The following is a 110,303-nucleotide window of genomic DNA, read 5'->3' on the forward strand; positions in this document are numbered from 1 at the left end:
GGCGCTGTGCCATGACCGGGTTAGGATCGTCCGCGAAATGTACCGCGGCTTCGTGGGTGATCTGAGCTTTCTGGACACGCGCGGGCACGCGGACCCCGAGTACACCGGGCTGGGGGGCCGCTTTGTGCTGGCCTATCTGGAGGCGGCTGAGCTATGAGCTTCGTCAAGCGACGGATCGACGTCACGATCAGCCTGGGGGAAGGCAAGTTCGGCGACACCAAGGGCCCCGATGTCACGCTGAGTGGCTACCGGGTGTCCGTGGCCGTCGTCGCCTACAACGGGGATGCCCAGAGCCAGCTTCAGCTTCGAATTTTCGGGCTGAGCCAGGAAATGATGAACAAGCTGACGGTGATCGGCCCGATCATGACGGAGCGGCGCAACAATCGGATCCTGGTGGCTGCGGGCGACGAGGGACAGGCGCTCAGCGTGGTCTATGAAGGCCAGATCTACCAGGCGTGGGCCGATTACAACGCGGCGCCTGAGGTGGTGTTTAACGTCCTGGCCCTCTCAGCCGCAGAGAAGGCCGTGAAGCCGGTAGGGGCGCGAAGTTATCGAGGGTCCACTGCCGTTGCAGTCGTGATGCAGGACATCGCGGCGTCGATGGGCCTCGGGTTCGAAAGCAATGGAGTGACCGTGCAGCTGGCGAATCCGTACTTTCCCGGTACTGACGTCGCGCAGTTGCGGAGTTGCGCCCGGGCCGCGCGGATCAACTATGCGATCGACCGAGGGATTTTGGCAATTTGGCCAATGGACGCCAACCGGGCCGGAGAGCCGATCCAGGTATCGCCCGAACGGGGGCTGATTGGATATCCCTCATTTACCGGCAACGGCATCGCTTGTGTGCTTCTCTACAACCCAGATCTCGGCACGGGGAAGCAAGTTCAGATTACGAGCACCATCGAGGCGGCCCACGGAGAGTGGACCGTTGTAAGCCTCGTGCACAACTTGGAAGCCGAGGTCCCGGGCGGCGTCTGGTTGTCCCAAATCTACTGTCAAAGGCAGATCAATGGCTGAGCAATATGGATACCGCGGCCAGGCGCAGGCGGCGGACGGTACCGGCGATTACGGGTCTTTGATGTTCGTGATCGGCCAGGCGCTGGCACAGCTCAGCACCTCCACAGTCGTGCGTGTCGTAGCAGTGACAAACGCCGGGGGGCTAGCTCCTGTGGGCTTCGTCGATGTTCAGCCGCTGGTGAACCAGCTTGATGGCGCGGGCAACGCGGTGCCTCACGGGGTGCTGCACCACCTGCCGTACTTCAGGCTGCAGGGCGGCACGGATGCGATCATCCTGGATCCCAAAGTGGGAGACCTCGGCATCGCGGTGTTCGCCAGCCGGGATATCTCGGCGGTGAAGGCATCAAAGGCGCAGGCCAATCCTGGTTCGTGGAGAGCGCACGACATGGCCGACGGCCTGTATGTGGGAGGCCTGCTGAACGGCACGCCCGTCCAGTACGTGCAATTCACTGCCGGCGGCATCAATGTGGTGTCGCCCACCAAGGTGACCGTGGAGGCTCCGAACATCGAACTGAACGCCAGCACGCAATGCGCGCTGAATTCTCCGCAAATCGTCCTCAACGGCACCGTGCAGCAAGGTTCTGGCTCGTTCGGCGGCACGTCGACCTGGCAGGGCAATATGGACACGTTGGGCACGCTGCGCAATAACGGCAAGGATGTGGGTTCGACTCATACCCACTCTGGCGTGCAGAGCGGGCCTTCGAACACGGGGACGCCAAATTGAACACGTTGCTATTGGATCGTACGGCCTGGGACGTTGTGCTGGACGCAGCCGGCAACATCGCGATGGCGTCCGATCCCTATTCGGTCGCTCAAGATGTGGCCAGCGCCATCAAGCTCTTCAAGGGCGAGCTGTTCTACAACAAGGCGCCGGGGGTCCCGTACTGGGATGACATCCTGGGACACCGACCGCCGCTCGCTCTCGTGCGCGAGAACATCCAGCGCGCGGCCCTCACTGTTCCCGAGGTCGCCAGTGCGCGGTGCACGCTCACCAGCTTCACAGACCGAGCCCTGGCGGGCTATGTCGAAATCACCCTGACCGACGGCACGACGCAGGCCGTCAGCTTCTGAGGAAACCATGGCTACAAGCTCCCAAGTGCCGCGCGTGCAGTTCACGCCGGAAGGGCTGGTGCTGCCCGAAGAGTCGGCCATCCTGGCAGGCGTTCAGACCGACATGGATTCCGCCTTCGGAGGCGGCCTGAATCCTGCGCTGGAGACGCCCCAGGGGCAACTCGCGTCAAGCACCACAGCGATCATTGGTGATAAGAACAACGAGTTCGCCCGCTACGTGAACCAGGTGGACCCGGCGTTCGCCGAAGGCCGCATGCAAGACGCGATCGGGCGGATCTATTTTCTGGACCGCAAGCCTGGCACGCCGACCGTGGTCATCGCGACGTGCACGGGGCTGTCCGGCGTGGTCATCCCGGTTGGCGCCCGCGCCGAGGCGGTCGATGGCAGCTTGTATCTCTGCACGCAGGCCGGCACGATCCAGCCGGGCGGTAGCATTGATCTGCCGTTCGCTTGCTCGGTCGACGGCCCAGTGGACTGTGCGCCGGGTGCCCTGAACCAGATCTATCAGGCCATTCCCGGCTGGGATTCGGTGCTGAATGCGGACGCAGGCACGGTCGGCAGCTACGTTGAATCGCGCGCGGAGTTCGAAGAGCGACGGCGCCAGTCGGTGGCGCTGAATGCTCGCGGTTCACTGCCATCTGTTTATGCGGACGTGGCAAACGTTGCGGACGTGATCGACGTCTATGTGACGGAGAACAACCTTTCCGTGCCGCAGACCATCGGTGGCGTGTCGCTGGTGCCGCATTCCATCTGGGTCGCAGTGGTAGGCGGCGAGGCAGCCGACATTGCTGAGGCCATCTGGCGCAAGAAGAGTAACGGGGCGAACTACAACGGCAATACGTCTTACACCGTAGAAGACCGAGACGGGTATTCCTATCCCTATCCCTCTTACGTTGTGACCTGGGAGACACCTGCAGCGCTGCCAGTGAAGTTTGCCGTTCAACTGGCCAATAACCCTTCGCTGCCGTCGAACATTGTCGACCTTACCAAGCAGGCCATTGTCGATGCCTTTAATGGCGTTGATGGCGGGCAGCGTGCGCGTATTGGATCAATCATCTACGCGAGTAGATTCTATGCCCCCATCTCGCTGTTGAGCCCGTCGGTGTCAATCCTCTCGCTGCTGCTTGGGGACACGTCCCCGTCGGCGCCCAGCTTGACGGTGCCGATCAACCGCCGACCGACTATCACGGCCGGCGATATCTCGGTGACCCTGATATGACTGTCGTTCCAAAGCCCGGCTTGGTGGCTCGGACCCTCATCAGCCAATATGCCAACAGCCCCACGCTCGTCCAGTTGATCAACAACATGGACGACTACATCAACCCCGACGCCGATTTCGATGCGTTCTACGACTTCGTGTGGAACGTCGAGACGGCGCAGGGTTTTGGGCTGGATATCTGGGGCAGGATCGTCGACATCGGTCGAATGCTCACGGTGCCGGGGGATGTGACCTACCTGGGATATGACGAGGCGCTTGATTGGCAGCCATTTAATCAGGCGCCATTCTTCACTGGGGAGCAGGCAACGCAGACTTATCGGCTGGCCGACGATGCCTACCGAAAGCTCATATTGGTTAAAGCGCTCGCCAACATTTCCGACTGTACGTCGCCGAGCCTGAATCGTCTGTTGTCCAACTTATTCGCCGGCCGCGGCCGCTGCTACGTGTCGGACACTGGCGATATGGAGTTTCGCTACGTATTCGAGTTCGCACTGGAACCGTACGAAATTGCGATCCTGACTCAATCTGGCGCAATTCCAAAGCCCGCCGCCGTCTTAGCAAACGTACTGCAGGTCGACTTGCCAACCACCTTCGGATTCAACGAGGCGCTAATGCAGCCATTCGGATCCGGCGTATTCTTCACATCCTCGGGGCTCATCCATGCAGGCTAGCAACTCACCCACCAAATCCGCGGTCCCGTTTGCACAAAGCGGAACTAAGAACACAATTCCGGTTGCATCACAGATCGGGGTCACGCCTGGCGCAGCGTCGTTTACTGATGGCTTTCCGCCGTTGACGATGACACCGTTGGCTGCGGGTGGCGTGCCGCCCTATGGTGCCGACTTCAATGGCATCCTCAATTTCCTGAGCGCGGCTGTACGGTGGGGGCAGGCGGGCGGCAGGTACCCGTTTGATGTTGATTTCTCGACGGCCGTCGGAGGCTATCCAAAGGGCGCGGTTCTGGCCGCAGCGGGCGGCAACGGCAGCTGGTTGAATTTAGTCGACAACAACACCACGAATCCAGACGCTGGTGGCGCCAACTGGGCGGCATTGGGTGCTGGCATCGCAAGCACTCCGCAGGCCCAAGCCATGACCGATGATGCGGTCTTGATGACGCCGAAGAAGCTGGCGGATGCATTCGCCGGCACCAATCAATCGTTGACTTCCCCTGGTTATCAGAAGCTTCCTGGCGGCGTGATACTGCAATGGTCAACTGTCCTTAACAACATTAGCGGTTTTGCGCCGTGGACTTACCCCATATCGTTCCCAACCGAGGTATGGGGCGTCCTGTCTACCGCTGGCACGTTATCCCCGGATGTTGATATGTCGGCTACCTTGGTTGGCGTGCCTTCGATCGTGAACTGCACGGCTTCCGTTTTCGTGGGCGGCGTCCAATCTTCAGTTGCTGGTCAAGTCAGCGTTCGTTATCTCGCAATAGGGCGGTAATGCTATGTATTTTTTTTCTCCAAGTACTGGCGGTTTCTATACCCGTGAAATCCACGGCGATGCGATTCCGGAGGATGCCGAAAAAATAAGCGATGAGCTTTACGCATCCCTGATGGGAGGGCAATCGCAAGGCAAGATGATCGTTGCCGGTGAGGACGGCTATCCGATGCTGGCCGATCCGCCGCCGCCCACGGCTGAGCAATTGGCGGCGGCGGCCTTGATGAAGCGCGACCGCTTGCTGAGGGACGCGGCCACCCGCATTGCTCCGCTGCAGGACGCCGTTGATCTTGGAGTGGCGACGGAGGAAGAGGACGCCAAGCTGCTTGCGTGGAAACGCTATCGAGTCGCGCTCAATCGCATTGATCAGCAACCGGGATATCCGAGCGATGTTGTTTGGCCGGATCGACCCGACCAGGCCGCATAACCCGCCCGCTTCGGCGGGCTTTTTTACGTCTGTAGGGGACGCGATTGAACATCCAAGATTTCGACGCCTTCGCGGCAAAGTTTGCCGGCATCATCGGCGCTGCAGTGTCCATGCGGTACCTGCAAGGGAGCTGGCCGGCCCGCCTCAGCATGGCGGCCAGTGGCTCGCTGGTGGCCTATTACGCATCGCCGTACTTGTCGATGCTGTTGGGAATCCCTGAAGGGCTGGCCGGCTTTCTTACCGGCATGTTTGGCATGGCCATCGTCTCGCGTGCCTGGGAGGCGGTCCAAGCCGCGCCGATCGGAGCTTTGTGGCAGGCGCTCATTGACCGCGTGCGCGGCAAAGGGGCATGACATGGAAAGCACCATCTATCTCACTCTCTGGGCGGTCCTGGCATTCATCTGCTGGCTGGTAGTTGCCGGTGGAGCAGCGTTGGCTGTTTTTTCCCGGGATATCAAGGACACAACGCTGGAGCGGATCGGCCTATCCGCGATCTGCCTGACTGCGACCGGGGCGGCCTGCCGCATCTTCGTAGCTGGTTGGGCCAGCGCTGGAGACGCCGCGCTGGCGGCCTCTGCCGCCTTCTACGTGGCTGCCGTGACGGCCAAACACATCAGGAGCCCAAAGCAATGAGCCAATTTCAGCTTTCTCAGCGCAGCCTGACGCGGCTGGTCGGCGTTCATCCTGACCTGGTCGCCGTCGTGAAGCTGGCCATCCAGCGGACTGCGGTCGATTTCACAGTGGTGGAGGGTGTCCGGACGGTCGCGCAGCAGCGCGAGTATGTCGAGCGCGGCGCCAGCAAGACCATGAACAGCTACCATCTTCCGCAGGCCGACGGCCTGGGGCACGCCGTTGACTTGGCGCCGCTGGTGGGCGGTGCGATTCCCTGGAACGACTGGCAGGCGTTTGCAGACCTGGCCTCGGTGCTCAAGGCCTGCGCTGCGGAGCTTGGGGTGCCGGTGGAGTGGGGCGGCGACTGGAAGTCGTTCAAGGACGGCCCACACTTCCAGATCCCGCGCGACTGGAAGGGGCGGGCATGAACCCGCTGCTGCGCGCCGCGGCGCCATACCTGATCGGGGCTGCTGCTCTGGCCCTGGCCGCAGGTGCCGTCGCCTGGTACGGGCACGCCCAGCGTGCGGCCGGTCGGGCCGAGTGCCAGGAAGCCCACCGCGTGGCAGGCCTGGAGGAATTCAAGACTGAGGCCGAGCGGCTGACCGGGCTGTCGCAGAGCCTGGCCGACACCGCGCACACGCTCGCCACCGCCCAGCCCAAGGTCATCGAGAGGTATACCCGTGAAATCGTTCAGCGCCCTTTGCCTGCTGACTGCGTGCGCGACCCTGGCCGGGTGCGCGCAACCAACGAAGCCATCGACGCGGCCAACGCTGCCCGTCAACCTCAGCGCGCCGTGCCCGCCAGTCCCACGCGTTGATTCGCCGTCATGGGATGATCTGGCGCAGGCTCATGCCGCGCTGGCCTTCCAGTATGCAGAGTGCGCGGCACGGCATCAGACAGTGGTAGACGCTTGGGCCAGACCGTAGCCATGCCGCCAATGAAAACGCCCCATTGCAGGGGCGTTAGCACATAGTTCAGTTGGGGCGCCGCTCAACTGACAGCGGTGCGAACCTCGTCTTTCCCGGGGGTCTCAAACATTTCATTTCCGCTAACCACCCAGCTTCCCAAGCTTCGACCTTCTCGCGCCATGCCGTGATCGGTTCACCTGTGTGCCCGGGCATGGCCGCGGCGCAATAGTAGGGGCAATCCCACAGAGTCAAGCCTTCGCGGGCAGCCCTGACGCCCAACTTTCGGATGTCGTCGCGTTGCATTGCTATACCCTCCAAAAGAAGAACACGGGAAGGTCAGTATTGCGCTTGGGGGGCGGGCTTGCAATAGTGTGGCGGTACTACCTAGCCTAGCGCGGCGCCATCCCCTTGTGCAGCTTGCGGCGCATCTCCTGAGCCGATACCAATTGCTTCGGCCCATAAGCAAAAACGTCCCAACCCGTGATGGGGTTGGGACGTAGTACCCAAAGCAGCCGGCCAAGGACGCACATGGGCGGGGGAAATGTAGCATATGCCATCTAGCGCCGTGCATCCCTTTGCGTAGCTCGCGCCCGGGGCCAACTACGGTGCAGGCGGGCGATGAGCTACCGCGACCGCGATTGAGCCGTCCGGGAGGCGGTATTTCCCGTCTCCCAACCAGCTCACAGGCTCACCTGTGGGCAAAGCGCAGTGGTATTCAGGCTTTGGGGGTTCCGCCGTGCCGCGCTTGATGACTAGCCGGCGTTGTATCCGACACGTAGATCGGTCTGGAAGCTTGACGATAACGTCTGCTAACCGAGTGTCTGAGGTCATTTTGTCTCCCTCCTAGATCGGTGCGCCTGTGTCGGGAATGGATTGCCTGCAGGCGCGTGCTCCCGTGGCGCGTTCATCTTTAGCACGGCCATTAGAACCGCGAGCATCCATCGTGCGGCGTACAACTGGTCTGGCGCGCCGTGGCATGTGCAAATCCGTGGGAAACCATAAAAATACGCCCCAATGGAGGGGCTTTGCGTGAGTACGGGCCTTACGTTTTGCGTTCGAGGATGTACTTCCGGAAACGTAGCGGCGGCCTGGCCACGTTTCGTGCGTATTTCCATCCTGCCGCCCATGCATCGACCCTGGCCTTCCAGCTGCTGAGCTCTTCCCCAGTGTGGCCAGGTATTTCTTCCGCTTTGAAATATGGGCAATCGAACAAGGTCAAACCATCCCGCGCCGCCTGTGCTCCAAGCTCTTGGATGTCGTCGCGCCGCATTGGCTGTCCTTCAAAGGTACACCGTGGGGGGATTCATGCTGCCTGGCGTGCAATGAGTTGCGATATTGTTGCCGTACCAGGGCCAAATGGAGGTGCCCTCGCCTTTTAGAGGGGCTGCTTCAACCTTTGCGCAGCGCTTCAAAGTTGGCGTCCTGATTTCGCTCGAACCCAGGCGAAATGCTGCTATCCCGCCGTATCGGGCGGAGAGCCAACAAGATTTGTTTTCAGCTCCCTGGGCGTTGTTCGTTTCAACGCTCAGGAGCCTTGCGCAACGAGGTCTGTCGAAGGAGGTCCAGGTCTCTACTCGCGGCGCCCTAGCATTACCCCGAGGATAAGGCCAGTTGCCGCAGACAAGCCAGTTGCTATCCAAGGACTTCCGGTTCCAAACCAGCTTGTCGTCTGCGGGGAGTTCTTTTGGAGATCTTTAGCCGAGTGCATGATATCCGCCCTACGGCCCCCATCAAGGCTAGCGCGGCTAGCTATTTTCTCTCCGCTAGCTGGCATGCTGTTTTGAGGATGAGTATTTGACGGCATTGGCTGCCCATCAATGTCGAAGTCTGAACTGCTTATGTTCTTCATGGCGAGCTCCGCTGTTAGTAGGCTCTCCTCCAATGGATGGAGTCTTTGATGGCACTGGCCCGATAGGAGCCGAGGTATTTTCCGACGAACAGGGCTCCGGCCAGTCACGATTTCCGTGGGTCAGAATCTCCGCCGACCTTAGGCGCCTTTTTTTCGCTCTGGTCTGTCGGACCAATCTTATGCGCGGAGTCTTTCTGTTGTCGTTCCGCTTGCTTTTCTAGGTGCTTGCCCGGCAGGTCTTTCTCGTTAAGGCTGCCTGATTGGTTAGGTGGGGAATTCATGCGTATGGTCGAAGTCATGTGTGTACCTTTTGGTTGTTGTGGCTGTATGCCACAAGCCCACGGTACGCCTAACGATTGAGCGGACCTACGACTAAATTGAAACAAGCGTAAGGTCTGAGGCAATGCTCTCTTTACACGGACTTCACACAGCCGACTGCTTCCCTCGCCATTTGATATGGTGGACGCAGATGTGCTTGGCGAAGGCGACAAGAGGGTAACCGCTTGCTTGGGGCGGCAACCTAGCGTTGTCGCTCACAAACCAAAAACGAAAACGCCCCAACCCGTGAGGGGGCTGGAGCGTAGTACCCAAAGTCGCCGGCGAAGGGGCCTGAGGGCGGGGGAAATGTAGCATATGCCATTTACCGAGGCGCCATCCCCTTGCGCAGCTTGCACGGGGATTTGAATGGACTGGCCATTGTCGGAGTGGTTTTGATGCTGAACATGCCGTGGCTGCTTTGGAAATTCTCTTCCTAGATCACGTGGACTATTAGAAGGACGACACCGATGGCGGCGGCGAACGCTGACAGAGCTCCGGCGACCTCCGCGCATTGGGTACAGAGGTCGCCCTCGTCGCTTGAATATTTCGCGGTGGCGACCGCGACAAGAGCATCCCACGATTCGGCCATATGCGCATTGTCTCGCAATGAGTTGGCTCGCAGCCCATTCAGATAGTGCGCTCTAGCATTGGTGAACAGATCGACCACAGCTAGCAACAAACCTAGCCCAAACAGTCCAATCGAAAATTTGAGTGCTGTCGATGGATCGTTCTTGAGGTTGGCATAGAGCGCGGTTGAGCCGGCGAGTCCAGCGATATTGACAATTGCGAGATGCTTGACCGTTTCCAGTATCCAGTCATCTCTTAGTTTCCATTCCTGGTCGCCATACGTTTGCCGTTGACTGCGAATACTAGTTTTAGCTTGAACAAATCCTTGAAAGTGATCCTCGAATTTTTGTGTCGACAAAGCTTCGGCGCCCCATTTTTGAAATAGGGCCGCGGCGAATGTAGCCATTTGGTCTGGGTTGTAGCCGCGTGCGGCGGCCCAATTTCGCCCAAAGTTTCGAGCGTCATATTCACTTTTTATCCCTGGGCTTACAGTCACATTTTCCTCTAAATGTCTATTGGCTGGAGTAATCATATCTTGGGTCGAAACCGATCGACCGGATGCGCGATGGTCCTGTGCCAATTCTGATCATCATTCGTCAATCCATTGCATCCACCACCCCTGGTAGTAGCGCACACCGGCTATTTCTTCGAAGCCGACGACCATCATGCCGCGGTCAGAACTGAACGTGAGCAACTGGGGTTCGAGCAGGTCAGGGATAGCGCCCGGAACAGTGGCGCCGAACTTTGCGAAAGCTTCCATGGTCATGCGCGGGACGTGGCGATTCAGCCCTTGGTGGAGCATGGAGTACATCCTGACAGTGCCTACCACGGGCTGGCCAGGATCATTGTCGCGGCGACGTTCGCCGAGGTGATGCGTCCGTAGGACACGACACTGGAGCTGCATGGTCGAAGCAAATATACTGTACAAAAACACAGTATATTTCACCCGTAGACCAACGCAACTCGGCCCCATTTCTGGCCGATCGGGGACAGACCATGGCCGATGTGGAGTGGACACAGCGGGACGACTACTACTGGCAGGGGCCGCCTGGCTGGACGATCTGCCGCGTCTTCGTCGAGGGCATGTGGCAATACGAGCTGTGGTTCAGCCGCGGCGATGGCGGCACGATCTATGGCATGCGCGCTTCACTGGCCGCTGCTCAGGATCTCTACCAGCAGAAGCTGGGATAGAGGGGCCTACTTCGGCTGCGGCTCGGCAACCAGCCGGTCGGCCGGGTAGGGCACCAAGAAATCCCGGGTATCCGCGACCGGCGCCGTGAGCCAGTCCTGGTAGGCGCCCTCCGGCAGGATGACCACCATGCGCTTTTCCTTGCCGGCCTGATGGTAGTTCTGGAACAGGGGATCCTGGTCGGCGTTGATGGTGAGCATGGTGTAGCTCTCCTGCCACTGGCCGGCGGCGTCTCGGTAGCGATCCCACAGGCCGGCGATGCCCAGAGGCGCGCCGTCAGCGCGGGTGAACCGGGTAGCCACCGCGGCGCCTGACCGCCAGTCGGGCTCGAAAATCGCATCGGCCGGGATGATGCAGTGCTGGCCGCGGCGCCAGGCGTTGCTGAACGTGAACGACTTGGCTGCCGTCTCGCTGCGGGCGTTGAAGGTCGACAGCTTGCCGGCTTTGTCCAGGCCGTCCGCCTTGGTCATGGCGCTGATCAGGCCCCAGCGGCCCACGACGGCCTCCCGCTCCGGCACGGCCTCATCGCCCGCGTCATGCTCAGGCGGCCGGCGGATGAACGGCCCCTGATAGCGCGGCCACATGTCCGACTTGGGCGGCAGAGAAATGCCGCGGGCCCGGAAGTGCTTTTCAAGCTGGTCCTGCTTCTTGAGCGCGGTGTAGTGGCTGCACATGGGGTATCCTATCGGAACCTGGCGACATCCAAGCATAGATGAATAAGGGTAAGAATGCGGGTAAGGGAACGACGGACGTCTATCACATTCCTTATAAATCAAAGGCTTGCGCTATGATTCTGATTCCAATACCGCCTACCAAATTCCTGCAAAGTGCTGTCAAGCACGGCAAAGAGAAAGCCGCTAGATCAATGATCTGGCGGCTTTTTTGTTTGGGTTTCGTCCGTTGCATGCCGCGCGCCATGCCACAAAGCATGGTTTTCGCGGGGCAATGGCAAAGGCGCGAAAACTCTTCAGCTATCGACGTCAGCCGTTAGCCCTGCATTTACACAAGCCTGTGCGTTCTGCGCAGTTCGCGGTGAATCGCCGAATCATATTGAAGTAAGCCACGCATAATGGAAATATGGCGATTCATTAGCGTGTGGCCGAACATTTTGGCCACGTTCCATTGACCGGCCGCCAGACATTTCCTTTCAGTACAACTGGCGGATTGGCCGATGATTGCCTGAGGCCGTTGGTTTGAATCAGGGGACCCTGTGAGCGCAGAATTGTCGCGACAAGGTAGACGTGAACGGCAGGGCCATTTCCTCGTGCGTCGCGTGACGCTCGGTCTGGCCCTGGCATGGTTTGCGTTGGTGATAGCTATTGCACGCTGGATGTCGCAGGGAATGGAGGCATCGCGGCTGGACAGCCTAGCCGCCAGCGCCGAATACGAGGCAAGAATTACTGCGCGCGTCATGGATCGGTTATTCACCGAGATGGTGAGCGTAGCGAACATGGTGGCCCGCCAGGGCCAAGTGATCCAGCTTGCCGCCCGTTACCGTACGGATCCACCCGGCGCAGCCGACTTGTCTCGAGAGCAGCGAGCGGCCCTGTTTACGCGGGATCCATTGGTGCGCAGGGTAGGCGACTTCATGAATGAGCTGGCCAGCGATCTGCGATACGCCCGCATTTATATGAACAATATGTCGGACGATACGGTGACGGCCAGTAACTGGGCGGAACCCGACAGCATCGTCGGCATGATCTACTCGGGTCGGGCTTATCTCGAAGACGCATTGCGTGATGGCTATGGCAGTTACTTCGGCATTGCCCGGTTGAACAAGAGTCCATCGTATTTCGTCGCCAGCCGCATCGAAGACTCGAATGACATGCCGCAGGGCTCAGTGACGGTAAAGTTCGATGCGCCGGATGTGGCGCTTTACCTGGCCGGGCGACATATCGCGTTGGTTGTGAATCGCCAGGGAAGGGTAACCACGGCTTCGTCCGAGCCGTTCATGCTGCGTAATGTCGCAGCGCTTTTACCTGCCGATTCGGTACTGCCTTCCGATGGCGATGAAGACCTCGGCGAACCCCTGGATATTCGCGCCATACCCGGCTCCATCCAATCCGGCCGTTGGTTCATCGATGGCAGGCCCTATCTGGCGAGGCGGCAGGCGCTGGCTAATGGGCAATACCACTTGATCACGCTGGCCTCGCTGGAATCTTTGGCGCCCATGCGCAAGCGGCATATCTGGGCGACGGGATTGGTGGCGATGGTCGGTCTGGTCCTGATCCTTCTCTCCAGCCATGTGGTCGCGCAAATGGTGAGACGCCGCCAAGATGAACGGCATGCCGCCAACCATGATGCGCTTACCGGCTTGCCGAATCGGCGAGCGATCATGGCGGAGTTGGAGCGGTATTTCTCGGAAGCGAATCGGACGCAGCGGTCTGTTCAAGTCGCGTTTATAGATCTGGATGGGTTCAAGACGATTAACGATACCTACGGCCACGACATCGGCGACAAATTCTTGATCGAGGTTGGCCGACGTCTGTCGGCAGGCCTGCGTTCTGGAGAGGTGCTGGGTCGATGGGGGGGCGACGAATTCGTCGTCGTTGGCTTGGGCGCAAGGTCAGGGCCGACGGCTGATGCTGTGGTTGAAACAATGCGCACGCGCCTGGCCCCGTTGCTCAGCGGCATCTACACCCTGGACGACTGCAGTTTTCACTACGCCGGCGCGAGCTTTGGCATTGTGAATGCCGACCCATCGGCCAGCGCGCTGCAGGCCGTCCTCAGGGAAGCAGATCAATTGATGTATGCAGACAAGCAGGCGCGGCGTGAGATGCAGATTGCGTAACCGCCTGCCGGGCTGAGCCCGGGAAGACCTGCATCCGCCAGCCTTCTCGATACCCCCTAGGCCGTCATGCTGCGGCCCAATATACTGTATAAAAATACAGTATATTTGAGGTCGGCAGCAGCGCAATTCGGCCCGGTTTCGGCCGAGAGGGGACGAAGCATGATCGATGAGGAATGGACGCAGCGGGACGACTATTACTGGCAAGGGCCAGCGGGCTGGACGATCTCCCGGGTCTTCGTGGACGGGATGTGGCAGTACGAACTATGGTTCAGCCGCGGCGGCGGAGGCACGATTTACGGAATGCGCGCCTCATTGGAAGGCGCGCAAGAGCTCTATCAGCAAAAGCTGCGGTAAGTTCTTGCCTGTCTGCAGGGAAGCGCCACCCGCGGCGTGGCTTCTATCTGCTGCGGCTGCTCGTGTTGCGCATCGGAAACCCGACTTTTCCTAGATTCCGTTTTTGGGCGCATTAAGAATCAGCCGCAAGCCCAGCGCCGCAATAACGCCCGCCGCTGCCCGGTCTATCCATTGCTTCGCCCGTAGATAAACCTCGCGCGGGCCCTTGGTCGAAAAACAGAGCGCCACGATCGCATACCAGCCGAATTCGACCAGGAACACCAGGGGCGGCAGCGCGAAATAGGTCCATGCCGGCGGATGCTGAGGCAGCAGCGCGGCGAAGATGCTGCCATACCAGATGGCCGTCTTGGGGTTGCTCAACTGGGTCGTGAGACCGATCCAGAAGGAACGACCTCCATTGCGTGATGCTGGCGCGCTGCTGCCGGGCATGGCAAAAGGCTGCCTGGCGTTGCGCCAGATGCCGGCAGCCACGTAAAGCAGATAGGCGCCGCCCGCGATTTTCAGCGCGACGTACAGCCATTCCACGCTTTGCAACAGGGAATACAGCCCCGCCAGCGCCAGGCCGGCGAACAGCATGCCGCCTGCGCCCATGCCGAAGGCCGAGGCCAGGCCGTCCCAGCGGGACTGGCCGATGGCCTTGCGCGCGACGATGATGAAGCTTGGTCCCGGCAGCATGGCTCCGAGCCACAGCGCACCGAGGATAGCGAGTATGGAAGCAAAGGGAGTCATGGTCGTTGGGGGCTGGAGCCATGGGAGACAATGATTCTTCCATGAAAGTCCGGCCCTGCAAAGGACGGTGAAGCGGCTGCTGGCGGCAGGCGTTTCGCGCAATTCCGGGTCTTAGCCGCTCGCCAGTGCCAGCGGCGCGGTGCGCCCTGGAGCGGCCGCCCTCGGGGCGGACTGCGCTTGCGGCTGCCGTTCATCCTGCAGGCGGAATACGCCCACGGCTTGCAGCAGCTCGGTCGCCTGCGATTGGAGGGCCGCCGAGGCGTCGGCGGCCTGGGCTACCCGGGCCGCGTTCTGCCGGGTCAGTTCGTCCATCTGGGTCACGGCCTGGTTGACTTCGTCGATGTCCGTACCCTGGACCCGGCCCGCGTCGCCGATCTGACCGACGATGGCGGCCACGCGCTCGATGCTGGCCACGACTTCGCGGATCACGCCGGCGGCATGGTCGGCCTGGCGGAAACCGCTGCTGGTCTTCTCCAGCGAGCCGTCGATCAGGGTGCGGATCTCGCGCGCGGCGCTGGCGCTGCGTTGGGCCAGCGCGCGGACCTCGGTGGCGACGACCGCGAAGCCTCGCCCGCTTTCACCGGCGCGGGCTGCTTCCACCGCCGCGTTCAAGGCGAGGATGTTGGTCTGGAATGCGATGCTGTCGATCAAGCCGGTGATTTCGGAGATCTTGTTGGCTTCCTGCTGGATTTCTCCCATCACCGTCGCCACGCCTGCTACCGCGGCGCTGCCCGTGTCCGCGATGCGCCGCGCTTCGTCGCTCAGCTGCCGGGCCTGCAAGGCGTTGCCGGCGTTGTCATGGACGTTGGCGGCCAGGTCGCGCATCGATGCAACGGTCCGCTCCAGGGAGTCGGCCTGGGTCCGGGTGCGTTCTTCGAGCTGCTGGTTGTCCTGCATGATGTCGCGCGAGGCGGCGGAAAGGGCGGTGGCGGTGTTCCTTACGCCGCTCAGGGTCCGGTGCACGGCGTCCATCGTGGCCTTGAAGCTGCGGCCCAGGCTGCTGTCCATGCTCATGCCGCCAAAGCGCAGGTCGAACACGCCAGCCTCACGGCCGATATGCGCACTGAGTCGGGCCAGTTCCTCGGCCGCCACCGCGGCCCGTTCCATTTTCCAGGCCAGCCAGCCTAGCGCGGCAGCCTGCACCACCACATAGGCTGCGTGCAACAGCACCATGGGCAGGCTCGGCTCGGTGAAGCAAATTGTTCCGTAGCCCCATTGCTGCAGGAAGTTGAAGGACAGGTGATGCAGCGCGATGACGACGGCCGCGCACAGGATGGTGCGCCAGTCGCGATAGGCCAGCAGCAGCGAGAGCAGCACGAAGATGCCGAAATGGATCTCGGCCATGCCGGACATCAGATGGATATGGAGCGCGGCCAGCACCATCAGGCTACAGGCCACGACCAGGCGGGTACTCAAGCGGCCGGGCCGCCAGAGTATCAACAGCGACGGTATGCCTGCGGCGGCCAAGCCGACGCCGATGGCGGCGCCCCAGCGTCCGTATTGAGGGGCCAAGCACAGTCCGACGGCAAACAGCAGCCAGAGCAGAGGCAGCATCGCCCGGTCGGTGCGGCGGTAAGAGTCTTCCAGCAAATCGCTAGCGTTGCGCATGGCAGTTCCTTGCTACGGGAAGCGCGGGGACCCGCGCACGTTCGATTTTTATTCAATAATTCCAATTTGTGAATATATATTCCAAATTATTCTCTACTGTTGCCGCGACGCGGCCAGGTGATCCGCCCCATACCGGCGGCCGGAAAACCGGCGCTTTGCGCGGCGCGTTTGAAGCGAGCGGAAAACCTGGGATATCCTGCTGCCCATCATGATGAGAGTACTGTGGCTCTGCCTGGGTTGCCTGATGCTGGCATTGGGTGTGATCGGCGCGTTTCTGCCCGTCATGCCTACGACCATTTTCCTGATCCTGGCGGTGGCCTGCTTTTCGCGCTCTTCGCCGCGGCTGGAGAAATGGCTGCTGGATAGCCCGACCTACGGTCCCGCCCTGCGCGCCTGGCGGGATCAGGGCGCGGTATCGCGCAAGGGCAAGACCTACGCCTGCCTGGGCATGGCGCTGGGCTATGTGCTGTTCTGGTGGGGCGCGCATCCGTCGTGGATGCTGGCCGCCGGTGTGGCCGTGTTCTTCCTGGCTAGCGCGGCCTACGTCGTCACGCGGCCGGCGCCGCAGGGGCCGCAGGCCGGCAGCGGACAAGCGCGGTAGCCGCCGGCGTCAATGCGAATGCCGGGGATCGCCCCGCGTTTCCACAACCTTCAGATACAAGGTGGCGGGCTCCAGGCAGCCGCCGGTTGAAAGCTGGCCGACCAGTTGCCGGTACAGCTCTTGCCACGGCGTCTGAGATTCCGGCGCCTGGTAGGGCGGCTCCAGCTTGCGGCGTTCCATTTCTGTTTCATCCACCAGGGCGGTGACCGAGCGCTGATTCAGGTCGACGCGGATGCGGTCGCCCGTGCGCAACAGCGCGAGGCCACCGCCCACCGCGGCTTCCGGCGACATGTTCAGGATCGAAGGGCTGGCCGAGGTGCCGCTCTGGCGGCCGTCGCCCAGGCAGGGCAGAGAGTCTATGCCGCGCTTGAGCAGATGCGAGGGCGGCGCCATGTTGACCACTTCCGCGCTGCCGGGGTAGCCGACGGTGCCGGCGCCGCGGATCACCAGGATGCAGTGCTCGTCGATGTTCAGGGAGGGGTCTTCGATGCGCGCGTGGTAGTCCTCGGGGCCTTCGAAGACGATGGCGCGCGCCTCGAAGGCGTTCTCTGAACCGGGCTCCGACAGATAGGCGCGGCGGAAGGCTTCGCCGACGACCGACATCTTGATGATGGCGCTGTCGAAGAAGTTGCCCGAGAGGACGATGAATCCCGCGCGATGCCTGAGCGGCGCGTCGCAGCTGCGGATGACGTCCGCATTGTTGGTCTTGGCCGTAGCCGCGATCTCGCCGATGGTCTTGCGGGACACGGTGCCGCAATCGGTATGCAGGCGGCCTGCTGCCGCCAGTTCGTGCAACACCGCCGGGACGCCGCCCGCGCGGTGAAAGCCTTCGCCCAGATGCTCACCCGCAGGTACACAGTTGACCAGCAGCGGCACGTCTTCGCCCAAGCGCTGCCAGTCGTCCAGGCTCAGGTCGATGCCGGCGTGGCGGGCCATGGCGATGAGGTGCGGCGGGCAGTTGCTGGAGGCGCCCAGCGCCGAGGCCACGACGATGGCGTTCTCGAAAGCCTGCCGCGTCAGGATATGGGATGGGCGCAAGTCCTCGCGCACCATGTCGCAGATACGCAGCCCGGTGGCGTAGGCCATCTGGCCGCGCTCGCGGTACGGCGCGGGAATGCTGGCGCAGGTGGGCAGCGACATGCCCAGCGCTTCGGCCAGCGAGTTCATCGACAGCGCCGTGCCCATGGTGTTGCAGTGGCCGACGGACGGCGACGACGCCGTGGCCAGCGTCATGAAGCCTTCGTAGTCCAGCTTGCCCGCGGCCATCAGATTGCGCGCATGCCAGATGACCGTGCCGGAGCCGACGCGCTGGCCGTCGTGCCAGCCGTCCAGCATCGGCCCGCCGGACAGCACGATGGCGGGAATATCCACGGTGGCCGCGGCCATGAGGCAGGCGGGCGTGGTCTTGTCGCAGCCGGTGGTCAGGACCACGCCGTCCAGCGGATAGCCGTGCAGGATCTCTACCAGGCCCAGATAGGCCAGGTTGCGGTCCAGCGCGGCGGTGGGGCGCCGGCCCTGTTCGGCCAGCGGGTGCACGGGAAACTCCATGGGGATGCCGCCCGCGTCGCGGATGCCGGCCTTGATGCGCTCGGCCAGCGCCAGGTGATGCCGGTTGCAGGGCGCCAGGTCGCTGCCGGTCTGAGCGATGCCGATGATCGGCCGCCCAGATTGCAGTTCCTGGCGCGTCAGGCCGTAGTTGAGGTAGCGCTCGACATAGATGGCCGTCATGTCGGCGTGGGCCGGATCGTCGAACCACTTCTGGCTGCGCAGCTTGCGGGGAGTCTGGGACATGGGATTCTCGTTTACAGCGGTTGCGTGGCGGCCCGGCGCGCGTGCGGGCCGCAAAGGCTTAGTTGCGCGCCTTCTGGATCTCGTCGTTGAGCTGCTTGACCAGCTCTGGGCCGAGGTCCTGCGTGTACTTGTCGACCACCGGCTGCACCTTCTGGCGCATGCGCGCGATCTCTTCGGGCGAGACCGTGTTGATCTTCATGCCAGCCTTTTCCAGCGTGGTCATGGCCTTTTGGGAGTCCGCACGGCTGTCCTGGCGCTCAAAGTCGCGCGAGGATGCGGCCGCCTGGCGGATCAGCTTCTGTTCTTCCGGCGACAGGGTGTCCCACCATTTCTTGGACGCCAGCACCACCCAGGGCGTGTAGACGTGGCGGGTGATGGTCAGATAGGGCTGCACCTCGTAGAACTTGCTGCTCTGGATGGTGGTGATGGGGTTTTCCTGGCCGTCCACGGTGCGGGTTTCCAGCGCGGTGAACAGTTCGGAGAACGGCATGGGCACGGCGTTGGCGCCCAGCGTATTGAAGACGCCCAATGCGATCTGGTTCTGCATCACGCGCAGCTTGATGCCTTGCAGGTCTTCCGCGCGCGCGATGGGGCGCTTGGAGTTGGTCATGTTGCGAAAGCCGTTTTCCCAATAGACCAGGCCGATGATGCCCTTGGCTTCCAGCTTTTTCAGCATGTCCTGGCCCAGAGGCCCGTCCAGCACGGCGTCCGCTTCCTTTTCGCTGTTGAAGAGGAAGGGCAGGTCGAACACGCCGAACTCCTTGACCATGCCGGCCAGGGGCGCGGTGGACCCCACCATCATTTCCTGCACGCCGCCCACCAGCGCGCTTTGCATCTGCTCGTCCGAGCCCAGGTTGGCCGAGCCGAAGGTCTTCATCTTGAGCTTGCCGCCGCTGATTTTTTCCAGCTCCTGCGCCAGGTGGCGCGCGGCGCGCCCCTGGACGCTTTCCTCGTTCAGGCCATAGCCGAAACGGATCAGGCGAGGTTTGACGTCGGCGGCGGACGCGACGCCGGCGACGGCGCAGGACAGCGCCGTCGCCAGGACAAGAATGCGGGTCTTGAAACGGGTGATCATGGTGCTCCTCCTTGGGGTTTTTCTAATGCATCCAGCGTGCGGGGACGGTGATCAGCTCGGGGAAGATCACCAGCAGGATCAGCAGCAGCGTGTAGGCGACGACATAGCGCCACACGCCCCTGCAGATGGTTTCCATATTGATGCGGGCGACGCCGCAAACCACGTTGAGCACGGTGCCCACCGGCGGCGTCAGCAGGCCCACGCAACCCACCATGACGAACATCACGCCGAAGTAGACGGGGTCGATCCCGGCCTTGGTGACCACCGGCATCAGCACCGGCGCCAGGATCAGGATGGTGGGCGTCAGGTCCATCACCGTGCCCACCAGCGTCAGCAGCACCAGCAGCGCGAACATCAGCAGCTTGGGTTGGTCCAGCACGGGTTCCAGCAGCGCGATCAGGTCCTGCGGCATGTCGGCCAGAGTGATCATGTAGGACGAGACCATGGCGGCGGCCACCAGGAACATGACGATGGCGGTGGTGCTGGCGGCGTTGATGAAGAGCGGCGCCAGGTCGCGCACGCCGATTTCGCGGTAGACGAACAGGCTGACCAGCAGCGCGTAGACCGCGGCGACGACGGCCGCCTCGGTCGGCGTGAAGATGCCGCCGCGCAAGCCGCCGATGATGATGACGGGCAGCATCAGGGCCCATAGCGATTCGCGCAGCGCCTTCCAGCGCTTGCTCCAGGGTTCGCGCGGCGAGGGCTTGATGCTGCCATGCTTGCGCGCCACCCAGGTCCATACGGCGACCAGGGTCAGGCCCATCATCAGTCCGGGCGCGATGCCGGCGAAGAACAGCTTGGTGATCGACACGTTGGTGGCGACGCCAAAGATGATGAACGAGATCGAGGGCGGAATGATGGGCGCGATGATGCCGCCGGCCGCGATCAACCCGGAGGCCTGGCCCGCGTCGTAGCCCCTTTCGCGCAGCATGGGGATGAGCAGCGAGCCCAGCGCAGCGGCGTCGGCCACGGCCGAGCCGGACAGCGCGGCCAGCAGCACGCTGGCGAAGATGGCCACGTAGCCCAGGCCGCCCTGGATGTGGCCCACGAAGGTGCTGGCCAGATTGACGATACGGCGCGAAATGCCGCCGGCGTTCATCAGTTCGCCGGCCAGCATGAACAGCGGCACCGCCATGAGGGTGAAGCTGTTGGCGCCAGACAGCATGTTCTGCGCCAGGATCTGGGTATCGAAAAAGTCCAGCTGGAACATCATGGCGATCGCGCTGAGCAGCAGCGCGAAGGCGATAGGCATGCCCAGGGCGATCAGCCCCAGCAGCACGAGCAGGAAAACGGTCAGGATCATTGCGGGCGTCCGGGCGGGGTAGGGGAGTTGGAGGCGGAGCCGTCAGACCAGCGGGTCTTCGGGGCTGGATTCCGCCGGCAAGGGCCCGCCCGCAAGGACGCGCACCAGATCGATCAAGGTCAGGATGCCCATGGCGGCGGCCGCATAGAGGGCCGCGGCGTTGAACACTGCCAGCGACATGCCGGTGACAGGCAGCACGGTGTCCAGGCCGATGACGGTCTGGGTCCAGCTGCCCTCGGCCATCAGCCACAGCACCCACAGCGTCAGCAACTGGCAGAACACGTGCGAGGCGCGACGGGCAGCGGGGCCGAAGCGTTCGACCAGCATGGTGACGCCGATATGCTGATGCGAGCGCAGCGCTATCACCGAGCCCAGGAAGATCATCCAGACGAAGGCCAGCCGCGAGATCTCATCAGAGACGTTGATGCCGGAGTTGAACAGGTAGCGCAGCGCGACGTTGCCGAACAGCAGCACCACCATGACGGCCAGACAGGTCACCATCAGCCAGGTCTGCAGCGCGAAGCACCAATTGGCGGCGCGGGCCAGCGGCGTGCCGCCAGGCCGCCCCGGTGGGGAAGCTTGCATGCTTGTCTCCTATCCGTTTCCCGGAATTTTTTAGGGTTATGCTGTGCGAAATGTTAGCGCTAACATTTTGCGTTTGGCAAGCCCCAGTTTTTTGCGTCAGACTACGCGCTCACCAACCCATGCCGAGGACCGATGTCCATCCGTAAACCCCGCAGTTCACGCGCCGGCCGCGTCACCATGCAGGATGTCGCGCGTCGCGTGGGCGTGAGCGCGATCACGGTATCGCGCGCCTTGCGCACGCCGGACAAGGTGGCGGAAGAACTGCGGCTGCGCATCGCGCGGGTGTGCCAGGAACTGGGCTACGTGCCCAACCATGCGGCCAGCGCGCTGGCGTCGGCGCGTTCGCAGACCATCGTGGCGCTGATTCCGTCGCTGAGCAACGTGGTGTTCGTCGACATCATCGCGGGGATCAAGGAAGAGCTGGACCGGCACGGCTACCACATGCTGATCGGCGTGACCGGCTATTCGCTGGACGAGGAGGAGGCCCTGCTGCGCAAGTACCTGCAGCACGCGCCCGACGGCCTGATCCTGACCGGCATCGACCACAACCCTGGCGTATGGGACCTGCTGGACACGCAGCGCATTCCCACCGTGCACACGATCGAGACGCTGGACGGCGGCGAGCACATGAGCGTGGGTTTTTCGCAATTCGATTCCGGCTATGCCGCGGGCCGCCATCTGGTGGAGCGGGGCTACCGCCGTATCGGCATCGTCGGCGCGCAACTGGATCCGAGGTCGCTGCGCCGCTGCGAAGGCTGCCGCCAGGCGCTGCGGGATGCGGGCCTGTATGACGCGGCGCTGGAAATCATGACGCCGGAGAGATCATCCATCGGCCTGGGAGCCTCGCTGCTGGAAGCGCTGCGCGAACGTCATCCCGACTGCGATGCGCTGTTCTTTTGCAACGATGACCTGGCCCAGGGGGCGGTGTTCCAGTGCGGAAGGCTGGGCGTGCCGGTGCCGGAACGCATGGCCATCGTCGGCTTCCACGACGTGGCGGGCACGGCCTGGACCACGCCGCCGCTGTCGACCATCGCCACGCCGCGCTACCAGATCGGCGTATCGGCCGCGGGCCTGCTGATGCGCCATCTGGCCGGCGAGCCCGTCGCCGAGCGCCATGTGGACCTGGGCTTCAAGCTGGTGCAGCGCGAAACCAGCTGAACGCCAAGCCTCAGCCCCGGCGCAGCGCCAGGAATACGCCGGAGGCGATGATCAACCCCATGCCGGCCAGGGCCAGCCCATCGGGCGGGCGCTGGAACCAGAAGGTGCTGAACAGCACCGCCAGCAGCAGCTGGAAGTAGTTCAGGGGCGCCAGGGTCGCCGCCGCCACGCGCTGGAAGGCGGATATCAGAAAGATCTGCGCCAATCCGCTGCAGGCGCCCAAGCCGACGATGAAAAGCATGTCGGTAAGATCCGGCCACGGATCCGGCAGGAAGAAGGGCGCGGGCAGCCCGGTGACGACGAGGCAGATGAAGGCCGTGTAGGCATACTGGATGGGCCCGGGCACCTTGCCCGAGAGCCTGCGCGTCAGCACCTGGAACACTGCGTAACTGACCGCGGACACCGCCATCAGCAGCGTGCCCAGCCACGGCAGGTTGGAGCCCGGCCGCACGATCAGCAGCATGCCGCCAAAGCCCGCCGCCACCGCTGTCCACTGGGCGGGTCGCACCCGCTCGCCCAGCAGCCAGGGCGACAGCGCCACCATGATCAGAGGCGAGGTGAAGTAGATGGCGGTGGCTTCCGACAGCGGCATCCAGATCAGCGCCGTCATGAAGCAGGTACCGACCGTGGCCAGCAGCAGGCCACGCAGGATCAACAGCGGCTTTTCGGGCGCATCGCGCAGACGCAGTCCGCCGCGGTGCCGCCACAACAGCGCCACCGCCAGCACGGCCACCGCCGAATAGCGCATGATGTTCAGGAAGGGCGCGGGATAGCGCGCCAGCATGTGCTTGGACCCCGCATCGAAGGTGGCAAAGGCCACCAACGCTGCGAAGAACAGCAGGATGCCCGTCTGGCGCGCGGCGGCGGGCGAGGGTAACGCGATGGGAACGGAGCTCATGTGGGCGGGAGGACTCAGGCTGCCGCCTGGCCCGCGCCCTGCAGGAACGCGTCCAGAGCCGGGCCGATGGCCTCGACCATGTAGCCGCCTTCCTGCACGATCACGGTGGGCAGTCCCAGGCTGGCGACGCGCGCGCCGATGTCGCGGTAGGCATCGATGTCGAGCTTGAGCACGCTGATGGGATCGTCCTTGTAGGTGTCAAAGCCCAGGGCCAGCACCAGCGCCTGCGGCGCATAGCCGGTCAGGGCGGCGAGCGCCGTATCCAGCGCCCGCAGGAAGGAGTCGTTGCCCGAACCGTGCGGCAGCGGCAGGTTCAGGTTGCACCCTTCACCCGCGCCGTAGCCGCGCTCATGCGCATAGCCGGTATAGAAGGGGTAGTAGCCGGCGGGGTCGGCGTGCAGGGATACCGTCATGACGTCGCCGCGCTGATAAAAAATGTTCTGCGTGCCATCGCCATGGTGGGCGTCGACGTCCAGCACCGCCACCTTGGACCAGGTCTGAAGCAACCGGCTGGCCGCGGCCGCGCTGCTGTTCAGATAACAGAAGCCGCCCGCGCGGTCGCGGTGGGCATGGTGGCCCGAGGGCCGGCACAAGGCATAGGCCATGCCCCCGGCGCTGGCGACGTGGTCGGCGGCGGCCACCGCGCTATGCGTGGAGCGCAGCGCCGAGCGCCAGGTCTGCGGCCCGATGGGACACGATAGATCGCTCAGGTAGTAGCCAGTCTGGGCCACGATGGAGGGCGACGGGCAGGGGCCGCGGCCAGCCAGCTCGATGCGGCCGTTGTAGTACGGCGAAAGATTGGGCAGCACTTCGGGGCCCGGATCCACGCCAGGCGAGCGCAGGGCCTGCCAGCGCGCATAGGCCGATTCCAGATAGTCCAGGTAGTCCGGGCTGTGGATGTCCTGCAGCGGCTTGCGGCCGTAGTCAGCCGGCGCTTGGACGCGGATGCCGCGCGCGGCCAGCGCGCCTTGCAGGCTTTCCGCCCGTGCCGGCAGATCGGTGGGCGCGCTGATGCGCCCAAGCCGCATGAACTGCCGCGGCGTATGCAGCAGTTGCTCTTCCGAGAAAAACGCCTTCATGGCTGCCCTCGCTGGCGTTATGCGTGCTTGAGTTCGATTTCGACGAACACGAACTCCGTGTCGCCGGGATTGATCACGTTGTGCTCTACGCCCACGGGCCGGTAGTAGGCCACGCCGGTGGTGAGCTGGCTGGTGATTTCGCCGTCGGGCGTGTCCAGCAAGAGCGGGCCGGTGGTCTGCGGGACCACCACGTAGTTCATTCCATGGCGGTGCCATCCCGTTTCGCCGCCGGGCGGGAAGCGCCATTCGGTGACGGTGACCATGTCATTGTCGATCTGCACGGTCGGTATGGCGGCGGGGCGTTGCATGGGGCGTTCTCCTTGGAAGTATGAATATTCTTGTGCGCTTCAGGCCGCTTGCGCCTTGGTCGGGTCCCAGTGCTGGCCGGGGACCGCGGCGATCAGCTGCCGCGTATAGGCGTGTTGCGGGTTGTCGAAGATCTGCGCGGGCGAGCCGTACTCGACCACCTTGCCGCGATGCATGACCAGCACGGAATTGCAGATCTGGGCCGCCACGCGCAAATCGTGGGTGATGAAGACCAGTGCGATCTTCAGGCGTTGCTGCAAATCGTGCAATAGCTGCAGTACTTGCGCCTGAACCGAGACGTCCAGCGCCGACACTGATTCGTCGGCCACCAGCACCTTGGGCTCCAGCGCCAGCGCGCGCGCGATGCCGATGCGCTGGCGCTGTCCGCCCGAAAACTGGTTGGGATAGCGATCGAAGGCCGACGGGTCCAGCCCGACCAGCGACAGCAGCTCGCGCACCCGCGCTTCGGCCTGGGCGCGCGGCACGCCGTTGGCGACGGGGCCGTCGCTGATGATGCGGCCTACGGTATGGCGCGGGTTGAGCGAGGCGAACGGATCCTGGAAGATCATCTGGATGTCGTGGCGCAGCGGCCGGAAGCGCGATTCCGGCATGGCGGCGATGTCCTGGCCGTTGAAGATCAACTGCCCGCCGTTGATGCCCACCAGCTTGAGCAGGCATTTGCCGATGGTGGACTTGCCCGAGCCCGATTCGCCCACGATGCCCAGCGTCTCGCCGCGCCGCACGCTGAAGCTGACGCCGTCGACCGCGTGAACCTCGCGTTTGCCGCCCAGCCAGCCGCGGCCCACCACGTAGGTCTTCTTCAAGTCGCGCACGTCCAGCACGGGCTGGTCGTGCGGGGCGGACTCGCGCTCGGCGCCACGGCGGTGCGGCACGGCCGCGATCAGGCGTTGCGTGTAGGGGTGGCGGGGCCGGTTCAGCACTTCGTCCGCCGGCCCCTGTTCGACCAGGACGCCTTTTTCCATCACGGCGACCCGGTGCGCGATTTCGGCCACCACGCCGAAGTCATGGGTGACGAACATCACGCCCATGCCTTTTTCCTTCTGGATGCGGGCGATCAGCGCCAGGATCTGCGCCTGGGTGGTGACGTCCAGCGCGGTGGTCGGTTCGTCGGCGATCAGGAGTGCAGGCTCCAGCGCCAGGGCCATGGCGATCATCACGCGCTGGCGCTGTCCGCCCGACAGGCGGAATGGGTAGACGTGGTAAAGCGTGGCGGGGTCGGGCAGCCCTACGAAGGCCAGCAGCTCCAGCGTGCGGGCCATGCGCTGCGCGCCCGGATACGCGTTGTGCACGCGCATGACTTCGCTGATCTGCTCGCCTACCGTCATCAGGGGGTTGAGCGCCGACAGGGGCTCCTGGAAGATCATCGCCATGTCCTTGCCGCGCATGGCTTGCAGCGTGGCTTCGTCCTGCCGCAGCAGGTCCTGGCCGCGGAACAGGATGCGGCCCTGCTGCGGCGTCAGGTAGTCGGGTAGCAGGCCCATGATGGCGTTGGCGCTCATGGACTTGCCCGAGCCCGATTCGCCGACGATGCAGAGGATCTCGCCGGCGCGGATGTCGTACGACACGTCCTGCACGGCATAGGGGCGGTCGCCGCCTTTGGGCAGGGCGATGCTCAGGTTCTGGATGGATAGCAAAGGAGTGGAAGCGTTCATGCCGTCCTCCTATTCGCCGCGCTTGCGCAGCTGCGGGTTGAGGGCATCGTTCAGGCCTTCGCCGATCAGGTTGATGGCCAGCACGGTCAGCAGGATCGCCACGCCGGGCCAGACGCTCATCCACCAGGCTTCGCGGATCATGGTGCGGGCCGCGCCGATCATGAAGCCCCAGCTCATCAGGTTGCGGTCGCCCAGTCCCAGGAAGGACAGCGACGATTCCGTCAGAATCGCGGTGGCGACCATGAACGACGCCGACACGATGATGGGCGACATGGCGTTGGGCAGGATCTGCGTGCCGACGATGCGGGCCGGCGTCTGCCCGATGACAATGGCGGCCTGCACGAACTCGCGCTGCTTGAGCGTCATGAACTCCGAGCGCACCAGCCGCGCGGCCGGCGGCCACGACACCACCGCGATGGCCCCCATGATGGAATAGACGGATGGACTCAGGATCGCCACCAGCACCACGGCCATGGCCAGCTGCGGGATGGTCTGGAAGAACTCGGTGAAGCGCATCAGCGCGTCGTCAACCCGGCCGCCGCAGTAACCCGCCACCGAGCCGACCACGATGCCGAAGACCAGCGCCACGGCGGTCGACAAGAGGCCCACCATCAGCGAGACCCGGGCGCCCCAGACCAGCCCGGCCGTGATGTCGCGGCCCAGCATGTCGGTGCCGAAGGGGTAGTCGGCATTGGTGAACGGCGGAATCAGCGGATCCGCCACCATCATCCAGGGGGATTCTTCATACAGCAGCGGCGCGGCCAGGGCCACGACGATCACGACCAGCATGATGGCCAGTCCGGCCACCGCTCCGTAGTTGCGCATGTAGCGCCGGGCAAATGACTTCATGCGGCGGCTCCTTGCTGCGCGCCCGCGCCGATGCGCGGATCGATGAGTCGGTACAGCACGTCGGTCAGCAGGTTGAACACCACCACCATGATGGAGGTGACCAGGAAGATGCCCAGCAGCAACTGGTAGTCGCGCTGCAGCAGCGCGTCGAACATCAGCCTGCCGATGCCGGGCCAGGCGAACACGGTTTCGGTCAGCACCGCGCCGCCCGCCATCTGCCCCAGCTGGATGCCGGCGAAGGTGATGACCGGCAGCAGCGCATTGCGCAGCACGTGGGCGCGGATCACGCGGCCGGGGCTTACGCCCTTGGCGCGCGCCGTCTTGACGAAATCCATGCCTATCACTTCCAGCATCGAGGCGCGGGTCAGCCGCACGTAGACCGCCATGAAGAAGCAGCCCAGCGTCACGGTGGGCAGGATCAGGTGCTGGGCGATGTCGCCCGCGCGCGCCCAGCCCTTCAGGTTGGCGCCCACGGTCTCCATGCCGAAGGCCGGCAGCCAGCCCAGCACCACCGAGAACAGCAGGATGCCCATCAGCGACAGCCAGAACAGCGGCGTGGCGTACAGCACCAGCGCACCCGTCATGACGGAGCTATCGATCCAGCGGCGCTTGTTGCGGTAGCGGGCCTTGGCCGCCACCACGCCCAGGAAGACGCCCAGCACGATGGAGAACACGAAGGCGCAGGACATCAGCAGGAAGGTGGCGGGCAGGCGTTCCAGGATCAGGTCCAGCACCGGCACATGGTTGCGGTACGAGAAACCCAGGTCCAGTTGCACCACGCCCTTCAGGTACAGCATCAGCTGGGTCAGGATGGGCTTGTCCAGGCCGAAGGCCACGCGCAATTGTTCGACGTAGGCGGCGTCGCCCGCGCCGGCCTGGCCCGCCAGCACGGCGGCGGGGTCGCCGGGGGCCAGGCGGATCAGGAAGAAATTGATGATCACCACGCCCAGCACGACCACCAGGGCCTTGCCGATGCGGGAAACGAGGAAAGACAGGAATTTCATGCTCGGGGTCCTCTCTGGTCGGGCGCGGCCTGCCTGGGGCAGCCGTTGTCCGGCCGGCATCCGCCGCCGCGGCAAGCCTGCCGCGGCGGCGTCCTGCGGCGCTTACTTTTCGATGTACACGTCGTCGAAGCTCTCGTTCAGGCCGATGGCGGTCTTGACCAGATTCTTGACGTTGCCGCGGTAGAGCGTCGGAAACTCCATGTCCACCAGGAAGCCGTTGGCGATCTCATTGACCAGCGTGGTCTGCAGCTTGGTGTAGAGCTCCTGGCGCTTGGCGGGATCCACCTCGGAAGCGGCCGCCTCCCATTGCTTGTCGGTCTCCGGATTGCTGTAGCCCTGCACGTTGGCGAAGGGCGAACCCTTGACGATGTTCGACGAGACATACAGCCGTTGCACGCCCAGCGCGGGATCGCCGTACTGGTAGGTGAAGGTGGTCGTCATGTCGAAGTCCCAGTTGCCCGTGCGGCTGGCCCAGCCGCCGGCGTCGGTGGCTTCCAGGTTGACCTTGAAGCCCAGCTGCTCCAACGCCTGCTTGGTGTATTCGCCCAGGCGGTCCCAGGTGGAGCCGTAGGGGAAGCTCAGCTGGCGGATCGTGTAGTCCTCGGGCTTGATGCCGGATTCCTTGATCAGCGCGCGCGCCTTCTTCATGTCGAACGCCAGCGGCGGCATGTTCTTGTCATAGAACATCTCGGTGGTGACGAAGGGGCTGGTGGACACCTTGCCCAGTCCGAAGAAGATGTTGTTGACCACCATGTTGCGGTTGATGGCCGCCATCACGGCCTGGCGCACCTTCAGGTTGTCGAAGGGCGGCTTGCGCATGTTGAAGATCAGGTAGGCCTGGGGCGAGAACATCTCCCAGCCGGCCGTGGTGTATTCGACCTTGGGCAGGGCGCGCAGGCGCTTGATGTCGACGTTGTCCACGTCGCCGCCGCGCAGCACGTCCACGCTGCCGCGCTCGAAAGCCACCGCGCGCGAGGCCGAGTCGGGGATGACGTTGAACACCAGTTCATCCAGATAGGGCTTGCCGGGCTTCCAGTAGTCGGGGTTGCGGGTAAGCTTGATGTATTCGCCGCGTTTCCATTCCTTGAACATGAACGGGCCCGTGCCGACCGGCTTCTGGTTGGCGGGATTGGTCATGTAGTCGGTGCCGGCATAGATGTGCTTGGGCATCATGGGCGCAAAGCCCGGTTCGAACATCAGCATGAAGGCCGGGAAGGGCGTCTTCAGTTTGACGACGACCGTCTTCGCGTCCGGCGCCTGCACCGATTCCACGAACTTGTTCAGGATCACGCGGGCGCGCGCATGGGTCTTGGGCAGCATGTCCGCCAGCGAGAACACCACGTCCTCGGACGTGAAGGGCTTGCCGTCATGCCACTTGACGTTGTCCTGCAGGTGGAAGGTGTAGGACAGGCCGTCGGGCGAGGCGTCCCACGACTTGGCCAGGCCGGGCTGGGGCTTCAGATCGGTGGAGTAGGTCAGCAGGCTCTCGTAGATCTTGCCGGCGACGAACTGCGTGGGCCCCTGCTGATTGATGGCGGTGACGATCACCGGCGGTTCGGGCTGGACGATCATGTTCAGCGTGCCGCCCTTGGTCTGCGCCAGGGCTTGCGTGGCGGGCAGCGCGGCCGCGAGGACCAGTGCGCCGATGCTTAGGGAGAACCATTTCTTCGATTTCACTGCGAGCCTCCGGGCTGGAAAGGGTCTGACAGGTGTCCGCGTCGCGGATGCCGTGCACTGGCAAGCAAACCTCATGCCACCTGTGTTTTCAGGGGTACTACGGGTGGAGCCGCTACAACAATGCTTCGTACAGGTGCTCTTCAGCGTGCCGCGCACCATTGCGGAGCGCCGTTCTCGTCGCCAAAGTCTTCCCGCAGGCGGGCCAGGATGCCTAGCAGATGCGCATGCATGGCATGGCGCGCGCGGATCGGATCGCGCGCCTGTATGGCCGTCAGGATGCGCTGGTGTTCGGCATGGGCGATGGCCCAGACCTTGGTGTCGACGAAGTAATCCTCCATGCGGCTGTACACGGGGCTGGCCTGCGTCAATTCCCACAGATGGGCCACCGAGGCCGCTACTGCGGCGTTGCCGCAAGCCGCGGCAATGGCGTTGTGGAATTCGCGGTCGTGGCGGCCGGGCGAGTTGCCCAGCGACATGCCCTCGTGGGCGTCGCGGATGGCGGCAATCTGGGCGGGCGACCCATGCTGCGCGGCCATGCCCGCGCACTCGGGTTCGATCAGCATGCGCGCTTCCAGCAGGTCGAACGGGCCGATGCCGTCCTGTCCTGGCGCGGCGTACGCGGGAGCGGCGGCTTCCCGGATGGCAGTGACGAACACCCCGGTGCCCACGCGCACCTCGACATAGCCTTCTATTTCCAGCGCGATCAGTGCCTCGCGGATAGACGCGCGGCTGACCTGCAGCTGTTCGGCCAGCTCCCGCTCAGAAGGCAGGCGCCCGCCGCGGGGGAATTCCCCGGCCCGGATCCGGCCGGCGATCTGGTCGGCGATGACTCGGTACAGGCGGGTGACGGCGGCAGCTTGGAAGGTGTTCATCGACGATAGGGGCGGGAACGGAGAGCCAAGTGGTCAGGCCACCAAATATAGGCATCTCATCCTTGAATAAGAAGGGAAATTTTCCATTTCAAGGGAAAACGATCACAGGGATTCCACCTCTTTCTTTGAAGTGGTCAGGCCAGCTAGGAATGTCGCGGGCGCTTTACAGTTTCCAGACAAATCCCGCACAGAAGCCCCGCTGTTGCGGGCGGACGCCATCCCATACTCCGTTGCGCCCGATACCGGGCATGTGGCAAGGCAGCGCGCTGCGGCGGCTGGAGGGGGTAGGACGTGCAGGAAGTGACGAAGCGGGCGTTCCGGCCCGAGGGCTGGTGGATAGGCTTGGGCATGGCGGTCTTCGCCCTGGCGTGGTTGACGCTGCTGGACAAGGCGGCCCTCGCGCCGCCGACTGACAATATCGAGCAACTGACCTGGGTGCGCAGCCTGGAATGGGGCTATTACAAGCATCCGCCTCTGCCGACCTGGCTGCTGTGGCCAGCGGTGCAATTGCTGGGCTGGTCGGCGTGGACGAGCTACATCGTCGGTGCGCTCTGCATCCTGGGCGCCTTCGCGTTGTTGTGGCGCTGGCTGCGGGGCATGCGCGGCAGCGGCCATGCGCGGGCGGCGTTGCTGGCCGGCCTGTGCATCACCTTCTACAACGGCCGTCTGCATTTCTACAACCACGAGATCGTGCTGATTCCCCTGGCGGTGGGCTGCGCCGTCGCGTGCTGGAAAGCCTGGACCACACGCCGGATCGGTTGGTGGATCGTGCTGGGCGCGTGCCTGGGCCTGGGGGCTCTGTCCAAGTACCAAAGCGCGGTGACGGGCGCCGCCGTGCTGGTCTTCTGGCTGAGCCAGCGCGGCTGGCGCGACTCCATGCACCGGTTCGGGCTGCAGGTTGCGGGGTTGACCGCGCTGGCGGTCTTCGCGCCGCATCTCTGGTGGCTGGCGTACAACGGCTTCGAACCCCTGAACTACGCGATGACTTCATCGCTGGCCGCCGGCCTGCCTTGGGTTCGGCGCGCGGCGGAAGTGGCGCGGTGGTGGGGCGATCAGATGCTGAACCGCGCGCTGCCTGCGTGGGTGTTCCTGGGCGTCTGGTGCTGGTTGGCGCGCCGCCGCGCCGCGGTGGCTGCTGTGACGGCAGAAGCGCCGCCGCGCGATGCGGGCCGCGCCATCCTGCTGTCGTTCGGTTTTACGCCCTTGGTGTTCGTCAGCATCATGACGCTTGCCAGCGGTTCCCATGTGCAACTGCACTGGGGCACGCCTTATCTTCTGTTCATGGCGCCGGCGATGATGGAACTGGTGCGTGGCGGCGTCTGGGAGCGCGTGCGGCCGCGCGATGCCGTGGCGGTATTCGCATTGGTCCAGGCGCTGTTGATGGTCCGGGTCGGGCTGACGTCGCCGGGCGGGGCGGGGCTTGCGCGCAAGGCGTCGGATTGGCGCTATTTCGATTCCCGGGCGCTGGCCCTGGCTGTGCACGAACCCGCCAAAGCGGCGCTTGGCGGGCCGGTCAGGGTGATATCGGGGCCGCCGGCCGAGGCCGGCGCGCTGGCCCTGAGGCTGCCGGAACAGCCGCTGGTGCTGATAGACGGACAGCTCCGTTTCAGTCCCTGGGTGCCGAAAGACGTGGCCGAGGCTTGCGGCGCATTGGAGCTGGAGCTGGAACCGAGAACGCCCGGAGCGGGGTTTGTCGCCGTCGGAAAGGACTTTCCTGGGCTGCACTGGCGTGTGACGCCGTCTTCCCGGCTTTGCGGCACGGCGTCTGGCGTGCCTCGCCCCTAGGGGCAGGCTATTGCGCCTCGTCGTCCGGTTCAGGCGTCTGCGTGAAGGCGCGCACCAGGCGCGCGATGCCGTCCAGTTCGTCGTGCGCGCCCGCTACCCATTCCGGCTTCTCGAACGGGCTGTCCGAAGGAGCGTTGTCCATGCTTGCCTTCAGGTCATTAAGCAGTTCCAGCGCCATGTCGGTGGCCTGGGGGCTGCTGCGGGTCGAGAGGGCGATGGCGATCGCCAGCGCCTGGCGCATGGCGAGCAGTCGGCCGTCCAGTTCAGTGCCCATGATGGTTTCCTTGTTGTGCATCTTTGTGACAGGCGCATTTTACGGGGGCGAGGCCGCTAGCGCCGCGGGGTGTTCTCTGGGTGGGCAGGTGGACTGGCGGGGGGGCAACACGCTGGCGTTTGCGCAAGATCAACCCGGACTGGCCGGCACAGGCGAATAATTCCAGGTATGCAAGCCGCCCTACGCCCGTCACAGACAGAATCCCGCGAGCCCTCCGCCGCCAGCCCATTGTTCCCGCCGCAATTGCTGGCGCGGCTGGACAAGAACGGGCCCCGCTATACCTCGTATCCCACGGCTGACCGGTATCACGGCGGCTTCGGCGAGCAGGAGTACCGGCAGGCGCTGCAGCAGCGCCGCGCGACGGCGCCGGCCGAGCCTTTGTCGCTCTACGTGCACATCCCGTTCTGTGAATCGGTCTGTTATTACTGCGCCTGTAACAAGGTGGTGACTCGCCACCACGACCGCGCCGCCCGCTATCTGGACGCCCTGGCGGCCGAGATCGAGCTGCATGTGCGCGAACTGGGCGAGGGCGTACCCGTATCGCAGTTGCATTTCGGGGGCGGCACGCCGACCTTTTTGTCCGACGAGGAATTGTCGCGTCTGATGGAGAACCTGCGACGCGCCTTCCGCTTCGAACCCGACGCGGAAATCTCGATCGAGGTAGATCCGCGCACCGCCACGCCCGAGCGCCTGGCCCATATGCGCGAACTGGGCTTTAACCGCCTGAGTTTCGGCGTGCAGGATTTCGATCCCCGGGTGCAGGCCGCGGTGCATCGCATGCAGTCGTTCGAGGACGTGCGGGCGCTGATGCAGAGCTCCCGGGCGTTGGGCTATGCCTCGGTCAACGTGGATCTCATCTATGGCCTGCCGCTGCAGACCACGGAGTCCTTTGCCCGCACGATCGCTCAGGTCATCGCGCTGCGGCCCGACCGCATCGCGCTGTATGCCTACGCCCACCTGCCCGCGCGCTTCAAGCCGCAGCGCCGCATCAACGAGGCCGACCTGCCCGACAGGGAGACGCGGGTGGGGCTGCTCAGCGCCGCCATCGATGGTTTTCTGAAGCAGGGCTACGCCTATATCGGCATGGACCATTTCGCGCTGGAAACCGATGCGCTGGCGATCGCCAAGCGCAAGGGGGAGCTGCACCGCAACTTCCAGGGCTACAGCACGCAGCCCGACCGCGACCTGGTCGCGCTGGGCGTGTCCGCGATCGGCCGCATCGGCAATACCTACAGCCAGAACGCCAAAGTCCTGGACGAGTATTACGCGGCAATCGAAGCAGGGCGCTTCGCCGTCGAAAGAGGGTTGGCGCTGAGCACGGATGATCTGGTTCGCCGCGAGATCATCATGGACATCATGTGCCAGGGCCGCGTGGACTACAGCCGGATAGAGGCGCGCCACGGATTGCGGTTCGCCGACAGCTTTGGCCCGGAACTGCTGCAGATGGCGAATCTGGCCGAGCTGGGCCTGGTCAACCTGCACCCCGGCGAACTGCAGGTGACCGGCCTGGGCTGGTACTTCGTGCGAGCCGTCGCCATGGCGTTCGACGGCTACCTGCGGGCGCCGGGCACCGCGGCCAGCTACTCGCGGATCATCTGAGCCGCGGCGTCGCGCAGAGCCCGGCGGCGCTCATTCAGCGAATTTCTCCCGCAGATAAAGCGCCAGCGACAAATCGTCGGACAACTGCAGCTTGCGCATGGCGCGGCGCTTGTGGGTGCTGATCGTTTTCTTGCTGCGCATCAGCCGCGCCGAGATCTGCGTGACGGACAGCCCTAGGCTGATGTGGCGCAGTATCTCCACTTCCGAAGTCGTCAATGCCGCGTGAGGATGCGTCGGCTGCTGCGGCCGGATCTTGCCGTCCTGCACCGTGAGGAACTCTTCCTTGCCCGCCAGTACGCCGCGGATCATCTCCGGCAGCAACACCATGCCGCATTCCTTGGCGAAGTAGCCATTCGCGCCTGCGCGGAAAGCCGCGTACTGAGTTTCCTGGCGGCTGCCCGCCGAGAAGGTGATGAGCGCCATCCCGGGGTGGTAGCGGCGCAGGCGCCGCAGATAGTTCACGCCGTCCCAGGGTTCCAGGGGCAGGTAGAAATCGACCAGGGCAACTTCGCAGGGTGAGTGGGTAAGTTTCTCCAGGAGGGACCGTGCCGAGGTCTCCCGGTGCACCACCCGGAAGCCCGGTCGGCTCTCCAGGTAGGCGCCCACGCCCACGGCAACCACGGGGTGGTCGTCCAGGATCGCCACCTTGATGAGAGGCGGCGGCCGGGACAGGAGCAGGTGCCGGCGCGTGCCCGGGCGGTCGCCGCTTTCGGCGGGCTCGGGGTTGATGTGCGGGGGCGCTTTAAGGGTGAGCGCTGAGACAGTTTTCATCGATGCTCCACATGCAGGATGGGGGAACGCCGGCGGTCGATTGCGCAGGTCGCGGGTGTCCTGAATTTGCGAAGGCAGATTACGTTTTCGCATGGCCCGCGGGAGATGAATCGCGCCAATATCAGACTGTTGCACCGTCGACCTGTCATATATGCGAGAAGCACGCGTGCAACAGCCGGGATTTAGGCCGCGACGGCAGATGAGTTTTTGAGTTATGGCGCCGCCGGGCGCACCTCGCACGCGCTCCAGGGCGCGCTGTGGCGCTTTAGCCACGGAAAAGGCGTAAATAGTGATACAATCGTCGACGATAAGCACAGCTTCTGTTGCGCAGTGCATTGTTTGCTGTTTTTGATCCCTGCCGCTGCGGCGAGCATCATTAGGTCCAGACACCATGTTTTTCCCGCTGGCACGAACTACGACCCGGAACTTTCGCCCTATGTCGCGTTAAGTTTTCGTGCGTCGGGTTTCACCGTGTCAGGTCAGCGGTAGGACTCAGCAAGACAATCCAAGGAACGCGGCTCTCAGGCCGCGTTTTTCGTTTCCGTAATTTGTTTGTTTAGTTCCCAGAACCCCCCAGGAAGCACTCCCGATGGTACAGATCACATTGCCCGATGGTTCGCAGCGCCAATATCCGGGGCCGGTAACGGTTGCCGAAGTGGCGCAATCGATCGGTACGGGCCTGGCGAAGGCCGCCTTGGGCGGCCGCGTGACGTTTGAGGGCTCGGACTCCAGGCTGGTCGACACCAGCTTCCGCATCGAGGGCGACGCGCGCCTGGCCATCGTCACCGCCAAGGACGCCGACGGCCTGGATCTGATCCGCCACTCGACGGCGCACTTGCTGGCCTATGCCGTCAAGGAGCTGTTTCCGGATGCGCAGGTCACCATCGGTCCGGTGATCGACAACGGCTTCTACTACGACTTCTCGTACAAGCGCCCGTTCACGCCCGAAGACCTGGCCGCCATCGAGAAAAAGATGGCCGAACTCGCCAAGAAGGACGAGGTCGTCACGCGCGAGGAATGGTCGCGCGACGACGCCGTCGAATTCTTCAAGAGCATCGGCGAAAAGTACAAGGCCGAGATCATCGCCTCGATTCCGTCGAACGAGCCGCTCAGCCTGTACCGCGAAGGCGACTTCATCGACCTGTGCCGCGGCCCCCACGTGCCGTCCACGGGCAAGCTGAAGGTCTTCAAGCTCATGAAGGTTGCCGGCGCCTACTGGCGCGGCGACAGCAAGAACGAGATGCTCCAGCGCATCTACGGCACGGCCTGGGCAACCAAGGAAGAACAGGAAGCCTACCTGCACATGCTGGAAGAGGCCGAGCGCCGCGACCACCGCAAGATCGGCCGCGAATTGGACCTGTTCCACTTCCAGGACGAGGCCCCTGGTCTGATTTTCTGGCACCCCAAGGGTTGGGCGCTGTGGCAGCAGGTGGAGCAATACATGCGCTCCGTCTACCGCGACAACGGCTACCAGGAAGTGAAGGCGCCGCAGATCCTCGATATTTCGCTCTGGAAGAAGACGGGCCACTGGGACAACTACCGTGAAAACATGTTCACGACGGAGTCCGAGAACCGCGTTTACGGCCTGAAGCCGATGAACTGCCCCGGTCACGTGCAGATCTTCAACGCCGGCCTGCATTCCTATCGCGAATTGCCCCTGCGCTACGGCGAATTCGGCCAGTGCCACCGCAACGAGCCCTCGGGCTCGCTGCACGGCATGATGCGCGTGCGCGGCTTCACGCAGGACGACGGCCACATCTTCTGTACCGAAGAACAGCTGCAGGACGAGTGCGCCGACTTTACGGCGCTGCTGCAGAAGGTCTACCGCGACTTCGGCTTCACGGAAGTGCTGTACAAGGTCGCCACGCGTCCTGAAAAGCGCATCGGCACGGACGAAGTCTGGGATACGGCCGAAGCCGCCCTGATGGAGAGCCTGCGCCGCACGGGTTGCGAATTCGAGATCTCGCCGGGAGAGGGCGCGTTCTATGGCCCCAAGGTGGAATACACCCTGAAGGACGCCATCGGCCGCCACTGGCAGTGCGGCACGATCCAGGTCGACTTCTCCATGCCCGTGCGCCTGGGCGCCGAGTACGTGGACCAGAACGACCAGCGCCGCCCGCCGGTCATGCTGCACCGCGCGATCCTCGGTTCGCTGGAGCGTTTCATCGGCATGCTGATCGAAAACCACGCCGGCGCCATGCCTCCCTGGCTGGCCCCGGTGCAGGCCGTCGTATGCTGCATTTCCGAACCTTCGGCCGATTATGCGGCTGAAATCACGCAAAGCCTGAAAAAACAAGGCTTTAGAGTAGAGTCCGATTTGCGCGGTGAAAAAATCACTCGTAAAATTCGGGAGCACAGCCTGCAAAAGGTGCCGTACATCCTCGTCGTCGGCGACAAGGAAAAGCAAAACGGCACCGTAGCCGTACGCGGACTGGGCGGATTGGACCTCGGAGCCATCGCATACGACGAATTCGTCGCGCGCTTGTCCGAGGACGTTTCCACCCGTCGCGACGTCGTTCATCCTGATAGCAGCGCTGCTTAACATTTCTAGGAGCTTTCAACATCGCCACTGAAAAAGCCAATCGCATCAACGGTGAAATCCGCGTCCCCGAGGTGCGCCTGATAGGTCTGGACGGAGAACAGCTCGGCATCGTCAAGATTGCCGACGCCTTCCGTCTTTCCGAGCAAAGCGACGTGGATCTGGTGGAAATCGCGCCGAACGCCGAACCGCCGGTCTGCCGTTTGATGGACTACGGCAAATTCAAGTACCAGGAGCAGAAGCGCCAAGCTGAAGCTCGTTCCAAGCAGAAGGTCATCCAGGTCAAGGAAGTCAAATTCCGTCCGGCCACCGACGAGGGCGACTACCAGGTCAAGCTGCGCAATCTGCGCCGCTTCCTCGAAGAAGGCGACAAGGCCAAGGTGACGCTGCGTTTCCGTGGCCGCGAAATGGCCCACCAGGAACTCGGTATGCGGGTGCTTGAACGTGTGCGCGACGATCTGCTGGAACTTGCCCAGGTCGAAGCCATGCCGAAGCTCGAAGGCCGTCAGATGGTCATGGTGCTGGCGCCGAAGAAAAAGGCCGTGCCTGCGGGCAAGCCTGAGTCGGCTGTCTGAGCTCCTGCCGTAGTCTCCCCAGGGAGGCTACGCCGCCTGTGCGATCTGCCGCCTGCCATGGCGCCGGCGGGTTCGCTAATTGGGCGGCTCTGCGCTACGATGTCATAAAGCCGCCTTCCCGCGAGGGAAGGCGGTGTCCGTTCAGGGTGTCGCGATGCATGTATTGTTCGTTTTGGATCCCTTGCCGCTGCTCAAGGCGTACAAGGACAGCTCTGTCGCCATGATGCGCGCCCTGGTGGCGCGCGGCCATACGCTAAGCGTGGCCATGCAGGGCGATCTCTATATCGAGGCGGGCACGGTCAAGACCGCGGCCACCCCCATCGAACTGGTCGCGGACGCCGATCTGCACGGCCACGACTGGTGGCGCGAGTCTGCCGCCCGGGATCTGCCGCTGGCGGAATTCGGCGCGGTGGTCATGCGCAAGGATCCGCCGTTCGACATGGAATACGTCTATTCCACGCACCTGCTCGAATATGCCGAGGCGCAAGGCGCCCGCGTGTTCAACAGCGGCGCGGCGATCCGCAACCATCCCGAAAAGCTGGCCATCACCGAAATCAGCGAGTTCACCGCGCCCACGCTGGTGACCCGCAGCATGGCCCGCCTGAAGGCGTTCCACGACGAGCATCACGATGTCATCGTCAAACCGCTGGACGGCATGGGCGGCACGGGCGTGTTCCGGCTGCAGCCCAAGGATCCCAACCTCAACGCCATCCTGGAAACGCTGACGGACAATGGCGCGCGCACCATCATGGCGCAGCGCTACATTCCCGACATCGTCAAGGGCGACAAGCGCATCCTGCTGATCGGCGGGGTGCCGGTGCCGTACTCCCTGGCCCGTATTCCGCTGGCCGGTGAAACCCGCGGCAACCTGGCGGCCGGCGGCCGCGGCGTGGCCCAGGAACTTTCCCCGCGCGACCGCGAGATCGCCGAGGCCGTGGCTCCCAAGCTAGCCGCCCGCGGTCTGCTGCTGGTCGGCCTGGACGTCATTGGCGATTACGTCACTGAAGTCAACGTCACCAGCCCCACCTGTTTTGTGGAAATCGCGGAGCAAACCGGTTTCGACGTCGCCGGCATGTTCGTCCAGGCGCTGGAAAAGGCCGTGGCGACCCCTGCCGCTGCCGCTTGACCCGCCAGGACCCCTGTCATGACCACCGGTATAGTCATCGTCGTGCACGCGCCCCTGGGCGCCGCGATACGCGATTGCGCCAGCCACGTCATGGGCAACCTGGACGGCATGCTGGCCATACACGACATCCAGCCTGAAGACCGGCCGGACGACCTGGCGCCGCAAGTCCTGAAGGACATCCTGGAGCAGGAACATGGCGCGGGCGTGCTGGTGCTGACCGATCTGATCGGCGCCACGCCCGCCAATATCGCCAAGCGCGCCGTCTCCGATGCCCAGGCCCAGGGCATCCAGTGCTGCGTGCTGGCCGGATTGAATACCCCGATGCTGCTGCGGGCCCTGACCTATCGCAATCTGCCCTTGGCCGAAACCCGCGAGAAGGCGCTGGCCGGCGGGCTTCAGGGCGTCTTACGTGTAGACTGACGGGCGGAAGTTTGCCCTATTATGTCGGCTATCCATTCAAGCCGATTGACGGTTCGACGGTTTGCTGTGATCAACACTGCGGCCTCATGCCGCAGCCATAATATTTCCTATGCCTAATACAGACATCGTCATCAGCAATAAACTGGGCCTGCATGCCCGGGCGGCTGCCAAGCTGACGCAGCTGGCCAGCAAGTTTTCCAGCGAGATCTTCATCTCGCGCGGCGCGCAGCGCGTGAACGCCAAGAGCATCATGGGCGTCATGATGCTGGCGGCCGGGCTGGGCGTGACGGTTAAGCTGGAGGCCTCCGGCAATGACGCCGATCAGGCCCTTTCCGAAATTCAATCATTGTTCGACAGCAAATTCGGTGAGCAGGAATAGAATTTCTTCCGAATCGGCCGGCCTGAGCGTTGCCCAGGCCGGCTCGTCTACGACCCTCAATGACGCACCCAACAACGGGGCTGGTTCTGCCAGCCCCGTTGTGTGTCTGTACGGCAAAGGCGTGGCCAAGGGATACGCCATCGGCCGAGCGGTCGTCATGGGTGCGGCGGCGCTGGAGGTCGCGCACTACCGCATCTCGCCCGAGGACGTGCCTGCCGAAAGCAGCCGGCTCACCGATGCCCTGGCTTCGGCGCAGCAGGAACTGCTGCAGCTGGCCGATACCTTGCCGGCCGACGCGCCGCGCGAGCTCGGCGCCATGCTCAACGTGCACAGCCTGCTATTGGGCGACCCGCTGCTGGCCGAGCAGACCCTGGCGCTGATTGCCGAACGCCACTACAACGCCGAATGGGCGCTGACGACGCAGGGGCAGATCCTGGGCCAGCAGTTCGACGCCATGGAAGACGAGTACCTGCGCGAGCGCGGGGCCGACGTGCGCCAGGTCATCGAACGGGTATTGCATGTGCTGGCTGGCACCTCGGCCATCCTGCCCGACATGTCCCACATGGGCGGCGACGACGCGTTGGTGGTCGTGGCCCACGATATTTCGCCCGCCGACATGCTGCGCCTGAGGGGCGGCCGCTTTGCCGCCTTCGTGACGGACCTGGGCGGTCCCACTTCGCATACCGCCATCGTGGCGCGCAGCATGGCCGTGCCAGCGGTGGTCGCCATGGGCAACGTGCGGGAACTGGTCCGCGACGGCGACATGCTGATCATCGACGGCGCAGCCGGCGCGGTGATCGTCAATCCGTCCAGCCGCATTCTCGAGGAATACCGCCGCCGCCAATCGGCCTATGCCGACGAGCGCGCCGAACTGAGCCTGCTGCGCGACGAGCCCTCGGTCACGCTGGATGGCATTGATGTGGTGCTGCACGCCAACATCGAACTGCCGGACGAAGCGGCGCTGGCATTGGCTTCCGGCGCGCACGGCATCGGCTTGTTCCGCAGCGAATTCCTCTTCATGGGGCGTCCGGACCTGCCGGGCGAAGAAGAACAGTACGAAGCTTACTCGTCGGTGGTCAAGGTGATGGCCGGCCGGCCCGTCACGATCCGCACGCTGGACATCGGCTCGGACAAGACGCTGGATGGCGAGGCCACGGTGGCCACCAATCCCGCGCTCGGCCAGCGCGCCATCCGCTATTGCCTGGCGCGCCCGGAGATGTTCGCAACACAGCTGCGCGCCATCCTGCGGGCCTCGGCGCACGGGCCCGTGCGCCTGCTGATACCGATGATTGCGCACATGCACGAGGTGGTGGCGACCAAGGCGGCCATCGAATCGGCGCGGCGCGAACTGGACGCGCGCGGCCAGGCCTATGCGCCCCACATGGAAGTGGGCGCCATGGTCGAGGTGCCCGCCATCGCCATCGCCATCGAACCCTTTGCGCAGGCGCTGGACTTCCTGTCCATCGGCACCAACGACCTGATCCAGTACACGTTGGCGATCGATCGCGGCGACCACGACGTCGCGTCCCTGTACGATCCGCTGCATCCCGCGGTGTTGCGCCTGGTCGCGCACACCATCAATGCGGGCGAGCGTGCCGGCAAGCCGGTTGCCGTGTGCGGCGAGATGGCGGGGGATTCGCGCATGACCCGGCTGCTGCTGGGCCTGGGCCTGACCGAGTTCTCCATGCACCCTCAGCAACTGCTGGACGTCAAGCGCGAGGTCCGGCGCGCGCACTCCAACGCTTTGCGCGTGAAGGTGGCCAGCGCCCTGAACCGCGCCTTGCCGGTGGATCTGGACACGCTGGACCTGGCCTGAGGCGGTTCGTCGCTGCATCAAAAAAGGCGCCGGGGCAGAATGCCCCGGCGCCTTTTTTATCCCCGCCCACCTATGCCATCCGGTGGGGAGGGGTTCCAGGTTTAGCTGTGGTACGCCGATTCGCCGTGGCTGGTGACGTCCAGGCCTTCGCGCTCCTGATCTTCCGGCACGCGCATGCCGCACAGGGCGTTGGCGATCTTGTAGGCGATCCATGCCACCACGCCGGACCAGACGATGGTCAGCAGTACGCCTTCCAGCTGGACCCACAGTTGATGGCCGATCATGCCGGGCTCGGCCAGGCCGGGGCCGCCGAGGATCTGCGCATTGAACACGCCAGTCAACAGGGCGCCAACGATGCCGCCCACGCCATGTACGCCGAACACGTCCAGTGCGTCGTCGGCGCGCAGCAGGCGCTTCAGGCCGTTCACGCCCCAGACGCAGACGATGCCGGCGATGACGCCGATGACCAGCGCGCCCACGGGGCCCACCAGGCCGGCGGCCGGGGTGATGCCGACCAGGCCTGCGACGGCGCCCGAGGCGGCGCCCAGCATCGAGGGCTTGCCCTTTACGGCCCATTCGGTGAACAGCCAGGACAGCACGGCGCCAGCGGTCGCGATCATGGTGTTGAAGAAGGCCAGCGTGGCGTTTTCATTGGCGGCCAAGGCGGAGCCTGCATTGAACCCGAACCAGCCCACCCACAGCAGCGCCGCACCCACGAAGGTCATCGGCAGGTTGTGCGGCTGCATGGCTTCGCGGCCGTAGCCTACGCGCTTGCCCACCACGTAGGCGCCCACCAGGCCAGCCACGCCAGCGTTGATGTGCACCACGGTGCCGCCGGCAAAGTCCAGCGCGCCCTTCGCATTCAGCAGGCCCGGCGCCGTTTCGGACGCGAACCAGACCATGTGTGCGATCGGCACATAGGCGAAGGTGAACCAGATCACCGTGAACACCAGCACCGCCGAGAAGCGGGCGCGTTCGGCGAAGCTGCCCACGATCAGCGCGCAGGTGATGCCGGCGAACGTGGCCTGGAATGAGGCGAACAGCAGTTCGGTCAGCGAGTTCGACATGGCGTACTTGCCGTCGGACGGGGTGAACATGCCGGAGAAGAAGGCGCGCGACAGGCCGCCGAAGAAAGCGTTGCCCTCGGTGAAGGCAAGGGAATATCCGTAGATGAACCAGAGCACCAGGCCCAGCACGAACGTGCACAGCACTTGCAGCAACACGGACAGCACGTTCTTGCTGCGTACCAGGCCGCCATAGAACATCGCCAGACCGGGTACGGCCATCATCAATACAAGCAGGGTAGAGACGAGCAACCAGGAGATATCTGCTTTATCCATTTTCAGGCTCCATTGAGTCTTTATTTATTTACAGCGCAGCTTCGCCGGATTCACCCGTTCTGATGCGGATCACTTGTTCGAGCGGGGCGGCGAAGATCTTGCCGTCGCCGATCTTGCCGGTGCGGGCAGCCTGTTCGATGGCTTCAATGACCTGATCCACCAGATGGTCGGGCACGGCGGCCTCGACACGCAGCTTGGGCAGGAAATCGACGGCGTACTCGGCGCCGCGATACAGCTCGGTATGGCCCTTCTGGCGGCCGAATCCCTTTACTTCAGTGACGGTCAGGCCCTGGACGCCGATCCCGGATAGAGCCACCCGCACTTCGTCGAGCTTGAAGGGCTTGATGATGGCGATGATGAGTTTCATGGCATTTCCTCTCATGGTTGCACGTTGGCTTCGTCTATCAAGCAAATTCCATGCCATGTCGGATATGGCCCAGCGAAGGAGGTTGGCGCGCTCAAAGCGTGCTCGATTGCACCGGTTTGGTGCTTCATGCACCGCAAGTCAGCTTCAAGTTGGTGCGCAGCGCCAGCCCTTGGGGCAAGCAACAAAATATGTTTGGCGTCCGATATTTGTAGCAAATTGATGCGCGTTTTATTGCGTTTTATGTTGGTATATCAGCTTTTTTATCGAGTCACCGATGACTCGCCTGCTGCCCGCTGAGCCATATGCGGCGCGCCTTTGGCGCAAATCGGCAGACCGTTGGCGAGACGCAGAGGAGCGTCGGAATCGGCGCGGCCGGCGCGGTCTCGTGATACGAGGGTTTACACCCGTCGGCTTGTTGCCGAAGAGCGGCTGCAGAAGAATCGATAACAGTTCAAGCCTGTCCCCGAACAGGCTGGGCCGCAGGCGGAGTCTCCGCGTCGACGGATCTCCAAAAGAAAGCAGGAACGGGAAAGGGTAGTCATGAAAATCCACCGCAAGGCTTTCTGCACTTTGGTCCTGGCCGCGTCGCTTGCCGCGCTGGCCGGCTGCAACAAGAGCGAAGAAAAGGCCGCCACCGCACCTGCGCCCGCACCTGCGGCTCCCGCGGCGCCGCCTCCACCCGCGACTTCGCCTTCCTCGGCTGCTCCGGCGGCAGGCACTGCAGCGTCCGTTCCCGCCGAGTGCGAGGCCTACGTCGCCAAGATCAATGCCTGCATGGACAAGCTCGGCAGCGGCAACCCGGCTGCCGCCGCGATCAAGGAGCAGCTAGACGCGGCCAGGGCGCAATGGGGCGCGGTCAGCGACAAGACGCAGTTGGCGGCGCAATGCAAGCAGTCGTCGGATACGTTCACGCAGTCGGCAAGCCAGATGGGTTGCCCGTAACGATGTTGGTAGGGGGTTGCCGCCATGGCAGCCCGGTTTTCTCCTGTGCTTTGAAGGGCGGTCACCGCATGCGGCCCGCCCTCTTTTTTTGGATCGAGGCGGCCCTTTTTTTGCGCGGTCAGTCCGGAAACGGCGTTCCGACGCACTACACTTGAGGCATCAAGAACACAGTGAGGCCGTCATGAACAATCGCACCCAATGGATGGAAGACATCCAGAAGAACATCTCCGACCTGATCGCCCGCAGTCCGGCCGCGGATGTGGAGCGCAATGTGCGCGCGATGATGACGCAGGCATTCTCCAAGCTGGATCTCGTCACGCGCGAGGAATTCGACGTCCAGGCCGACCTGCTGGCGCGCACCCGAGCCCGGGTGGACCAATTGGCCGCGCAGGTGCAGCAGCTGGAGTCGCGCTTGTCCGCGCTGGACAAGTAAGCGCTGGAGGCCGCATCTCGCGGCCGGCAGGAAATGCTTTCCGGAAACGGCCGCGATCAGCGGCCGTTTTCCATTTCCGCGTGCGCATCTGTGGTTGACGGGAGTGATGCTTCTGTCACGGCCGCCGCCGCGCGGGCCTCGCGTTTGCGGATACTGGCGGACCCAACTCTTGCTCGGAGGCCGCCTTGACGCTAGCCGTACTTGCCAGCCGCGCCCTGTGCGGCCTGGATGCCCACGCGGTGCGCGTGGAAACGCATCTGGGCCCGGGCCTGCCCAGCTTCAATGTGGTCGGCCTGCCCGATACCGAAGTGCGCGAAAGCCGCGAGCGCGTGCGCGCCGCCATCTTGAACAGTGGCTTCGAGTTCCCGCCCGGCAGGATCACGGTCAATCTTTCGCCCGCCGACATTCCCAAGGAGTCGGGGCGTTTCGACCTGCCGATCGCCCTGGGCCTGCTGCTGGCCTCCGGCCAGTTGGCCGCGCCGGCGGACGTTCGCGATCCGGAATCGCCCGTTCGGGATCCGGCCTTGGCCGACCTGGTGCTGGCCGGGGAGTTGTCCCTGACCGGCGCGTTGGTGCCGGTCGCGGCGCCGCTGGTCATCGCGCTGAGCGTCGCCCGGGAGGCGCCCGGCGCCACGCTCATCCTGCCTGCGGGCAGCGCCGAGCAGGCCGCCTGGGTTCCCGGGCTGCGCGTGCTGTCGGCGCGCACGCTGGCTGACGTGGCAGCGCACGCCACCGGTGCCTGCCTGTTGTCCAACGCCGTGCCCCGGCCCTGGCCGGCGGCTGCGCCCGGACCCTGCCTGTCGGATGTGCGGGGGCAGCCGGGGGCGCGGCGGGCTTTGGAGGTTGCTGCAGCGGGCGGACATAGCCTGTTGATGATAGGGCCGCCGGGAGCGGGCAAGAGCATGCTGGCGGCGCGCCTGCCGGGCCTGCTGCCGCCGCTGGCGCGCGGCGAGGCGTTGGAAGTGGCCGCCGTCGCCGCGCTGGCTGGCTTGTCCGACGCGCCCGTGGGGCAGCCCCCGTTCCGCGCGCCACACCATTCCGCCACGGCGGCGGCGCTGGTAGGCGGGGGGAGTCGTCCGCGTCCGGGCGAGATCAGCCTCGCGCATCATGGGGTGTTGTTTCTGGATGAGTTGCCAGAGTTCAGCCGCCGTACGTTGGAGGCCTTGCGGGAACCCCTAGAGACGGGCAGGGTGGTCATCGCGCGGGCGCTGCGCGCGGCGCAGTTTCCCGCCCGTTTCCAGTTGGTGGCGGCCATGAACCCGTGCCCTTGCGGGTGGCGCGGGCATCCCGGGCGGCCCTGCGCCTGCACGCCGGATCAGGTGGCGCGCTATGCAGGCAAGATATCGGGCCCGTTGCTGGACCGCATCGACCTGCACGTAGCCTTGCCGCCATCCGACCCCGAATGGATGGGCAAGCCGCCGGGGGAGGCGTCCGGCCCGGTCCGGGAGCGCGTGGCGCGTTGCCGCCAGCGTCAGCAGGCCCGCCAGGGCAAGCCCAACGCCGCGCTGGCGGGGGCGGAACTGGACGAGCATTGCCGCCTGGACGACGAAGGCCAGGCCTTGCTACTGCAGGCCATGCGCCGCCTGTCGGGGTCGGCCCGCGCCATGCACCGTGCGCTGCGGGTGGCGCGTACGATCGCCGATCTGGAAGGGGAGGACGCCCTGGGGGCCCGCCATATTGCCCAGGCGGTACAGTACCGGCGGCCGGGCGTATGACACCCCTCTGTGGCGTTCGCCACCCCTGGGGTTGCGCTTTGCCGGCTGGCTGGCTCGACAAAATGCGGGAAATCACCATATAATCAAAGGCTTTCCCGGATCTGGATCAGATTTGATCTGTTTCTGGGGAGAATCCGCCTGGCAGCAATGCTGGCGGAACGTACCCCGGAAATGCTTCGGATGTAATCCAGAAGTGTCCCGGAAGTACCCCCAAGAAGTGGCAACAGGTCTCCAAGTTTTGCCGCCATGGAAGGTTTCATCGGCCGTCCATGCGTCAAGCACCTGGCGTCATGCATATCAACAATGAGTGTTTAGTTTAGGGAATCAACATGCCCAAGATGAAAACCAAGAAAAGCGCCTCCAAGCGCTTTAAGGTTCGCGGCAGCGGCTCCATCAAGCGCGGTCAGGCGTTCAAGCGCCACATTCTGACCAAGAAGACCACCAAGGCCAAGCGTCAACTGCGCGGCTCGGCAGCGGTCCATGACTCCAACGTGGCCTCCGTCAAGGCCATGATGCCTTTCGCTTGATCTAAGGGAGATCTACTATGCCTCGCGTCAAACGCGGCGTAACCGCCCGCGCACGTCACAAAAAAGTCATTGCCGCCGCCAAGGGTTACCGTGGCCGCCGCGGTAATGTGTTCCGTATTGCCAAGCAAGCAGTCATGCGCGCTGGCCAATACGCCTACCGCGACCGTCGTAACAAGAAGCGCACGTTCCGTGCTCTGTGGATCACGCGTATCAACGCCGCCGTCCGCGAACATGGCGTCAGCTACAGCGTGTTCATCGCCGGCCTGAAGAAGGCTTCGATCGAACTCGACCGCAAGGTTCTGGCCGACCTGGCCGTGCGCGACAAGGCCGGCTTTGCCGCCATCGTGCAGCAAGCCAAGGCTGCCTTGGCTGCCTGATCGCGCTTTAACTCATCGCGCATCGCTGCAAACGGGGCTGTAATGGCCCCGTTTGCGTTTTGAAGGCTGGATTTCATGACTCAAACGGTTGACGACCTGGTCTCCCAGGCGCAAGAACGCTTCGCCGCGGCCTCCGATGCCGCCGCGCTGGAAAATGCAAAGGCTCGGTTCCTGGGCAAGGAAGGCGCGCTGACGGTGCTGCTCAAAGCCCTCGGCAAGCTCGACCCGGAGCAGAAGCGCGAGATGGGCGCCCGGATCAATCAGGCCAAGCAAAGGGTCGAAGAGCTGCTGAACCTGCGGCGCGCCGCGCTGGCACAGGCTGAACTGGACGCCCGCCTGGCATCCGAAACCATTGACGTCACCCTCCCGGGCCGCGGCCGCGCGCCGGGCGGCATCCATCCGGTGATCCGGACCTGGGAACGCGTGGAAGAGATCTTCCGTTCCATAGGCTTCGACGTGGCCGACGGCCCCGAAGTGGAAAACGACTGGACCAATTTCACTGCTTTGAACAGCCCGCTGGACCATCCTGCGCGCTCCATGCATGACACGTTCTACGTCGACATGCAGGACGCCGAAGGCCAGCCGCTGCTGCTGCGCACGCACACCAGCCCCATGCAGGTGCGTTACGCCCGCATGCATAAGCCGCCCATCAAGGTCATCGCACCGGGCCGCACCTACCGCGTCGATAGCGACGCTACGCACTCGCCCATGTTCCACCAGGTGGAAGGGCTCTGGATCGCCGAGGACATTTCGTTCGCCGACCTGAAGGGCGTGTACACCGATTTCCTGCGCTGCTTCTTTGAAACCGACGACCTGGCCGTGCGTTTCCGCCCGTCGTTCTTCCCGTTCACGGAGCCGTCCGCCGAGATCGACATGATGTTCACCTCGGGGCCGAACCGCGGCCGCTGGCTGGAGATTTCCGGCTCGGGCCAGGTGCATCCGCAAGTGGTGCGCAACTTCGGCCTCGATCCCGAACGCTACATCGGCTTTGCCTTCGGTTCCGGACTTGAGCGCCTGACCATGTTGCGCTACGGCGTCAACGATCTGCGCCAGTTCTACGAAGGCGATTTGCGCTTCCTGCGCCAGTTCAACGAATAACAGACGGCTGATCATGCAATTTCCCGAATCCTGGCTGCGTACGCTGGTCAACCCCGCCATCGCCACCGAAGAACTTGCGCACCGGCTCACCATGGCCGGCCTGGAAGTCGAAGACACCGTGCCCGCCGCGCCCGCCTTCAGCGGCGTGGTCGTGGGCCACATCGTCGAAATCGCGCCCCATCCCGACGCCGACAAGCTGCGCGTCTGCAAAGTGGACGACGGCGCCGGCGAACTGCTGCAGATCGTGTGCGGCGCGCCCAACGCCGCTGCCGGCCTGAAGGTGCCGCTCGCGCGCGTTGGCGCCGAGCTGCCTGGCGGCATGAAGATCGGCGTGGCCAAGATGCGCGGCGTGCAGTCCTCGGGCATGTTGTGCTCGGCCCGCGAACTGGGACTGTCGCAAGACCATGCAGGCCTTTTGGAACTGCCCGCCGACATGACGCCGGGCCAGTCGATCCGCGAGGCGCTGAATCTGGACGACACGCTCTTCACGCTGAAGATGACGCCCAACCGCGCCGACTGCCTGTCCATCCTGGGCGTGGCGCGCGAAGTGGCCGCCCTGACCGGTGCGCCGCTGTCGGTACCCACCGCTGTCGCTGTGCCGGTCACGCTGGACGAGCGCCTGCCGGTCAAGGTCGAGGCGCCTGATCTGTGCGGCCGTTTTGGCGGCCGCGTGATCCGCGGCGTCAACGCCCGCGCAGCGACTCCCGAATGGATGAAGACGCGCCTGGAGCGCGCCGGCCAACGCTCGGTATCGGCGCTGGTGGACATCTCCAACTACGTCATGCTCGAACTGGGCCGTCCGTCGCACGTGTTCGACCTGGACAAGATCCGCGGCGACCTCAGCGTGCGCTGGGCCCGCGAAGGCGAAACGCTCGAACTGCTGAACGGCCAGACCGTCACGCTGGATTCGACGGTGGGCGTGGTGGTCGCTGGCGATCAGGTGGAAAGCCTGGCCGGCATCATGGGCGGCGAAGCCACCTCGGTCACGCTCGACACCCGCAACATCTATCTGGAAGCCGCATTCTGGTGGCCGCAGTCGCTCGCCGGCCGCGCGCGCCGCTACAAGTTCAGCTCGGAAGCCAGCCACCGCGGCGAGCGCGGCGTGGACTACGCCACCATCCCCGAGCACATCGAATTCATCACGCGCCTGATCATTGACATCTGCGGCGGCGAAGCCGGTCCGCTGGATGACCAGATCATCAACTTGCCCAAGCGCGAGCCCGTGCGCATGCGCCTGGCGCGTTGCCACCGCGTGCTGGGCGTGCCCGTCACGCAAGCCGAAGTCGCCAAGATCTTCGGCAGCCTGGGGCTGGACTTCAAGATCGAGGGCGACGACTTCATCGTCACGCCGCCTTCCTACCGCTTCGACCTGGAGCTTGAAGAAGACCTGATCGAGGAAGTGGCCCGTATCTACGGTTTCGAGAACATCCCCGTGGAGCCGCCGATGGCGCGCGCCAAGATGTTCTCGCAGCCGGAAATCCGTCGTGGCGCCCATGCGCTGCGTCGCCTGGCTGCCGCGCAGGACTACCAGGAAGTCGTGAACTACAGCTTCGTTGAAGCCGACTGGGAACGCGACTATGCCGGCAACGAAACGCCGGTGCGCCTGGTCAATCCGATCGCCAGCCATCTGTCGGTCATGCGCTCCAGCCTGATCGGCAGCCTGGTCGCCAACATCCGCCATAACGCCAACCGCAAGCAGACGCGCGTGCGTCTGTTCGAACTGGGCCGCGTGTTCATGCGCGATGCGTCCGTTCAGGACGGCCCGCTGGAAGTGGCCGGCGTGCGCCAGCCCATGAAGCTGGCCGGCGCGGCCTGGGGACCGGCCGTGGAAGAGCAGTGGGGCGTGGCGACCCGCCAGGTGGATTTCTATGATGTGAAGATGGATGTCGAGGCGCTGTTCGGCGCGCGCGGCAGCCGCCTGCGCTTCGAAGCCGCCTCGCATCCCGCCCTGCATCCGGGCCGCAGCGCCCGCATCGAGCTGGACGGCAAGCATGTCGGCTGGATCGGCGAACTGCATCCGCGCTGGGCTCAGCAGGCCGACCTGGCGCATGCGCCTGTCGTGTTCGAACTGGACGCCGCAGCCTTGTCCGAAGGCGAACTGCCGCAAGTGCGCGAACTCTCGCGCCAGCCCATCGTGGTGCGCGACCTGGCGCTGTGGGTCGATGCCCACGTGTCGGCGCAATCCATGCTCGACACCGTCGCCGCGGTCGTGAAGGCGGATCCGCAACTGTCGGTGGTGCAGGACGCGCGCCTGTTCGACGTGTGGCGCGAGAAGGCCCACGGCAGCGAGCCCGTCACCGAGAAAAGCCTTGCTTTCCGTTTCTGGCTACAGGACACTGAGGTCACGCTGGACGAGGCCCGCGTGGCGGATTGCCTGGCACGCATCAAGGAAGCCTTGGTGGCTGCGCACGGCGCTCGCCAACGCGCTTGAACCATGGGGAACAGTATGCTTGCTGCCGAGCCGCGCACTCTGACCAAGGCTGAACTGGCCGAACTGCTCTTCGAGCGGGTCGGCCTGAACAAGCGCGAAGCCAAGGACATCGTCGATACCTTCTTCGAGGAAATCCGCGACGCCTTGGCGCGCGGTGATTCCGTCAAGCTCTCCGGCTTCGGCAACTTCCAGGTGCGCGACAAGCCGCCGCGCCCTGGCCGCAATCCCAAGACCGGCGAGACCATCCCCATCGCCGCGCGCCGCGTGGTCACCTTCCACGCAAGCCAGAAGCTCAAGAGCGTGGTGGAACAGGCCGCGCCCGCAGCACCCGATGCCGAGGAGTGATACGCTTTGTCGGCAATTGTTATCGGCACCTGACGCATCGCGGCATAAAATCCCCTTATGACACGTACCGAATCCACCGTTACCTTACCGCCCATTCCCGCCAAGCGTTACTTCACCATCGGTGAAGTCAGCGACCTGTGTGGCGTCAAGCCCCATGTCTTGCGGTATTGGGAACAGGAATTCACGCAGCTCAAGCCGGTGAAGCGGCGCGGCAACCGCCGCTACTACCAGCATCACGAAGTGCTGCTGATCCGCCGCATCCGCTCGCTGCTGTATGAGCAAGGCTTCACGATCAGCGGCGCGCGCAATCGCCTGGGCGATGCGCGCGACGTGCCGCATGATCAGGACGCGGCAGTGCGCCTGTCGGGCGCCGAGATGCAAGCCTTGCGCAACGAACTTGGCAACGTCTCGACGATGCTGGCCGAAGCCTTGGGCACGGCGGCAAACGCAGCAGGCGCAAGCGCCAGCAACGTCAGCCCTGCGGCCTGATCGTCGGCGCATCGTCTTCCCCATATGGTTTGAACGCAGTACCAGCAACGCGCGGCGCAAGCCGCGCGTTGCATTGAGCAGTACCTCGCGCAGCAATCATCGATGCGCATGCGGTTGATGCAATCGATGAACGCAGCGCGAAAATTTTTTTGAGTATTCAGCACTTTTTTTGCACGAATGCGTGCAAACAAATTTTTGTTCTGCTATACTCTTTTTCTTTCGGGGCGTAGCGCAGCCTGGTAGCGCACTTGCATGGGGTGCAAGGGGTCGCGAGTTCGAATCCCGCCGTCCCGACCAGTAGTTCCAAAGGCCGTCAGTGAGAAATCACTGACGGCCTTTTCATTTTTGTTGGCCTGATATCGGCGAGCGCGGTGCAAGCGCGTTATGCCAATGGCTGATAAAAAACTGCCGGCGTAAAACGGCACCCTGGCAAAGTGTCAGCCATGGAAAAAGCCACCCGCAGGTGGCTTTGTTTTTTCCGATCAGCTCCGATACTCCAGATGGATCAACGGGTAGGCCCTGCCTTGATCATCAAGCGGCGAACGGCCCGTGCGCTTGAAGCCCATCCTTTCATAGAAGCCCACCGCCTGGCCGTTCTGTTCATTGACGTCCGTCGTCATGTTGGGATGGAGGGATAGGCCGTGCCGCACCAGCGCGGCGCCTATGCCGGTTCCGCGGCAGGCGGGATCGACGAACAGCGCTTGCATGTGGCCGTTGTCGATGAGCATGAATGCCTGGGGGTAGTCGCGGGCGTCGACCGCAAGCCAGAGCGGCACTTGCGGGAGAAAACCGCACACCATCTCGTCGATGGCCTGGCGATCCTCGGGTGAAAGAAAGTCGTGCGTGGCGTCTACTGCGCTGCGCCAGATTTCGACTGCGCGCGCGCCTTCGTCGGGGCGGGAGGTTCTTATCGTAATCATCCTCGCAGCGTATTTGATTTCTTTTTGCGGCGTCAAATTGACGAACCCGAATGGGTACACTGGGACGCTCTTCGACTAGGAAAAGAAATGGCGCAACAGAATGCCGTGAAGAACAAGGCGCGTCGTCGCATGCCTGACGGCCGCCGCTTTTGGTTTATCAGCCTGCTGGGCATCATTGTGACCTGCAGCCCAGATATCCTAGATGCATTGCGAGGCCAATTCGGGCCGGCGCAACGGCTGGTGATCCCGGCGCTGCTGCTGTATTGGCTGTATCGGGGCAGCGAATGGGCGCGCTGGATCTTGATGGTCCTGCTGCTCGGCATCGGTGCGATGAATCTCTACCTGCTGACGGGCATGCTCAAGTATTCCGCCCATCTGTGGTTGCATGCTTACGTCGCCAGCGCTGCGATGGTCCTGACCGGGTTCTATCTGGCATTGGCGAAGAAGGACTTCACGCGTTACTGCAGCCATGTCGCTGTGCGAAACGCCCGCAAGGCAGCCGCGCGGCAGGCGGAACCTCGTTAAACGCCAGATTGGAAACGTGGAGTGGGAGGAAGTGCCGGTGCTGTACGTGGTCTTGTGGAGCGTGTTGGCGCTAGCTGCATTCACTGGCAGCCTGTTCGTCTTCTGGACGCGGCCGTTCCAGTTCAAGGAGCAGGGCGCGGGGCCGGACTATCGGCCGTCTGCCGGTATCGCAGGGGCCTTGATGACGATCGCCGTTCTCGCGCTGGTGATTGCGCTGACCGTATGACGGCGATCGGTTACGCGCCTGAATGGTATAAGTGCGCGGCAGCGCAATTGCGGTGCGATTGACGGTCAGTGATAACTCCAGGCGGTATGCGGATGAAAGTCATGAGAACTCTTGCGGTGCCTCTATTGCTGACGCTGTATGCGACCGGCGCTGTCGCTGAAGCGCAGGCGGACGCATCGACCACGCGCGTGGTACAGGGCGGCCGCTGGACCGACGACGCAGCCAAGGGCGCGTACCGGATCCTGGTCGAAGAGGTCGGGTTCGAGCACGTCAGCTGCCGCGTACGGATTCAATGGGTCGCGCCCGCGGCCGCTGGCCGTCCTGCAAAGCTCATTGCGGAACAGACCTTCGCGGAACTCTCGACCACTTTCTGGAGTTGCGGGCAGGACAAGCAGAGCGTGGTTGTCGCCGGTAATGTGCTGAAAGTGCAGGCCACGCACGCGTATTCCGGTGAGCCATGCACGTTCACGGCAATGCTTGGCAAGCCGGGCCGATATCAATACGCGGGATGCCGCAACGAGGAACCGGCGCCCAAGACTGGCGGCTGAATCGTTTGCTGCACCCATGCATGGCGCGCTTACCTCGGCCTTCTGCAGCATGGCGCGCTGCTTGGTTAAGATAAAGCCCACTCTTCGATATGCCTACTTGATGCCTCCATTCCAACGTACGTCCCTGCTCAAAAGAATATTCGCTAGCAAGATCACGCTTCTGCTGATTGCCTGCAATGTCGCGGTGTACGGCGTGGCGGGATTTTTAGACTCGCGCGCGTTCGAGAGCCTGAGCCAAACCTCGTTCCTGATCGATTGGGGCGGCAACGTACCGGCCTTGACCTTGTCCGGGGAATACTGGCGCCTGTTCACCAGCATGTTCCTGCACATCGGCTTCCTGCACCTGGCAATCAACATGCTGGCGCTGTGGTCGCTGGGGATCATCCTGGAGGCGCGCATGCGTTCCGGGGTGTTCCTGGGCGTGTATCTGCTGTCGGGCCTATGTGGCAGCCTGGTCACCGCGTTATGGCATCGCGACGAGTTTTTCCTGAGCTGCGGGGCGTCTGGCGCAATCCTGGGCATTTTCGGGGCCGCGATCGTTTACGGCTTGCATGACCGGCGTATGGGCCGGCCCCACATCCCGCCCGGCAATCTGCTGTTCAGCCTGGTGCTGACCTTCGGCGCGGGCTTCGCGTTCGACGTCGACAACGCGGCGCACCTGGGCGGCTTGCTGTCGGGAGCGCTGCTCGCGGGCATCGCGCTGTATGCCGAGCGCTTGCGGCCCGTAACGGCGGCGGTGGTCCTGGCCGCGACGGGCACGCTCAGCGCCGTGGCGCTGGCCGCGGTGACGCTCGGCAATCATGACCGCGGCATGCAGGAACAGCTTGCCGCCGCGCAGTTTGGGCGCACGCTGGGAAAAATGGGATTGCTGGGCTCGGATCAGGCGCTATGGAAAGCGCCGTCGCTGGATGAGTGCATTGCCGGCGCGTTGTCCGCCGCTGTGCGCGACGGATCGCAAACGTCGGATCTGCGAGGTTGCGCGAAACCCGGCGACAGGGATCTAGCCTTGTTGGCGAGGTTCATGCCGCAGCAATACGAACGCTGCCATGCGCAGATCGCAGGGTTGCGGAAACTCTACCCGGCTGCCGCTGCGCAGGAGGCGTTGACCGCGGCAGACCAGTACTGCGAACTTCAGACTCGGCTCTATGGCGCGGTCTTTCAAAAAGACGCCGCTGAGCTCGATCCTGAAAAGGCGCGCCAGACACGTTTGAAGATGAACTTCCTGCTCGACACGAGGGGAATGTACCGGACCGATTCAGCGCAATTGCGGGCGCAGGCAGCGGCCTTGAAGGCGATACTCCGGCGGCCAGGTGAACTCGCGCTGGCGGTCATCAGCCGGTCTGGTTGCCCCTATTGGAGTTGCGAGCGCTAGCGCCTGCGATCAGGGGCATACGCAAACGCAGCAATAAACGGGAGGACAAGGCGCATTCGCATTCGTAGGATGCAGGCATCATTCATGCCTGGAGCAGACGCCCATGTCTTTATCTCTTGCTGGAAAAGTGGCTTTGGTCACGGGCGCGTCCTCGGGTATCGGGCGCGCCGTGGCGTTGCGCCTGGCCGCCGAGGGCGCGGCGCTGGTGCTGACGGCCAGACGCCGTGATCTGCTGGAGCGGGTGGCCGATGAGATCAGGAGCGCCGGCGGGCGGGCCTGCGTTGCTGCGGGAGATGTCGCCTTGCCGGACACGCACAGACTGGCGGTGCAGTACGCCCAGCGCGAGTTCGGCGGCCTGGACATCGCGATAAACAATGCCGGCACCATCGGGCCCTTCAAGCCGCTTGCGGAAGTTGCCCTGGAAGAATGGGAGCATACGCTGAGCGTCAATCTCACGGCGGCGTTCCTGGGCGCGCGCCATCAGATTCCGGCCATGCTGGAGCGGGGCGGCGGCGCGCTGGTCTTCGTGTCCAGTTTTGTGGGGACGAGCGTCGGCCTGCCCGGCATGACGGCCTACGGCACGTCCAAAGCCGCGCTGATGGGCTTGGTCAAGGGCATTACTGCGGACTATGCCGCGCAAGGCATCCGCGCCAATGCGCTCTTGCCTGGCGGTGTGGACACCGAGATGGCCGGGAGCCAGGAGCAGAAGGACTGGGCGGCCGGCCTGCATGCCATGAAGCGGATTGCGCGCGCCGATGAAATCGCCTCGGCGGCGCTGTTCCTGGCCAGCCCGATGGCAAGCTTCGTGACCGGGTCCGCGCTCTATGCGGATGGCGGCAACTCCGCCGTGAAGTGAGCGCACCGTCCAGGCTCAATCGCGCAAGACGGGTGCGCCGTCGGCAATCGCCTGTCGGCGCGAGTACATCTCCAGGGCTTCCTCGGCATTGACGCCCAACGGCCCCAGAACGGCATCCAGCGCCTTGGCATTGCGGGCAAGCTGATCGCGGCCGGGCAGTTCACCGTTGACCGCCATGATGACGCGATTGCCCGTTTGCAGATTGAAGAATTCTCCGAACACCGCGGCATAGGTCGCCGATTCGCGTGCATAGAGCTGGCTCTCGGTGAAGGTGTTCGCCACCGCCACGCCGCCCGGCGCGAGGATGCCGCGCACGTGTTGCAGGAATTCCAGCGTCATCAGATGTTCGGGGATGTAGTCGACGTCGAACGCGTCCAGCATCACCATGTCGTATTGCAGGCCGTCGCGATGGGCGCGTTCGATGTAGGCGCGGCCATCTTCCAGGAAGAGGCGTTGCGCGGGGCCTTCCTGGTAACCGAAGTAGCGCGCCGCGACCTTGCCCACGGCGGGATCGATTTCCACGGTATCGATGACGGTATCGGGCAGGAGCGCGGCCAGGGTCTTTTGCAGTGTGGCGCCGCCCAATCCGACGATCAGGATGTTGCGCGGCTTGGGATTGATGTAGAGCGCGGTCATCATCATGCGCGTGTAGGAAAACACCAGCTGCCCGGGATGCTCGAGGCTCATGCAGGTCTGGCGGCCGACGTCGTGGATGGAGTTGAAGTTCATGCAGCGCTCGCCGTTTTCCTCGAACACGAGCAGTTTGCCGAACTGCGAATCTTCGCTGTGGATCAGCTTGGGGCCGCCCGTACCTCGCAGCAGCACCAAGGCGGCGCCGGCGATGACGAGGACGAGAATGGCGCGGAGGGCAACACGGAGCATTTGGCGGCAAGCAACAGGTAGGGGACGCGTCATCGTATCGTGGGCCGGGTCCACCGCGCGGACGCTGGCGTGAATCCCCTGGCGGCAAGACGCCGGCGGCGTCGCGACGGCAGGAATCAACGATCGGTTTTATTGAAAGACTCGTTCGATATATTTCATTTCCTTAAATGCTCGGCTCTCCTTAGAATTTCGCTCGAAACGGGGCGCATAGATTCCCGTCCGGTAAATCAGAGGAGACCTGCATGTTCTACGATCCCGTCCCCAGGATTCAAGCCAGCGTATACGCCCGGCTGCCCGACGAGCTGAAGTGGCAGGGCCAGGACCTGAACGAGTGGGTCGCTGGCCAGCCGCAGGGCAATCCGCCGCGCTCGTTGCTGGAAGGGCCGTCCTTCGGGCCAGACGGCCTGCTGTATTGCGTGGACGTCATCAACGGCCGCATCCTGCGGGTCGATGCGCGTGGCGAATTCGAGCCGCTCGTACAGTACGACGGCTGGCCCAACGGCCTGAAGTTCCATCGCGACGGCCGCATCTTCATCGCCGACTACAAGCACGGCATCATGCAGTTCGACCTCGAGCGCCGCGAGGTGCGCCCGGTGCTCGAGCGCTACAACATCGAGCGCTTCAAGGGCGTGAACGACCTGTTCTTCTCGCAGGCGGGGGATCTCTATTTCACCGACCAGGGCATGACCGGCTGGCAGGATCCGACTGGCCGCCTGTTCCGCCTGCGGCCGGACGGCAAGCTGGACTGCCTGCTTGATTGCATACCCAGCCCCAACGGCCTGGTGATGGATCTGGACGAGCACGCGCTGTATGTGGCGGCGACGCGGGCCAACGCGATCTGGAAGGTGCCGCTGCTGCGCAACGGCCAGGTCGGCAAGGTGGGCACGTTCATCCAGATGTCGGGCGGCGGGGGCCCGGATGGCCTGGCGCTGGATGCGAAGGGCGGACTGTGCATTGCCCACGTGGGTCTGGGCACCGTCTGGTGCATGGATCCGTTGGGCCAGCCGGCTTTGCGCATCCAGTCTCCCGAGGGGCTGCACACCACCAACCTGGCCTTCGGGGGAGCCGCGGGCCGCACGCTTTACATCACCGAGTCCAGTTCGGCCAGCATCCTGCGCGTCGAACTCGATGTAGCGGGCAAGCCGATGTACCTGCCGGCGCCGGCCGCGCAGGCGCTCTGACTACCACATACCCCAACTACCAAAAGGACGGAACAGATGGATCAGGCAATTGTGCTGGGCGCGGGCACCATGGGGGCCGACGTCGCCGCCGGTTTTCATGCGGCCGGCTGGCGTGTATGGCTGGTGGAGCCCGACGCGGCGGCGCGCGCGGCGGCCACGCGGCGCGTGAACGCCTCCAGCGAAATGATCGGCGGCCAGGCGGACGCCGGGCGCATCGTCACCAGCGCAACCATGGAAGAAATCGACTGGAGCGATACCCGCATCGTGGTCGAGTGCGTGCCCGAACTGCTGGAAACCAAGCGTGCCGTATTCGCTCGCCTGGAACAGCTGGCGCCCGCTTCGATTCCCTTGACCAGCAATTCGTCGAGCTTTCCCATCAGCGCCATCGGCGAGGGCTTGCAGACCCGCGCACGCATGGTGGGTCTGCATTACTTCATGCCGGCCCATCTGGTGCCCGCCGTGGAAGTGATACGCGGAGAGGCTACCGATGAAGCCATGGCCCAGGAAGTCAGCCGCATCATGCGCGATACCGGCAAGAAGCCGGTGCAGGTCAAGCGCGACGTGCCGGGGTTTCTTGCCAACCGCATCCAGCATGCGCTGATGCGCGAGGCGATCGCGCTGGTCGAGGAAGGCTTCGCGTCCGCCGAGGACGTGGACACTGCCGTGCGCTACGGGTTCGGATTCCGCTACATCGCGGCCGGCCCGCTGCTGCAGAAGGATCTGGCCGGCATCGACATCCATTGCGCGGCGGCCGCGACGATGTATCCGCACCTGCGTACGGACGACAGGCCCAGCGCGCTCATGCGCGAGCTGGTCGAGCAGGGCAACATAGGCGTCAAGTCGCCTTCCCTGAAGGGCTTCTATCAATGGACGCCGGACCGCGTCGCCCAGGAGCAGCGGCGCTACCAGGTCGCCTTGGGCAAGGCCATGCAGATCCTGAAGGATGAAGAGGCGCTGGCCTGACGCAGACTGTCGCGGAGCGGCAGGGCTTCGAACTTGCGGATGTCGGGGTTCTTTAGCCGCCGAGGCTGCCCTGCGCCATTCCGATGCTCGCCCCGGCGGGGCTGCGCTTCGGATGGCTCCGGGGTCCTCGGCTGCCAGTCGCCTAATGCGTTGGTTTCAGCCGCCGTTCATGGGCAGATGCCGTGAGCCGGTCCGGGCGGAGGGATCCGAAGCGCAGCCCCGCCGGGGCGAGCATCGGAACCCCGCAGTTCGGACGCCGGCGGCTCAAGAACCCTGCCGCACAAAAGAACCCAGCCTCACGAAGCCGAAGCGGCAGGGCTTCGAGCTCGCGGATGTGAGGGTTCTTTAGCCGCCGAGGCTGCCCTGCGTCATTCCGATGCTCGCCCCGGCGGGGCTGCGCTTCGGATGGCTCCGGGGTCCTCGGCTGCCAGTCGCCTAATGCGTTGGTTTCAGCCGCCGTTCATGGGCAGATGCCGTGAGCCGGTGGCCGGGCGGAGGGATCCGAAGCGCAGCCCCGCCGGGGCGAGCATCGGAACCCCGCAGTCCGGACGCCGGCGGCTTAAGAACCCTGCCGCACAAAAAAACCCAGCCTCACAAAACCGAGGCGGCAGGGCTTCGAGCTCGCGGATGTCAGGGTTCTTTAGCCGCCGAGGCTGCCCTGCGCCATTCCGATGCTCGTCCCGGCGGGGCTGCGCTTCGGATGGCTCCGGGGTCCTCGGCTGCCAGTCGCCTAATGCGTTGGTTTCAGCCGCCGTTCATGGGCAGATGCCGTGAGGCGGTGGCCGGACGGAGGGATCCGAAGCGCAGCCCCACCGGGGCGAGCATCGGAATCCCGCAGTCCGGACGCCGGCGGCTCAAGAACTCTACTTCACCAAACCGAAGTGCAGCCCGGATTTTCCTCATCCATACGTCCTAGGACTTTCACGGATTTTTTTGACAGAACATAAATTTTTTTCTCTTTTCGCAGGCGGGAGTTTGCGAACATGCGCCTAGAGCTTTCAAGCCATAAGAACGCATCGGGAGACAAAAATGTTCTGTAAGAATGCCGCGCGCAAGCGCATTCACATCGCCGCGGCCGCCTTCATCGCGGCTGCTGCTTTCACCGTTCCTGGCCATGCATCCGCGCAGGCCGCCGACAGCTATCCGAACAAGCCCATCCGCCTGATCATCCCGTATCCGCCTGGCGGCGCGACCGACGTGATCGGACGCATCGTAGGCCAGCGCCTGAGCGAGCAGATCGGCGGCCAGGTCGTGATCGAGAACCGCGGCGGCGCAGGCGGCAATATCGGTGCGGCGGAAGTGGCGCGCGCGCAACCTGATGGCTATACCTTGCTGATGGGGGCGCTGACTTCGCATTCGGTCATGGCGACCCTGGAGAAGGACACCATCCCCTACGACCTGCGCAAGGACTTCGCGCCCGCCGGGGTGGTCGGCTTTGTGCCGCTGGTGGCCGTGGTCAATCCCAAGCTGCCCATCAAATCGCTGGCCGATCTGGTGAGCTACGCGAAGGCGAATCCCGGAAAACTCAATTTCGCCTCGTCGGGCGCGGGCGCGCCGCAGCGCATGGCGATGGAACTCTTCAAGCAGATCGCGGGCGTCAACATCGTGCACGTGGCCTATCGCGGCAGCGGCCCGGCCATGACGGACCTGGTCGGCGGCCAGGTGGAGACGATGACCGAGACGGTGCCCGCCGCGATCTCCTTCATCAAGTCCGGCCAGTTGCGTCCGCTGGCCGTGCTGACGCCGCAGCGCGTCTCGATGTTGCCGGACATTCCCACCGCCGAGGAACAAGGCTTCAGCGGCTTCAACGTCAGTTCGCTCTTTGGCGTGATGGCGCCGGCCGGCACGCCGGCTCCCATCGTCGCCAAGATCAACAAGGCGCTGACCACGGCGCTGGCCAAGGACGATGCCAAGGCCCAGCTGCTGCAGCAAGGCGTCTATGCCGACGCGCTCGACGTCGAAGCCTCCAAGGCGCGCCTGAACGCCGAAATCGAGCAGTGGGCCAAGGTCATCCGCGACGGCGGCATCACCGTAAATTAACTGGAAGCAGCTTGAACAAGATGAGCAAGAAAAACACCGAGGCGTCGCAGGGCGAGGCCGGCGGCCTGCGCAAAGGCCTCACCAGCTACGGCGACAGCGGCTTTTCGCTGTTCCTGCGCAAGGCCTTCATCAAGGGCGCCGGCTACACGGACGGCGCGCTGGACCGGCCGGTGATCGGCATCGCCAACACGGGCAGCGCCTACAACCCCTGCCACGGCAACGCGCCGCAGCTGCTGGAAGCCGTGAAGCGCGGCATCATGTTCGCGGGCGGCCTGCCGATGGATTTCCCGACCATCTCCATCCACGAGAGCTTTTCCTTTCCCACCAGCATGTACCTGCGCAACCTCATGTCCATGGACACCGAGGAGCTGATACGCGCGCAGCCCATGGACGCGGTGGTGCTGATAGGCGGATGCGACAAGACCGTGCCCGCCCAGCTCATGGGCGCCGCGTCGGCGGACATACCGGCGATCCAGCTTGTGACGGGATCGATGCTGACGGGGTCGCACCGTTCAGAACGGGTGGGCGCATGCACGGATTGCCGCCGGTACTGGGGCAAGTACCGCGCCGAGGAGATCGACAGCCAGGAGATCGCCGACGTCAACAACCAGCTCGTCGCCAGCGTGGGCACCTGTTCGGTCATGGGTACGGCAAGCACCATGGCCTGTATTGCCGAAGCGCTGGGCATGACCGTGCCTGGCGGCGCTACGCCGCCCGCCGTCACGGCTGACCGGATGCGCATTGCTGAACTCACGGGCGCGCAGGCCGTCGAGATCGCCAGGCAGCGCCTGTCGGTCTCGAAGATCCTGACCGCGGATTCCTTCGAGAATGCCATGCGCGTGCTGCTGGCCATCGGCGGGTCCACCAACGGCATCATCCACCTGACCGCCATCGCCGGCCGACTGGGGCTGGACCTGGATCTGCAGGCGCTGGACCGCATGGGGCGCGAGACGCCCGTGCTGGTGGACCTGAAGCCTTCGGGCCAGCATTACATGGAAGACTTCCACAAAGCGGGCGGCATGGCCACGCTGCTGCGCGAACTCAAGCCGCTGTTGAAGCTCGACGCGCTGACCGTGACCGGCAGGACGCTGGGCGAGGAGATCGAACGCGCGGGGCCGGGGTTCCCGCAAAGCGTGGTCAAGACGCGGCAGAACCCGATCTATCCACAGGGCGGCATAGCCGTCCTTTCGGGCAACCTGGCCCCCGAAGGCGCCATCATCAAGCAGTCATCCGCCGATGCCGGGCTGATGGAACACGAAGGCCGGGCCGTGGTGTTCGAGAACGCCGAGGACCTGGCGGGCCGCATCGATGCCGCGGACCTGGACGTCACGCCGCAGGACATATTGGTGCTGAAGAACATCGGGCCCAAGGGCGCGCCCGGCATGCCGGAGGCGGGCTATATCCCGATCCCCAAGAAGCTGGCGTCGCAGGGGGTGAAGGACATCATCCGGATCTCTGACGGCCGCATGAGCGGCACCGCCTTTGGCACCATCGTGCTGCATGTCACGCCGGAAGCGGCCATAGGCGGGCCGCTGGCCTATGTCAGGAACGGCGACCGCATACGCCTGAGCGTGAGCCGGCGCGAGATCTCCCTGCTGGTGTCGGACGAAGAACTCGACCGCCGCCGCCGCGAGCAGCCGGTCACGCCGCCCACGGCCGAGCGCGGCTACAAGAAGCTCTTCCTCGATACGGTGACCCAGGCCGACAAGGGCGTGGATTTCGACTTCCTACGCGGCGTGCCGGGCAAGTCGAAGTAGGGCTACGGCGTTGCCCGGCGTGCTTCCATGTTGCCGAAGAGGGTCCGGGCATCCTGGGATATCGACGCGGCCATCTTGGCGTGATGGCCGCGGGTATTCCAGATCAGGCCGTTCCTGCGCACGGGCGCACGGTTGGGCAGCGGGATGCGCGCCACGTCGAGCGACTTCCACATGGACGACCAGTCCGGAATCAGCGCAACGCCCAGGCCTTCATGCACCAGCGCGACGATGGCGAGCAGGCCGTCAATCTCCAGCCGCTGCTTGGGCCAGATCTGGTGGTCGCGCAGATAGCGGTCGGCCAGCTGGCCGCCGTAGATGTTGCGGTCGTAGCGTATGAAGGGTTGGGTCGAGAGCAGGGTGTGGGCGTCCTGGTCCGCAAGATGGGACGGCGCGACGACGACCAGCGGCTCTTCCATGAACGGCTGCCAGAGACAGCTCTTGGGCACCGCGAACTGTGGTTCCACCACGATGGCGGCGTCGAGTTCGCCGTTGACCACCTTGCCGCACAGGTCTATGGAGCCGCCGGGCGTGACGAAGACGGAGGCGTCCGGATGCTTGCGGTACAGCGATTTCAGTATCGGCGGCAACACGTTCGTCAATGCGGACACGAAACAGCCGATGCGGAATTCGCCCGGCTGGTCGCCGTCGATGGCCATGGCGCGCAGATCGCGGATGTTGCGGATGGCCGCCTTGGTGCCTTCGAGGATACGCATGCCGCTCTCGGTGGGCCGGACCGAACGCCCCGAGCGCTTGACCAGCGCCACGCCCAGGTCCATCTCCAGCGCCTTGATGCGCGCGGCGATGGCGGCCGAGGTCAGATCGAGCTTGCGCGCCGCTTCGGCGAATGAACCGGCTTCGACGACTGCGACGAAGCTCTGCATGCACTTGATGTCCATGATGCGATGGGCCTATTGCCCTGAAAGGAGAAACTTCAGGTTGAAGATCGCACGAACCGCTACGAACCCGGCTGCGATGGCTGCAGGCTTATCGCGCCAATTTTCCGTATGTTATAGCGTCGAGGTTGAAATCCATGATCGAGCATGAACTGGCCCAAGCGCGCCAGGCAGCAGCAAATGTCTCCGGCAAGGGGGACGGCAAGTTTCCCCCTCTGCTCAAGGTAGGGGTTTTTCCCGAGTCGGTGGAAGCGCAGTTCCGCTCGAGGTTCACGTTGATCGACGAGGCGGCGCTGCAAAACGATCCTGCGCAGGCCGATGCGATCGGCGGCATCGTCACGCGCTCGAACTACCGGATTTCCGCCGAGCTGATGGATCGCTTGCCGGGGCTGCGCATCATCGCCACCAACGGCGTCGGCTACGACGGCATCGCGCTGGACCGCGCGCGTGAGAAGAACATCGTCGTGACCAACACGCCGGACGTGTTGAACAAGGCCGTGGCTGAATTGGCGGTGGGGTTGTTGCTCGCCTTGCTGCGCCAGTTGCCTGCGGCCGACAGCTTCGTGCGCACGGGCGCATGGGAGGCCTCGCCCTTTCCGTTGGGGGCGAGCCTGGCGGGCAGGAAGGTCGGCATCGTCGGTTTAGGGCGCATCGGCAAAGAGATCGTCCGGCGGCTCGTGCCGTTCGAAGTGGACCTCAGCTACTTCGGCCGCACGCCCCAGGATACGCCGTGGCGGCATTTTGATTCTCTGCCTGCCATGGCTCGCCATGTGGACGTGCTGGTCCTGTCATGTCCCGGCGGGGCGGCAACGCGCCACATCGTCGACGCCGCCGTGTTGAGTGCGCTGGGGCCGGAGGGGGTGGTCGTCAACGTCGCCCGCGGCTCGGTGATCAATGAGGCCGACCTGTGCCATGCGTTGGCCAACGGCATCATCCAGGGGGCCGCGCTCGACGTGTTCGAAAGCGAGCCGCTGGGCGAGAGCCCCCTGCGGCGCCTGTCGAACGTGATCCTGGCGCCCCATATCGGCAGCGCCACGCACGAGACGCGCCGCCAGATGGCGGAGCTGGCGATGCGGAACCTGGTGTCGTTCTTTACGACGGGGAGGGCGGTTACGCCAGTGGCGTAGCCGGACGTCGGGCTACCCGCTAGAACCACACTGTCGCAATCAGCAGCGCGCAGCCCGCCGTGGCTGTGGCTGCCATGATGGCGGCCAGGCGCAAGGCGATCTTGCGTTCCTTGCGGCCGACGTTGGGGTTGCCGACGTTGGCGGACCGCAGTTGTTCCCAGGTCGACGCGGCTCCCGCTTCGCGGCTTTGCAGGGCCGACGCGGCGTTCGCCGTGGAGCGGGAAATGCGGGTGAGCCGCAGCGCCGGATAGGCCAGCAGCAGCCCGGCCAGGAACAAGGCGCAGGCGCTGATTGCGCCTGCCGTGAAGGCCGAGCTGTCGCGCGCCGCGAACAGGATTAGGGATGCCGCCAGGCCGATGAGGTTCAGGCCGGCCAAGGCTTTCAGCGCCTGGACTCCCCAGGGGCCGGTGGCTTCCTCGGTGAAGTCTCCGACCGAGCGCCAGTAGGCGGCGTCGTTGGATGCGGCCTGGAAAAAGAAGGCGAGATCTCTCAGGAGCACCTCGCCTTGCCTGTCATCGGGGCTGGTGTCTCCATGCCATTGGGTGGCGAACTTCCTGCTTCGATCAGCGTCCGCGTGATGCGCGCGGGCCCAGTTTTCAGCCAAGCCTATCGCGGCTTCGACGGTAAGCGCCTCTGCGGGTCTGGCACTGTCTTTCATATTTAGCGTCCCCATATATGGGACATTGTACTAGGCCTGAGTGGACGCTACCTTGATGCAAGGCACACCCCGCGCGGATCAAGGCAAGGCGGCGCCGGGATGGGGTGCTGTCCGGGAAAAACAGACTTCGAGCAAGCTGTTGCTGCGCAGTTTGAGGGTGACGTCCGTACGCTGCCCGCCCGGCGTAGTGGCGGCGAAGAAACCAAGGGCCAGCGCGCCGAACCAGGCGGGAAGAAAGCTGGCCAGATCCCAGCCCGACACGCTGGCGTTATAGGGTTGCTTGACCGTCCGCACGGTCAGCCCATGTTCGCGGCACAGCGCCTGCAGCGCTGCCGCGGTTTCGTCGATGTCGACGATGTTCTCCAGAAAGAACGGCTCCTGGACTCGCATCAATCTGGCAAGTTCGCCTGCAGGCAGGCGGTTCTGGAAGTAGGTGCGTACCGTGGACATGTGGCGGGTTCCTGGTGAGCGCAAATCGTCATGCACCGGCTTGGGGGGCGGAAAGCGCCGGGCCAGCATAGTCTATGCCAGATCCACCCGCTGTTACGGTCCCGATTCATCGCCTCTGTGTCTGGTGGGCCGCGCGCCGGCCCCGCACACTTCCCGGGTCGCCGCGCAGTCCGCGTGGCCTGAGAGGACGTTCCATGCGCTACCGTTATGTCACCGCCGATGTGTTCACCAGCCAAGCGTACGGCGGCAATCCGCTGGCGGTCGTGTTCGACGCCCAGGGCCTGAGCACGGCGCAGATGCAACGCATCGCGCGCGAATTCAACTATTCCGAAACCAGCTTTGTGCTGCCGCCGCGGGATCCTGCCCATACGGCCTGGGTGCGCATCTTCACGCCCGACCGCGAGGTGCCGTTCGCCGGACATCCCAATGTGGGCACGGCCGTGGTGCTGGCGCGCGAAATGGCTGCCTCGGGCCTGACCGTGCCGGATGCCTTCGCGTTTGAGGAGGAGGCGGGACTGGTGCGCATTGCGCTGCGCCCAGGCGCAAACGGCGCGGCGGGTGCGGAACTGCTTGCGCCGCAACCGCTGTCGCGCGCCAGCGAGGCGCCGGCCGCCGCGGTTGCGCGGGCCTTGAGCCTGGAGCCTGCGGACATCGATACCTCCACGCATGCGCCGCAGGTGGCGTCGGTAGGCCTGATCTTCCTGGTGGTGCAATTGGCCAGCCGCGACGCCTTGCGCCGGGCCGTGCCAGATCCGGCGGGCTACGCGGCCCTGCTGCCGCTGGACGGCGCAAAGTCCATCTATGCCTACACCACTGACACGGGGGCGGGCGGGGCGGATGTCCAGGCCCGCATGTTCACCGGTCGCATGACGGAAGACCCCGCGACCGGCAGCGCTACGGCGGCCATGACGGCCTTGCGCACGGCCCTGCGCGGCGCCGGCGCAATGCGCCTGAGGGTGGAGCAGGGCGTGGACATGGGACGCGCCAGCGTGCTGCTGGCTCACGCCGAACCGCGCGCCGATGGCGTATGGGCGGGCGTGGCGGGCGAGGCCGTGGTGGTCATGGAAGGCACGCTGGAGGCGCCTGACGCGTCCTGACGTTGGCTGCGCTTCGCCGCCTCGTGTATGCTTGCCCTCATGAACGCAAAGCATTTCGCGCCAATGTCTGGCGCAGCCTACCGACGAATCACTCGACGCTTACGTTGAGTGGCTGGTCACGTCCCGGCGCCAAACCATCGGCGCCATATCCTGAAAGCCACGATACCTCTCGTGGCTTTTCTGTTTCTGGCTGGTCCCGCTGTCGAGGCGTATCGCAAGGCTTTCGTTGCCATCCTTGAAGGAACGAAGCATGAGTGCGCAAGACCTCGCCATCCGGCCCTACCATTCGACCGACGAAGCGGCCATCATCCAGCTGTGGCATGACTGCGGCCTGACCCGCCCATGGAACGACCCGCGCAAGGATATTGCGCGCAAGCTTGCGGTGCAGGCGGACTTGTTTCTGGTGGGAGAGGCGGACGGCGCGATCGTCGCGACGCTGATGGGCGGCTATGACGGCCATCGCGCCTGGATCAATTACCTGGCGGTATCGCCCGCGCATCAGCGCCGCGGTCATGCCACCGCACTGATGCAGGCGGTGGAGCGCCGGCTGCTGGAAATGGGTTGCCCCAAGATCAATCTGCTGATCCGGTCGGGCAATATTGCGGTGAAGGACTTCTACGCGACCCTGGGCTTTCAGCAGGACGAGGTCATCAGCCTGGGCAAGCGCCTGATTCCGGACCTTTGACGGATCCCGATCAGACGCTTGCGGATGGCGATCAGATCGCCACGGTCAGGTACACCGCTTCGCGACCCACGATGGGCATGCGCGTGGGCATGAAGATGGTGCAGTCGTCGCAGGGCGAACGGATTTCCTCGGTGCCGTTCATGGCGATGAGTTCACCCTTGGCGAAGGTTTCGAAGCCGATCACCGGACGGGTAAAGGTGAAGTCCTCGGACTTCACCATATGCACTTCGAGCAGGCGGTAGCGCTGCGGCGCGGGCGGGGGCGGCGTGCCGGCAGGCATGTCGATCAGGCCCGTGTGCGCGAGGAAGCGCAGCGTGACGTCGGTGGCCAGGTCGGCGGCGGATTGCGCGAAGTGCTGGCCGCATTCGACCACCAGCGAGCCGCTGCTGTCGGAGTGCGGATCGCCGTGGCGGCCGTAGCCCATGACGCCAGTGCCGGGGAAGAGGTCGGGCGGCATCACCAGATGTACCTGCGGCACGCCGACGGCGCTGGCCAGCGCCGTGTTGCGGTCCATCTCGGTGTAGACCCAGAAGGGTTGCACCGGCGCACGCGTGGAATGGATGTCCAGCACGAAGTCGGCGGCGTCCAGCACCGGCCGCAGCTCGCGGGCGCGGCGCAGTTCGGGGCTGTCTTCCGGGCCGTCCAGCATGGCTGCGGACCAGATGCGGTTCAGGTTGTGGACGAGCTGGCGGTTCTCGTAGGGGTTCTCGATATCGAAGGCTTCATAGGCTTCGACGTGCGCGAAGCTGACGGTGAGCGTGCCGATCTTGGGGCGCACGCCCGAGTCCAGCAGATGGGTCGCAGCCACCATGCCGCAGATTTCGTTGCCGTGCGTGATGGCGTTGATCAGCACATGCGGGCCGGGACGGCCCGACTCGAACCGGTGCACGTAGGGGATGCCGACATTGCCCTCGCGATAGGCCGAGAGATCGCGCGGCAGGACTTCGAGCGGGGCGGTGTCGGGTTCGAAAGCGGGATTTTTCATGGGAGTAAGGCCTATTCAGGACGGATGCCGGCGCGGTCGATCAGGTCTTTGTACAACGCCAGGCGCTCGGACATCATGGCGGTGAACTGTTGCGGAGTCTGGTTCTCGGGGGGCAGCGCGCCGGCCTTTTCCAGGGATTGCGGCATGCCGTCCTCGGTGGCGGCGGTGCGCACGGCGGCCAGCAGCTTCTGGACGATGTCGGGCGGCGTGCCTGCGGGCGCGGCCAGGCCGATCCACGACATGGAATTGAGCACGGGGTAACCCAGTTCCTCGAAGGTCGGCACGTCGGGCAGGGAGTCCAGGCGTTTTGGCGCGGCCACCGCCAGCGCGCGCATCTTGCCGACCTGGATGTGGGGCAGGAAGGGCGCGAGGTTGTCCAGCGCGAACTGCGCCTGGTCGGACAGCAGCGCGTTGATCAGCGGCGCGCCGCCGCGATAGGGCACGTGCACGGCCTGCAGCTGCAGGGTGTTCTTCAGCAGTTCGGCGTTGAGCTGGCCCATGCTGCCGATGCCTGCGGTGGCATAGTGCAATTGGTCGGGGCGCGCCTTCAGCAGCGCCACGAACTCCGCCAGGTTGCGGGCCGGCACGGCGGCATTGGTCACCAGCACATTGGGCGTGCGCGACAGCTGCGAGATCGAGACGAAGTCCTTGATCGGGTCGTAGCCCAGGTCATTGCGCATCAGCGGGTTGGCCAGGTGCGAGCTTTGCGAGGACGCGACCAGCGTGTAGCCGTCCGGCGCGGCGCGCGCGACGCGCTTGCTGCCGATGGCGCCGCCCGCGCCGTCGCGGTTCTCGATGATGACGCTGGTACCCAGCGCCTTGCCCAGGGCGTCCGCGTACAGTCGGCCGATCAGGTCGACGGAGCCGCCCGCAGGGAAGGGGACGACCAGCGTGATGGGGCGCGAAGGATAGGCGTCGGCGCGCGCGGCCAGCGGCAGCAAGGCGGCGCCCAGACCGGCCAGGATCAGGCTGCGGCGGATCGAGGACGGTCCCTGCGATTGATGCTTCATGGAATTCTCTTGTGGTGACTGCGGGTTTGGTCTAATTTGCAATGAAGATTGCAGGCAGCAATATAAGATGCAATGTGTATTGTGAAATTTGGGGTTATCACCTAGGGCCATGCAAGGATGAACCTGCACCAACGTATTGCCGGCTACGGCCGCAAGCTCAGCAAGAGCGAACAATTGCTGGTCGAGGAGATGCAGGCGCGCTATCCGCAAAGCCTGCTGGAATCGGCGACGGCGCTGGCCAGGCAGGTCGGCACCAGCGCTTCCACCGTGGTGCGCCTGTTGGCCAAGCTCGGCTACGAAAGCTACGCGCAGGCCCAGGTGGAGGCGCGCACGGAAGTGACGGCGCGCCTGGCCTCGCCCGGCGAGCGCGCGGACGCGGTGGGCTCGGACAAACCGTCGGCGCGCGCCTGCCTGCATAACGCCTTGCTGCATGACCAGCACAACCTGAAGGAGACCTACGCGTCGATCGACGTGGCCGCCTTCGAGGCTGCCGTCCGACTGCTGACGCAGCGCAAGGGGCGGGTGCATGTGCTGGGGCTACGCCAGGCCGCGCCGCTGGCCAGCCACGTGGCGCTGTACTTGAACCTGTGCCTGCCTTCGGTCAAGCCCATGGTCGCCGCCGGTCCGCTGTTCCTGGAAGACCAACTGCTCTGGATCGACGAGGCCGACGTGCTGCTGGCGTTTACCTTCAGGCGCTATTCGGTTGCCGCGGCCAAGGCGGTGCAGTATTTCCGGCAGCGAGGCGGCAAGGTGATTCTGATCACCGATTCGGCGTCGGCGCCCGCCGCGGCCTCGGCACACCACGTGCTGATAGCGCGCAGTTCCAGCGCGTCGCCATTCGATTCCTACACTGCGGCCTTTTCCGTCTGCAATGCCTTGCTGGCGGCGGTTGCGCAGCGCAGCAAACAGGCCTTGGGCGCGGCTCTGGAGCGCGGCGAAGGCTTGTGGGACGCGCAATGGATACGTCCGCCGGGCGGCTGAAAGATGCTGCTCGCACCGTTCTTGCGGCGAGCGCGAAAGGCCAGGATTTGGACCGATTTTCGGCCATTTGGATGAGCTTCAAGATGCGTTCGCACTACCTGCTCTAGTACTTCATAACTCCTTGAAAACATTACTTTTCAAGCCAAAAATTTTTTGGCATATTGCGGCCGGGAAAAACAATTTCGAGGAGCAAGGAATGGGCGCGTGGCCACAGCGTCATATTGATGGATTCGAGGTGGAATGTCAGGTCATCCGGCTGGATACCGGCATGTTGGCGATCGAGGTAGCGGTGTGCCGGAGGGTGGAAGGCGAATTCGAGCGGCGTTGGTCGCTGCCGCGTTTCGTGACCTTCGAGGATCCCGGGACGGCAAGACGCCACGCCGAACTGGTGCTGTCGGGCATCGTGTCGGTGGACGAAGCCACGGGCGAACCGCGCTACGGCATCCTGTAGCGGCGGGCCGGACCCGCAGCGGCAGGCAGGGTTTTGTTTCTTTTCACACAATCGCGTGCTTTGCGCTGGCGGATTTGCCCGGTACATTGGTGTAGGGTGACAACAACAAAGGAGAGTTCCATGTTTGATACTTTTCCTGTCTTGCGTCGTGTCGGCCTGGCCGCCGCGGCGATCGGCGTGGCCGGCCTGATGTTCACGGGTTGCACCACCAACAGTTCCAAGTCAGAGGCCACCGCGACCGAACAGCGCCAATCGTTGAACAGTGCGGCCGACGCCACCTTGGGCAAGCTCTATCAAGCGTCGCCGCAGTCCAGGGAACTGGTCGCCCGCGCCCGAGGCGTGCTGATTTTTCCTGATGTGTTGAGCGGCAGCTTCATCATCGGGGCCGAGCATGGCAAGGGCGTGCTGCGCGTGGGCAGTTCCACCGCCGGCTACTACAGCACCACGGCGGGTTCCGTCGGCTTCCAGGCGGGGGCGCAGTCCAAGGCGATGGTGCTGTTGTTCATGACGGATGAGGCGCTTGCCAAGTTCCGCAACAGCAGCGGCTGGACCGTGGGCGCCGATGCGACGGTTGCGGTTGTCAATGTGGGCGCCAACGGCCGCATCGACACCAACACGGCACAACAACCCATCGTCGGCTTCGTGATGAACAACGGCGGCCTGATGGCAGGCGTGTCCCTGGCCGGTACCAAGATCTCCAAACTGAATCTTTGAACGGGCCTGCCAAGCAAAACGCCGCGGATGTTCTCCGCGGCGTTTTTGTTTGGCGCGTCTGCCGGCGCTTCAGCCCATGAGCGTGTCGCCGTTGTTGCGCACCGAGCTCTCGCGCTGCATTTCGGCAGCTTCGATGTCCGGGTCCAGGCCGCGCCAGCGTCTGATCCGGCCGCGATCCTGCTCGGGCTCCCAGCCGAGCAGGCCGTAGCGCGTGATTTCGGTTTGACCCGTTTCGAATTCCACTTCGAAGTAGCCCTGACGATCGGGTAGCGTGCCGCCGGGGAACCAGTCGGTTTCAGGCATGGTGTTCTCCTTGCTAGGCGATGGGAGGGGCGCCGGCGCGGGGCGCGGCGCTTTCATTGTGGAGGGGCGCCACGGATCCCGCAAGTTGCCGCCGCGGGCTTCACGCGAGCGGGACGGCGGTGGTGTACAGCACCTGCTTCAAGGCGAAGCTGGAACGGATGCTGGCGACGCCCGGGATGCGGGTGATGTGTTCGACGATCAGCCGCTCCAGCGCGTCCACGTCAGGCACCAGGGCGCGTATCAGGTAGTCGGCGTCGCCCGACATGAGGTAGCACTCCATGATTTCCGGCAGGACCGCGATTTCGCGTTCGAACACGTCCAGCGCCGCCTTGCGCTGCTTGTCCAGCGAGATCTGGATGAATACGTTGACCTTCAGGCCCAGCTTGCGCGCGTTGAGCAGCGTGACGCGGCGGTCGATCAGGCCCTCGGTTTCGAGCCGGCGCACGCGCGCCAGACAGGGAGAGGCAGACAGGTTCACGCGCGCGGCGAGTTCGACATTGGTCAGCCGCGCATCGCGCTGGAGTTCGTTGAGGATACGGATGTCGGTGGCATCCAGGTTGATTTCCGGCATAAGTCACCCAGTTACGGTCATTCAGCAATTCATCTGTGCTGAGTATGACGGGTATCTCCCTTGAATGCAGTGAAATATGCTGGGGTTAACCCTATAGACTATTCCATCGTTTGGCAATTGTGCCAAAGCGCGGAATATTCAAGCAGTAGATTGGGCAGTAATGAGTCAGCAGAGCACGTTGGGCAGGTTTTTGCCGCTGGTCGGTGCGGTCGCCATCTGGGGCGGCAATTGGCCCGTCATGAAGCTGGGGCTGACGCACATGAGCCCGCTGTGGCTGGCCGCCAGCCGGTTCGGCTCGGCCGCGCTGATCAGCGCGCTGGTGCTGGGCATGCTGGGCCGCCTGCGCCTGCCGACGCGGCAGGAAATGCCGCTGGTGGCGGGTGTGGCGCTGCTGCAGATGGGGGCGTTCACGGCGCTGGCGCTATGGGCGATGCAATACGTGGCGCCGGGACGCGCGTCCGTGATCGCCTACGCCACTTCCATCTGGGTGATTCCGCTGTCCTCGCTGATCCTGAAGGAGCGCCTGTCGATGGCGCAATGGCTGGCGACGGGGCTGAGCTATGCCGGCATCGCCGTCATCGTCGCGCCCGCGTTCAGCCCTTGGCAGGCGCACACCGTGGTCGGCCTGGCCATGTTGCTGGGTGCGTCCTTTGCGTGGGCCTGCAATATCATCCAGCTGCGCGGCTACCGGCATATCCGCCTGGGCGCGGACATGATTCCCTGGCAGACCGCCATCGCGGCGCTGCCGCTGGCCGCGCTGGCGTGGATGCGCGATGGCGCGCCCGTTTTCCTGGCGCAGCCCGAGGCATGGCCCGTGATCCTGTACACCGGTCCGCTGGCTACCGCGCTGACCTTCATCGTGGTGCTGGGCATGACGCAGAAGATGCCGCCGGTGGCGACCTCGATCGCCATGCTGTGCGTGCCGGTGATCGGGCTGGTCGTGTCGTCGCTGGTGTTCCAGGAGCGCATCTCGGCCGACCTGGCGCTGGGCTTGGCCCTGATCGGCGCCAGCGTGGCGGCGTCGGCGGCGGCGACGCGCCTGAAGCGGCCGCTGGCGCTGCGGGCTTCTTAGCCCGTCAGTACGCCGCAGGCGTGAAACCGGCCATCGGCGCGTTCTAGAATGTCGAGCGCCGGAACCGTTCCGGCTTCTCTTGCAGGCGTGCGGCGGGTATGGATTCCTTATATGTGCTGGTCGCGGCGGGCGCCATGGCCGCCGGTTTCGTGCAGGGCCTCTCGGGCTTCGGCTTCGGCATGGTGGCCATGTCGTTCTGGGCCTGGACGATAGATCCCAAACTCGCTGCTGCGATGGTGGTGTTCGGCTCGCTGACCGGCCAGTTGCTGGCCGCGTTCACGATGCGCCGCGGATTCACGATGGCGCACCTGCTGCCCTTCGTGGCGGGCGGATTGCTGGGGATTCCGCTGGGCGTCAAGCTGCTGCCCTATCTGGATCCGCTGATGTTCAAGGCGCTGGTCGGCGGACTGCTGGCGGTCTGGTGTCCGGTGATGCTGTTCGCGACGCGCTTGCCGCCTATCACGGCGGGTGGACGATGGGCCGACGGCGTGGTGGGAGCGATGGGCGGCGTCATGGGCGGCATAGGCGGCTTCACCGGCGTCATTCCGACTTTGTGGTGCACCTTGCGTCGCTTTGACCGCGACGTGCAGCGCGCGGTGATCCAGAACTTCAACCTGTCGATGTTGGTCGTGACGATGGCGAGCTATGTCTACACCGGCGTGGTGACGCGCGACATGCTGCCGCTCTTTGCGGTGATCGTGCCGGCGATGTTGGTGCCGACCTTGTGGGGCACGCGCGTCTACGTGGGCATCAGCGACGTTGCGTTTCGCCGCATCGTGCTGGGCCTGCTGACCGTTTCGGGCGTGGCGCTGCTGGCGTCGTCCTTGCCCAAGCTGCTTGCCTAGCGACTTTTACAGGTCGCCAGGGCGGGGCATGGCAACATGCTATCGTTGGGTATTCAAGAGAGAATCACCGCATGGCATTGCACCGTTTCGAGAAAGGCGAGTTGGGACATTGGCTGCGCATCGTGGCCGACAATTGCGAGCGCGGCGCTGCCCAGACTGAAGTGCCCGCCCACGTGGCGCAGGCGCTGGAGACGTTGCGTTGCATTGCAGCCGACGCCGACGGCCGCTGGCTGATCACCGAGAAGGGCAAGCTCGCCCTGCGCATGGAAGAGCCGGGCGCCATCCATTTGCGCTAACCCGCAAAATCCAATTATGTCGACAGCAGGCGCGGCCCGGGGCCGCCCTCCGCGTTTCGCCGCGTCTTGACCGTTTGGCGCGGGGATTTCCACACAATTTGCGAATGTTTTCGCAGTATTTCGCGAGTTCGCGACCAATAGGGCCGTGCTACGGGAATTTCCTGAGACGGAATGCGCGATTTGGCTGCTTTTCGACGTATCGCGACCCACGAGTCGCCAGTAAGATGAACTTGCGTGACGTTTGCAGGTCTATTCATTTGCGCGGGGATTCTGCCCCCGCAACGTCACGCGTGGTTCACGCGTTTAGGTAACCGACTGGGAGGTAGCACATGCAGCATCGTGACCAGGAAGTTCTGATCGACGTTTCCACAGCGGCCATGGATACCGGCGGATATGGCGTACTGCTGACGGTTACGGCCGAGGGCGGCACCGAAGTGGATGCCGCGTTTTCCCACTTGGGCAACTGCGCTTCGTTGGACGAAGCACGCGATCGCGCGGAAGTATTCGCGCAGAACTGGGTAGAGGAAAACATCTTCCGATAGGGCGCCACGCCCTGGACGGAGCTGATCGGCGGGACCGGTCTGTGTGAGCATGACGCTTCGGAGAATACTCAAAGGTTTGCGACGAAAATTTCGGTTATCGTTGCTGCTCCAAAATCTGGGGCCCTCATTGGGTATGCGCCGTTCCAAGATGACTGCCGCACAGACCAACTCTTCACTTGCGGAACACATCCGCGCATTCCGCGACCATTTTGATTCCGTTGTCCTGCCCCTTTGGATGGGGCAGGGTTTCAATGGCGCGCTGGGTCTGCCTTATGAATCGCTGGACGCGGCGACGGGCGTCGCGCTGCCGGTCGAGCGCTACCGCGCCATGGCTTGCGCGCGCCAGCTCTACGTTTTTTCGGAAGCGCCGGGCGACGCTGCGGGCGCGCATGCAGATGTGCTGTTCGAATCGCTGCGGCGCGTATTCCGCGACGAGCTTCACGGAGGCTGGCGCTATAGCGTGGACGCCGCGGCGCATCCGCTCGATGACACGCAGGACCTGTACACCCACGCGTTCATCGTGCTGGCCTGCGCCGCCTATTTCCGCCGCAGCCGCAATGCCGATGCGCGCAAGCTCATGCTGTCGACTTCCTCGACCATCGAGGCGCGCTTCAAGACCGCCGACGGGCTGTATCACGCGGCGCTCAGCGCCGACCTGAGCCAGCCTCTGCGCGCGCCCGCGCAGAATCCCATGATGCATCTGACCGAGGCCTACCTGGCCGCAGCCCAGGTCGCGGAGCCGGCGCTGTACGCGCAGCGCCTGCGCGGCCTGGCGCAAGGCATCAGCCATTTCTTCGTGCATGCGGCCTCGCAGTGCATCGCGGAAGAGCGGCAAGGCTCGGCCGGCAACCGGCTGGAGCCCGGGCATCAGTTCGAGTGGCTGTCGCTGGTGCAAGGCTCGGCCGACGTTTTCGACGGCCTGGAGCTGACGGAGTCGCTGCCGCGCGCTGTGCGCTGGTCGCGCCGCCATGGTGTGGACGCGGGCGGAGTGGTGGCGTCGCTGGACGAGTCCGGCGCCGTGATCGACGATACGCGCCGGATCTGGGCGCAGACCGAGTACCTGCGGGTGCTCGGCGTGCTGGGCGACCTGCCCGCGCTGGAGGCCGGCCTGGCCATGTTCCGCGCGCGTTTCCTGCACCCCGGCGGCTGGTACGAATGCCTGGACGCGGAAGGAGCGGTGGTGCGCAAGGACATGCCGTCGACCTCTCCGTATCACCTGGCAACCTGCCTGGCGGCCCTGCCCACTGTTGTTTAATTGTGGCGTTAACAATATTTTTTGGATTTAGGGGCCTGATTCGATAGAAAAGTATTGGTGGAATCCCTTACAATTTAGTTACTAAAATTGTAGGGAAGCACCAATGAGCGTTATGTGCCTGGCTTGCCAACGCATTAACCCCGGGCTTGCAGGCGTTGCGCCGCATGCCCATCTGGGACACCAGGGGTTCACCAATCCCACGCAGAAAGGCCGTGAAGAAAGCCGTGAAGACCATTTCCGCTGCCTGAATTGCGGCGCGAAATGGCTGCGCGAGACCGACAAATGGGGCGTGGACCTCGGGTTCAAGCTCGCACCCTGAGCATTTTCGACCGCGCCGGCAGCATGGCGCAGACCCCCGCAGCGGGCTCCAGATCGGGAGCCCGTTTTCATTTTGTAGTATTCCCGCGCCGGACGCCGGCAACCGGTTGTGTCCGCAGGCTAGGCGCTCAGGCTGGGCTGGCGGCGATTACGTCGGGATCCTGCCCGGCGGTTTCCAGCAGCCATCGCCGGAAACAAGCCAGCGCGTAATGGTCGCGGCGCTGGGCCGGGGCGCATAGATGGTAGCCACGGTCGATGCGGATGGGCAGGTTGGGAAACGGGGCCACCACGCGTCCGGCCTGCAGGTCGTCGCGGACCAGGCAGCGCTGCAGCACGGCGATGCCCATGTCGGCCATGACGGCGCGAACCAGGATGGAAACCTGGTCAAAGCCATTGGAAAGCTGGACCGAGGCGCGCGGCACGCCGGCGGCGGCCAGCCACTGCGCCCAGTTGTCCATGCCATTCGAGTGATACAGCAGCGGTTCCCCGAGCAGGCCGGCTGGCGTGTCCCAGAGTCCCTGCGCGCGCCGGGCCGCCAGACGGGCGGGGTGGCAGATCACGACCAACTCGCGCCCGATCACGTAGTCCACCTGCCAGCCCGGCCATTGCTCCGGCATGCCGGACAGGATGCTGGCATCGGGCGTCTCACCCGAAAAATCTTCGTTGCGGCGGTAGGCCGCGAAGCTGAGCTGGATATCCGGATGGCGCGCATGAAAGTCGGACAGGCGGGGCACCAGCCAGGCGCTGGCCAGCGTCGGCACCGTCGACAGCGTCAGGCGCAGGCGGCGGTCATTGGCGCGCAATCCGGCGCTGAGCGACTCGATCTGCTGCAGCGGGCCTAGCGTGCCGTCGTACAGGCGGCGTCCGGTTTCAGTCAGGGTCAGGCCATGGGCGTTGCGATGCATCAGCGGCTGGCCGAAATGCGCTTCCAGTCGGGAAATGGCGCGGCTGACGGCGCCCTGGGTGACGCACAAGACCTCCGCGGCGCGGGTGAAGCTGCCCAGGCGTGCCGCCGTCACGAAGGCGTGCAGTTCGGACATGGAGGGCGAGTGCAGTCGCATCTAGCATGACCATTGGTAATGAAGCCGTGCAATATAGTCGTTTGAAAGGGGATCGTAAAGTTCGGACACTGGCGGCCTTGTCGACTGACCTTCAACTTTCGGAGTCATCCCCCATGTCCCGCCGCCTCCTGGGCCGGTCCGCGCGCTTCGCGCTCGCCGGCATGTTCGCCACGTTGTCCTTTGCCGGCATCGCCCAAGCTGCCGACTATCCCGCCCGCCCCATCAAGCTGGTGGTGCCGTTCGCCGCTGGCGGTTCGACCGACATCGTGGCGCGCCTGGTGGCCGAGTACGCCGGCCGCGACCTGAAGCAGACCATCGTGGTCGAGAACAAGGCTGGCGCCGGCGGTTCCATGGGCATGGAGCAGGTGGCACGCGCCACGCCCGACGGCTACACCATCGGCATGGCCACGATGAGCACGCACGGCTCGAACCCGGCCGTGTTCCGCAAGATGAACTACGACCCGGTGAAGGACTTCGTGCCGGTGGCCAACGTGGTCGCCGTGCCCAGCATCTTCGCGATCAATCCGGGCTTGCCGGCCAAGAACATGGCCGAGTTCGTGGCCCTGGCCAAGAAACAGCCGGAGCGCTATAGCTTCGCCTCGCCGGGCGTGGGCTCGCTGGGCCATGTGAACATCGAGAACTTCATGATGCTGTCCGGCATCAAGCTGCTGCACGTGCCGTACCGCGGCGCGGGTCCGGCGTTGAATGACGTGATGGGCGGGCAGGTGGATGCTATCACCGACAACCTGTCCTCGACCCTGCCGCAGGTGCAGGGCGGCAAGCTGCGCGCGCTGGCCGTGCTGGGCGCCGAACGCTCGCCGCTGTTGCCCGACGTGCCGACCTACATCGAGCTGGGGTACCCCGACATGGGTACGGGCGGCTGGTTCGGCCTGGTGGCGCCCGCCGGCACCCCGCCGGCCGTGATCGAACGCCTGAACAAGGCGGTGCGCGCAGCCCAGGACGATCCGGAATTCCGCAAGAAGGCCGAGGAAGTGGGTGGTACGCTGGTGCGCACCACGCCCCAGGAATTCGAGGCGCAGATCCAGCAGGCCCTGGCGCGCTACGCCAAGGTCGCCAAGACTGCCAACATTCAGGCTGATTGACGATGACCCACGCCGACTTCGACGCTGTTTCCGTACACGAGCCCACGGGCCCGGCCTTGCCGCTGGTTTGCGATTCGCCGCATAGCGGCGAGCGCTATCCCGACGACTTCGGCGCCGCGGCCGCCCTGGCGCAATTGCGCCAGGGCGAGGACACGCACGTGGACGCGTTGTGGTCGGCGGCGCCGGCCCTGGGAGCGACGCTGATCGCCGCGAACTTTCCGCGCGTCTATATCGATCCCAACCGCACGCTGCAGGACCTGGACCCGGAGCTGCTGGCGCAACCCTGGCCCGAGCCGCTGGACCCGGGCGAGAAGACCCGCCTGGGCAAGGGTTTGATCTGGCGCAGGATGGACAGGTCCACGCCGATCTACGACCGCAAGCTCACGCTGGCCGAAGTGCGCCACCGCATCCAGGCGTATTACGAGCCCTACCACGCGGCGCTGTCGCAGGCGATCCAGCAGGTGCGGCAGCGTTTTGGCGCGGTCTGGCACCTGAACCTGCACTCCATGCCCAACGACGCCTATGAGCGCCTGGGCCGCAAGAGCGAGCATCCGCTGGCGGACTTTGTGCTGGGCGACCGCGACGGCACCACCTGCGAGCCGGAGTTCATCGCCCTGATCGAGACCGCTTTGCGCGGCAAGGGCTACACCGTGGCGCGCAACGACCCCTACAAAGGCGTGCAGTTGATCGCGCAGATCGGCCAGCCGGCCTTGAATCGGCACAGCTTGCAGGTGGAGATCCGCCGTCCGCTGTACATGGACGAAGCCACGCGCGAGCGCAACGCCGGCTTCGCGCCGCTGCAGGCGGACCTGTCCGACGTGCTGGCCCAGGTGGCGGCCTACGTGCGTGCGCGCCAGGCGGCGCTGGCTTAAGTTTTCCCGCGGCGGGCCGTAGTCGGTAACAAGGAACCGCGCTTTTTTGGGCGCGGCCACACGGAACCGCAATGGCTGAGAAGATCATCAACGGATTTTCGGTGCTCGCGTACGCGACCCAACCCGAGGGGCGCGTGCCGCCGCGCGCTTTCATCGAAACGCGGCGGTTGCCGAAGAAAAAGAGCCAGGCCGAACGGGACGCGCAAGCGGCAGCCCAGGCCGATGCGCCAGCGCCACCGGATGACGCCGTGCAGCAGGAAGCCGAGCCCGACACCCAGGCTTTCGAGATCTTCATCAGCCGACGCTTCCGCAGCACGGTCGAGGCCATGTCGGCCGCACGCAACGCGCTGGACCGCGTCAAGCAGGTCGACGAGGACGGCGTTCCGGACCATTTGCCCGAATAGTCCAGCCCCTGGGGGGCCATGCGTCGCCCATATTGTTATCCCGACTTTGTATTTGTCTAACCCCTGAGCGCAGGCCGATGATGCCGCATGGCAATCATCGCCATTCACAGTCTGCTCAAAAGGAAGGTTGATGAATACGAACGTCCATTCCCGCGCCATCTCCACGCGGGGAATTTCGCGCCGTGCGCTGCTGCGCGCGGCAGGCGCCGCAGGCCTTGCGGCGCCGCTGGGCATGCTGGGCTCGCGCGTGCTGGCCGCCAACGCCGCACCGCGCACGTTCAAGATCGCATGGAGCCAGACCGCAGTCTGCCAATCGCCCGTGTCGGTGGCGCTGGAGCGCGGCTTCTTCGAGAAGTACAACCTCAAGGTCGAACGCATCAACTTCAGCGGCTCCACCGACCAGCTGCTGGAGGCGATCGCCACCGGCCACGCCGATGGCGGCATCGGCATGGCGCTGCGTTGGTTGAAACCGCTGGAGCAGGGCTTCGACGTCAAGCTGGCGGTGGGCACGCATGGCGGCTGCATGCGCTTGCTGACGGCGCAGGATTCGCCGATCAAGAGCGTCAACGACCTGAAGGGACGCCGCGTGGCGGTGTCGGACCAGGCCAGTCCGGTGAAGAACTTCTTCGCGATCCGCGTGGCGCAGCTGGGTATCGATCCCGAATCCGTGGACTGGCGCCAGTACCCGCAGGACCTGTTCGGCGAGGTCCTGCGCAAGGGCGAGGTCGACGCCATTGCGGGTGACGATCCGCTGATCTACACGCTGCGCGAGGACAACAAGCTGCGAGAGATCGCCACCAACATCGAGGGCGATTACGAGAACCGCACCTGCTGCGTGCTGGGCCTGCGCGGCGATCTGGTGCGCAAGGATCCAGAGGCCGCCGCGGCCATTGCGCGCGCGGTGATCGACGCGCAGCGCTGGACGGCTTCCAACCCGGACGAGACCGCGCGCATCTTCGCGCCGTATGTGCCCGGCAAGGTGCCGGCCGAACGCGTGGCCGCGATCCTGCGCAGCCACAGCCATGGCCATGCCTCGACGGGCGCCGCGTTGCGCGAAGAGATCGTGGGCTACGCCCGGGACCTGAAGACGATAAAGGTGCTGAGCGCGGGCCTGGACGTCAACAAATACGCGCAAGTGGTGGTGCCCAATGTCCTCGGCTGACGTATTGCACGCCCCGGCCGCGGGCGTGAATCGGCCCGCGCGCGACTGGCGCTTGTGGAAGACCGGTATCGCCGCCGCCGCGCTGTGGGCGGGCGTGGGCGGCGTGACGCTGGCATGGCCGAACGTCGAGGTGGGCTTCTCGTCCTGGGGCTACACGCGCGAATTCGGCGCGGCGGCCTTGGCGCTGGCGTTGCTGCTGTTACTGGCGGCGGCGCCGGGGGCGGGGCAGTTGCGCGCCGTGCGCGCCTTGCACCGCGCCGGCCCCTGGCTCGCGGCCCTGGCCGTGGCGGTGGGCGCCTGGGAGATCGCGACGGCCAAGCTGGCGCTGCTGCCCAGCCCGTTCTTCGCGCCGCCGCAGTCGCTGATCGAAGTCTACGTCTCCGACTACAAGCGGCTGGCCGACAGTCTGGCGAATTCGCTTTGGCTGCTGGCCAACGGCTTTCTGCTGGGCGCGGCCGCGGGTTTCCTGACCGGGGTCGCGATCGGCTGGTCGCGCGGCCTGGGCTATTGGGTGCATCCGGTGCTGCGCTTCCTGGGGCCGGTGCCTTCCACGGCCTTGCTGCCTATGGCGTTCTTCTTCTTTCCGTCGAGCTGGTCGGCAGCGGTCTTCCTGATCGCCCTGGCCACCTGGTTTCCGGTCACGGTGCTGACCTGGTCGGGCGTGGCGGGCGTCAACCGGGCCTACTACGACGTGGCGCGCACCATGGGCGCCAATGAGTGGTTCCTGGTGCTGCGCGTGGCGATTCCGGCGGCCTTGCCGCAGGTCTTCGTGGGCCTGTTCATGGGCCTGGGCGCCTCGTTTTCGGTGCTGGTGGCGGCCGAGATGATGGGCGTGAAGTCCGGGCTGGGCTGGTACCTGTCATGGGCCCAGGGCTGGGCGTCCTACGCCAACATGTACGGCGCGCTGATCGTGATGGCGCTGGTGTTCTCGGGCCTCATCACCTTGCTGTTCCTGGGGCGCGACCGCCTCCTGGCCTGGCAGAAGGGAGTCGTGAAATGGTAGCGGCAGCGGTGCCTGACAAGCGGGATGCGGCCGGCGCCGCATTGGCCGTGCGCGGCGTGAACCATCACTTCGACCTGGACGGCGCGCAACTGCCGGTGCTGGACGGCATAGACCTGGACGTGAAGCCGGGCGAGTTCGTGGCCCTGCTGGGCCCCAGCGGCTGCGGCAAGTCCACGCTGCTGCGCCTGGTGGCGGGCCTGGAGCCGCCCGCCGCGGGCGGCCTGCTGGCGGACGGCGAGCCGATCACGGGGCCTTCGCCTTCGCGCATCGTGGTGTTCCAGGACCCCACGCTATATCCGTGGCGCACGGTCTGGGACAACGTGGCCCTGGGACTGCAGGCGCGCGGGCTGTTGAAGACGCAGCGCAGCCGGGTGGACGAGGCCTTGCAGCGCGTGGGCCTGAAGGCGTTCAGCCAGGCCTATCCGCATCAGCTGTCCGGCGGCATGGCGCAGCGCGCCGCGCTGGCGCGGGCGCTGGTCAACGATCCGCGCATCCTGATCCTGGACGAGCCGCTGGGCAAGCTGGACTCGCTGACCCGCATCGCCATGCAGTCCGAACTGGTGGACCTGTGGCAACGCGAAGGCTACACGGCCTTGCTGGTCACGCACGATGTGGAGGAGGCGCTGTTCATGGCCACGCGCATCGTGGTGCTGAGCGAGCGGCCGGCGCGGATCAAGGACGAAATCGTCAACGACCTGCCGTACCCCAGGCATCGCGGCGATCCGCGCCTGGCCGCGTTGCGCCATCGCGCGCTGGCCTTGTTGGGGCTGGATGCGACGTGGTGAGCATCGTGCAACGCCGGCCGGCGGATGCCGCTGGCGCGGCGCGGTGGGCCCGGCGGCGCATGGCGGCGCTGTTGACGGTCGGCTTGGCCGCATTGGCGTTGGCCCTGGGCGCCGCGGTCTGGCGCTCGCTGGGCCAGGCTCCGGCATTGGCGTATTGGCCATTCGCGTGGCGCTACGACCCGGACCTGCCCGTCAGCCCGCACACGTGGCGCCAGCTTTGGCTGGCGCTGGCGCAGTCGGCGGCGGCGCTGGCGTTGCTGTGCGGCGCGCTGTTCGCCAAGCGCCGCCGGCTGGCATGGCTGGGCGCCGCCGTCGCGCTGGCGCTGCTGGCTGACTGGCCGAACCCGCGGATGTTGCTGGTCGAGGCGCACAGTTCTTCCTATCAGCGGTCGCCGTTGCCGTTTTCCGATGCCAATCTGTTGCAGGGCGGACGGCTGTACCAGGCGCATTGCGCCGCATGCCACGGCGCGGCGGCAGATGGGCGGGGCGAGCGCGCCGCCAGCCTGCCGGTGTGGCCCAGCGTGCTGGGACCGGCCCTGTTCCAGAACAGGCTCGAAGGCGAGCTGCACTGGCGCATCGCGCAGGGCGGCCAGGAACCGGCGGCCAACCCCGCGATGCCGGCGTTTGGCGCAATGCTGAACACGGAAGAGATCTGGCAGGTGCTGGACTATCTGCGCCTGCGGGCCTATGGCGTCAGCGGCGGCAGCGGCATGCCGGCGGTCGCCGCACCCGTCGTGGCGCTTGCCTGCCGCGACGGCCGGGCGACGCGGCTGAGCGGCTTGCGCGGCTTGCCCCTGCGTGTGATGGCCTACGCGCAGGGCGCGGCCGAGGAACCGCAGGATCCACGCCTGCTCACCGTAGCGCTGACGCGTGGCCACACACAGCGCGTAGACGCGGATTGCGTGGCGGCAGGCGTAGAGGCCTGGAACGCCTATGCGCTGGCAGCCGGCGTGTCTCCTGACGAGCTGGCGGGCGCGCAGTTCATGGTCGACCGCCAGGGCTGGCTGCGCGCGCGCCGCCTGCCAGGCGCGGCTCCGGCGTGGACCAGCGCGGACGATGTCTGTGGGCCGGGAGGACGGATGGAGGGAGCGACGGCCCGCGGGCTGGGCCAACTATTGCAGGCGATGGATCGTGCGCCCATCGCCATTCCGGATATGCGCCGCGAACATTGACTGCGGCGCTTGCCCAAGCACATATCAACCCCAAGCGAGGTCTGCAACATGAGTACGTTGAACGAATACCTGGGCCAGAAACGCGAGGCCGTGCTGGCGCGCAACGCGCGCGATCCGCACACAGTGACGCCGGTGAAATTGCGCGCACAGGTCAGCGCCGAAGGCCGCAGCGGCGTGCGCCGCATCCGGATCCGCGATCACCAGGTGGTCAGCGACAGTCCCGCGGATTTCGCGGGCTATGACCTGGGACCGAGTTCGCCCGAGCTGCTGCTGGGATCGCTGGGCAGTTGCCTGACGCATATCTTCCTGATCAAGGCTGCCGAGCTCGAATTGCCGCTGGAGTCGCTGCAGGTGGAGATCGAAGGCGACCTGGACCCGCGCGGCGGCAAGCCGGGCTATGAGCAGGTGCCATTCTTTCCGCACAACATCCGCTATACCGCGCACATCGTGTCGCCGGCCGACGAGAGCGCGGTGCGCGCCGTGCATGAGGCGGTGGAGCAATGGTGCCCGATCCTGAACCTGCTCAAGCAGCCGCAGCCGCTGGAAGGCCGCGTGCAGCACACCCGCTCGGCGGCGCAATAAGCAAAGGCCTCAAGTCAGCGTGCTGCGCATCAGGATCTCGGTCAGCGCGCGCGTGGGCTTGTTGGGCGCGGGCGCCGAGATCACGATGAATTCCACCTGCGGCAGCGCGGGCAGTTGCGCGGCGCCTGCTGGCGCGGCAAGGCCGAGCGTGGACAGGTGCGAAGGCTGCACCGTGATGCCCAGGCCGGCGCGGGCGGCCGCCTGGCAGCCCGCATAGCTGGTGCTGGTGCAGACGATCTGCCAACTGCGGCCGGCGCGGGCCAGCGCGTCCAGCGTCAGGCCGCGGGTCACGCTGGGTTCGCGCAGCAGGATCAGCGGCAGCGGTTCGTCCGGCGCCACCCGCAGGCCTTCCTTGGCCTGCCACAGCAGGGCTTCCTTGTGCAGGGTCTGGCCGCGGCGGTCGCCCTTGCGGCGCTTGCCTATCATGACGTCCAGGCCGTTGTCGTCCAGCAGCTTGTAGAGCTCGCTGGTGACGCCGATGGTCAGGTCCAGTTCGACCTCCGGGTGGGCCAGCCGGAAGGCGGCCAGCACGTCGGGCAGAGGTCCCATTGCCAGATCGTCCGAGGTGCCCAGGCGCACGCGCCCGCGCAGGCGCGGCGCGTCGAACAGGCGCTCGGCCCGCTCGTGCGCGTCCAGGATGATCTGCGCATGCACCAGCAGGCTGCGGCCGTCGCTGGTGAGCGCGAGCGAATGCGTGTCGCGCTGGAACAGACGCCGGTTCAAGGCCTGTTCCAGCTGGCGGATGTGTTCGCTGACCGTGGGCTGGGTCAGGCCCAGGCGCCGGGCGGTCTCGGTGAAGCTGGGCGCGGCGGCGGCCGCGGCGAAGGTCTTGAGCCACAAGGGATTGAGCATGACGGCCTGGTCATAGGAAAGTCCGATGACAGTTAAAGTACCCAGTGGGCTTCACGATGGCAAGCGCCGTGCCTATAGTTTCCGCAATCCCTACGGAAATCTTTGCCATGCGCCGCTTCCTGCCCGACCAATTCACGCTCATCCTGATCGCCACGGTGGTCTTCGCCAGCTTTTTCCCTGCCGTGGGCAAGGGCGCGGCGTTCATGACCGTGGCCAGCAACATCGCCATTTCGCTGCTGTTCTTTCTGCACGGCGCCAGGCTGTCGACGGACGCCATCGTGGCTGGCGTGAAGGACGTGCGCCTGCACGCGCTGATCCTGGCTTGCACCTTCCTGCTGTTTCCGGCGCTGGGGCTGGGCCTGCGGGCGCTGTTTCCCGGCCTGTTGACGCCTTCGCTGTGGCTGGGCGTGCTGTTCGTCTGCACCCTGTCTTCCACCGTGCAGTCGTCTATCGCCTTTACCTCCATGGCGCGCGGCAACGTACCGGGCGCGATCTGCGCGGCCACGGCTTCCAACCTGCTGGGCACCGTGCTGACGCCGCTGCTGGTGGCGGTGCTGCTGCACCGTCAGGGTGGAGGCCACGGGCTGGCCGACGCCGGCCGCATCCTGTTGCAGCTGTTGTTGCCGTTCGCGGTGGGCAGCCTGCTGCGGCCCTGGATCGGCGCCTGGGCCCAGCGCAACAACCGCACGCTGTCGAAAGTGGACCGCAGCTCCATCCTGCTGGCCGTCTACACGGCGTTCAGCGAGGCGGTGGCGCAGGGTATCTGGCACGCGTTCCCGGCCATCGACCTGGCGTCCATGGTGCTGGTGAACGCCTTGCTGCTGGGAACGGTGCTGCTGGTCACGACCTGGGGCAGCCGCAAGCTGGGGCTGTCCAAGGAAAACGAGATCACGCTGGTGTTCTGCGGCTCGAAGAAGTCGCTGGCCTCGGGCATTCCGCTGGCCACGGTGCTGTTCGGCACCTCGCAGATGGGCGTGGTGGTGCTGCCGCTGATGATCTTCCACCAGATGCAGCTGATGGTCTGCGCGGTGCTGGCGCGCCGCTACGCGGAGCGGCAGGCGCCGGCTGAAGCGGCGGCGGCGCGGGCTTGAAGTCTCTTGCTTGAGCGTAGCCCCCTAGGCGGGCGTATCTTCCAAAGGGCGGATCTTGCCGGCCGGCTGCCAGTAGACCGCGCCTTCGCGTTCCTCGACCGTCAGCACGGTCAGGCGGCCGTTCTTACAGGGGCCGCCCACGCATAGCCCGGTGTCCGGCTGGTAGGTGGCGCCGTGGCGCGCGCACATGATCAGGTCGCCGGCGCGGGTGAAGAAGCTGCCTTCCCAATCCAGTTCCACGCCCACGTGGGCGCAGCGGTTCAGATAGCCGTGCACGCGGTCCTGGTAGCGCACGAAGAAGGCCGTGGTGCGGCCGGCGGCATCTGACACGGGGATCTTCACGCCCAGGCCGCCGTTGGCGAGGTCGGAGGAAGCGCAGACGCGGACGGCGGGGACGGGGGCTGAATCCTGCATGGTGGGCCTGGAAATCAAAGGGTGCGATGTTCGGACAGGGGCGCGGGCTTGTCAATCCGGCGAGCCGGTCAGGGCGCTTTGCTGCTGGCGGGCCCACATGCCGGCGTAGATGCCGTCCTGCGCCAGCAGTTGGGCATGGCGGCCGCGCTCGACGATGCGGCCTTCGGCCAGCACGATGATCTCGTCCGCGTCCGCCACGGTGGACAGGCGGTGGGCGATGATCAGCGTGCTGCGGCCCTGGCTGACTTCGCGCAGATTGGCCTGGATTTCGCGTTCGGTGTGGGTGTCCAGAGCGCTGGTGGCTTCGTCGAACAGGAAGATGGGCGGGTTCTTCAGGATGGTCCGGGCGATCGCCACGCGCTGCTTCTCGCCGCCGGACAGCTTCAACCCGCGTTCGCCCACCATGGTCTGGTAGCCGTCCGGCATGGCCATGATCAGATCGTGGATGTGGGCCAGGCGCGCCGCCGCCTGGATCTCTTCCTCGCTGGCGCCGGGGCGGCCGTAACCGATGTTGTAGAGGATGGTGTCGTTGAACAGCACGGTGTCCTGCGGCACGACGCCGATCGCGGCGCGCAGGCTGGACTGCGTCACGTTGCGCACGTCCTGGCCGTCGATGAGGATCGCGCCGCCGTCGGCGTCGTAGAAGCGGAACAGCAGGCGCGCGATGGTCGATTTCCCGGCGCCGGACGTACCGACGACGGCCACGGTCCTGCCGGCGGGGATGGTGAAGCTGACGCCCTTCAGGATGGGGCGGCGCGCGTCGTAGCCGAAATGCACGTCGCGGAACTCCACCGCGCCGCCCGCCACGCGCAGGGGCTGGGCATCGGGCCGGTCGGCCACCTCGCGGTCCTGTCCCAGCAGTTCGAACATGCGCTCCATGTCGATGATGGCCTGCTTGATTTCGCGGTAGACGAAGCCGAAGAAGCTCAGCGGCTGGTACAGCTGCAGCAGGTAGGTGTTGACCAGCACGAAATCGCCCAGCGTGTAGCGGCCTTCGGCGATGCCGGTGGCGGCCATCCACATGACCAGGGTCAGGCCCACCGAGATGATGGCGGCCTGGCCGATGTTGAGGATGGACAGGCTGACCTGGCTGCGCACGGCGGCGCGTTCATAGCGCTTTAGCGACGCGTCGTAGCGGCGCGCTTCGTGTTCCTCGTTGCCGAAGTATTTGACCGTTTCGTAGTTCAGCAGGCTCTCGATGGCTTTGGTGTTGGCCTCGGAGTCGGTTTCGTTCATCTGGCGCCGGAACTTGGCGCGCCATTCCGTGACCAGCAGCGTGTACGCCATGTACAGCGTGACGGTGGCGCCCGTGGCCAGCGCCAGCCAGATGTCGAACATCTTCCACAGCACCACGCAGACCAGCCCGATTTCGAAGAAGGTCGGCAGGATGCTGAAAAGCAGGAACGACAGCAGGGTCTGGATGCCCTTGGTGCCGCGCTCGATGGCGCGGTTCAGGCCGCCGGTCTGGCGCGTCAGGTGAAAGCGCAGCGCCAGCGCATGCAGGTGGCGAAAGACCTGCAGGCCGACCGCGCGGATGGCGTGCTGCCCGACGCGCGCGAAGATGGCGTCGCGCAGTTCCGAGAACAGCAGCGAAAGCACCCGGGCCGTGCCATAGGCCAGGATCAGGCCCAGCGGCACGGTGACGGAACCCGGGGCGCCCTGGCCCAGCTCGTCGATGGCGTGCTTGTACAGCAGGGGGACATAGACCGTGGCCACCTTGGCCGCGAACAGGCACAGCAGGGCCGCGATCACCCGCGTTTTCAGGCCCGTCTCGCCGGGCGGCCAGAGATAGGGAAAGAGCGTGCGCAGGGTGGAAAAGCCGCCGCGGCGCTCGGGCCGCGTGTCAGGAGCGTTCATGGTCTTGGGGGGATGCATGGGCCGTCGGGCCGTCGGAAGCGCATTATCGGCCACAGGCTGCAATTCTGCCGCAGCACCGCGCCCAGGGGCGGAAACGCCTGCTTTGGCAGAGGGGATTCAGGGATTTTGCGGCTCTGGGGGTAATATCGGCCTCACGACCCCTGGGATGTGTAGACCTCTCCCGGGGGTTTTCAATCCGGCATGGTGACTCGGGCGCAGCCTGGCGGGCCCGTTCTTTACTGTCTCAACCAAGGATGAAGCCTGGCTGCCCCTTGGTTGCGCGACCCGGCGCATATTCGCCGCGCGGACGTCGCGTCGCAAGCTACGGAGGGTCTTATGGCGAAAGTACCGGCAATGCAATTGAACGACGGCGGCAAGATTCCCCAGCTGGGCCTGGGCGTCTGGCAGGTGCCGAACGATCAGGCCGCCGCAAGCGTGAAAGAGGCGCTGGCGGCAGGCTACCGCTCGGTGGACACTGCGGCCATCTACGGCAACGAGGCTGGCGTGGGCGCGGGCTTGCGCGCGGCCGGCGTGGCGCGCAAGGATCTGTACGTCACGACCAAGCTCTGGAACGACAGGCACGGCTACGACGAGGCCCATAAGGCCATGGACGAGAGCCTCGAAAAGCTGGGCCTGGCTTACGTGGACCTGTACCTGATCCACTGGCCCGTGGCCGGCAGCACGAAGTTCCTGGACGCCTGGAAGGCCATGGTCGAAATGAAGGAAGACGGCCGCGCGCGCTCGATCGGCGTGTCCAACTTCACCCAGGCCAACCTGGAGCGGCTGCTCGACGCGTCCGGCGTGACGCCGGCCGTGAACCAGGTCGAACTGCACCCAGGCTTCACGCAGCAGGCGCTGCGGGCCTTCCACGCCAAGCACGGCATCGCGACGGAGTCATGGAGCCCCTTGGCCCAGGGCGGCGTGGCCAAGGACAAGGTCATCCTGGAACTGGCCAGGAAGCACGGCAAGTCGCCCGCCCAGGTGACGCTGCGCTGGCATCTGCAGCACGATCTGATCGTGATCCCGAAGTCGGTGACGCCCGCCCGCATCCGCGAGAACATCGACGTCTTTGACTTCGAACTGTCGGCGGCCGACATGGCCGCCATCGACGGCATCAAGGAAGGCGCGCGCCTGGGGCCGGACCCCGAGACCTTCGGCAAATAATGCCGCACGCCGGCACGGAACTGGCGGTCGCGCCTAGCGCTGCAGCGGGAATACCCAGTAGCGCACGATGACCGCCAGCAGGATGGCCAGGGCGATCCAGGACGCCCAGTGCCAGCCTCCCGTGCCCAGCAACGCGGCCAGCAGGCCGAACACGCTGAGCACGCCCAGCAGGATCGGCGCGCCCCAGACAAACATGAAACCACGGGCCGTCTTGCTCATGCGGGAGTCCTTTTCGGGATGGCGGCGGCCTGGTGCTTGCGCACGAGTTCGGCGATGCGCGCCTCGGTGGCGCGGCGGCGGGCCAGCCAGAGATAGAGGCCGCTGACCAGCACGATGATGGTAATGACGTCCAGCAGCGCCCAGATGATCTTCAGCGGCATGCCGCCGTAATCGCCGAAATGCAGCGGCCGCGACAGTTCCAGCGCGGTCAGGTACCAGGGCATCTTGGCCACGGTGGTCAGTTCGCCGGTCTTGCCGTCCACCAGCACGGGCGTGTTCAGCTTGGAGGTGAGCGGCGTGTCGCCGCGCATCCAGGTGATGTAGTGGTGGGGACTGCCGAAGGCATTGCCGGGAAAGGCGATGAACGACACCTCGTTGCCGGGCAGGGCCTTCCTGGCCGTGTCGGCGGCGCCCTGGGCCGAGGCCAGCTCGGTGGGTACGTTCTGGCCCTTGTAGGGTTCCAGGATGCGCACCAGTTCGGTGGACTGCCACAGGCGGAACAGCGGCGTGGAGAGTTCGTTGATCACGCCGGTCACGCCCACCACGAAGGCCCAGACCAGCGTCACGATGCCCAGCAGGTTATGCAGATCCAGCCACTTCAGGCGCGTGGAGCGGGAGGCGCGCACCGTGCCGAATTCCAGCTTTTTCATGAAGGGGCCGTAGAGCACCACGCCGGACACGATTGCGACGCAGAACAGCAGCCCCATGAATCCCAGGAACAACTCGCCGGGCAGGCCCGCGAACAGGTCCACGTGCAGCGCCAGCATGATGCCCATGAAGGAAAACTTGTCCTCCGTGTACAGCGGACCGTCCAGCAGCACGTCGCCGGTGCGCGCGTCCATGCGCACGGCGTGGCCGGACACCTGGCCGTCGCCGGGCGTTTTCGCCATGCCCACATAGACCTGAGGTTCGTCGGGATCGAAGAACAGATAGTCGACGACCTCGCCCGGATACATGGCGCGGGCGCTGTCGACCAGCTTGTCCAGGTTGGCGCGCGGGGTCGAGGCAGGCACGTCGGACAACGGCTTGCCGTCGTCGAGCCAGTGTTCGATCTCGTGGTGGAACACCAGCGGCAAGCCGGTAAGACAGATGACGAGCAGGAAGATCGTGCAGACCAGGCTGGTCCATTTATGGACCAGATACCAGGTTTTGATGGTGGACGCGGCAGTCATGGGGGAGGGCGGGGCCCTTGCAGGCGCGGATTGGGGAAAACTGAATATTATCGCGAATAATATCGATTCTCGTAACCAAATTTTGACCACGGCGCGGCAAAGGGGGACAGGCGGAGCGGCGTGAAAGCGGGTTAAAAAGAGGGATCGAGCATCAACCAGTGGTAGCCCCCGGATCATCATGGAGCAGCGTTTTCTCAAAGTCCCGCGCAACGAGCTAGGCCGCGATTTCGCGGTGGGCGATCTGCATGGGCATTTTTCCCGCCTGCAGGAAAGCCTGGACGAGCTGGGCTTCGACCCGTCCCGGGACCGCCTGTTTTCGGTCGGCGACCTGGTGGACCGGGGGCCGGAAAGCGAGGCCGCGCTGGAGTGGCTGGCGCGGCCGTGGTTTCACGCGGTTCAGGGCAATCACGAGGATTACGCGATCCGCCACGTGCGCACGGGGCAGGTGGACGTGGATAACTGGCGCGGCTATGGCGGCGGCTGGTTCCTGGACCTGCCTTCTGATCGCCAGCAGGTCTTTGCCGAGGCTTTCGCGCAATTGCCCATCGCCATCGAGGTCGAAACGCTGGACGGCGCCGTGGGGCTGCTGCACGCGGATTGCCCGGTGCTGTTCTGGCCGCGGCTGGAATCCGCCTTGCAGGACCGCTACCGGCGCACCAGCGCCGCCTGCCAGTGGTCGCGCGACCGCCTGCGGCAGATGGACCGCACCGGCATCCGCGGGGTGCGGGCAGTGGTGGCCGGGCACACGCCGGTGCCGGCGCCGCTGCTGCTGGGCAACGTCTACCACATCGATACCGAGGGCTGGAAATCCGGCTACTTCACCTTCCTGGACCTGGAATCCCTGCGGGCCTGGCCACGCGAGGTCGTGACCGAGCTCGCGGAGCAGGAATAGCCAGGCCTGGATTCCCGGCGGCTGTCGCCGGCCGCGGTCAGAGCGGCCGGGCGGCCACCGGTCCGGCGCCGCTGACGGCGCTGGCGCGGGCGGGCGTGTCGGCGTCCACGCGCGGCACGGGGATGGGCGGGATGGCAGGCGGCGCGTTGCCCGCCGGCGCGCCGCCCGCGGGGGCCACGGGAACGGGCAGGGCCACCGGCGGTTGGGCCGGACTGCTTTGCGGCATTGCGCCGCCGCCGGGCGGCAGGGGTTTGACCGAGGTGTCCACGCCGTCCGTCGAACGGTTGTTGTTCAGGAAATCGGTCAACGCGTCGCCCGAGGACAGGTCCAGCGAGGCCACGGCCTGGCCCGGCGGGAATTCCGAGAAATAGTATTCGCCGTTGTCCACGATCAGGCCGTCCGGCCGCGGCGCGGGCTTGGCTTCGGGCACGCCTTTCAAGGCCGGCTGCATGTAGTCCAGCCAGGTGCTCAGGGCCAGGCCGCTGCCGAATTCGTTGGTGCCCAGCGACTTGGGCTGGTCAAAGCCCATCCAGACGGTGGTGGCCAGGCTGGGCGTGAAGCCCGAGAACCACACGTCCACGGCCTCGTTGGTGGTGCCGGTCTTGCCGCCGATGTCGTTGCGCTTGAGCACCTGGTGCGCGCGGGCGGCGGTGCCGCTGACCGTGACGCCGCGCAGGATGTCGTCCATGACCCAGGCGGTGCGGGGATCGATGGCGCGCGCCAGGGCGTCGCCGGCGACGACAGGCTGGGCCTGCATCAGCACGTTGCCCGAGCGGTCGGTGACGCGGTCCACCAGATACGGGGTGACGCGGTAGCCGCCGTTGGCGAACACGCTGTAGCCGTTGACCACTTGCAGCGGCGTGGCGCCGCCCGCGCCCAGCGCCAGCGGCAGCACGGCCGGCCAACGCGACTTGTCGAAGCCGAAGCGGGTCAGGTAGTCCTGCGCATATTGCGGCGAGATGGCCTGCAGGATGCGGATCGACACCATGTTCTTGGACCGCATGAGGCCCTGGCGCAGCGTCAGCATGGGCTCGTACTTGTTGCCGTCGTTCTTGGGCTGCCAGGCCTTGGAGCCGGTCTGCTCCGCGGTCAGCATGAAGGGCTGGTCGGAGATCTGCGTGGCCGGGGTCAGGCCGCGTTCCAGCGCCGCCGCGTAGACGAAGGGCTTGATGTTGGAGCCGGGCTGGCGCCAGGCCTGCGTCACGCGGTTGAAGCCGCCGCGGTTGTAGTCGAAGCCGCCGATCATGGCGCGCACGGCGCCGTCCTGGGGCACCATCGAGACCAGCGCCGCCTGCAGCGTCGGCATGTTGATGATTTCCCAGCTGTCGCCGTTCTTGTGGATGTAGACGACCGAGCCGCGGCGCAGCCGCTGGCTGTCGCTGGCCTTGGGGTTGAGCGCGCGCGCCACCACTGCCAGCGCCTTCTTGTCGCTGATGGTGATGATGTCGCGCGCGCTGCGCGCCAGCGTCACTTCGGTGGGGCTGGCGGCCAGCACCACGGCGGTCAGCAGATCTTCGCTGTCAGGCGTCTTTTCCTGCACGCCGTCGAGGATTTCATCCAGCGCGGCCGGGTCCTTTTCGACGCCCTCGGGCAGGTCGATCTGGTCCTCGGGGCCCGGATACACGGCGCGGCGCGTGTAGTCCAGCACGCCGTCGCGCACGGCGCGGTAGGCGGCTTCCTGGTCCTTGGAATCGATGGTGGTGTAGACGTCGATGCCCTTGGTGTAGGTCTGTTCCTGGAACACGCCGTACATGAGCTGGCGCGCCAGTTCGGCCGGGTAGTCGCCGTGGATCGCGAAGCCGCGCGCGCTGGCGCCGTCCGCGCCGCGAATCGTCAGGCGCTGCTTGAGCGCCTCGTCGGCCTGTTCGGGCGTGAGATAGCCCAGCGTCTTCATGCGGCCCAGCACGTAGTGCTGACGGATCTCGGCGCGCGGGAAATTGGTGATGGGGTTGAAGCGCGATGGGGCCTTGGGGATGCCGGCGAGCATGGCGGCCTCGGCCGGCGTGACTTCCGACAGGGGCTTGCCCAGATAGGTGCGCGAGGCGGCCGCGAAACCGTAGGCGCGGTGGCCCAGGTAGATCTGGTTCATGTAGAGCTCAAGGATCTGGTCCTTGGAGAGCTCGGATTCGATCTTGAACGTCAGCAGCAATTCATAGAACTTGCGCGAATAAGTCTTTTCCGACGACAGGTAGAAATTGCGCGCCACCTGCATCGTGATGGTGCTGCCGCCCTGGCTCTTGGAGCCCTTGACGAGGTTGGTCACGACCGCGCGCGCCACCCCCATCCAGTCGACGCCGCCGTGGCTGTAGAAGCGGTCGTCCTCGGCTGCCAGCACCGCCTGGCGCATCACGGGCGGGATCTCGTCAAAGCGCAGCACGTTGCGGTGCTCTTCGCCGTACTCGCCGATCAGGACCTTGTCCGCCGTATAGATGCGCAGCGGCACCCGCGGACGGTAGTCCGTCATGGCGTGCAGGTCGGGCAGGCTGGGCCAGGCCAGGGCCAGCGCCAGGCCGAGCGCGATGCCGCCGCACACGGCGGCGCCGCCGGCGGCTACGCCCGCCTTGACGAGAATGCGTTTCCAGGGGAGGCCCGGTTTGCCGCCCGGGGTGGCGGAGGATTGCTGGGGGGTGCTCATTGCAGGCGATTCTAGGGCAGAACACGATGGACCGCCCAGAGGGTCATAAGGTTTCAGTAACTAAACATGAATTGCGTCGCGAGTGACGGCAAATCCGGTTGCAGGCGTCAGCCATTGTTCAGGTAGCGTTGGGGCGGCGCGCCCAGCGCACGGTGGAACATGGCCGAGAAGGCGCTGGCGCTGCGGTAGCCCAGGTCAGCGGCGATGCGCGCGACCGGCACGCCCTGCGACAGCCGGCACACCGCCTCGGCCAGCCGGACCTGCTGGACCCACTGCCGGTAGTTCAGCCCCAGTTCGGCCTGGAACAGGCGGATCAGCGTGCGGGCGCTGGCGCCGACTTCGTCGCCCCAGTCCTCGATGCCGCGCTGCAGCCCCGGATCGTCCAGGATCGCCGCGCAGATGGTCTGCAGACGCCGGTCGCGCGGCCAGGGGATCTGTAGCGGCGCGACGCGTGCGGCGGCCAGCTCGGAAAGCAGCAGGGCGGCGACCTGCCCGGCGCGGCCGTCCAGCGGATAGTCGATGGGTTCGGCGGTCAGCGCCAGGATCAGCTCGCGCAGCAAGCCGCCGACCTCGACCACCTGGCATTGCGGCCAGTAGCCGCGGGCGGTCTCGGCTTCGAGATAGAGCGAACGCATGGACACCGCGCCCACCATGTCCACGCCATGCGGCACGCCCGCCGGCACCCACAGCGCGCGCAGCGGCGGCAGGGCCCAGAAGCCGCTGGGCGTGGTGACGCGCATGACGCCTTCGACCGCGTAGACCAGTTGCGCGCGCGGATGCGAGTGGGTGCCCGTGCGGGTGCCTGGCAGGAATTCCTTGGCCATGGCCGTCACGGCGCGCGGCCGGTGCTGGTAGTCCTGCGGATTGACGCTGCGGGCGGGGTCGGGCAAAAGGAGTCGGGCGGGCATGCGTGTCACTTCCGGCATAAGGATGAGTTGGGCGGCTCAGGGCTGGTTTGCGTATTTTGTCACCATATTTTGTCACTTGAGCGACGAAAATTGGCAGATCGGTTCCGTCCCGGATTCCTACACTGGGTACTGGTCCGGCGTGGCGCTGGACATGTCCATCCCCATTACTTGCGTCCATCGCCCATGAATCCCCCTCAGAACTCCGCCGCCGGCGTCGCCGACGCCAATCCGGTCCCGCCGTCCGCCGCTTCCTCGGACCCGTCCACCGCCTTCAAGGTGCTGGGCGCGATCAGCGTGGCGCACCTGATGAACGACATGATCCAGTCGATCCTGTTGGCCATCTATCCCATGCTGAAGGATTCATTCAGCCTGTCGTTCGCGCAGATCGGGCTGATCACGCTGGTCTATCAGCTCGCGGCCTCGCTGCTGCAGCCCTTCATCGGCTTCTATACGGACCGCAATCCCAAACCGTACTCGCTGCCGGTGGGCATGGGCTTCACCCTGGTGGGGCTGTTGCTGCTGTCGATGGCGCCGTCGTTCGGCTGGCTGCTGGTGGCCGCGGTGCTGGTGGGCACAGGCTCGTCGGTGTTCCACCCGGAATCCTCGCGCGTGGCGCGCATGGCCTCCGGCGGACGCCACGGCCTGGCGCAGTCGCTGTTCCAGGTGGGCGGCAACGTGGGCTCGGCGCTGGGGCCGCTGCTGGCCGCGCTCTTCATCATCCCGCACGGGCAGCGCAGCGTGGCCTGGTTTTCGCTGGCGGCGCTGTTCGGCATCGTGGTGTTGACCGGCATCGGCCGCTGGTACAGCGCCAACCGCGTCCTGCTCAAGCCGCGCGCGCGGCGCGAGGGCGCGGGCAACGGGCTGTCGCGCAACCAGGTGCTGGGCGCGCTGGCGGTGCTGGGCGTGCTGGTGTTCTCCAAGTATTTCTACCTGGCCAGCCTGAACAGCTATTTCACGTTCTACCTGATCGACAAGTTCGCGCTGTCGGTGCGCGAGGCGCAGCTCTACCTGTTCCTGTTCCTGGCCGCGGTGGCGGTAGGCACGGTGGTGGGCGGACCGGTAGGCGACCGCATCGGCCGCAAGATCGTGATCTGGGTGTCCATCCTGGGCGTGGCGCCGTTCACGCTGCTGCTGCCCTATGTGAACCTGTTCTGGACCGGCGTGCTGGTGGTGATCATCGGCATGGTGCTGGCCTCTGCGTTCTCGGCCATCGTGGTCTATGCGCAGGAGCTGGTGCCGGGCAAGGTGGGGATGATCGCCGGACTGTTCTTCGGCTTTGCCTTCGGCATGGGCGGCGTGGGCGCCGCGGCGCTGGGCAAGCTGGCTGATGCCACCAGCATCGGCTATGTGTACCAGGTCTGCGCCTATCTGCCCTTGCTGGGCGTGGTGGCGATCCTGCTGCCGAATGTGGAGAAGGCGCGCCGCTGAAGGCGGGCGCCGGGCCTGGCGCCGTCAAGCCAGGAGGCTTACAGCGCCAGGCAGGGACCGCATCAGCCGGCCTGCACCGCGTTCAGGCGGGGGCGGCTGATGTCGATGCCGGTGATGTCGCCGGCCGCGCCGTGGTGGACGACGCAGGTGTGCGCGGAGCGCACCTGCATCAGCTGCGCCGGGCTGATCGCGAAGCTGGCCGCCACGCGGCGGTCGCCCACCGGCTTGATGGGCTTGCGGCGGTCCTTACCTGCGAACTTGCGGTGGTTGTAGACCGCCCAGCCCACCAGCACGCCCGCGTTGATCAGGGCCAGCAGCGCATAGCCCCACAGCGTGTGCACGGTGGGCAGGAACACCGGCCAGAGCGAGACATCGGGGCCGCCCGCGGCGGCGCGCAGGATCGCCAGGATGCCGGCGCCGAACAGATAGACGAAGGCGAACCAGCCGACGGCGGTCAGGACCAGGTCGAACAGATAGCCTGCGCGGGAACGTTGCGTGGTGATGATCATGACGTTGCGTCCGGTGATTTGATGCCCCGGTCCGGGCTGGTCCAGCGCGCGCGCCGGGCCTGCTTGCGGAGCATGACTTTGGGGAAACTGACCAGGGTGGTGAACAGGCTCACCATCCAGAAGGCCAGCGGATACCAGATGACCCAGTACAGCGAGCGGGCCAGGCCGGGCTCGTAGCGGCGGTCGATCAGGATGCTGACGACGAACTGCAGCAGGCAGACCACGGCCAGCATCATGCCGGTGAAGGCGGGCGGCATCAGGCTGGCGATCTGCATGTTGTTGGGCAGCGTGACCACCTGGCTGACGGCCCAAAGCAGCACCGACACGCCGAAGGCGAAGGCCCAGGCGGTGGACAGGCAGAACTCGGCCATCAGCGGCCACAGGCGGCGGTGGCGCCAGACCCAGATCGAACGCAGGTTCTTCAGGAAGACCTCGGCGCCGCCCTGGGCCCAGCGCAGCCGCTGCTTCCACAGTCCGCGCAGGGTTTCGGGCATCAGGATCCAGCACAGGCCGCGCGGCTCATAGAAGATCGACCAGTGGTCGCGCTGCAGCTTCCAGCTGATGTCGATGTCCTCGGTGATCATGTCCAGGCTCCAGTAGCCCACGCGGTCCAGCGCCGCGCGCCGGAAGGCGGCGACCACGCCGGATACGGTGAACACCTGGCCGTAGACGCGCTGGGTGCGCTTGATCAGGCCGATGATGGAAGAGAATTCGCCCACCTGGATGCGCCCGATCATGGTGGAGCGGGTGCGGATGCGCGGGTTGCCGGTGACGGCGCCCACGCGCGGGTTGTCGATCAGCGGCGCCACCAGGTAGGCGGCCGCGTCCGGGTCCAGCATGGCGTCGCCGTCGATGCAGACCAGGTACTCGCTGCGCGCAGCCATGGCGCCCATGCGCAGCGCCATGGCCTTGCCCTGGTTCTGCGCCAGGTGCACCACGCGCAGCCGCGGATGGGCGGCGGCCATGCGGTCCAGCATGTCGGCGGTGCCGTCGCTGGAGCCGTCGTTGATGGCGATGACCTCGATGTGCGGATAGTTCTGGCCCAGGGCGGCCAGCAGCGTCTCTTCGCCGTTGTCGGCCTCGTTGTAGCAGGGCACCAGGATGGACACCAGCGGATTGCCGGCCAGGACTGGCGGCTGGCTGTCCTTGCCCCATTTCCAGTGCCGCTCCCAATGCCACCAGAAGTAGATGCCGCCGGCCATCCACATGCCGGACATGAACAGGGGGTAGAAGAACACGAAGCCCAGCAGCGCTTCGCCGGTCAGCATCAGGGTGAAGCCGAAGGGCGCGCCAAGCACCGCGCAGAGAATCAGCAGGGCAATCAGTCGGTCTATCATTTGATCGGATACCAGGCTTCGGAGATGGCGGGCCGGATGCCTTGCAACCGGGGCTGGTCTTGCGAGAAATCGTCGGGGTAGTAGCCGAAGCTGCGCGAGCCGCGCAGCTGCAGCCGCTTCATCCAGCCGGCCAGCACGGCCGTGTCGACCGGCGTGGCTTCGGGGCGGCCGGGGCCGGTGCGCCAGTCGCGGGCCTGCAGCTCGAACACGGTCCTGTCCAGCGCCCCGGGGCGCTGCGCGACGGTATCGACCAGCCGGTCCAGCCAGGCGTTTTCCTGGCCGGCGGGCACGTTTTCCATCAGCGGCATCGCCATCGGCGCGGTCCAGTCGTAGGCGCCGAGGAAGTCGTCCAGGTTCTGCGCGAACCAGGTTTCGCTGCCGGGATTCAGGATGGGTTCGGCAAAGATGTTGCGCGCCGTCTTGATCTGCGGGCCGCGCACCGCGCGCACCCGCTGCGTGAGTTCGGCGGTGAAGTCCACCAGCGCGCGGCTCTTGTAGCGGGTCCAGCGTTGCAGGGTGTCCGGATCCGCGCGCAGTTCGGCGATGCTGCCCGGCAGGCCCGCGGCCCGGTAGGCGGCCAGCGCGCCGGGGCTGGCGTCTTCGAAGTCCGACAGCAGCGCGTCGTCATGGAACAGGATGCCGTCGAAGATCGCGTAGCGGGACAGGTCCTCGTACAGATCGCCGATGCGCGCACGCACGGTCGGGTCGAACGGCGACAGGCGGCGGTACTGGTCGGGATCCGGCTCTGGCTGCGCCTGGCCTTCCTGCCAGCGCGTGACGCGGGGCAGGGCGGGATCCAGGTCGAAGGACAGCACCGGCATCCAGGCGTAGACCATCACGTTGGCGCGGTTGTGCAGCTGCCATGCGGCGCGGTTGAAGAGATCGGCGCGCATAGGCAGCCAGCGGTTGGGGAAGTAGACGGACTTCACCAGGCCGTCGCCCACGGGGTCCGAGTAGGCCTGCAGGAACACCGTGTTGATCTGCATGTCGAGGATGCGCTGCACCAGCTCGCCCAGGTTGCGGTCGGTCTGCGCCGGGTCCGGGTCGTAGACGTAGTCCAGGTCCACGTGCGCCACGCGCATGAAGGGCTGGGCTTCCATGCCGACCACGCTGTTGGCGAAGGGCTTGAGCGTCGGGTCGCTGGACAGCAGCAGGCGCGGCGTGGACATCAGGCGGCCGACGCGGCCCGGGCCGTCCTCCAGCGTCAGCGCCAGCTGATAACCGTGCTCGGCGGTAATGCGCAGGGTGGAACCGCCTTCGGCGCCATAAGGCCAGACCCAGACGCGCGGCTTCTTGCCGGTGGCGCGGCGGATCTTTTCGGTGATGGCGGCGACGTCGCCGCCCATGCGCGCGTCGAACTCCGCTTCGGTCTCGTAGCGGCGGGTCTGCGCGTCATAGGCGCGGATGGCGGCTGCGGGTTCGGTATTGCCCTGGGGATTGGCCAGCGCGCCGTAGTGCGAGGCATTGGTGTGCGCGGCAATCTCGACCAGCCCCGAGCGCGAGATCTCGCGGACCTCGTCCCAGTTCAGGAAGCGCTTGCGGTCTTCGGGGCTGCCGCCGAAGTCCACGCGCTGGTTAGCCGGCGTGTCCATCCAGACGCCGACCGGCGCCAGCAGCGCGGGCCATTGATAGGCTTTCAGGATGGGAAGCACGCGGGTGTAGAAGCTGCGGTAGCCGTCGTCAAAGGACAGCAGCACGGCGCGCTCGGGCAGCGGCTTGCCGCCCTGGCGCGCGGCCAGGATCTGATCCACGGTGACGGCCTGGTAGCCATTGGCGCGCAGCCAGGCCAGCTGTTCGACCAGACGGTCGGTGCGCACGCTGAGAAAGCCCTGGTCGGGGTCTTCGTCTTCCACGTCGTGGTAGGCCAGGGCCAGGAACTGGCCCTGCACCCAGGGCTGTTCGGCGGGGGCGAGCGGGCGCTGGTCCGGCGGCGTGTAGACCGGGATGTCCTTGGCGCAGGCGGTCAGCGCCAGGATCGCGAGCAACAGCAGGCCGGCGAGAATCAGGCGGGTATGGGTTTTAAGCATCATGGCGTTACTCGGATCCGGGTTCAGAAGCGGTACGTCAGGTCGAACACGATGCGCAGTTCGCGCTCGCGTTCGCCGTCGTACGGGCGGCTGGTGCCGGTGATCATGGCGCCCATGTCGAGGACGTCGTTGGCGCGGTATCGCTGGCCGTAGCCCAGTGCGATCACGCCGCCGGTGCCGTAGCCTTGCTGGGTGTAAGCGCCTGCGCCCAGGGTGCCGATCTGCTCCCAGGCGGTTTCGTAGCGGCGGTACAGGGTGTGCGTCAGGCGCACGCCGGGCAGCAGCATCAGGTCCGACCGCGGATTGAAATAGGGCACGTTGCTGTCGTGGCTGTTGCGCTGGGTGGACGCCTCGAACTCCAGGTCCGCCAGCAGGTGCGGCGAGGTGTAGACGCGCTCGCGCCCGGCCAGGCCCAGCGCCCAACGGTTGTTGCCGTCGCTGAAGTGCGAAGGCGACAGCGCCAGCGTCCATTCGCGGCGCTCGTCGGCTCGCCAGCGCACGTAGGCCGACAGGCTGTTGGAATAGATGCCGCTAGTCAGCGCGCGCAGCGGCGTTTCGCGCGACATGATTTCGCCCGAGCCGCCCACCTGCCAATGGTCGTCCAGGTCGTAGGCGGCCGACAGGCGCGCGCCCGGCTTCACGCCGTGGCCATAGTCGTGGGTGGAGACTTCGCCTTCGATCGTGAGGTCGCGGCCGCGCCATTCCACGCCGGTGCGCAGCCAGCGGTAGTTGCCGCGGCCTTCCTCGAAGTCGCCGGAGGCGTAACCGCCGCCGCCGAAGACCCGCCAGTTGTAGTCCAGCGGCGCGGAGTACAGCACGGCGTCGATGCCGAAGTCGCCGCTGCCGGTGACCGGGCTGTCGGATGCCAGGCCGCGGTAACCGTTGATGCGCAGCTCGGCCTTGTTGTGCACTTCCCATTCGCGCGCCAAGCGGCGGCTGGTCAGGTTTTCGGGCGAGCGGGCCATGGTGTCCTGCGACAGCGCTTCGGCCTGGCGCCATTCCTGCAAGTCCAGGGCGGTGAAGCCCTGGCCGTTCTCCACGCCCAGGCTGCGCGGCGCCAGGGTCTCGGCCATCTTCAATTCGACTTCCGAGGCGCGGGGGAGCGATTGGGCGCGGTAGACGGTGGCCAGGTCGCTGCGCAGTCCGGAGTTGTTGGGCGCGTTCTCGACCATCTCTTCGAGGCGCTGCCGGGCGGCGACGGTGTCGTTGGCCTGCAGGCGAGCCGACGCCAGGGTCTGGCGGCTTTCCAGGTTCAGGTCGTTGGGCATGCGGGTGGCCTGGCCCTTGTAGTACAGCCAGGGGGCGTAGCCCGATTCGACGCCTTCGGTGACAGCGCTGGTCTCGTTGAACTGTTCGCCCTCGGCCAGCGAGTAGTACAGGCCGGTCTCGGTCGCCAGGCGCTGCTCGGCATCGTCGCCGCGCAGGGCGTCGTCGGCCGCGACCTGCCGATAGATGTCGCGGGCGCGTTCGGGCTGGCGCACGTACAGGTAGGCCGATGCCACGTCGTTCAAGGCGTAACGCGGCACCGTGACGCCCTCGGCCAGCAGGGCTTCGTATTCGCGGACCAGATCGGCCATGCGCACGCGGACGTGCAGGGCGTGCAAGCGGTCGATACGGGCGCGCAGCGCGTCGGCGCGGGCGTCTTCCTGCTGCTGCCAGACGGGGATCAGTTCGTCGTAACGCGCCAAAGCCTTGTCGGCCAACACGAAACGTTCAGCTTCCGACCGCGTGGGCATGGCCGCCAGCCGCACCTGTTGGGCCAGCGCGTCGGCCTCGAAGCCGCGCATCTGGCCAGCGTCGAACAGATCCTGGTGACGGCGCGCCAGCTCCAGCGCCACGTCCGCCATGCGCGCGCGCTGCAGCGCCCAGATGTACTCGCGCAACACGTAAGGGGTGCCGGGCGCGGCGGCCAGGGCCAGGTCGGCCTGGTGCAGCGCTTCATAAGGCTCGCCCTGGCGGGCGTGGACGTAGCTCAGGGCAAGGCGGGCGTCGACATCGCGGGGATGCCGCTTGAGCCAGCGCGCCGCAGCCTCGCGCGCCTCGGGGTAGCGGCCGGCATCGGCCAGGGTCATGATTTCGCCGGCGCGAAAAGCGGACTGGCCGGGATGGCGGCGCGCGCCCGCCTGGTACGCGGCCAGCGCCTCGGGCCAGCGCTGCAGGTCGCGGTAGGCGCGCGCGACGGAAAGCTGGATGTCGCCGGGCAGCGCCGCGCCTTGCGGCAATTGCTCGTAGGCGGCGACGGCTTCGGCGGGCTTGCCGGCCCATCCGGCGATGATGATGTGGTCGTAGATGGCGCGGCTGCCGCCGGCCGGACCTTGCTGGCGCAGCATCGCCAGCGCGGGCTCGTAGTCGCCGGCGCGCGCTCTGGCGATCAAGGCGTCGTAGTCGTTGCCGGGGCCGGCCAGCGCTATGGCTGGAGCCAGGATGGCGCAAGCCGCCAGCAGGCTCAGTCTCGGTCCAACGGCACCCAGGGGTGTCGATCCTCTGTTTTGCATCTGTAATACTTCCGCAGTTGCGACTCGGGGCGTTCCTGGTCCGGCCGGCCGTGGGCGTGCCTTTTTTCGGCGCGAGCCGAGGCGACGCGCAGCACAAAGGCGCCGGCGGCGGCGGGAAGGAACACTTTTTGGTTAGGACTGCGCGGCGCCCGCTGCGGGGACCTTCGCACTCGCGCTATGGGAGTGCATGGCTAGTACGCGCCACGCCCGTAGGGCGTGATTGCGGCGCTCTTGATGGCACCGTCAATGGCCCGAATTATAAGTGTGTTAACTGTCAGTCAACTGTCAATTAGTGCAAAGGGCCATGGCGAAAGTGCGGCCGTGGCGTATTCTTCGTCGCTTGCCGCGCAATCGTCTTGGCGCGGGCGGTAAAGGTTCAGGGCGAAACGGCGTGCGGCGACGGACGGGCGCCAGGTTGTGCCGGTCTGTCGCTGTACGGGTAACAAAAAGCGTCAGGGGTGGTGGGATGTAACGCCGCCTCATGAGGCATGAACCCAGTGCAACAGCAATGACGAGCGACGGCGAACGCCCGCGGGGCGCAAGCCGGCAAACACCATGACGACTTCTCTTTTCTTTCTGATGTGGGGCCTGGCCACGGCTCTGGCATTGCCGTTGCTGGCGCCATTGCGCGCCCGCGACGTGGGCGGCGTCGCCGCGTTCACGGCGGGCAACGCGCTGGCCGTGCTGTCGCTGCTGGCCTATGCGGCCTCGCCCATCCTGCCGTCCGCCGTCTATGTGATGGCCTCGAACGCCGCCTGGGTCTGCGCGGTCAGCCTGGTCTACGTCGGCGTGCGGCAGTTCTTCGGCCTGCGTCCGCTGGCGCGGCGCACGGCGGCGCTGGGCGCGCTCAGTATCGCTGCGTTCGCGCTGCTGCTGTACGTGGCGGATGACCTGCGGGCGCGCATGCTGCTGTTTTCCGCCTACACCTTCGTGGCCATGATGGCGACGGGCATGGTGTTCTTCCGCCAGCGCAAGCGGCTGCACACGCGCGGCGTGATGCTGTACATGATGCTGGCGAGCTTCGGCCTGGCCGCGCTGCATGCCCTGCGCCTGGCGGTCTACAGCGTGGGCGGACAAGAACCCTCGTCGCTGCTCGAGCCCAGTCCCTGGGGCCTGTTCTTCATTGTCTGCGGGACGGTGACCGTGCCCGGGCTGTTCCTGGCGCTGCTGCTCCTGATCCAGACCAGCCTGTCCGAACAGATGGAAGCTGCGCTGACCTTCGACGGCCTTACAGGCGCCTATTCGCGCCGCAGCATCCTGGACGAGCTGGAGCGCGAGTTGCAGCGCTGCCAGCGCGCCGGCGGCAAGCTGGCGGTGTTGGTGCTGGACATCGACCACTTCAAGTCCATCAACGACCGTTACGGCCATGCCGCGGGCGACGCGGCGCTGCGCCATTTTTCGAAGGTGGTGCAGCGGGCGGTGCGCGCCAGCGACCGATTCGGCCGGTTGGGCGGCGAGGAATTCGTGCTGCTGATGTACGACTGCGATCCGGCCCGCGCGCTGGTGCAGGCGCAGCGCGTCTGCGACGCCCTGCGCGACACGCCCTTCCACCTGCAAGGGCGCGAAGTACGGATGACCACCAGCGGCGGCCTGGCTTCGTATCAGTCGGGAGACGGCGCGGACGGCATCCTGGCGCGCGCCGACGATGCGCTGTACCGCGCCAAGGAACATGGGCGCGACCGCGTCGAGATGGCCTGGATCGGCCGTCCCGCGGGCCGCGCGCAGGAGCGCGGCCCGACGGTGGTGGAGGAGGAGGTCAGGGCTTGAGATGTTCCGTCAGGAACTTCTCCATGGCTTCGTAGAACTCGAATTTGTTCTCGTCGTTGTGGAAGCCGTGGCCTTCGTTGTCCTTGACCATGTACTCGACCTCGACGCCGCGGGCGCGCAGCGCCTTGACCATCTGGTCGCTTTCGTCCTTGTTCACGCGCGGATCCTTGGCGCCCTGCGCCACGAACAGCGGCGTCTTGATCCTGTCCGCGTGCAGCGCGGGCGAGGTGGCGGCCAGGCGTTCGCGGTCGCGTTCGGGGTCGCCCACCATGTCCTGCATCTTGTCCAGCATGGGCTTCCAGTATGGCGGAATGGACTTCATGAACGTGAACAGGTTGGACACCCCCACGTAGTCCACCGCGGCGGCATACAGGTCGGGCGTGAACGCCACGCCGGCCAGCGTGGCGTAGCCGCCATAGCTGGCGCCGTAGATGCCGATGCGCTTGGGATCGGCGATGCCTTGCCCGATGAGCCACTGCACGCCATCGGTGATGTCGTCCTGCATCTTCAGGCCCCATTGGCCGAAGCTGGCTTCCCAGAAGGCGCGGCCATAGCCGGTCGATCCGCGGAAGTTCATCTGCAGCACGCAGAAGCCGCGGTTGGCCAGGAACTGGACTTCAGGGTTGTAGCCCCAGCCGTCGCGCGCCCACGGACCGCCGTGAGGATTCACGATGCAAGGCAGGTTCCTGGGATCGCGGCCGGCGGGCAGCGTCAGGTAGCCGTGGACCGTCAGGCCGTCGCGGGTCTGGTAGCTGATGGGCTGCACGCGCGACATGTCCGCCTCGGGAATGGCGGGATTGATGTCGGCCAGCTTGGTCAGCGTATCGGCGGCGGCGTCGTAGATGTAGCGCGAGCCGGGCGTGCGGTCGTTGTAGGCGGCGACGATGAACTTGTCTTCGTCGCGGTTGGATCCCTGGATGGCGAAGTCGTAGCCAGTGAGCTTGGCCGACAGTTTCTTGAAGAGCGTCTCGCTCTGCGCGTCGAAGAACTTGTATTGCGGCTTGTCGGTCTGGTAGGCGGCTACCGTCAGCACGCGGCGCTTGCGCGAGTAGCCGGCGGAATCCAGGTCGACGGTGTCGGGCGTGAAGATTTCTTCCTCGGCCTCGGGCTGGGCGGGGTCGATCACCACCAGCGACAGCTTGTCGCGCCCGCGGTTGGACAGGGCGTAGAACTTCTTGTCGTCGAAGGTGAAGAACGCCGGACTGACGCTGGTGCGGTAGTCGGTGGTGATGAGCGGACGGAATTCGGAAGATTCGTCGTCGCGGTAGAGCAGGGTGGTGTTCAGGCCGTCGCTGGCGACGGCGGCGCGCACCTTGCCGGCGTGGTCGGTCTGCCAGCCGACGATGTTGCCCGGGTTCTGCGCCACCAGCTCCGCGGCGCCCGTGTGGACGTTGACGCGGTAGACGTCGAAGACTTCCGGATTGCGCTGGTTGTGGCTGATGAGGACGTGGTCGGGATCGTCTTCCAGATCGTCCTCGATGCCGGCGCGCACGCCTTCATACGGCGTCAGGTCGGTGATCTTGCCGGTCTTGGCGTTGACGGCCAGCACGTGGAAGTTCTCGTCGCCGCCGAAATCCTTCTGGTAGAGCACCACGTCGGCGCCTTTCCAGAAGAAGTTGCTGATGTCGCGCGCGGTCTCGCTGGTCAGTTGCCGCGGGTCGCCGACAGGCGTGCTGCCTTGCAGCGGCTGCACGTAGATGTTCATGCGGGCGGGATTGCCGTCCACGCTGGTGGGCTGCATGAAGCCCAATGTGCGGCCGTCGTCGGCCAGGCGGAAGAAGCCCCGTTCGGGGTTGCGGAAGAAATCCTTGAGGGGATAGACGCGCGGCGGTTGCGCGGCGCTGGCGCCCAGCGAGACGCCGATGATGCTGGCGGCCAGGACGGTGCGCTTGAGGAATGAGAACAAGGGGGACCTCCGAAGTTGCCGCGGCGGGCGCTTGAGGCCGGCCGCCGGGTGGTCCGCCGATAATGCCATAGCGGCGCGGGCGGTGTCGAACCGCCCGCGGACGCTGCCGGGCCTGCGCCGGCCTTATTGCGGCTCCAGCCCCGTGGCCTTGACGATGGCGCCGTACTTGGCCATTTCGGCGCCGATGAAGGTTTTGAATTCCTGGGGCGGCTTGTAGGAAATGGCCAGCCCCTGGCCCTGCAGTTTTTCCTTCACGTCGGCGGCCTGCAGCGCCTGGGCCGTGTCCTTGGAAATGCGTTCCACCAGGGCCGGCGGCATGCCGGCGGGGCCGAACAGGCCAAACCAGTTGGAAATGTCGAAGTCGTCCAGGCCGACCTCCTTGGCCGTCGGGGTCGAAGGCAGGATGTCCTGACGCTGGGGACCGGCGATGAACAGCGGGTGCAGCTTGCCGGCGCCGATCTGGCCGATGATGGCTGGCGCCGTGGCGAAGAAGATATCGATCTGGCCGCCCACCAGATCGGCCACGGCCAGCGCCGTGCCGCGGTAGGGCACGTGGGTCAGGTTCATGCCGGAGCGCACCCGCAGCAGTTCGCCGGCCAGATGCTGCTGGCCGCCCATGCCCGGCGAACCGTACACCAGCGGCGCCTTTGCGCCTTGTTGCTTGAGATCGGCGTAGGTGGTGGCGGGCAGCTTGGGACCGCTGACCAGCACCAGCGGCGCATCCGCCACCAGGGCGATGGGCTGCAGGTCCTTCAACGGGTCGTAGCGCATCTGCTTGTAGACCAGCTTGTTGATGGAGACCTCGGGTGTGTAGGCCAGCAGCAGGGTGTAGCCGTCGGGTGTGGCGCGCGCGACCTGTTCGGCGCCTATCATGCCGCTGGCGCCGGACTTGTTCTCCACGATGACTTGTTGGCCCCAACTGGTGCTGAGCTTTGCCGCGAGGATGCGGGCGATCACGTCGGTGGCGCCGCCGGGCGTGTAGGCAACGATCAGGCGCACCGGCTTGTCGGGATAGGGCTGCGCCTGCGCATACATGGGAAGGCAGGCGGCGGCCAGCAGTCCCGCGAGTTTGATTGCGTATCGAAACATGGGGTGGCTCCTGTGCGGGGAATGAGGGTTCAACTGCGCTGGATCAACAGCACGGCATGGCCGGGCAGATGCAGGCGCGCGTACTCGGCCCAATCGTCCCCGGTCTGCAGCGCGCGCTGGGCCGTCAGGTCGACGACGCGCTTGAACGCGCCGGCCTCGATCTGACGCTTGAGGGCCGGTCCGGGGCCGTAGGCCAGTTCATAGGTCTGCTCGCCGCAGCGGTAGCGGCACAGACGCAGTCCGGCTTCGCCGTCGATGCGTTCGACCGATCCGGCGCCCGCGGCCTGGCCTGCAAAGACCGCGTTCAGCGCGGCCAGCGCCAGCCCGGCGGGGCGCGGATCGTAGCGGCGGTCGATCAGGCCGTTGCGCGGAAAGTAGCCGCGATCCACGTCCATGAAGGTGTCGAAGGAATAGCTCACCGCGTCCGTGGTCCGGGCCGCCAGGAAGGCTTCGGCCACCAGCGCGGCGATGGCGGTGTCGTCGGTGTTGGCCGCCGCCAGGCGGTCGGCCAGCTTGACGCCCACGTTCACCGTCGCGCCCCAGTCGCGCGCCTGCG

The 110,303-nt window shown here is 65.3% G+C and carries 115 protein-coding genes and 1 tRNA gene (2 of these 116 only partly in view); 69 read left to right on the forward strand and 47 right to left on the reverse strand.

Annotated elements, in window-relative coordinates; translation table 11 throughout:
- The 12 genes in view from IB259_RS00330 to IB259_RS00385 are tightly spaced (at most 44 nt apart) and all read left to right on the forward strand, a layout consistent with a single transcriptional unit that may run on beyond the window.
- Positions 1-157, forward strand: partial view of a hypothetical protein gene (locus IB259_RS00330; protein WP_192326981.1) — the 3' portion only. Its footprint begins 143 nt before the window's first position; the window shows 157 of its 300 coding nt (coding positions 144-300); the start codon falls outside the window, past its left edge; its stop codon occupies positions 155-157.
- Positions 154-1,014: a hypothetical protein gene (locus tag IB259_RS00335; RefSeq protein ID WP_192326984.1), complete on the forward strand. Its 861-nt coding sequence runs from the start codon at positions 154-156 to the stop codon at positions 1,012-1,014. Before IB259_RS00330 ends, IB259_RS00335 begins: the two co-directional genes overlap by 4 nt.
- Positions 1,007-1,738: a Gp138 family membrane-puncturing spike protein gene (locus IB259_RS00340; protein ID WP_192326987.1), complete on the forward strand. Its 732-nt coding sequence runs from the start codon at positions 1,007-1,009 to the stop codon at positions 1,736-1,738. Before IB259_RS00335 ends, IB259_RS00340 begins: the two co-directional genes overlap by 8 nt.
- The gene (locus IB259_RS00345; protein ID WP_192326991.1) at positions 1,735-2,085 is read left to right on the forward strand and encodes a hypothetical protein; all 351 of its coding nucleotides are present in this window, start codon (positions 1,735-1,737) and stop codon (positions 2,083-2,085) included. Before IB259_RS00340 ends, IB259_RS00345 begins: the two co-directional genes overlap by 4 nt.
- 7 nt (positions 2,086-2,092) lie before the next feature.
- A complete protein-coding gene (locus tag IB259_RS00350) occupies positions 2,093-3,304 on the forward strand; it encodes a baseplate J/gp47 family protein (protein WP_192326995.1) in 1,212 nt (403 codons plus the stop codon).
- A complete protein-coding gene (locus tag IB259_RS00355) occupies positions 3,301-3,975 on the forward strand; it encodes a DUF2612 domain-containing protein (RefSeq protein ID WP_192326999.1) in 675 nt (224 codons plus the stop codon). Before IB259_RS00350 ends, IB259_RS00355 begins: the two co-directional genes overlap by 4 nt.
- On the forward strand, positions 3,965-4,750 hold the full coding sequence (locus IB259_RS00360; protein ID WP_192327002.1) for a hypothetical protein: 786 nt from the start codon (positions 3,965-3,967) through the stop codon (positions 4,748-4,750). Before IB259_RS00355 ends, IB259_RS00360 begins: the two co-directional genes overlap by 11 nt.
- 4 nt (positions 4,751-4,754) lie before the next feature.
- Positions 4,755-5,174: a tail fiber assembly protein gene (locus IB259_RS00365; protein WP_192327005.1), complete on the forward strand. Its 420-nt coding sequence runs from the start codon at positions 4,755-4,757 to the stop codon at positions 5,172-5,174.
- 44 nt (positions 5,175-5,218) lie between these two features.
- Positions 5,219-5,527, forward strand: coding sequence for a hypothetical protein (locus tag IB259_RS00370; protein WP_192327008.1), 309 nt, complete (start codon positions 5,219-5,221; stop codon positions 5,525-5,527).
- A gap of 1 nt (position 5,528) precedes the next feature.
- Entirely contained in the window at positions 5,529-5,807 is a 279-nt protein-coding gene (locus tag IB259_RS00375; RefSeq protein WP_192327011.1) for a hypothetical protein, read from the forward strand.
- Entirely contained in the window at positions 5,804-6,214 is a 411-nt protein-coding gene (locus tag IB259_RS00380) for a M15 family metallopeptidase (protein WP_192327014.1), read from the forward strand. Before IB259_RS00375 ends, IB259_RS00380 begins: the two co-directional genes overlap by 4 nt.
- A complete protein-coding gene (locus IB259_RS00385; protein WP_192327017.1) occupies positions 6,211-6,603 on the forward strand; it encodes a hypothetical protein in 393 nt (130 codons plus the stop codon). The genes IB259_RS00380 and IB259_RS00385 overlap by 4 nt, the downstream gene beginning before the upstream one ends.
- 157 nt (positions 6,604-6,760) lie before the next feature.
- Here the strand turns inward: IB259_RS00385 and IB259_RS31150 are convergent, their stop codons facing one another.
- From IB259_RS31150 to IB259_RS00395, 4 genes are all read right to left on the reverse strand, one after another.
- A complete protein-coding gene (locus IB259_RS31150) occupies positions 6,761-6,997 on the reverse strand; it encodes a CrpP-related protein (RefSeq protein ID WP_304503458.1) in 237 nt (78 codons plus the stop codon).
- A gap of 739 nt (positions 6,998-7,736) precedes the next feature.
- The gene (locus IB259_RS31155; protein ID WP_304503459.1) at positions 7,737-7,964 is read right to left on the reverse strand and encodes a CrpP-related protein; all 228 of its coding nucleotides are present in this window, start codon (positions 7,962-7,964) and stop codon (positions 7,737-7,739) included.
- 1,330 nt (positions 7,965-9,294) lie between these two features.
- A complete protein-coding gene (locus IB259_RS00390; RefSeq protein WP_192327019.1) occupies positions 9,295-9,960 on the reverse strand; it encodes a hypothetical protein in 666 nt (221 codons plus the stop codon).
- A gap of 57 nt (positions 9,961-10,017) precedes the next feature.
- A complete protein-coding gene (locus tag IB259_RS00395; RefSeq protein WP_225596754.1) occupies positions 10,018-10,230 on the reverse strand; it encodes a hypothetical protein in 213 nt (70 codons plus the stop codon).
- Between the two features lie 194 nt (positions 10,231-10,424).
- On the opposite strand from IB259_RS00395, the gene IB259_RS00400 reads away from it, so the two are divergent.
- Entirely contained in the window at positions 10,425-10,619 is a 195-nt protein-coding gene (locus IB259_RS00400; protein ID WP_192327025.1) for a hypothetical protein, read from the forward strand.
- A gap of 6 nt (positions 10,620-10,625) precedes the next feature.
- Here the strand turns inward: IB259_RS00400 and IB259_RS00405 are convergent, their stop codons facing one another.
- Complete coding sequence (locus IB259_RS00405; RefSeq protein WP_192327028.1) at positions 10,626-11,291, reverse strand: SOS response-associated peptidase; 666 nt, start codon at positions 11,289-11,291, stop codon at positions 10,626-10,628.
- 536 nt (positions 11,292-11,827) lie between these two features.
- Between IB259_RS00405 and IB259_RS00410 the strand changes: the two genes are divergently transcribed.
- Positions 11,828-13,408 (forward strand): sensor domain-containing diguanylate cyclase, encoded by a 1,581-nt coding sequence (locus IB259_RS00410; RefSeq protein ID WP_192327045.1) that lies wholly within the window; start codon positions 11,828-11,830, stop codon positions 13,406-13,408.
- Positions 13,409-13,567: 159 nt separating this feature from the next.
- Entirely contained in the window at positions 13,568-13,762 is a 195-nt protein-coding gene (locus IB259_RS00415; RefSeq protein ID WP_054458275.1) for a hypothetical protein, read from the forward strand.
- 90 nt (positions 13,763-13,852) lie between these two features.
- On the opposite strand, the gene IB259_RS00420 is transcribed toward IB259_RS00415, so the two are convergent.
- Positions 13,853-14,491: a LysE family translocator gene (locus IB259_RS00420; RefSeq protein ID WP_119451612.1), complete on the reverse strand. Its 639-nt coding sequence runs from the start codon at positions 14,489-14,491 to the stop codon at positions 13,853-13,855.
- A gap of 111 nt (positions 14,492-14,602) precedes the next feature.
- On the reverse strand, positions 14,603-16,099 hold the full coding sequence (locus IB259_RS00425) for a methyl-accepting chemotaxis protein (protein ID WP_175182145.1): 1,497 nt from the start codon (positions 16,097-16,099) through the stop codon (positions 14,603-14,605).
- Positions 16,100-16,307: 208 nt separating this feature from the next.
- Here IB259_RS00425 and IB259_RS00430 point away from each other — a divergent pair, with 208 nt between their 5' ends.
- Positions 16,308-16,700: a YbaN family protein gene (locus IB259_RS00430; protein ID WP_125471401.1), complete on the forward strand. Its 393-nt coding sequence runs from the start codon at positions 16,308-16,310 to the stop codon at positions 16,698-16,700.
- 9 nt (positions 16,701-16,709) lie between these two features.
- Here the strand turns inward: IB259_RS00430 and IB259_RS00435 are convergent, their stop codons facing one another.
- From IB259_RS00435 to IB259_RS00450, 4 genes are read right to left on the reverse strand one after another with little or no spacing between them, the layout of a single operon-like run.
- The gene (locus IB259_RS00435; RefSeq protein WP_192327048.1) at positions 16,710-18,491 is read right to left on the reverse strand and encodes an IlvD/Edd family dehydratase; all 1,782 of its coding nucleotides are present in this window, start codon (positions 18,489-18,491) and stop codon (positions 16,710-16,712) included.
- 58 nt (positions 18,492-18,549) lie between these two features.
- Entirely contained in the window at positions 18,550-19,566 is a 1,017-nt protein-coding gene (locus IB259_RS00440) for a TRAP transporter substrate-binding protein (protein ID WP_054458271.1), read from the reverse strand.
- 22 nt (positions 19,567-19,588) lie between these two features.
- Positions 19,589-20,869, reverse strand: coding sequence for a TRAP transporter large permease (locus IB259_RS00445; protein ID WP_054458270.1), 1,281 nt, complete (start codon positions 20,867-20,869; stop codon positions 19,589-19,591).
- A 42-nt stretch (positions 20,870-20,911) separates the two neighbouring features.
- A complete protein-coding gene (locus IB259_RS00450; RefSeq protein WP_054458269.1) occupies positions 20,912-21,454 on the reverse strand; it encodes a TRAP transporter small permease in 543 nt (180 codons plus the stop codon).
- Between the two features lie 132 nt (positions 21,455-21,586).
- On the opposite strand from IB259_RS00450, the gene IB259_RS00455 reads away from it, so the two are divergent.
- A complete protein-coding gene (locus IB259_RS00455) occupies positions 21,587-22,612 on the forward strand; it encodes a LacI family DNA-binding transcriptional regulator (protein ID WP_192327052.1) in 1,026 nt (341 codons plus the stop codon).
- A 10-nt stretch (positions 22,613-22,622) separates the two neighbouring features.
- On the opposite strand, the gene IB259_RS00460 is transcribed toward IB259_RS00455, so the two are convergent.
- The 8 genes from IB259_RS00460 to IB259_RS00495 form a co-directional block, all read right to left on the reverse strand.
- A complete protein-coding gene (locus IB259_RS00460; RefSeq protein WP_175161098.1) occupies positions 22,623-23,510 on the reverse strand; it encodes a DMT family transporter in 888 nt (295 codons plus the stop codon).
- A 14-nt stretch (positions 23,511-23,524) separates the two neighbouring features.
- The gene (locus IB259_RS00465) at positions 23,525-24,589 is read right to left on the reverse strand and encodes a histone deacetylase family protein (protein WP_192327055.1); all 1,065 of its coding nucleotides are present in this window, start codon (positions 24,587-24,589) and stop codon (positions 23,525-23,527) included.
- Between the two features lie 17 nt (positions 24,590-24,606).
- The gene (locus tag IB259_RS00470; protein WP_054458265.1) at positions 24,607-24,897 is read right to left on the reverse strand and encodes a cupin domain-containing protein; all 291 of its coding nucleotides are present in this window, start codon (positions 24,895-24,897) and stop codon (positions 24,607-24,609) included.
- Positions 24,898-24,936: 39 nt separating this feature from the next.
- The gene (locus tag IB259_RS00475) at positions 24,937-26,568 is read right to left on the reverse strand and encodes an ABC transporter ATP-binding protein (RefSeq protein WP_054458264.1); all 1,632 of its coding nucleotides are present in this window, start codon (positions 26,566-26,568) and stop codon (positions 24,937-24,939) included.
- Positions 26,569-26,577: 9 nt separating this feature from the next.
- Positions 26,578-27,417 carry an ABC transporter permease gene (locus IB259_RS00480; RefSeq protein WP_059380519.1) on the reverse strand — a complete coding sequence of 280 codons (840 nt, stop codon included), beginning with the start codon at positions 27,415-27,417 and terminating at the stop codon, positions 26,578-26,580.
- Complete coding sequence (locus IB259_RS00485; RefSeq protein WP_054458263.1) at positions 27,414-28,421, reverse strand: ABC transporter permease; 1,008 nt, start codon at positions 28,419-28,421, stop codon at positions 27,414-27,416. The genes IB259_RS00480 and IB259_RS00485 overlap by 4 nt, the downstream gene beginning before the upstream one ends.
- Positions 28,422-28,523: 102 nt before the next feature.
- On the reverse strand, positions 28,524-30,098 hold the full coding sequence (locus IB259_RS00490) for an ABC transporter substrate-binding protein (RefSeq protein WP_054458262.1): 1,575 nt from the start codon (positions 30,096-30,098) through the stop codon (positions 28,524-28,526).
- A gap of 140 nt (positions 30,099-30,238) precedes the next feature.
- A complete protein-coding gene (locus tag IB259_RS00495) occupies positions 30,239-30,970 on the reverse strand; it encodes a FadR/GntR family transcriptional regulator (RefSeq protein WP_054458261.1) in 732 nt (243 codons plus the stop codon).
- A 291-nt stretch (positions 30,971-31,261) separates the two neighbouring features.
- On the opposite strand from IB259_RS00495, the gene IB259_RS00500 reads away from it, so the two are divergent.
- Positions 31,262-32,755 carry a glycosyltransferase family 39 protein gene (locus tag IB259_RS00500; protein WP_370528684.1) on the forward strand — a complete coding sequence of 498 codons (1,494 nt, stop codon included), beginning with the start codon at positions 31,262-31,264 and terminating at the stop codon, positions 32,753-32,755.
- A gap of 7 nt (positions 32,756-32,762) precedes the next feature.
- Here the strand turns inward: IB259_RS00500 and IB259_RS00505 are convergent, their stop codons facing one another.
- Complete coding sequence (locus IB259_RS00505) at positions 32,763-33,029, reverse strand: hypothetical protein (protein WP_054458311.1); 267 nt, start codon at positions 33,027-33,029, stop codon at positions 32,763-32,765.
- Positions 33,030-33,197: 168 nt separating this feature from the next.
- On the opposite strand from IB259_RS00505, the gene hemN reads away from it, so the two are divergent.
- On the forward strand, positions 33,198-34,628 hold the full coding sequence (hemN, locus tag IB259_RS00510) for an oxygen-independent coproporphyrinogen III oxidase (protein WP_192327058.1): 1,431 nt from the start codon (positions 33,198-33,200) through the stop codon (positions 34,626-34,628).
- A 30-nt stretch (positions 34,629-34,658) separates the two neighbouring features.
- On the opposite strand, the gene IB259_RS00515 is transcribed toward hemN, so the two are convergent.
- Positions 34,659-35,399, reverse strand: a complete 741-nt coding sequence (locus tag IB259_RS00515; RefSeq protein ID WP_054458258.1) for a response regulator transcription factor — start codon at positions 35,397-35,399, stop codon at positions 34,659-34,661.
- 589 nt (positions 35,400-35,988) lie between these two features.
- On the opposite strand from IB259_RS00515, the gene thrS reads away from it, so the two are divergent.
- From thrS to ptsP, 6 genes are all read left to right on the forward strand, one after another.
- On the forward strand, positions 35,989-37,941 hold the full coding sequence (gene thrS, locus IB259_RS00520) for a threonine--tRNA ligase (RefSeq protein ID WP_054458257.1): 1,953 nt from the start codon (positions 35,989-35,991) through the stop codon (positions 37,939-37,941).
- Between the two features lie 20 nt (positions 37,942-37,961).
- A complete protein-coding gene (infC, locus tag IB259_RS00525; RefSeq protein ID WP_192328822.1) occupies positions 37,962-38,513 on the forward strand; it encodes a translation initiation factor IF-3 in 552 nt (183 codons plus the stop codon).
- A gap of 154 nt (positions 38,514-38,667) precedes the next feature.
- Positions 38,668-39,639 carry a glutathione synthase gene (gene gshB, locus IB259_RS00530; RefSeq protein ID WP_054458256.1) on the forward strand — a complete coding sequence of 324 codons (972 nt, stop codon included), beginning with the start codon at positions 38,668-38,670 and terminating at the stop codon, positions 39,637-39,639.
- A gap of 18 nt (positions 39,640-39,657) precedes the next feature.
- Positions 39,658-40,059, forward strand: a complete 402-nt coding sequence (locus IB259_RS00535; RefSeq protein WP_054458255.1) for a PTS sugar transporter subunit IIA — start codon at positions 39,658-39,660, stop codon at positions 40,057-40,059.
- A 109-nt stretch (positions 40,060-40,168) separates the two neighbouring features.
- On the forward strand, positions 40,169-40,438 hold the full coding sequence (locus IB259_RS00540; protein ID WP_013392913.1) for an HPr family phosphocarrier protein: 270 nt from the start codon (positions 40,169-40,171) through the stop codon (positions 40,436-40,438).
- Positions 40,439-40,544: 106 nt separating this feature from the next.
- Positions 40,545-42,254 carry a phosphoenolpyruvate--protein phosphotransferase gene (gene ptsP / locus IB259_RS00545; protein ID WP_054458308.1) on the forward strand — a complete coding sequence of 570 codons (1,710 nt, stop codon included), beginning with the start codon at positions 40,545-40,547 and terminating at the stop codon, positions 42,252-42,254.
- Between the two features lie 101 nt (positions 42,255-42,355).
- Here ptsP and amt read toward each other — a convergent pair whose 3' ends face one another.
- Together amt and IB259_RS00555 are read right to left on the reverse strand one after the other, a co-directional pair.
- Entirely contained in the window at positions 42,356-43,594 is a 1,239-nt protein-coding gene (gene amt, locus IB259_RS00550; RefSeq protein ID WP_013392915.1) for an ammonium transporter, read from the reverse strand.
- Positions 43,595-43,622: 28 nt separating this feature from the next.
- A complete protein-coding gene (locus IB259_RS00555) occupies positions 43,623-43,961 on the reverse strand; it encodes a P-II family nitrogen regulator (protein ID WP_054458254.1) in 339 nt (112 codons plus the stop codon).
- A gap of 540 nt (positions 43,962-44,501) precedes the next feature.
- Here IB259_RS00555 and IB259_RS00560 point away from each other — a divergent pair.
- From IB259_RS00560 to IB259_RS00605, 10 genes are all read left to right on the forward strand, one after another.
- Complete coding sequence (locus IB259_RS00560) at positions 44,502-44,903, forward strand: DUF5339 family protein (RefSeq protein ID WP_175182140.1); 402 nt, start codon at positions 44,502-44,504, stop codon at positions 44,901-44,903.
- 181 nt (positions 44,904-45,084) lie between these two features.
- Positions 45,085-45,336, forward strand: coding sequence for an accessory factor UbiK family protein (locus IB259_RS00565; protein ID WP_054458252.1), 252 nt, complete (start codon positions 45,085-45,087; stop codon positions 45,334-45,336).
- A 185-nt stretch (positions 45,337-45,521) separates the two neighbouring features.
- Positions 45,522-47,051, forward strand: coding sequence for a YifB family Mg chelatase-like AAA ATPase (locus IB259_RS00570; RefSeq protein WP_054458251.1), 1,530 nt, complete (start codon positions 45,522-45,524; stop codon positions 47,049-47,051).
- A gap of 329 nt (positions 47,052-47,380) precedes the next feature.
- Positions 47,381-47,578: a 50S ribosomal protein L35 gene (gene rpmI / locus IB259_RS00575; protein ID WP_008159912.1), complete on the forward strand. Its 198-nt coding sequence runs from the start codon at positions 47,381-47,383 to the stop codon at positions 47,576-47,578.
- A gap of 17 nt (positions 47,579-47,595) precedes the next feature.
- Positions 47,596-47,955 (forward strand): 50S ribosomal protein L20, encoded by a 360-nt coding sequence (gene rplT, locus IB259_RS00580; protein ID WP_006218741.1) that lies wholly within the window; start codon positions 47,596-47,598, stop codon positions 47,953-47,955.
- 75 nt (positions 47,956-48,030) lie between these two features.
- Positions 48,031-49,053: a phenylalanine--tRNA ligase subunit alpha gene (gene pheS, locus IB259_RS00585; RefSeq protein ID WP_054458250.1), complete on the forward strand. Its 1,023-nt coding sequence runs from the start codon at positions 48,031-48,033 to the stop codon at positions 49,051-49,053.
- 13 nt (positions 49,054-49,066) lie between these two features.
- Entirely contained in the window at positions 49,067-51,484 is a 2,418-nt protein-coding gene (gene pheT, locus IB259_RS00590) for a phenylalanine--tRNA ligase subunit beta (protein WP_175182139.1), read from the forward strand.
- A 3-nt stretch (positions 51,485-51,487) separates the two neighbouring features.
- Entirely contained in the window at positions 51,488-51,829 is a 342-nt protein-coding gene (locus IB259_RS00595; RefSeq protein ID WP_054458248.1) for an integration host factor subunit alpha, read from the forward strand.
- A gap of 57 nt (positions 51,830-51,886) precedes the next feature.
- A complete protein-coding gene (locus IB259_RS00600; protein ID WP_054458247.1) occupies positions 51,887-52,318 on the forward strand; it encodes a MerR family transcriptional regulator in 432 nt (143 codons plus the stop codon).
- A gap of 220 nt (positions 52,319-52,538) precedes the next feature.
- Positions 52,539-52,615: transfer RNA gene (locus tag IB259_RS00605), tRNA-Pro, on the forward strand.
- A gap of 185 nt (positions 52,616-52,800) precedes the next feature.
- Here the strand turns inward: IB259_RS00605 and IB259_RS00610 are convergent.
- The gene (locus IB259_RS00610) at positions 52,801-53,238 is read right to left on the reverse strand and encodes an acetyltransferase (RefSeq protein ID WP_054458246.1); all 438 of its coding nucleotides are present in this window, start codon (positions 53,236-53,238) and stop codon (positions 52,801-52,803) included.
- 87 nt (positions 53,239-53,325) lie between these two features.
- Between IB259_RS00610 and IB259_RS00615 the strand changes: the two genes are divergently transcribed.
- The 5 genes from IB259_RS00615 to IB259_RS00635 all read left to right on the forward strand — a co-directional run bounded on the left by IB259_RS00615 (position 53,326) and on the right by IB259_RS00635 (position 56,765).
- Positions 53,326-53,763: a hypothetical protein gene (locus tag IB259_RS00615; protein ID WP_119451627.1), complete on the forward strand. Its 438-nt coding sequence runs from the start codon at positions 53,326-53,328 to the stop codon at positions 53,761-53,763.
- 37 nt (positions 53,764-53,800) lie between these two features.
- On the forward strand, positions 53,801-53,989 hold the full coding sequence (locus IB259_RS00620) for a hypothetical protein (protein WP_054458306.1): 189 nt from the start codon (positions 53,801-53,803) through the stop codon (positions 53,987-53,989).
- Between the two features lie 101 nt (positions 53,990-54,090).
- Entirely contained in the window at positions 54,091-54,537 is a 447-nt protein-coding gene (locus IB259_RS00625; RefSeq protein WP_192327061.1) for a hypothetical protein, read from the forward strand.
- Between the two features lie 61 nt (positions 54,538-54,598).
- The gene (locus IB259_RS00630; protein ID WP_192327064.1) at positions 54,599-55,909 is read left to right on the forward strand and encodes a rhomboid family intramembrane serine protease; all 1,311 of its coding nucleotides are present in this window, start codon (positions 54,599-54,601) and stop codon (positions 55,907-55,909) included.
- A 103-nt stretch (positions 55,910-56,012) separates the two neighbouring features.
- A complete protein-coding gene (locus IB259_RS00635) occupies positions 56,013-56,765 on the forward strand; it encodes an SDR family oxidoreductase (RefSeq protein WP_192327069.1) in 753 nt (250 codons plus the stop codon).
- 15 nt (positions 56,766-56,780) lie between these two features.
- Here the strand turns inward: IB259_RS00635 and IB259_RS00640 are convergent, their stop codons facing one another.
- Positions 56,781-57,647, reverse strand: a complete 867-nt coding sequence (locus IB259_RS00640) for a spermidine synthase (protein ID WP_192327072.1) — start codon at positions 57,645-57,647, stop codon at positions 56,781-56,783.
- A gap of 242 nt (positions 57,648-57,889) precedes the next feature.
- Between IB259_RS00640 and IB259_RS00645 the strand changes: the two genes are divergently transcribed.
- From IB259_RS00645 to IB259_RS00660, 4 genes are all read left to right on the forward strand, one after another.
- Complete coding sequence (locus IB259_RS00645) at positions 57,890-58,828, forward strand: SMP-30/gluconolactonase/LRE family protein (protein WP_119451632.1); 939 nt, start codon at positions 57,890-57,892, stop codon at positions 58,826-58,828.
- A gap of 36 nt (positions 58,829-58,864) precedes the next feature.
- Positions 58,865-59,791 carry a 3-hydroxyacyl-CoA dehydrogenase family protein gene (locus tag IB259_RS00650; protein WP_119451633.1) on the forward strand — a complete coding sequence of 309 codons (927 nt, stop codon included), beginning with the start codon at positions 58,865-58,867 and terminating at the stop codon, positions 59,789-59,791.
- Between the two features lie 1,029 nt (positions 59,792-60,820).
- Positions 60,821-61,831: a tripartite tricarboxylate transporter substrate binding protein gene (locus IB259_RS00655; RefSeq protein ID WP_054458235.1), complete on the forward strand. Its 1,011-nt coding sequence runs from the start codon at positions 60,821-60,823 to the stop codon at positions 61,829-61,831.
- 20 nt (positions 61,832-61,851) lie between these two features.
- Complete coding sequence (locus IB259_RS00660) at positions 61,852-63,588, forward strand: IlvD/Edd family dehydratase (RefSeq protein ID WP_054458304.1); 1,737 nt, start codon at positions 61,852-61,854, stop codon at positions 63,586-63,588.
- A gap of 2 nt (positions 63,589-63,590) precedes the next feature.
- Here IB259_RS00660 and IB259_RS00665 read toward each other — a convergent pair whose 3' ends face one another.
- Complete coding sequence (locus IB259_RS00665; RefSeq protein ID WP_054458234.1) at positions 63,591-64,484, reverse strand: LysR family transcriptional regulator; 894 nt, start codon at positions 64,482-64,484, stop codon at positions 63,591-63,593.
- A 134-nt stretch (positions 64,485-64,618) separates the two neighbouring features.
- On the opposite strand from IB259_RS00665, the gene IB259_RS00670 reads away from it, so the two are divergent.
- Positions 64,619-65,608, forward strand: coding sequence for a 2-hydroxyacid dehydrogenase (locus IB259_RS00670; protein ID WP_119451635.1), 990 nt, complete (start codon positions 64,619-64,621; stop codon positions 65,606-65,608).
- A gap of 19 nt (positions 65,609-65,627) precedes the next feature.
- On the opposite strand, the gene IB259_RS00675 is transcribed toward IB259_RS00670, so the two are convergent.
- Positions 65,628-66,266: a hypothetical protein gene (locus tag IB259_RS00675; RefSeq protein ID WP_125471554.1), complete on the reverse strand. Its 639-nt coding sequence runs from the start codon at positions 66,264-66,266 to the stop codon at positions 65,628-65,630.
- Positions 66,267-66,344: 78 nt separating this feature from the next.
- Positions 66,345-66,716 carry a hypothetical protein gene (locus IB259_RS00680; protein WP_125471556.1) on the reverse strand — a complete coding sequence of 124 codons (372 nt, stop codon included), beginning with the start codon at positions 66,714-66,716 and terminating at the stop codon, positions 66,345-66,347.
- Between the two features lie 194 nt (positions 66,717-66,910).
- Between IB259_RS00680 and IB259_RS00685 the strand changes: the two genes are divergently transcribed.
- Both IB259_RS00685 and IB259_RS00690 read left to right on the forward strand, forming a co-directional pair.
- A complete protein-coding gene (locus tag IB259_RS00685) occupies positions 66,911-67,813 on the forward strand; it encodes a PhzF family phenazine biosynthesis protein (RefSeq protein WP_054458231.1) in 903 nt (300 codons plus the stop codon).
- Positions 67,814-68,063: 250 nt separating this feature from the next.
- Positions 68,064-68,498: a GNAT family acetyltransferase gene (locus IB259_RS00690; protein ID WP_054458230.1), complete on the forward strand. Its 435-nt coding sequence runs from the start codon at positions 68,064-68,066 to the stop codon at positions 68,496-68,498.
- A gap of 31 nt (positions 68,499-68,529) precedes the next feature.
- On the opposite strand, the gene IB259_RS00695 is transcribed toward IB259_RS00690, so the two are convergent.
- Positions 68,530-69,483 (reverse strand): succinylglutamate desuccinylase/aspartoacylase family protein, encoded by a 954-nt coding sequence (locus IB259_RS00695; RefSeq protein ID WP_054458229.1) that lies wholly within the window; start codon positions 69,481-69,483, stop codon positions 68,530-68,532.
- A gap of 11 nt (positions 69,484-69,494) precedes the next feature.
- A complete protein-coding gene (locus IB259_RS00700; protein WP_054458228.1) occupies positions 69,495-70,493 on the reverse strand; it encodes a tripartite tricarboxylate transporter substrate binding protein in 999 nt (332 codons plus the stop codon).
- Positions 70,494-70,610: 117 nt separating this feature from the next.
- On the opposite strand from IB259_RS00700, the gene IB259_RS00705 reads away from it, so the two are divergent.
- The 3 genes from IB259_RS00705 to IB259_RS00715 all read left to right on the forward strand — a co-directional run bounded on the left by IB259_RS00705 (position 70,611) and on the right by IB259_RS00715 (position 72,639).
- Positions 70,611-71,474, forward strand: a complete 864-nt coding sequence (locus IB259_RS00705; protein ID WP_119451637.1) for a MurR/RpiR family transcriptional regulator — start codon at positions 70,611-70,613, stop codon at positions 71,472-71,474.
- Between the two features lie 235 nt (positions 71,475-71,709).
- Positions 71,710-71,925 (forward strand): hypothetical protein, encoded by a 216-nt coding sequence (locus tag IB259_RS00710; RefSeq protein WP_244958708.1) that lies wholly within the window; start codon positions 71,710-71,712, stop codon positions 71,923-71,925.
- Positions 71,926-72,045: 120 nt separating this feature from the next.
- The gene (locus IB259_RS00715; protein WP_054458225.1) at positions 72,046-72,639 is read left to right on the forward strand and encodes a YSC84-related protein; all 594 of its coding nucleotides are present in this window, start codon (positions 72,046-72,048) and stop codon (positions 72,637-72,639) included.
- 69 nt (positions 72,640-72,708) lie between these two features.
- On the opposite strand, the gene IB259_RS00720 is transcribed toward IB259_RS00715, so the two are convergent.
- Both IB259_RS00720 and IB259_RS00725 read right to left on the reverse strand, forming a co-directional pair.
- Positions 72,709-72,942: a hypothetical protein gene (locus tag IB259_RS00720; RefSeq protein ID WP_054458224.1), complete on the reverse strand. Its 234-nt coding sequence runs from the start codon at positions 72,940-72,942 to the stop codon at positions 72,709-72,711.
- Between the two features lie 100 nt (positions 72,943-73,042).
- The gene (locus IB259_RS00725; protein ID WP_006226939.1) at positions 73,043-73,513 is read right to left on the reverse strand and encodes an Lrp/AsnC family transcriptional regulator; all 471 of its coding nucleotides are present in this window, start codon (positions 73,511-73,513) and stop codon (positions 73,043-73,045) included.
- Positions 73,514-73,673: 160 nt separating this feature from the next.
- On the opposite strand from IB259_RS00725, the gene IB259_RS00730 reads away from it, so the two are divergent.
- The 6 genes from IB259_RS00730 (at position 73,674) to IB259_RS00755 (ending at position 77,842) form a co-directional block, all read left to right on the forward strand.
- Entirely contained in the window at positions 73,674-74,585 is a 912-nt protein-coding gene (locus IB259_RS00730; RefSeq protein ID WP_192327075.1) for a DMT family transporter, read from the forward strand.
- A gap of 98 nt (positions 74,586-74,683) precedes the next feature.
- Positions 74,684-75,430: a sulfite exporter TauE/SafE family protein gene (locus IB259_RS00735; RefSeq protein ID WP_054458222.1), complete on the forward strand. Its 747-nt coding sequence runs from the start codon at positions 74,684-74,686 to the stop codon at positions 75,428-75,430.
- Between the two features lie 71 nt (positions 75,431-75,501).
- Positions 75,502-75,726, forward strand: coding sequence for a hypothetical protein (locus tag IB259_RS00740; protein ID WP_192327078.1), 225 nt, complete (start codon positions 75,502-75,504; stop codon positions 75,724-75,726).
- Positions 75,727-76,055: 329 nt separating this feature from the next.
- Positions 76,056-76,268 (forward strand): hypothetical protein, encoded by a 213-nt coding sequence (locus tag IB259_RS00745; RefSeq protein WP_008159938.1) that lies wholly within the window; start codon positions 76,056-76,058, stop codon positions 76,266-76,268.
- A 148-nt stretch (positions 76,269-76,416) separates the two neighbouring features.
- On the forward strand, positions 76,417-77,523 hold the full coding sequence (locus tag IB259_RS00750) for an AGE family epimerase/isomerase (RefSeq protein WP_192327081.1): 1,107 nt from the start codon (positions 76,417-76,419) through the stop codon (positions 77,521-77,523).
- 103 nt (positions 77,524-77,626) lie between these two features.
- Positions 77,627-77,842 (forward strand): hypothetical protein, encoded by a 216-nt coding sequence (locus IB259_RS00755; RefSeq protein ID WP_042792993.1) that lies wholly within the window; start codon positions 77,627-77,629, stop codon positions 77,840-77,842.
- A 127-nt stretch (positions 77,843-77,969) separates the two neighbouring features.
- Here IB259_RS00755 and IB259_RS00760 read toward each other — a convergent pair whose 3' ends face one another.
- Positions 77,970-78,902 carry a LysR substrate-binding domain-containing protein gene (locus tag IB259_RS00760; protein WP_192327084.1) on the reverse strand — a complete coding sequence of 311 codons (933 nt, stop codon included), beginning with the start codon at positions 78,900-78,902 and terminating at the stop codon, positions 77,970-77,972.
- Between the two features lie 113 nt (positions 78,903-79,015).
- On the opposite strand from IB259_RS00760, the gene IB259_RS00765 reads away from it, so the two are divergent.
- The 8 genes from IB259_RS00765 to IB259_RS00800 all read left to right on the forward strand — a co-directional run bounded on the left by IB259_RS00765 (position 79,016) and on the right by IB259_RS00800 (position 85,985).
- A complete protein-coding gene (locus tag IB259_RS00765; RefSeq protein WP_054458219.1) occupies positions 79,016-80,005 on the forward strand; it encodes a tripartite tricarboxylate transporter substrate binding protein in 990 nt (329 codons plus the stop codon).
- Positions 80,006-80,007: 2 nt separating this feature from the next.
- Positions 80,008-80,877, forward strand: a complete 870-nt coding sequence (locus IB259_RS00770; RefSeq protein ID WP_175160934.1) for an N-formylglutamate amidohydrolase — start codon at positions 80,008-80,010, stop codon at positions 80,875-80,877.
- A gap of 71 nt (positions 80,878-80,948) precedes the next feature.
- The gene (locus IB259_RS00775; RefSeq protein WP_054458217.1) at positions 80,949-81,281 is read left to right on the forward strand and encodes a hypothetical protein; all 333 of its coding nucleotides are present in this window, start codon (positions 80,949-80,951) and stop codon (positions 81,279-81,281) included.
- Positions 81,282-81,411: 130 nt separating this feature from the next.
- On the forward strand, positions 81,412-82,443 hold the full coding sequence (locus IB259_RS00780) for an ABC transporter substrate-binding protein (RefSeq protein WP_192327087.1): 1,032 nt from the start codon (positions 81,412-81,414) through the stop codon (positions 82,441-82,443).
- Positions 82,430-83,446 carry an ABC transporter permease gene (locus IB259_RS00785; protein WP_119451642.1) on the forward strand — a complete coding sequence of 339 codons (1,017 nt, stop codon included), beginning with the start codon at positions 82,430-82,432 and terminating at the stop codon, positions 83,444-83,446. Before IB259_RS00780 ends, IB259_RS00785 begins: the two co-directional genes overlap by 14 nt.
- The gene (locus IB259_RS00790; protein ID WP_119451643.1) at positions 83,440-84,231 is read left to right on the forward strand and encodes an ABC transporter ATP-binding protein; all 792 of its coding nucleotides are present in this window, start codon (positions 83,440-83,442) and stop codon (positions 84,229-84,231) included. The genes IB259_RS00785 and IB259_RS00790 overlap by 7 nt, the downstream gene beginning before the upstream one ends.
- Complete coding sequence (locus IB259_RS00795; protein ID WP_254593364.1) at positions 84,228-85,403, forward strand: c-type cytochrome; 1,176 nt, start codon at positions 84,228-84,230, stop codon at positions 85,401-85,403. Before IB259_RS00790 ends, IB259_RS00795 begins: the two co-directional genes overlap by 4 nt.
- 48 nt (positions 85,404-85,451) lie before the next feature.
- Entirely contained in the window at positions 85,452-85,985 is a 534-nt protein-coding gene (locus IB259_RS00800; protein ID WP_054458213.1) for an OsmC family protein, read from the forward strand.
- Between the two features lie 9 nt (positions 85,986-85,994).
- On the opposite strand, the gene IB259_RS00805 is transcribed toward IB259_RS00800, so the two are convergent.
- Positions 85,995-86,837, reverse strand: a complete 843-nt coding sequence (locus IB259_RS00805) for a LysR family transcriptional regulator (protein WP_054458212.1) — start codon at positions 86,835-86,837, stop codon at positions 85,995-85,997.
- A 107-nt stretch (positions 86,838-86,944) separates the two neighbouring features.
- Here IB259_RS00805 and IB259_RS00810 point away from each other — a divergent pair, with 107 nt between their 5' ends.
- On the forward strand, positions 86,945-87,928 hold the full coding sequence (locus tag IB259_RS00810) for a bile acid:sodium symporter family protein (protein WP_054458211.1): 984 nt from the start codon (positions 86,945-86,947) through the stop codon (positions 87,926-87,928).
- A gap of 24 nt (positions 87,929-87,952) precedes the next feature.
- Here the strand turns inward: IB259_RS00810 and IB259_RS00815 are convergent, their stop codons facing one another.
- On the reverse strand, positions 87,953-88,342 hold the full coding sequence (locus IB259_RS00815; RefSeq protein WP_054458210.1) for a Rieske (2Fe-2S) protein: 390 nt from the start codon (positions 88,340-88,342) through the stop codon (positions 87,953-87,955).
- Between the two features lie 51 nt (positions 88,343-88,393).
- Positions 88,394-90,199: an ABC transporter ATP-binding protein/permease gene (locus tag IB259_RS00820; RefSeq protein WP_054458296.1), complete on the reverse strand. Its 1,806-nt coding sequence runs from the start codon at positions 90,197-90,199 to the stop codon at positions 88,394-88,396.
- A gap of 336 nt (positions 90,200-90,535) precedes the next feature.
- Between IB259_RS00820 and IB259_RS00825 the strand changes: the two genes are divergently transcribed.
- Complete coding sequence (locus tag IB259_RS00825) at positions 90,536-91,363, forward strand: aldo/keto reductase (RefSeq protein ID WP_054458209.1); 828 nt, start codon at positions 90,536-90,538, stop codon at positions 91,361-91,363.
- A gap of 33 nt (positions 91,364-91,396) precedes the next feature.
- Here IB259_RS00825 and IB259_RS00830 read toward each other — a convergent pair whose 3' ends face one another.
- Positions 91,397-91,582 carry a hypothetical protein gene (locus IB259_RS00830; RefSeq protein WP_054458208.1) on the reverse strand — a complete coding sequence of 62 codons (186 nt, stop codon included), beginning with the start codon at positions 91,580-91,582 and terminating at the stop codon, positions 91,397-91,399.
- The gene (locus tag IB259_RS00835; protein ID WP_054458207.1) at positions 91,579-92,754 is read right to left on the reverse strand and encodes a PepSY domain-containing protein; all 1,176 of its coding nucleotides are present in this window, start codon (positions 92,752-92,754) and stop codon (positions 91,579-91,581) included. The genes IB259_RS00830 and IB259_RS00835 overlap by 4 nt, the downstream gene beginning before the upstream one ends.
- A gap of 178 nt (positions 92,755-92,932) precedes the next feature.
- On the opposite strand from IB259_RS00835, the gene IB259_RS00840 reads away from it, so the two are divergent.
- The gene (locus tag IB259_RS00840; protein WP_054458206.1) at positions 92,933-93,646 is read left to right on the forward strand and encodes a metallophosphoesterase; all 714 of its coding nucleotides are present in this window, start codon (positions 92,933-92,935) and stop codon (positions 93,644-93,646) included.
- Between the two features lie 37 nt (positions 93,647-93,683).
- On the opposite strand, the gene IB259_RS00845 is transcribed toward IB259_RS00840, so the two are convergent.
- Positions 93,684-96,281 (reverse strand): penicillin-binding protein 1A, encoded by a 2,598-nt coding sequence (locus tag IB259_RS00845; protein WP_054458205.1) that lies wholly within the window; start codon positions 96,279-96,281, stop codon positions 93,684-93,686.
- Positions 96,282-96,388: 107 nt separating this feature from the next.
- Positions 96,389-97,189 (reverse strand): helix-turn-helix domain-containing protein, encoded by an 801-nt coding sequence (locus IB259_RS00850; RefSeq protein WP_054458295.1) that lies wholly within the window; start codon positions 97,187-97,189, stop codon positions 96,389-96,391.
- Positions 97,190-97,372: 183 nt separating this feature from the next.
- Here IB259_RS00850 and IB259_RS00855 point away from each other — a divergent pair, with 183 nt between their 5' ends.
- Entirely contained in the window at positions 97,373-98,617 is a 1,245-nt protein-coding gene (locus tag IB259_RS00855) for an MFS transporter (RefSeq protein ID WP_054458204.1), read from the forward strand.
- A gap of 62 nt (positions 98,618-98,679) precedes the next feature.
- On the opposite strand, the gene pgaD is transcribed toward IB259_RS00855, so the two are convergent.
- The 4 genes from pgaD to pgaA are packed head-to-tail and all read right to left on the reverse strand — an operon-like array spanning position 98,680 to position 104,985.
- Positions 98,680-99,126 carry a poly-beta-1,6-N-acetyl-D-glucosamine biosynthesis protein PgaD gene (pgaD, locus tag IB259_RS00860; protein ID WP_054458203.1) on the reverse strand — a complete coding sequence of 149 codons (447 nt, stop codon included), beginning with the start codon at positions 99,124-99,126 and terminating at the stop codon, positions 98,680-98,682.
- Complete coding sequence (gene pgaC / locus IB259_RS00865; protein ID WP_118934541.1) at positions 99,123-100,463, reverse strand: poly-beta-1,6-N-acetyl-D-glucosamine synthase; 1,341 nt, start codon at positions 100,461-100,463, stop codon at positions 99,123-99,125. The genes pgaD and pgaC overlap by 4 nt, the downstream gene beginning before the upstream one ends.
- Complete coding sequence (pgaB, locus tag IB259_RS00870) at positions 100,460-102,493, reverse strand: poly-beta-1,6-N-acetyl-D-glucosamine N-deacetylase PgaB (protein WP_054458201.1); 2,034 nt, start codon at positions 102,491-102,493, stop codon at positions 100,460-100,462. The genes pgaC and pgaB overlap by 4 nt, the downstream gene beginning before the upstream one ends.
- 20 nt (positions 102,494-102,513) lie before the next feature.
- The gene (gene pgaA / locus IB259_RS00875; protein ID WP_192327090.1) at positions 102,514-104,985 is read right to left on the reverse strand and encodes a poly-beta-1,6 N-acetyl-D-glucosamine export porin PgaA; all 2,472 of its coding nucleotides are present in this window, start codon (positions 104,983-104,985) and stop codon (positions 102,514-102,516) included.
- Between the two features lie 555 nt (positions 104,986-105,540).
- Here pgaA and IB259_RS00880 point away from each other — a divergent pair.
- On the forward strand, positions 105,541-106,752 hold the full coding sequence (locus tag IB259_RS00880) for a GGDEF domain-containing protein (protein ID WP_175162740.1): 1,212 nt from the start codon (positions 105,541-105,543) through the stop codon (positions 106,750-106,752).
- Here IB259_RS00880 and IB259_RS00885 read toward each other — a convergent pair.
- The 3 genes from IB259_RS00885 to IB259_RS00895 all read right to left on the reverse strand — a co-directional run.
- Positions 106,742-108,658, reverse strand: a complete 1,917-nt coding sequence (locus tag IB259_RS00885; RefSeq protein ID WP_054458198.1) for a S9 family peptidase — start codon at positions 108,656-108,658, stop codon at positions 106,742-106,744. The genes IB259_RS00880 and IB259_RS00885 overlap by 11 nt on opposite strands.
- Positions 108,659-108,781: 123 nt before the next feature.
- Entirely contained in the window at positions 108,782-109,747 is a 966-nt protein-coding gene (locus IB259_RS00890) for a tripartite tricarboxylate transporter substrate binding protein (protein WP_054458197.1), read from the reverse strand.
- Positions 109,748-109,776: 29 nt separating this feature from the next.
- On the reverse strand, positions 109,777-110,303 hold the final stretch of the coding sequence (locus IB259_RS00895; RefSeq protein ID WP_192327092.1) for a metallophosphoesterase. Its footprint extends 1,546 nt past the window's final position; the window shows 527 of its 2,073 coding nt (coding positions 1,547-2,073); its start codon lies beyond the right edge, outside the window; the stop codon is at positions 109,777-109,779.

It is taken from the genome of Achromobacter sp. ACM04 (assembly GCF_014851465.1).
GTDB lineage: Bacteria > Pseudomonadota > Gammaproteobacteria > Burkholderiales > Burkholderiaceae_B > Achromobacter > Achromobacter aegrifaciens.

Bases quoted from the DNA above. Each gene is read 5' to 3' on its own strand.
- IB259_RS00335 (WP_192326984.1), top strand. From the start codon at position 154: ATGAGCTTCGTCAAGCGACGGATCGACGTCACGATCAGCCTGGGGGAA.
- IB259_RS00340 (WP_192326987.1), top strand. From the start codon at position 1,007: ATGGCTGAGCAATATGGATACCGCGGCCAGGCGCAGGCGGCGGACGGT.
- IB259_RS00350 (WP_192326995.1), top strand. From the start codon at position 2,093: ATGGCTACAAGCTCCCAAGTGCCGCGCGTGCAGTTCACGCCGGAAGGG.
- IB259_RS00355 (WP_192326999.1), top strand. From the start codon at position 3,301: ATGACTGTCGTTCCAAAGCCCGGCTTGGTGGCTCGGACCCTCATCAGC.
- IB259_RS00360 (WP_192327002.1), top strand. From the start codon at position 3,965: ATGCAGGCTAGCAACTCACCCACCAAATCCGCGGTCCCGTTTGCACAA.
- IB259_RS00365 (WP_192327005.1), top strand. From the start codon at position 4,755: ATGTATTTTTTTTCTCCAAGTACTGGCGGTTTCTATACCCGTGAAATC.
- IB259_RS00375 (WP_192327011.1), top strand. From the start codon at position 5,529: ATGGAAAGCACCATCTATCTCACTCTCTGGGCGGTCCTGGCATTCATC.
- IB259_RS00380 (WP_192327014.1), top strand. From the start codon at position 5,804: ATGAGCCAATTTCAGCTTTCTCAGCGCAGCCTGACGCGGCTGGTCGGC.
- IB259_RS00385 (WP_192327017.1), top strand. From the start codon at position 6,211: ATGAACCCGCTGCTGCGCGCCGCGGCGCCATACCTGATCGGGGCTGCT.
- IB259_RS31150 (WP_304503458.1), bottom strand. From the start codon at position 6,997: ATGCAACGCGACGACATCCGAAAGTTGGGCGTCAGGGCTGCCCGCGAA.
- IB259_RS31155 (WP_304503459.1), bottom strand. From the start codon at position 7,964: ATGCGGCGCGACGACATCCAAGAGCTTGGAGCACAGGCGGCGCGGGAT.
- IB259_RS00390 (WP_192327019.1), bottom strand. From the start codon at position 9,960: ATGATTACTCCAGCCAATAGACATTTAGAGGAAAATGTGACTGTAAGC.
- IB259_RS00395 (WP_225596754.1), bottom strand. From the start codon at position 10,230: ATGCTCCACCAAGGGCTGAATCGCCACGTCCCGCGCATGACCATGGAA.
- IB259_RS00400 (WP_192327025.1), top strand. From the start codon at position 10,425: ATGGCCGATGTGGAGTGGACACAGCGGGACGACTACTACTGGCAGGGG.
- IB259_RS00405 (WP_192327028.1), bottom strand. From the start codon at position 11,291: ATGTGCAGCCACTACACCGCGCTCAAGAAGCAGGACCAGCTTGAAAAG.
- IB259_RS00415 (WP_054458275.1), top strand. From the start codon at position 13,568: ATGATCGATGAGGAATGGACGCAGCGGGACGACTATTACTGGCAAGGG.
- IB259_RS00420 (WP_119451612.1), bottom strand. From the start codon at position 14,491: ATGACTCCCTTTGCTTCCATACTCGCTATCCTCGGTGCGCTGTGGCTC.
- IB259_RS00425 (WP_175182145.1), bottom strand. From the start codon at position 16,099: ATGCGCAACGCTAGCGATTTGCTGGAAGACTCTTACCGCCGCACCGAC.
- IB259_RS00430 (WP_125471401.1), top strand. From the start codon at position 16,308: ATGATGAGAGTACTGTGGCTCTGCCTGGGTTGCCTGATGCTGGCATTG.
- IB259_RS00435 (WP_192327048.1), bottom strand. From the start codon at position 18,491: ATGTCCCAGACTCCCCGCAAGCTGCGCAGCCAGAAGTGGTTCGACGAT.
- IB259_RS00440 (WP_054458271.1), bottom strand. From the start codon at position 19,566: ATGATCACCCGTTTCAAGACCCGCATTCTTGTCCTGGCGACGGCGCTG.
- IB259_RS00445 (WP_054458270.1), bottom strand. From the start codon at position 20,869: ATGATCCTGACCGTTTTCCTGCTCGTGCTGCTGGGGCTGATCGCCCTG.
- IB259_RS00450 (WP_054458269.1), bottom strand. From the start codon at position 21,454: ATGCAAGCTTCCCCACCGGGGCGGCCTGGCGGCACGCCGCTGGCCCGC.
- IB259_RS00455 (WP_192327052.1), top strand. From the start codon at position 21,587: ATGTCCATCCGTAAACCCCGCAGTTCACGCGCCGGCCGCGTCACCATG.
- IB259_RS00460 (WP_175161098.1), bottom strand. From the start codon at position 23,510: ATGAGCTCCGTTCCCATCGCGTTACCCTCGCCCGCCGCCGCGCGCCAG.
- IB259_RS00465 (WP_192327055.1), bottom strand. From the start codon at position 24,589: ATGAAGGCGTTTTTCTCGGAAGAGCAACTGCTGCATACGCCGCGGCAG.
- IB259_RS00470 (WP_054458265.1), bottom strand. From the start codon at position 24,897: ATGCAACGCCCCGCCGCCATACCGACCGTGCAGATCGACAATGACATG.
- IB259_RS00475 (WP_054458264.1), bottom strand. From the start codon at position 26,568: ATGAACGCTTCCACTCCTTTGCTATCCATCCAGAACCTGAGCATCGCC.
- IB259_RS00480 (WP_059380519.1), bottom strand. From the start codon at position 27,417: ATGAAGTCATTTGCCCGGCGCTACATGCGCAACTACGGAGCGGTGGCC.
- IB259_RS00485 (WP_054458263.1), bottom strand. From the start codon at position 28,421: ATGAAATTCCTGTCTTTCCTCGTTTCCCGCATCGGCAAGGCCCTGGTG.
- IB259_RS00495 (WP_054458261.1), bottom strand. From the start codon at position 30,970: ATGAACACCTTCCAAGCTGCCGCCGTCACCCGCCTGTACCGAGTCATC.
- IB259_RS00505 (WP_054458311.1), bottom strand. From the start codon at position 33,029: ATGGGCACTGAACTGGACGGCCGACTGCTCGCCATGCGCCAGGCGCTG.
- hemN (WP_192327058.1), top strand. From the start codon at position 33,198: ATGCAAGCCGCCCTACGCCCGTCACAGACAGAATCCCGCGAGCCCTCC.
- IB259_RS00515 (WP_054458258.1), bottom strand. From the start codon at position 35,399: ATGAAAACTGTCTCAGCGCTCACCCTTAAAGCGCCCCCGCACATCAAC.
- thrS (WP_054458257.1), top strand. From the start codon at position 35,989: ATGGTACAGATCACATTGCCCGATGGTTCGCAGCGCCAATATCCGGGG.
- gshB (WP_054458256.1), top strand. From the start codon at position 38,668: ATGCATGTATTGTTCGTTTTGGATCCCTTGCCGCTGCTCAAGGCGTAC.
- IB259_RS00535 (WP_054458255.1), top strand. From the start codon at position 39,658: ATGACCACCGGTATAGTCATCGTCGTGCACGCGCCCCTGGGCGCCGCG.
- IB259_RS00540 (WP_013392913.1), top strand. From the start codon at position 40,169: ATGCCTAATACAGACATCGTCATCAGCAATAAACTGGGCCTGCATGCC.
- amt (WP_013392915.1), bottom strand. From the start codon at position 43,594: ATGGATAAAGCAGATATCTCCTGGTTGCTCGTCTCTACCCTGCTTGTA.
- IB259_RS00555 (WP_054458254.1), bottom strand. From the start codon at position 43,961: ATGAAACTCATCATCGCCATCATCAAGCCCTTCAAGCTCGACGAAGTG.
- IB259_RS00560 (WP_175182140.1), top strand. From the start codon at position 44,502: ATGAAAATCCACCGCAAGGCTTTCTGCACTTTGGTCCTGGCCGCGTCG.
- IB259_RS00565 (WP_054458252.1), top strand. From the start codon at position 45,085: ATGAACAATCGCACCCAATGGATGGAAGACATCCAGAAGAACATCTCC.
- rpmI (WP_008159912.1), top strand. From the start codon at position 47,381: ATGCCCAAGATGAAAACCAAGAAAAGCGCCTCCAAGCGCTTTAAGGTT.
- rplT (WP_006218741.1), top strand. From the start codon at position 47,596: ATGCCTCGCGTCAAACGCGGCGTAACCGCCCGCGCACGTCACAAAAAA.
- pheS (WP_054458250.1), top strand. From the start codon at position 48,031: ATGACTCAAACGGTTGACGACCTGGTCTCCCAGGCGCAAGAACGCTTC.
- pheT (WP_175182139.1), top strand. From the start codon at position 49,067: ATGCAATTTCCCGAATCCTGGCTGCGTACGCTGGTCAACCCCGCCATC.
- IB259_RS00595 (WP_054458248.1), top strand. From the start codon at position 51,488: ATGGGGAACAGTATGCTTGCTGCCGAGCCGCGCACTCTGACCAAGGCT.
- IB259_RS00600 (WP_054458247.1), top strand. From the start codon at position 51,887: ATGACACGTACCGAATCCACCGTTACCTTACCGCCCATTCCCGCCAAG.
- IB259_RS00610 (WP_054458246.1), bottom strand. From the start codon at position 53,238: ATGATTACGATAAGAACCTCCCGCCCCGACGAAGGCGCGCGCGCAGTC.
- IB259_RS00615 (WP_119451627.1), top strand. From the start codon at position 53,326: ATGGCGCAACAGAATGCCGTGAAGAACAAGGCGCGTCGTCGCATGCCT.
- IB259_RS00625 (WP_192327061.1), top strand. From the start codon at position 54,091: ATGAGAACTCTTGCGGTGCCTCTATTGCTGACGCTGTATGCGACCGGC.
- IB259_RS00635 (WP_192327069.1), top strand. From the start codon at position 56,013: ATGTCTTTATCTCTTGCTGGAAAAGTGGCTTTGGTCACGGGCGCGTCC.
- IB259_RS00640 (WP_192327072.1), bottom strand. From the start codon at position 57,647: ATGCTCCGTGTTGCCCTCCGCGCCATTCTCGTCCTCGTCATCGCCGGC.
- IB259_RS00645 (WP_119451632.1), top strand. From the start codon at position 57,890: ATGTTCTACGATCCCGTCCCCAGGATTCAAGCCAGCGTATACGCCCGG.
- IB259_RS00650 (WP_119451633.1), top strand. From the start codon at position 58,865: ATGGATCAGGCAATTGTGCTGGGCGCGGGCACCATGGGGGCCGACGTC.
- IB259_RS00655 (WP_054458235.1), top strand. From the start codon at position 60,821: ATGTTCTGTAAGAATGCCGCGCGCAAGCGCATTCACATCGCCGCGGCC.
- IB259_RS00660 (WP_054458304.1), top strand. From the start codon at position 61,852: ATGAGCAAGAAAAACACCGAGGCGTCGCAGGGCGAGGCCGGCGGCCTG.
- IB259_RS00665 (WP_054458234.1), bottom strand. From the start codon at position 64,484: ATGGACATCAAGTGCATGCAGAGCTTCGTCGCAGTCGTCGAAGCCGGT.
- IB259_RS00670 (WP_119451635.1), top strand. From the start codon at position 64,619: ATGATCGAGCATGAACTGGCCCAAGCGCGCCAGGCAGCAGCAAATGTC.
- IB259_RS00675 (WP_125471554.1), bottom strand. From the start codon at position 66,266: ATGAAAGACAGTGCCAGACCCGCAGAGGCGCTTACCGTCGAAGCCGCG.
- IB259_RS00680 (WP_125471556.1), bottom strand. From the start codon at position 66,716: ATGTCCACGGTACGCACCTACTTCCAGAACCGCCTGCCTGCAGGCGAA.
- IB259_RS00685 (WP_054458231.1), top strand. From the start codon at position 66,911: ATGCGCTACCGTTATGTCACCGCCGATGTGTTCACCAGCCAAGCGTAC.
- IB259_RS00690 (WP_054458230.1), top strand. From the start codon at position 68,064: ATGAGTGCGCAAGACCTCGCCATCCGGCCCTACCATTCGACCGACGAA.
- IB259_RS00695 (WP_054458229.1), bottom strand. From the start codon at position 69,483: ATGAAAAATCCCGCTTTCGAACCCGACACCGCCCCGCTCGAAGTCCTG.
- IB259_RS00700 (WP_054458228.1), bottom strand. From the start codon at position 70,493: ATGAAGCATCAATCGCAGGGACCGTCCTCGATCCGCCGCAGCCTGATC.
- IB259_RS00705 (WP_119451637.1), top strand. From the start codon at position 70,611: ATGAACCTGCACCAACGTATTGCCGGCTACGGCCGCAAGCTCAGCAAG.
- IB259_RS00715 (WP_054458225.1), top strand. From the start codon at position 72,046: ATGTTTGATACTTTTCCTGTCTTGCGTCGTGTCGGCCTGGCCGCCGCG.
- IB259_RS00720 (WP_054458224.1), bottom strand. From the start codon at position 72,942: ATGCCTGAAACCGACTGGTTCCCCGGCGGCACGCTACCCGATCGTCAG.
- IB259_RS00725 (WP_006226939.1), bottom strand. From the start codon at position 73,513: ATGCCGGAAATCAACCTGGATGCCACCGACATCCGTATCCTCAACGAA.
- IB259_RS00730 (WP_192327075.1), top strand. From the start codon at position 73,674: ATGAGTCAGCAGAGCACGTTGGGCAGGTTTTTGCCGCTGGTCGGTGCG.
- IB259_RS00735 (WP_054458222.1), top strand. From the start codon at position 74,684: ATGGATTCCTTATATGTGCTGGTCGCGGCGGGCGCCATGGCCGCCGGT.
- IB259_RS00740 (WP_192327078.1), top strand. From the start codon at position 75,502: ATGGCATTGCACCGTTTCGAGAAAGGCGAGTTGGGACATTGGCTGCGC.
- IB259_RS00745 (WP_008159938.1), top strand. From the start codon at position 76,056: ATGCAGCATCGTGACCAGGAAGTTCTGATCGACGTTTCCACAGCGGCC.
- IB259_RS00750 (WP_192327081.1), top strand. From the start codon at position 76,417: ATGACTGCCGCACAGACCAACTCTTCACTTGCGGAACACATCCGCGCA.
- IB259_RS00755 (WP_042792993.1), top strand. From the start codon at position 77,627: ATGAGCGTTATGTGCCTGGCTTGCCAACGCATTAACCCCGGGCTTGCA.
- IB259_RS00760 (WP_192327084.1), bottom strand. From the start codon at position 78,902: ATGCGACTGCACTCGCCCTCCATGTCCGAACTGCACGCCTTCGTGACG.
- IB259_RS00765 (WP_054458219.1), top strand. From the start codon at position 79,016: ATGTCCCGCCGCCTCCTGGGCCGGTCCGCGCGCTTCGCGCTCGCCGGC.
- IB259_RS00770 (WP_175160934.1), top strand. From the start codon at position 80,008: ATGACCCACGCCGACTTCGACGCTGTTTCCGTACACGAGCCCACGGGC.
- IB259_RS00775 (WP_054458217.1), top strand. From the start codon at position 80,949: ATGGCTGAGAAGATCATCAACGGATTTTCGGTGCTCGCGTACGCGACC.
- IB259_RS00780 (WP_192327087.1), top strand. From the start codon at position 81,412: ATGAATACGAACGTCCATTCCCGCGCCATCTCCACGCGGGGAATTTCG.
- IB259_RS00785 (WP_119451642.1), top strand. From the start codon at position 82,430: ATGTCCTCGGCTGACGTATTGCACGCCCCGGCCGCGGGCGTGAATCGG.
- IB259_RS00790 (WP_119451643.1), top strand. From the start codon at position 83,440: ATGGTAGCGGCAGCGGTGCCTGACAAGCGGGATGCGGCCGGCGCCGCA.
- IB259_RS00800 (WP_054458213.1), top strand. From the start codon at position 85,452: ATGAGTACGTTGAACGAATACCTGGGCCAGAAACGCGAGGCCGTGCTG.
- IB259_RS00805 (WP_054458212.1), bottom strand. From the start codon at position 86,837: ATGCTCAATCCCTTGTGGCTCAAGACCTTCGCCGCGGCCGCCGCCGCG.
- IB259_RS00810 (WP_054458211.1), top strand. From the start codon at position 86,945: ATGCGCCGCTTCCTGCCCGACCAATTCACGCTCATCCTGATCGCCACG.
- IB259_RS00815 (WP_054458210.1), bottom strand. From the start codon at position 88,342: ATGCAGGATTCAGCCCCCGTCCCCGCCGTCCGCGTCTGCGCTTCCTCC.
- IB259_RS00820 (WP_054458296.1), bottom strand. From the start codon at position 90,199: ATGAACGCTCCTGACACGCGGCCCGAGCGCCGCGGCGGCTTTTCCACC.
- IB259_RS00825 (WP_054458209.1), top strand. From the start codon at position 90,536: ATGGCGAAAGTACCGGCAATGCAATTGAACGACGGCGGCAAGATTCCC.
- IB259_RS00830 (WP_054458208.1), bottom strand. From the start codon at position 91,582: ATGAGCAAGACGGCCCGTGGTTTCATGTTTGTCTGGGGCGCGCCGATC.
- IB259_RS00835 (WP_054458207.1), bottom strand. From the start codon at position 92,754: ATGACTGCCGCGTCCACCATCAAAACCTGGTATCTGGTCCATAAATGG.
- IB259_RS00840 (WP_054458206.1), top strand. From the start codon at position 92,933: ATGGAGCAGCGTTTTCTCAAAGTCCCGCGCAACGAGCTAGGCCGCGAT.
- IB259_RS00845 (WP_054458205.1), bottom strand. From the start codon at position 96,281: ATGAGCACCCCCCAGCAATCCTCCGCCACCCCGGGCGGCAAACCGGGC.
- IB259_RS00850 (WP_054458295.1), bottom strand. From the start codon at position 97,189: ATGCCCGCCCGACTCCTTTTGCCCGACCCCGCCCGCAGCGTCAATCCG.
- IB259_RS00855 (WP_054458204.1), top strand. From the start codon at position 97,373: ATGAATCCCCCTCAGAACTCCGCCGCCGGCGTCGCCGACGCCAATCCG.
- pgaD (WP_054458203.1), bottom strand. From the start codon at position 99,126: ATGATCATCACCACGCAACGTTCCCGCGCAGGCTATCTGTTCGACCTG.
- pgaC (WP_118934541.1), bottom strand. From the start codon at position 100,463: ATGATAGACCGACTGATTGCCCTGCTGATTCTCTGCGCGGTGCTTGGC.
- pgaB (WP_054458201.1), bottom strand. From the start codon at position 102,493: ATGATGCTTAAAACCCATACCCGCCTGATTCTCGCCGGCCTGCTGTTG.
- pgaA (WP_192327090.1), bottom strand. From the start codon at position 104,985: ATGCAAAACAGAGGATCGACACCCCTGGGTGCCGTTGGACCGAGACTG.
- IB259_RS00880 (WP_175162740.1), top strand. From the start codon at position 105,541: ATGACGACTTCTCTTTTCTTTCTGATGTGGGGCCTGGCCACGGCTCTG.
- IB259_RS00890 (WP_054458197.1), bottom strand. From the start codon at position 109,747: ATGTTTCGATACGCAATCAAACTCGCGGGACTGCTGGCCGCCGCCTGC.